The sequence below is a fragment of the Pseudomonas sp. LAP_36 genome (assembly GCF_019456785.1).
GTDB classification, from domain to species: domain Bacteria; phylum Pseudomonadota; class Gammaproteobacteria; order Pseudomonadales; family Pseudomonadaceae; genus Aquipseudomonas; species Aquipseudomonas tritici.
On sequence record NZ_JAHZMS010000004.1, the window covers coordinates 171957 to 286595 of the forward strand.

A 114639-nucleotide genomic window follows, 5' to 3' on the forward strand; every position below is an offset into this window, starting at 1 on the left:
GTGGTAACGCCACCCAATTGCTCAAGGACGGTCAGGGCGTGACGGTTTCCTGCGCCGAGGGCGACACCGGCTTTATCTTTGAAGGCGAACTGGGCTTCGATATCAAGCAGAACTCCATCGACGCCATGCCTGACCTGCCGTTCAAGATCATGATGAACGTCGGCAACCCGGACCGTGCCTTTGACTTCGCGCAGTTGCCGAACGCCGGCGTGGGCCTGGCCCGCCTGGAGTTCATCATCAACCGCATGATCGGCGTGCACCCCAAGGCCCTGTTGAACTACGACGGCCTGCCGCTGGATATTAAAGAAAGCGTCGACAAGCGCATCGCTGGCTATAACGATCCGGTGGGCTTCTACGTCGAGAAGCTGGTGGAAGGCATCAGCACCCTGGCGGCGGCGTTCTACCCGAAAAAGGTCATCGTGCGCCTGTCGGACTTCAAGTCCAACGAATACGCCAACCTGATCGGCGGCAAACTCTACGAGCCGGAAGAAGAAAACCCGATGTTGGGCTTCCGTGGCGCCTCGCGTTACATCAGCGAAGCGTTCCGTGACTGCTTCGAACTCGAGTGCCGCGCCCTCAAGCGCGTGCGCAACGAGATGGGCCTGACCAACGTCGAGATCATGGTGCCGTTCGTGCGCACCTTGGGCGAAGCGAGCCAGGTGGTTGACCTGCTGGCGGAAAACGGCCTGTCCCGTGGCGAGAACGGCCTGCGCGTCATCATGATGTGCGAACTGCCGTCCAACGCCATCCTGGCTGAAGAATTCCTGGAATTCTTCGACGGTTTCTCCATCGGCTCCAACGACCTGACCCAACTGACCCTGGGCCTGGATCGCGACTCCGGGATCATCGCTCACCTGTTCGACGAGCGTAACCCTGCCGTCAAGAAGTTGCTGGCCAACGCCATCCAGGCCTGTAACAAGGCCGGCAAGTACATCGGTATCTGCGGCCAAGGTCCTTCCGATCACCCGGATCTGGCCAAATGGCTGATGGAACAGGGCATCGAAAGTGTCTCGCTGAACCCCGATTCCGTGCTGGAAACCTGGTTCTTCCTGGCGGAAGGCCAAGCGCCGGCCTAAGGTCGTCACGTCAAAAGTGCCGGTCACCCGCTGAGGGTGACTGGCATTCTTATCTGTGCAGGGCGGAACTCCTTCCGGACGCCGCCCTTTTTTGTGCAAGAGCATTATGCAAAGCAGCAGCAACCTGTTTCCCGTCGCCCTGATCAGCGCTGAACGTCGTGGCGACCTGAGTGAAGATGTGTACCGCCTCAAGCCCGGCAACAGCCCCGACGGCACCGTCGAGTTGGCGGTTACCCGTTTGGGCTTGGCCGATGTCCCGGAAAGCCGGGGCATTCCGGTTATTTTGTTGCATGGCAGTTTTTCCAATCGGCGCTTCTGGTACTCGCCCAAGGGGATTGGCCTGGGCGCTTATCTGGCACGCCAGGGCTTTGATGTGTGGATCCCGGAAATGCGCGGTCACGGCCTGTCCAAGCGCAATCATCACTATGCTCGCAACCGCGTCGCGGACTATGCACGCTATGACTTACCGGCCATTGGCGCGTTTGTGCGTGAGCAAAGCGGGCAGATTCCACACTGGATCGGCCACTCCCTGGGGGGGACGAGCCTGGCGGCGGCCTTGGGTGGGCAGCACCTTGGCGCGCCGGCAGTGGCTTCAGTGGCACTGTTTGGCTGTCAGGTCAGTCGCACCCACTGGCCGTTGAAACTGCCCCCGGTGGAATGGACGGGCCGCTTGCTCTTGAAACGCTTCGGCGAGCTGTCTGGTTCGCGCTTCAAGCGCGGCCCGGAGGACGAGCCTGCGGGCGTGTTGATCGAGGCGATGCGCTGGAATGGCCTGTTCGGGCGGTTTGGCGAAGGTAAACACGACTGGTGGAAAGGCTTGGCAAGCGTCGATGTACCGCTGCTGGCTGTCAGTGCTGCCGGGGATCATCAAGACCCCGACTGGGCCTGCCGCACGTTGTTCGAGCAAGTCGGCTCCGAGCACCGCCAATACTTGTGCCTGGGCCGCCAACAAGGGTTCAGCGGGGATTTCGGGCATGTGGAAATGCTCGTCAGCAAAGCCGCGCAGGTCGAAGTGTGGCCTTTGGTGGCGCAGTGGCTGAAAGATCCGCTCACACCCTTGACTGGCGCGCAAGCCGAGGTATTGGCCGAGGTTTGAAGGAGCGCTCTGCCAAGGGCGTTTCACTCGTGTGTGGTTGCGGCTAAGATATGACGCGTTAAACGCTTCTGGTCATATTCAGTCGCGCAGTGGCTATTGCGTTGCGGCGAAGCGGATGGGATGTTTCGCACCTGCTTGGCCTGGCGCTTCTTTCGAAAGACACCTCTTTGACAGAAAGGAATTTTTCAATGAACCATTACGTGACTCCCGACCTGTGCGACGCCTACCCGGACCTGGTGCAAGTGCTGGAGCCGATGTTCAGCAATTTCGGCGGCCGAGATTCGTTTGGCGGCGAGATTGTCACCATCAAATGCTTCGAAGATAACTCCCTGGTCAAGGAACAAGCCGACCAGCCTGGCGCTGGCAAGGTGCTGGTGGTCGACGGGGGGGGGTCGCTGCGCCGCGCGCTGCTGGGCGACATGATTGCCGAGAAAGCCGCGAAAAACGGCTGGGAAGGCCTGGTGATCTACGGCTGCATTCGTGACGTCGATGTGATCGCCCAGACCGACCTGGGTGTTCAGGCGCTGGCCAGCCATCCGATGAAGACTGACAAGCGCGGTATCGGTGACCTGAACGTAGTGGTCACGTTTGCAGGCGTGACGTTTCGCCCGGGTGAATACGTATACGCCGATAACAACGGCGTGATCGTTTCACCCAGCCCGCTGAAAATGCCTGAATAAGACAGGAGTGAGGATGTTCGAGGAAGAAAACGCGCAATGGGGGCTGGTGCATGCCCTGGTGCTGGACGGTAAAGGCGGTGCGCGTTCGATTGCCCGGACTGAGCTCGATGATTTGCAACTGCAGCCCCAGGAAAGCCTCTGGCTGCATTGGGATCGCAGCCACCCGCAAACCCAGACCTGGTTGCGTAAATCCAGTGGGTTGAGTGAGTTCGCCTGTGACCTGTTGCTGGAGGAAAACACCCGGCCGCGTCTGTTGCCGCTGCCGGACTCGGAATTGCTGTTGTTCCTGCGTGGGGTCAACCTCAACCCGGGCGCAGAACCGGAGGATATGGTTTCGGTGCGTATTTTCGCAGCGGCCAGCCGTGTGATTTCCCTGCGATTGCGCCCGTTGCGCGCCACTGATGAGCTGCTGGTGCAATTGGCGGACGGTAAGGGGCCTAGAACCGCTTCGGAACTCATCCTTTATATGGCGCAGTACCTGACCCATAAAGTGCAGGATTTGGTCGCCGACCTGTCGGAAGTCGTCGACGCCGAGGAAGAAAAACTCGATACCGACGAACGGTATACCCCGGAACATGGCAGCATTTTGCAGATCCGCCGGAGAGCGGCCGGGCTGAAGCGATTCCTCGCGCCGCAGCGGGATATTTTTGCCCAGCTCACACGCATCAAATTAGCGTGGTTCTGTGACGACGATGCCGACTACTGGAACGAATTGAACAACAGCCTGACCCGTTATCTGGAAGAGCTCGAATTGACCCGAGAGCGCGTGGGGCTTGTGCTTGAGGCCGAAGATCGGCGCTTGAGCGTGCGTATGAACCGCACCATGTACCGCTTCGGGATCATTACCGGGATCTTCCTGCCGATGAGTTTTCTCACCGGTCTGCTGGGTATAAATGTGGGGGGAATTCCGTTCTCCGCCAGCCCCTATGGATTCATGATTGCGTGCCTGTTGATGGCCTCGGTTGCGCTCGGCCAGTGGTGGCTTTTTCGACGATTGCGCTGGGTTTGAGCTGAATATGAGCTGAACGTAGGAAGGGGCCTATGTGACCCCAAGAATTTTACCCTCGTCTTTTAAATCACTTGCGAGAGGTCTATATGCACGATCCGTTCGAACAGTCTTTGCGTGACATGCTCAATGCCTCGCCGTCCAACCGTGACGACGATGCTTGCCTGGGTCGCGTGTTGAAAACCGCCAACCGTCAGGTGGGTGCGGGTGACCTGTTCGGTCTGCTCGGCCGCTGGGTACCGGCGTTGATGATGGCCCTGAACAACGGTTCGGCCCACGTATCACCGGTTTCCCGTCGTAAACCTCTTGCTCGCACTGCTGATAAGGCTGATTGAATATGGAACTTGATCTCTGGACCCAGAGCCTGGTCACTGCGATGACTGCATTGTGGACCAAGGTGGCGAATTTCATTCCCAACCTGTTTGGTGCACTGGTACTGGTACTGCTGGGCTTTGTCGTGGCCAAGTTGCTCGACACCCTGCTGTCCAAGCTGCTTGCAAAATTGGGCCTCGACCGCTTGATGGCAGGCACTGGCCTGACTAAGCTGCTGGGCCGCGCAGGGCTGCAGGTGCCGATCTCCACATTGATCGGCAAGATCGTTTATTGGTTTGTTTTGCTGATTTTTCTGGTTTCTGCGGCTCAATCCCTTGGACTTGAGCGAGTTTCAGCTACGCTCGACATGCTGGCGCTGTATTTGCCGAAGGTTTTCGGCGGCGCGCTGGTACTGCTGGTAGGCGTTTTGCTGGCGCAATTGGCCAATGGGCTGGTGCGCGGCGCCGCTGAAGGAGTGGGGCTGGACTATGCCGCCGGTCTTGGGCGAATTGCTCAGGGACTGGTGATCATCATCAGTATTTCGGTCGCGATCAGCCAGTTGGAGGTCAAGACTGACCTGCTCAACCACGTGATTGTGATCGTTTTGATTACCGTTGGTCTGGCCGTTGCGCTGGCCATGGGCTTGGGAAGCCGGGAAATTGCCGGTCAGATTCTTGCGGGAATCTATGTGCGTGAGCTGTATCAGGTAGGGCAACAGGTGCGTGTGGGCGAGGTCGAAGGGCAAATCGAAGAGATCGGCACAGTCAAGACGACCGTGCTCACCGATGACGGCGACCTGGTGTCGTTGTCCAATCGGATTCTCCTCGAGCAGCAGGTCAGTAGCCGCTAATCCGGAAAACCCTGCTAATGTACGCCGCCGCGAACCCGGCTGACCGGGCTGTGGCGGACATTGACCTGACTGTCGGCACGACTTGTTTTGAATAAAGCCCAAACGCTGTCCACGCGCTATGACCCCCGTGAGCTCTCTGATGAGGAGTTGGTCGCGCGCTCGCACACGGAGCTGTTTCACGTAACTCGTGCGTATGAAGAATTGATGCGCAGATATCAACGCACTCTGTTCAACGTTTGTTCAAGGTATTTAGGGAACGATAGAGATGCGGATGATGTCTGTCAGGAAGTGATGCTCAAGGTGCTTTACGGCCTGAAGAACTTCGAGGGCAAATCGAAGTTCAAGACGTGGCTGTACAGCATCACGTACAACGAGTGCATCACGCAGTATCGGAAGGAACGGCGAAAGCGTCGCTTGATGGACGCCTTGAGTCTTGACCCCCTTGAGGAGGCGTCTGAAGAAAAGGCGCCGGCACCCGAGGATAAGGGCGGACTTGATCGCTGGTTGGTGTATGTGAACCCGATTGACCGCGAAATTCTGGTGCTACGATTTGTCGCAGAGCTGGAATTTCAGGAAATCGCTGACATCATGCACATGGGTTTGAGTGCTACAAAAATGCGTTACAAACGTGCTCTTGATAAATTACGTGAGAAATTTGCGGGCGAGACTGAAACTTAGTGCGTGGCAAATATCTCTTACGTGTAGGCAAGTTCTGTTAGACTTGTCGCCGAGTTGTCCCCCGGTTTGTGGGACTGCTTTACAATCACCAGATGGGGATTTAACGGATGAAACTGAAAAACACCTTGGGCTTGGCCATTGGTTCTCTTATTGCCGCTACTTCTTTCGGCGTTCTGGCACAAGGCCAAGGCGCAGTTGAAGGCGAGCTGTTCTACAAGAAGCAGTACAACGATAGCGTCAAGCACATCGAAGACGGCTTCAATCCTGGCGCTCGCATCGGTTACTTCCTGACCGACGACCTGTCCTTGAACCTGTCCTACGACAAGACCAACCACACCCGTTCGAACGACGGTACTGGTAACCAGAAGATCAAAGGCGATACCGGCAGCCTGGTTGCCCAGTATCACTTCGGTCAAGCTGGCGTAGACAGCCTGCGTCCGTACGTAGAAGGCGGTTTCGGCCACCAGAGCCGTACCAACGTTCAAGCTGACGGCCACAGCGGTCGCGACCAGACCACTTTCGCTACCGTTGGTACTGGCGTGAAGTACTACTTCACCAACAACCTGTACGCTCGTGCCGGTGTTGAAGCTGACTACGGTCTGGACAACGGCAAGTGGGACTACTCCGCACTGGTCGGCCTGGGCGTGAACTTCGGCGGTAACGCTGGCGCAGCAGCTCCAGCTCCTACCCCAGCACCAGCTCCAGAGCCAACTCCAGAGCCAGAAGCTCCAGTTGCTCAGGTTGTTCGTGTTGAGCTGGACGTTAAGTTCGACTTCGACAAGGCTGTTGTTAAGCCTAACAGCTACGGCGACGTTAAAAACCTGGCCGACTTCATGGCTCAGTACCCAGCTACCAACGTAGAAGTTGCTGGTCACACTGACTCCGTAGGTCCAGACGCTTACAACCAGAAGCTGTCCCAGCGTCGTGCTGACGCTGTTAAGCAAGTCCTGGTTAAAGACGGCGTTGCTCCAAGCCGTGTAACTGCAGTAGGTTACGGCGAATCCCGCCCAGTTGCTGACAACGCAACTGAAGCTGGTCGCGCTGTTAACCGTCGCGTAGAAGCGTCGGTTGAAGCTACCGCTCAGTAATTACTGAGTTGTAGAAAAAAGCCCGGCTTAGGCCGGGCTTTTTTTCGCCTGGGATTTGCCTCAGGCGCGGGCTGCCTCTGCCAGGCAAACAGCCTGTTCGGTGGCGGCAACGCGGCCGATCACCAGGATTGCCGGGCTCTTCAGGGCAAACGCACGGGCATCCTCATGCATATGGGACAGATCGCTGCGGCATTCCCTTTGCTGCGGCAACGATGCATTTTCAATCATCGCCACCGGCATATCCGGCGTCATCCCGCCATCCAGCAATTGCTGGCGAATTTCCTGCAGTTTCGCCACGCCCATATACACCACCAAGGTTGTCCCGCCCTCTGCCAGCGCACGCCAATTCAGGCTGCTGTCGTCCTGAGTGTGCGCCGTGACCAGGGTCACGCCACGGCTTACCCCGCGTAACGTCAACGGAACCGCGCAATTCGTAGCGCCGGCCAAGCCGGCAGTAATCCCGTTGACCAATTCCACCTCGACGCCTCGCTCACGCAACCACACTGCTTCTTCACCACCGCGGCCGAAAATGCACGGGTCGCCACCCTTGAGCCGCACCACGCATTTGCCTTGGCGCGCATAACGCAGCATCAGGCGGTGGATAAAGTCCTGTGGAGTCGAGCGACAGCCACCGCGTTTGCCCACGGTAATCACCCGCGCTTGAGCACAGTGTTCCAGCACCGCCGGGTTGACCAGATCATCGATCAGTACCACATCGGCTTCGCGCATGGCCCGAACGGCCTTGAGGGTCAACAGCTCCGGGTCACCGGGACCTGCGCCTACCAGCCAGACTTTTGCGTTCATAGGTTTTTCCTCGTCCAGGGATGACGTCAGCTGTGAAAGAGTGAGTACAACAGCACCAGGTTGATCAGCATTGAGATCAACCCCAGCGCGCGCCAGACCTTCAAGGGTTCACGCTCCAGCAACGGCCTGGGGCGGATGCTCAGTTCCTGCCGGTCAGCCTGTTCCAGCACCCGCAACCACTCTTCGGCGGTTTCATAGCGGTTTGTCGGATGGGCAGCCACGGCCCTTTCCAGGCTCAGGGGCAACCAATCCGGCAGGTCGGGGCGATAGCGGCTGGCGCTGACAGGGTGGGTAAACCTTGGCCGTTGGAAGGCTTCGATTTCACCGTAGGGGTAATGCCCGGTCAGCAGGTAATAAAGGGCGACGCCGACACTGTATAAATCCTGTTGGGCCGTAGGACGGTCGCCATTGAATGCCTCCGGTGCTATGAAGCTTGGCGTGCCCGGCAGTGCATGGGGATGGTCTTCCGACAGGCCTGGGCAGTACGCCAGGCCGAAATCCAGCACCCGCAGTTCGCCGTCGTCCCCCAGCAGGAGGTTTTCCGGCTTGATATCACGGTGCAGGATCTGCCGCCGATGCAGCATCCCCACCGCCCGCAGCAAGCGTTCGGCCATAGACTGCCATTGCGCCAGGGGCAATGGACCTTGGCGCTGGAACAGTTCAGCCAGGGTTTCACCGGAATATTCACGCATCACGTAGTACAGATGCTGGCGCCCGCTGGCGACATGCACTTCAGGAAATGCCCGCCCTGCAACCCGCCTTAAAAACCATTCCTCCGACAGCAATGCCTGGCCGGCGTCGCGATCATCGTCACGGCTCAACGGCAGGGTTTTCAGCAGCCAGGGTTGCTGCTGGGCGTCCCTTACCCGGTACAACAACGACTGTCGGCTTTGCGCCAGAACGGTCTCCACGTGCCAGCCTTCGAAGTGTTGCCCGGCTTTCAGCGGTGGTGGCAGGGGCCATTGCTGCAACTGCACCAAGGCGTCGCCGAGCGTGGCTGCACCTAGGCTGTCGATGCGCACCAGCAGTGCGCTGGCATTGTCTTGGCTGCCGGCCAGGTGTGCGGCGCTCACCAGCGTGTTGACCGCCAGATCCAGGTCCGTTTGCTCGCGTAAAATCGCGCGGATGCTCTGATCACCCAACGTCGCCCATACGCCATCACTGAGCAGCAGGAAACATTCGCCTTCGCGCAGTTGGCCGTCGAGAAAATCCAACACCAGGTGTTGATCCAGGCCGAGCGCGCGCTTGAGCACATGTTGCATGCCCGGTTGTTCCCACACGTGATCCTCGCTGATGCGCTGCAATTCGCCATCCAGCCAACGATAGGCCCGGCAATCGCCGACGTGCGCCAGGGTAAAGCGCTGGCCGCGAAACACCAGGGCGCTGAGGGTGGTCAGCAAGGGCTGACCACCGCCATTCGCCTGCAGCCAGCGATTCTGTGCCAGCAGCAAACGTTCCAGGGCCTGGGCCACGCCCCAGGTTTGCGGCGTGGCGTAGTAATCCAACGCCAGCGCCTGCAGGGTCGAGCGCGCGGCCAGACCACCGTCGGCGCACTGGCTTACGCCGTCGGCGATGGCGCACAAGTAACCTTTGCTCGCCGCCAGTTCGGCCACAGGAGTCACCACCCGCAGCGCGTCCTGGTTTTCCGCCCGTGGGCCGATGGCACTGGCTTGGGCGACGCTCAGTTGCAGGCTCATCAGACCCGCGCAGCCGTTACGGCAGCCGAGCCCCAGGTGGTCCTCCAGCGACGCTTCACGCCATGCAAGCCGAACCAGGCCAACACGCCCAGGCTGGCGAACAGCCACAGGGCCAATTGATAGCTGCCGGTGCTTTGTTTGATCGCGCCCATGCCCGCCGCCAAAGCAAAACCGCCGATACCGCCGGCCATGCCGATCAGGCCGGTCATCACGCCGATCTCGCGACGGAAACGCTGTGGTACCAGTTGGAACACCGCGCCATTCCCGGCACCCAGGCCGAGCATCGTGCAGACGAAAAGTGCCAGTGCCGCGTAGGAACTCGGTAGGTTGAAACCCACCGCCGCGATACAAATCGCCGCCACGCTGTACATGCCCAACAGGGTACGAATCCCGCCGAAACGGTCCGCCAAGGCGCCACCCAGGGGGCGCATCAGGCTGCCGCCGAACACGCAGGCGGCGGTGTAGTAACCGGCGGTCACCGGGCTCAGGCCGTACTGGTCGTTGAAGTAGCCGGGCAGGGCGCTGGCCAGGCCGATAAACCCGCCAAAGGTCACGCTGTAGAAAAACATGAACCACCAGCTGTCACGGTCGCCCAGGGCCTTGAAGTAGTCAGCCATGGATTTGGCTTTCGGGCGTTCAGGGGCGTTGCGCGCCAGCCAGGCAAAGACAATCAGGGTCAGCACCAGTGGAATCACGGCAAAGCCGAAGACGTTGTTCCAGCCAAAAGCGGCCGCCAGCACAGGCGCCAACAATGCGGCGAATACAGTGCCGGAGTTGCCCGCGCCGGCGATGCCCATGGCCTTGCCCTGGTGTTCTGCCGGGTACCATTGGGAGGCCAGTGGCAGTGCGACGGCAAACGATGCGCCGGCCATGCCGAGGAACACGCCCAACAGCAAGGCTTGCTCGTAACTGTGGATTCCCAGCTTCCAGGCGACGAACAGGGCGCAGATCACAATCACCTGGCCAATCAGCCCCGCGGTCTTCGGCGACAGCTTGTCAGCCAGCATCCCCATCAGAAAGCGCAAAATCGCACCGGCGAGGATGGGCGTTGCGACCATCAGGCCGCGCTGTTGAGTGGTCAAGTGCAAGTCGGCGGCAATTTGTATCGCCAGTGGGCCCAGCAGGTACCAGACCATGAAGCTCAGGTCGAAATACAGGAACGCGGCAAACAGGGTCGGGGTGTGCCCGGATTTCCAGAAGCTTGATTTCATCACGCACCTCAACGGTTGGGAGTCTTGTAAGAAGGCCTGGTGATGGAACAGCCGGTTAAGGCCGCCCCACCGGCCCCTTTAGCGGGGGCCAAAACGAAAAAACGCCGCCACCGGGTTCGCGAGGGCAAACCGGGTGTGCGACGTCTTTGTCGTGGAGGGGCAACCGCCGTTGGCTACCTGTGATGTTTACTTAGCAAGAGCTGCGCCACATCAGCCGAGCAACTCACTCATGGCGATAATCTGCTCCGCCACCTGGATCAGTTTCTGCTGGCGACTCATGGCCTGCCGGCGCATCAAGGTGTAGGCCTCTTCCTCATTGCATTCCTTCATTTTCATCAGCATGCCCTTGGCCAGCTCGATGCGCTTGCGTTCGGCCAGTTGCTGGTCTCGAGCGTGAAGCTGAGCGCGCAAGGCCTGGTCGCTTTCGAAGCGCGCCATGGCCACATCGAGGATCGGCTGCAGGCGCTCGGCCTGGATGCCTTCGACGATATAAGCGCTGACACCGGATTTGATAGCCTGGCGCATCACGCTTGGGTCGTGTTCGTCGGTGAACATCACAATCGGCCGGGGTTGGTCGCGGCTGACCAATACCACTTGCTCCATCACATCACGGCCCGGTGACTCGGTATCGATCAGGATCACGTCCGGGCGCACTGTTTCGACGCGTGCGGGCAGGTCGATGGTCAAGCCGGACTCGTCGATGACTTCAAAACCGGCCTCGATCAGCGCCGTCCTAAGTCGGCCGACTTTGCGCGGTGTGTCGTTGATCAACAGGATTCGCAGCATGGAAGTCCTCCTGTCAGCGCAAGGCTTGGCGGTGGGTGGTGTTGGCCAGGGCATGCAGGCGGAAGCTGCGGGCATAGCCGGCGGGGTCGGAACCGTCCCAGATTTTGCCGTCGATCAGTTGGCTGCTGCGCATGTCCTGGTCTTTCGCCGTGATACCCAGCGCGTCGGCCGCCTGGCGAAACAGCGGCAACTGCTGCACTTGGCGCGCAACGCCGAGATAGTCCGGGTCTTCACGCAGCAGGCCCCAGCGCCGAAACTGGGTCATGAACCACATGCCGTCAGAGAGGTAGGGCAGGTTCACCTCGCCATCAGCAAAAAAGCGCAAGGCGTGGGGATCCTGCCACCGGTTGCCCAGGCCATCGTCGTAGGCGCCGAGCAGGCGCGGTTCGATGCAGTCGAGTGGGGCGTCGAGGTACTCGCGGCCACTGAGCAGTTGCGCGGTGGAACGGCGGTTTTCGGTGCTTTCTTCGATAAATCGACTGGCCTCCAGGATCGCCATTACCAGTACGCGCGCGGTGTTGGGGTACTGGTCGACAAACGCCTGGGTACAGCCGAGCACCTTTTCTGGATGATCCGGCCAGATCGCCTGGGTTGTTGCCAGGGTAAACCCTTGGTTTTGCTTGACCGCACTGGCGCACCAGGGTTCGCCGACGCAAAAACCATCGATGCGTCCGGCGTGCAGGTGCGCAACCATTTGCGGTGGCGGGACCACCACGCTGTCCACATCCCGCAAGGGATGAATGCCTTGGCTCGCCAGCCAGTAATACAACCACATGGCGTGGGTGCCTGTGGGAAAGGTCTGAGCAAAGGTCAGTTTTGTTCGGCTTTGGTGCACATGGCGTTCCAGTGCCTCAGGAGTGATCACCCCTTGTTGCTGCAACCCGTGGGACAGGTTGATGCTCTGGCCGTTCTGGTTAAGCCCCATCAGTACCGCCATGTCGGTGGACGCTACGCCGCCGATGCCCAGGTGCACGGCATAAATCAGCCCGTACAGGCTGTGGGCGGCGTCCAGTTCGCCGCTGACCAGTTTGTCGCGCAGGTTGGCCCAGGACGATTGGCGCTTGAGGTTCAGGGTCAGGCCATAGGGTTGAGCGAAGCCCTGGGTGGCCGCTACCACTATTGATGCGCAGTCGCTCAAAGCCATGAAGCCCAGGTCGATGCTGCTCTTTTCCGGGGCATCACTGCCGTTGACCCACGCCAGTGGGTCGTTCATCGGGCTGTTGCCAACAGAATCGTTCATCAATACCTACCTTTTCTTTCAAAAAAAAGCGTCGTTCCCTCAGATGGCGATGTAAGCCAGTGCGGGTAACGACGCCTTTGTCCGTAAGCTCGCTCCGCCGTTGGCGCGTGCTCTGATACAGAGTGCATAGCAAGGCACATGCCACGGGGGTGAGGCCCGGGCAGCCGTCAACTTTCCATCAAGATTGAAATCGGGCGGCCTTTCAGTATGGCCGCATTCTTAATGCCAGACCGCCCAGGAAACCCCACGGTGTACGCCGACTTCCTTGCAACGATGCCCCGCCGCTGGCTGTTTTTTACTGCGCTGCTTGCCGTGCTGGTGTCCGAAAGTGCGGTTGCCTGGGCCGGGCTTTACCAGGCGCAGGATGAAAGCCTGCATACCGTGTTTACCGCACTGTCGGAGCCATTGGGCTTGCCCATCGTTGTCAGCCGTGAGGTGGCACGCAAACGCCTCAGCGCAGCGCTGGATTTCGATGCACCGCAACAGGCCCTGGAGACGCTTGCGTTGCAACAAGGATTGATCTGGTACAGCGACGGGCAAGCGCTGTATGTCTATGACGCGGGCGAGGCTAAAAGCTCTGCGGTGACCTTGCGGCATATTTCCGTCGACAGGCTGCGTAGCCTCATGCGCCGCTCGGGCCTGGATGAGTCGCGCTATCCGTTGCGTGAAAGTACCGGCCGAACATTCTATGTGTCCGGCCCACCGAATTATGTCGACCAGGTGCTGCGCCTGGCCCAGTTGATGGACCGTCAAAGGGCTGAGTTACGGGTGGGGGCACAGGCCTTTGGCGTCGTGCAAGTGCTCAACACCGATGTGGCGAACCATCAGTACGGCACAAGCGACAGCCCGGTCACCGTCCCGGGGATGGCGTCGATGATCGAGACCCTGCTGGCCAGCGAGCACAAGGGGTTGCTGTCCGACAAGAGCCTTGGCGTTATTGCCTACCCGGATAGCAACAGCCTGCTTATCAAGGGTAAGCCAGCACAGGTGAGTTTCATCCAGAAACTGGTAGCGGAACTCGACGTACCCAAGCGCGCGATCGAGGTCTCGCTGTGGTGGGTGGATGTGGAGCGCGACGAACTGAAGACGCTGGGCTTGGATTGGGATACGCAAAGCAAGGCTTCGACATCGCGCGTGTTAGCGCCGTTGGACGATAGCCACCTGATGGTGCAGATCAGCGCATTGGAGCGTCGTCGGCGCGCGAAGGTAACAACACTGCCGGTGATTCTCACCCAGGAGAACGTGCCGGCGGTTTTTCAGGACAACCACACGTTCTATCTGCCACCTCCCGAAAACGACAAAACCGGCTGGACACCAGTGCGTTACGGCACCCAAGTCAGTGTCTTGCCGCGCTTTGCCGAGGCCAACCAGATCGAGATGCGCGTTGAGGTCGACGAGGGTCGCCAGATGACCGAGCCGGGACGGCGTGAAAAAAACACAGCGGTGGGACGAGTGGGCGTCAACAGTGTGGTGCGTGTGCCCCAAGGCAGACGCCTATGGCTGGGCGCGTTTCAAAGGGAGTCAGAAGGACGGGGGGCTGGTCGCCCGGCACTAGTGCGCCTATTTGTGATCCAGGCCAGAGCGGTGGGCGGCGCGTTGAAGGGGCCGGACGAGGGCGTAGGGCCACCACCCTTGACCGCCGCGCAATATGAGCGCGTTCAACGTGCTTTTGTGCGGCCGGGGCGCGATGTTTCACCGTAAACAAGGTGGTAACCCATGCATCTGGAAATTCTTCTACAGGAACAGCTGATCAGCCGCAGGCGCCTGGCAGCCTTCGCGCCCGGAAAGATATTGCCATTGACGCAGCAGATAACCCACTGCGTGGAAGTTCGGGTGAATGGGCAATTACTCGCCTTGGGCGAACTGGTGCAGTTGGAGGACAGGCTAGGGGTTGAGTTGCATGAGGTGTATCAGGCGTGGCTGCCTGGAGGCGGCGGATAGCGAAAGGTCTTACAGAGCAGTATCGAAAACCGCTGGATGAATGGGCTTTTTCCTAGCGTGAGTCGGGAGGCAGGTTTTTATAGTCGTGACCTAGGTACATGAGCCAGTGATGCAAATGAGGACTTCAATGTCAGTAGTCGGATGCCGAGGTAATGATGGCCGTCATGGATGATGCAGGGACGACGACTTCCCTGGTTTTTTCGCGCTGGACCTTGCATGACGACGGTCGCCTGACCGGCGAGGGTTCGGATGTTCAGTTACCGCCCAAGGAATGGCAGGTGTTGCGACTGCTACTGGCATCCGGTGGCGCGTTGATGACCAAGGATCGCTTGCTGGAGCTGGCCTGGCCGCAGGGGGAGGTGGCCGAGGAGTCGTTGACGCGCTGCATTTACTCACTGCGCAAGTACCTTGGCGTCGACAAGGGGTTTATCAAGACGATCTACGGTCAAGGGTACCGCTTTACTTGCCCGGTCACCGCCGAGGAGCATGTGCCGGGCTGCATGAGACATGTGTGCTCGGCCTGCGGCCAAGTCAGCCCTGGTTCGATAAACCGTGGCTAGGTTCTGGAGCAAAGGCTTGGTGTTGAGCCTGATGATGACCAGTCATCAAGCCTTGGCCTATTGCTGGGAGGAGGCCGCCAGGCACTACGATATCGAACCCGAGTTGCTGCAAGCGATCGCCGTCGTGGAGTCAGGTAATCGGGCACAAGCGATGAATCTTGCAAACCGTAATGGCACTCGGGACATCGGCCTGATGCAGATCAACAGCATCCATTTGCCTCGCCTTCTCGAGCAGGGTATTACTGAGGAGCGTCTGATCAACGAGCCCTGTCTGTCGATTGAGGTGGGCGCTTCGATTCTCGCCGAGTTCATCCAGCGCTTTGGCTACAACTGGACAGCGGTAGGTTCCTACAACGTTGGGACGGGCTCCGGGCCCGAGCGTGAGGCGTTGCGCATGCGGTATGCGCAGAAAATCTGGGCGTATTACGAGCAGTTGGTCGCGCATCGCTACTGACGATTGAGGTTCACGCCTCGCGCGCTCCCTGCCTCCCCGGCTATAATCGCCGCCACCTTTCGCCGCCATCCGAGTCTAGCCCGCCCATGTATACCCTGGCCCGCCAGCTGTTGTTCAAACTCTCCCCGGAAACTTCACACGATCTGTCCCTGGACCTGATCGGTGCCGGTGGTCGCCTGGGGCTCAATGGCCTGGTATGCAAGGCGCCGGCAAAAATGCCGGTATCGGTGATGGGGCTTGATTTCCCCAATCCGGTCGGGCTGGCGGCTGGCCTGGATAAAAACGGTGCGGCCATTGATGGTTTTGCTCAGTTGGGTTTCGGTTTTGTCGAAATCGGCACCGTGACCCCAAGGCCGCAACCGGGTAACCCCAAGCCGCGTATCTTCCGCCTGCCGGAAGCCGAGGCGATCATCAACCGCATGGGCTTTAACAACCTGGGGGTTGATCATCTGCTGTCGCGGGTTCAAGCGGCGAAGTACAAAGGCATCCTGGGCATCAATATCGGCAAGAACTTCGATACCCCGGTTGAACGTGCCGTGGATGACTACCTGATCTGCCTGGACAAGGTCTACGCCCACGCCAGCTACGTCACGGTCAACGTCAGCTCGCCCAACACCCCGGGCCTGCGTAGCCTGCAGTTCGGCGACTCCCTCAAGCAACTGCTCGAAGCCTTGCGTCAGCGCCAGGAAGACCTGGCTGTGCGCCATGGCAAGCGCGTGCCGTTGGCGATCAAGATTGCCCCGGACATGAGCGACGAGGAAACCGTGCTGGTCGCCCAGGCCCTGGTGGACTCAGGCATGGACGCGGTGATCGCGACCAACACCACCCTCAGCCGCGTAGGCGTCGAAGGCCTGGCCCATGGCGATGAAGCGGGTGGCCTGTCGGGTGCCCCGGTGCGCGAGCAGAGCACGCATATCGTCAAGGTGCTGGCTGCCGAATTGGCGGGGCGTTTGCCGATTATCGCCGCCGGTGGCATCACCGAAGGCAAGCACGCAGCCGAGAAGATCGCCGCGGGTGCCAGCCTGGTGCAGCTCTACTCCGGCTTCATCTATAAAGGCCCGGCGCTGATCCGCCAGTCGGTGGATGCAATCGCTGCACTGCGATAGCTAAAGGTATCTACACAACCTTGTAGTGAGCGGGCTTGCCCCGCGCTGGGCTGCGAAGCGGCCCCAAACCAGGCGACCTGGGTTTATCCTGAAACTCGGAGGTGTCTTTGTTGGGGCAGCTTCGCAGCCCAGCGCGGGGCAAGCCCGCTCACTACAAAAAGATTTTTCAGCCTTACGAATCGTCGCCATAAAGGTACAGGCGACTCAGGCCCTTATGCGCCAGCCAATAAAAAGGGCTCCTTGAAGGAGCCCCCTGGGCCGAAGCCCGCCGCCCGGATAGGACGTGCGTGGTTAAGTCGTTACACATTCAAAGGTGTGATGTCGGAATTAATTGCCCTTGATTAGCCGACGGCGTGAAGTTCGTTGAGTCTGTGGATTCCCGCAGTGCCAGTCATACCGTCCCAGTTGTCGCCGCGTCCTTCTCGCCAGCCGTTAATCCAGGCTTGGCGTACCGACGGTAGAGTAAATGGGCAAAGCTCACGGGATTTGCCATGAACGCCATATTGATATCCGCGTAAAAATGCTCTTTCCAACGGATCACGCTTAAGTCTTCTCATAGGGTGTTTCCCTCACTTGTTGACTGTCTTGATATCCTTCGGCCTCGTCTGGGGCCGGGCAGAGTTTTTCTGCCGTTGGTGGGCTCGCTGCCGGCGTGGCGAGCCTATGTGTCGGCGTCGTTACGGCGCCAACCTGTGTTGAGTTCTAACCAATAGGTCACATGGATTCAATGATCGTTTTGTCATAAGCACGTAACGATAACGATGCTATAGCCATAAGCTGGGCTGGCTTTTCGCCCCATTTATCCGGCAAACCCAGCTATGATGTGCCCTGCAAAGAGGATGGGTTGAATCCTTTAGTGAGAATGCCCGTCCGTTGCGGTCGGTTATTATTCGACGAAAGGGCGGAATATTTCTTTTTGTTACGCGTTTTGTTGTTAAACAGTTCTCTCTGCCTCGTCGATGAGGGCCCAAGGGCCCGGCAGACGGGGTGGGACGGCACATTCGTGCCACGCGAGCACTCTTCAAGAAAAGTGCTTGATTGAAAACCGAGCCGGCGATGCGTCGCCCGTTCATTTATTGCTGAAAAGCCTGGAATGCCCCATGTCGGACCGTTTTGAACTCTTCCTCACCTGCCCCAAGGGCCTCGAAGGCCTGCTGATCGAGGAAGCCGTCGGGCTTGGCCTTGAGGAAGCCCGCGAGCACACCTCGGCCGTGCGCGGCATGGCCGACATGGAAACCGCCTACCGCCTGTGCCTCTGGTCGCGCCTGGCCAACCGCGTGCTGCTGGTACTCAAGCGCTTCCCGATGAAGGACGCCGAAGACCTCTACCATGGCGTGCTGGATATCGAGTGGGCCGACCACATGGTCTCCGATGGCACACTTGCTGTTGAATTCAGCGGCCATGGTTCGGGCATCGACAACACTCACTTCGGCGCACTGAAGGTCAAGGATGCGATTGTCGACAAGCTGCGCACCCCCACCGGCGAACGCCCGTCCATCGACAAGATCAACCCGGACCTGCGCATCCACCTGCGCCTGGACCGCGGCGAAGCGATCCTGTCCCTCGACCTTTCCGGCCACAGCTTGCACCAGCGTGGCTACCGTCTGCAGCAGGGCGCGGCACCGCTGAAAGAAAACCTGGCGGCCGCGATCCTGATCCGTGCCGGCTGGCCGCGCATTGCGGCTGAAGGCGGCGCGCTGAGCGACCCAATGTGCGGCGTGGGTACCTTCCTGGTGGAGGGCGCGATGATCGCTGCCGACATGGCGCCCAACCTGAATCGCGAACTGTGGGGTTTCACCACCTGGTTGGGTCACGTCCCGGCATTGTGGAAAAAACTGCACACCGAGGCCACCGAACGTGCCGCCGTCGGCATGAACAAGCCGCCGCTGTGGATTCGCGGCTACGAAGCCGACCCACGTCTGATCCAGCCCGCGCGCAATAACATCGAGCGTGCCGGCCTCAGCCACTGGATCAAGGTGTACCAGGGCGAAGTCGGCACCTTCGAGCCGCGCCCGGACCAGAACCAGAAAGGCCTGGTCATCTGCAACCCGCCGTACGGCGAGCGTTTGGGTGACGAAGCCAGCCTGTTGTACCTCTACCAGAACCTTGGCGAGCGTCTGCGCCAAGCGTGCATGGGCTGGGAAGCGGCGGTATTCACTGGCGCGCCGGACCTGGGCAAGCGCATGGGTATCCGTAGCCACAAGCAGTACTCGTTCTGGAACGGCGCCCTGCCGTGCAAATTGTTGCTGATCAAGGTCAACCCGGACCAGTTCGTCACCGGTGAGCGTCGCACCCCGGAACAGCGCTTGGCCGAACGTGAGCAAGCCGCTTACGATCAAGCCCCGGCTGAGCCGCAAGAGCGTCAGTACAACAAGAACGGCAACCCGATCAAACCCGCTCCGGCGCCTGTGGTTGAGCAGCCGCGCCTGAGTGAAGGCGGGCAGATGTTCGCCAACCGCCTGCAGAAGAACCTCAAGCTGCTGGGCAAGTGGGCCAAGCGCGAAGGCGTGGATTGCTACCGGGTGTACGACGCCGACATGCCGGAATACTCCATGGCCATCGACCTGTATCACGATTGGGTCCACGTGCAGGAATATGTCGCACCGAAGTCCATCGACCCGGAAAAAGCCTCCGCGCGCATGTTCGATGCCCTGGCTGCGATTCCCCAGGCCCTGAACATCGACAAGAGCCGCGTGGTGGTCAAGCGCCGCGAGCGTCAGAGCGGCACCAAGCAGTACGAGCGTCAGAGCGCCCAAGGCAAGTTCACCGAAGTCAGTGAAGGCGGCGTGAAGTTGCTGGTCAACCTCACCGATTACCTGGACACCGGCCTGTTTCTCGACCACCGTCCGATGCGCATGCGCATCCAGAAAGAAGCCGCCGGCAAGCGCTTCCTCAATTTGTATTGCTACACCGCTACCGCCAGTGTGCACGCGGCCAAGGGCGGTGCGCGCAGCACCACCAGTGTCGACCTGTCCAAGACCTACCTGGACTGGGCGCGTCGCAACTTCTCGCTCAACGGTTTCTCCGACAAGAACCGCCTGGAGCAGGGTGATGTGATGGCGTGGCTGGAAGCCAGCCGCGATGAGTTCGACATGATCTTCATCGACCCGCCGACCTTCTCCAACTCCAAGCGCATGGAAGGCATCTTCGACGTACAGCGTGACCACGTGCAATTGCTCGACTTGGCCATGGCACGCCTGGCACCGGGCGGCGTGCTGTACTTCTCGAACAACTTCCGCAAGTTTGCGTTGGAGGACAACCTCAGCGAACGCTATGCGGTCGAGGAGATCAGTGACAAGACCATCGACCCGGATTTCGCACGTAATGCGAAGATCCACCGGGCGTGGAAAATCACTGCTCGCTGATCGCCGCCACTAAAAAGCCGCAAGCCTGGATTATTCCGGGCTTGCGGCTTTTTTACGCTGGTCAAACTCAAGGTCGATGGCTATAACTTAAGGTCCAGCCAAAGTGACACCCCCGCACGCTGGCGCTGTGAGTGTTGCCTATGTCGCTGCAAGCTGTTCGCCCGAAAATCCTAGGCTTTATCAATGAGCAGGCGTCGGCTTGGCTGGTGGCATTGGTGGTGTTACTGGCGGGATTTGCCTTGACGGCCATTGTTGCCTGGGCAGCCTCCGACCTCTATCAGCAGCAACTGCGCCAGCGCTTTCAATTGCTGGTTAATGAACGCTATACCCGCCTGCAGGAACGTTTCGAAGACCAGGAGCAGCGGCTGAACAGCCTGCGGCGTTTCTTTGTCAATTCCGATGATGTGTCCCACGAAGAATTCGACGGTTTTGCCCAGCCCTTGTTGTTGCGCACCCTCGCATACTCCTGGGCGCCCCGGGTGTATCGCGAACAACGCAGCCAGTTTGAGCAAAACGTGTCCGAGCGGGGAGGCGTGCCCTTTGTTATCCGTGAGTTGAATTCGGCGGGTGAGCTGGCCCCTGCGACCGAGCGCGATGAATACGTGCCAATGTTGTACAGCCAGACCCAAAACCCGATGGGTGCACCACTCGGCTTTGATCTGCTGGCCCAGCCCCTGCGGCGTTCAGCCCTTGAGCGTGCGCAAAAGACCGGCAAGCTGGCGGTGTCCCAGCCCATGCAATGGGTGGGCGTAGAACCGGCCTATGCCACTGGAGTGTTACTGGTCGCGCCGGTGAGCCACTTGCCCCTCTCCGGACAATCCCAGAACGAGCCCTACGGCTATGTGATGGCGGTGATCAGCATTCGCCAGCTGGTGGCCGACGGTTTGCCCAAGCCTGACCGGGATAACCTGATGATGCAGATAGTCGACACCTCCGACCTGCACATGCGCGTGCTTTTCGAGTCCGGCACGTTCGGGGCCAGCAAAAACGACCTTGTCGGCACGCGCCGCCTGACGCTGGGCGATCACGTCTACGCCCTGAACCTGCGTCCGAGCCAGGTATTCGAACAGGCCAACCACTCTTCGTTGTCCGCGATTCTGACCATGGGGGGCCTGCTCAGCCTGTTGCTCAGTGCCTTGCTCTATGTACTGGTGAGCCAACGCCAACGCGCGTTGAAACTGGTGGAGCAACGTACCGTGCAACTGCGTATGCGCGAGCAGGAGTTACGCGCGGCTCATGGCCAGTTGCGCAGCGTGCTCAATGCGGCCACGCAGGTCGCAATCATTGCCACCGACCTGCGCGGCGTCATCAACACCTTCAACGCCGGTGCGGAGCAGATGCTGGGGTTCGAGGCCGAGCAAGTGGTGGGCACACACACCCTGGAAAGCCTGCACCTGGCGGTGGAACTGGAGGCGCGTTCCGCCACTTTGAGTGTGGCCTTGGGCAAGCGTATTCCCGCGAGCCAGGCGATGTTGGTGGAAAGCCCGGACAACCTGCACGAAGCCCGCGAATGGACCTTGGTCCGCGAAGACGGCAGCCAGTTGACCGTAAACATGCTGGCCACCGTGCTGCTGGACGACCATGGTTTGTGGATCGGCCACCTGGCGATTTACCTGGACATTACCGAGCAAAAGCGTGCCTACGAGGCATTGGCGGCGCGGGACCGCCTGCTCAAGAAACTCAGCGCCCATGTCCCCGGCGGCATCTTCCAGTTCACCCTGGAGCCCCAGAACAACTGGAAATTCATCTACGCCAGTGATGGCATGCGCGACATCTATGAAATCGAGCCCGGCGTATTGCAGCAAGACGCGAAGAGGGTCTTTGAGCGTATCCATCCGCAGGATGTGGAACGGGTGCGCGCATCGATCCGCTTGTCCGCGTTGCAGTTGAGCCATTGGCGCGAAGAGTACCGGGTGCAGTTGCCACAACGCGGCCTGCGCTGGATTCGTGGGGAGGCCACCCCGGAAGAGTTACCGGGAGGCGGCACGCTGTGGCATGGCTATGTGTCGGATATTTCCGACTTGAAGCGGGTGGAAGAGGAGCTACGCGCGCTTTCCATCACTGACTCCCTGACCGGGATTCATAACCGCCGCTATTTTCAGGATCGCCTGAGGGCCGAGATGGTGAAGCTCAACCGCACCTCGGGGGCACTGTCGGTGATCATGCTGGATATCGATCACTTCAAGCGCATCAACGACAGGCATGGGCATGCCGTCGGCGATGGGGTATTGCAGGAGTTGTGCAAACGCATCAGCCAGCGCCTGCGCCGCACTGATGTGTTCTGTCGCCTGGGAGGCGAGGAATTCATGGTGCTGTGCCCCCATACCGATGGCGAGCAGGCCTACAGCCTGGCCATAGAGTTGTGGAAGTCACTGCGCAGCGCACCGATGGAGCCGGTCGGCACTGTCACCGCCAGCTTTGGCGTGGCCAGCTGGCGGGTGGATGAAGGTGTCGACGGGTTGCTGCTGCGCGCCGACTCAGCGGTGTACGTGGCCAAGCAGGCGGGCCGCGACCGCGTCGAGGCGGAACGGCTTCGGGCTTGATTAACAGGGTCTTCTAGGCAAAACACTATCAATGTGGGAGCTGTTGCTATTTAGAGGACAGGTGCAGCCGCTGCCAATTTAGGTTGGCGATACAGGTCCAGCAACACCTGGTCCAGCACCGACGAAGCGCCCCATGGCTTCGGATCGTTGAGAATCGCCACCACCGCCCAGGTATTGCCGTTGTTGTCGCGGCTGAACCCGGCGATGGCGCGCACGGTGTTCAAGGTGCCGGTCTTGACGTGGGCTTCGCCGCGCATGGCAGTGGTCTTCAGGCGCTTGCGCATGGTGCCGTCGGTGCCGGCAATTGGCATCGAGCTGATGTATTCCGCCGCGTAAGGGCTTTTCCACGCCGCTTGCAGCATGGCTGCCATCTCGCGGGCGCTGACGCGTTCAGCACGGGAAAGGCCGGAGCCGTTCTCCATCACCAAGTGCGGCGCGGTGATGCCTTTCTTCGCCAGCCACTGGCGCACTACGCGTTGCGCCGCCTTGGCATCGTCGCCATCGGCATCGTTGCGAAACTGTGCACCCAGGCTCAGGAACAACTGCTGGGCCATGGTGTTGTTACTGTATTTGTTGATGTCGCGGATGATTTCCGCCAGGTCCGGCGAGAACGCCCGGGCCAGCACTTTGGCATCCTTGGGCACGGGCGCCTGGATATCCCGGCCCTGGATAGTGCCGCCCAATTCCTTCCAGATCGCCCGTACGGCGCCGGCGGTGTAGGTGGCGTGGTCCAGCAGCGACAGATAGGTCTGCGAACTGCAGCCTTCGGCCAATTGGCCGCTGACCGTTACTGTCACGCTGCCATCGGCGGCGGTGACTGGGTTGTAGCGCACATCGCCGGTGCATTGCTTGGCGTTGGAGACCTTGACCTGGTTGTCGATGCGGATGCTGGCAATCGGCGGCTCGACCGACACCAGTACCCGGCCGGAATCATTGCGAGTCACAAAACGCAGCGCCTTCAGGTTGACCAGCAGCGCGTCTGGTTTGACCAGGAACGGCTTGTTCTCGTCATTGCCATCGTCATTGAACTCGGGCAATTGCGGTTGGATAAAGAAGCCACGGTCCAGCACCAAGTCACCGGTGACTTGCTGCACGCCGTTGGCGCGCAGGTCGCGCATCAGCAGCCAGAGTTTTTCCATGTTCAGCTTGGGGTCGCCGCCGCCCTTGAGGTACAGGTTGCCGTGCAACACACCACCGCTGAGGGTGCCGTCGGTGTAGAACTCGGTTTTCCACTGGTGGTTGGGGCCGAGCATTTCCAAGGCCGCGTAAGTGGTGACCAGTTTCATGGTGGACGCTGGGTTCACCGAGACGTCGGCATTGAATACGGTAGGCGTGCCCGGGCCGTTCAAAGGGATCATTACCAGGGACAACGCATTGTTTTGCAGTTTGGCTTTTGAAAGGGCCTGCTGAACATTCGGCGGCAGGGTGTTGTTGACGGGGGCAGCGGTGGCCGAAAAGGCCAGTGGCAGAATAAGACCGGCGAAAAACACTGAACGCAAAGATTTGATCATAAGAAGTAAAACCCTACTGCTGAGGAGGGTGAAAAAGGCGAGGGGTAAATAAGAAAAATCCCTCAATGGTCATGAAAGTGTCGGCATTATGCCCCAAGGTAGGCTCACTTGTAGCTGAACGATAGCGGGTATTCAGCGTTTTTTTTGCCGGCATTGTGCCGCCTGTCCCAGAGAGTCGGGCAATCGTCGCCTTAAACTGCTAAAGTGCCGCCCGTTATTACTTATGAGGATTGTTCCAATGGCGACTAACCGTTCCCAGCGTCTGCGCAAAAAACTGTGCGTTGATGAATTTCAAGAGCTGGGTTTCGAACTGAACCTGGACTTCAAAGAAGGCCTGAGTGAAGAAGCTACCGATGCTTTCCTCGAAGCATTCATCAAAGAAGCCATGGAAGCCAATGGTCTGGGCTATGTCGGCGGCGATGACTTCGGTCTGGTTTGCCTGCAGAAGCGTGGCTCCGTCAACGAAGAACAGCGCGTAGCTGTTGAAAGCTGGCTCAAAGGCCGCAGCGAACTGAAAAGCGCTGAAGTCAGCCCGTTGCTGGACGTGTGGTATCCGGAAAAGCCGATCAACGCGGCTAAGTGATACTAAAAAAAACGGCGACCTCAGGGTCGCCGTTTTTTTATGCCTTGCGCCAGTTCAGAATCAGCAGCGTCAACACCCCCGCCACAATTCCCCAGAACGCCGAACCGATGGAAAATAGCGTCAAGCCAGACGCGGTAACCATAAAGGTGATCAGCGCCGCTTCCCGTTCCTTCGGCTCATTCATGGCGATACTCAAGCCATTGATGATCGAGCCAAACAACGCCAGGGCTGCAATCGACAGCACCAGTTCCTTGGGCAAGGCTGCGAACAAGGCCGCCAAGGTCGCGCCGAACACTCCCGCGATTCCGTAGAACACCCCGCACCACACCGCCGCGGTGTAGCGCTTGTTACGATCCTCATGGGCATGTGGCCCGGTGCAGATGGCCGCGCTGATCGCTGCCAGGTTGATGCCGTGGGAGCCGAACGGCGCCAGCACCAGGGACGCCAGGCCGGTGGCGGTGATCAGGGGCGAGGCGGGCACGTTGTAACCGTCGGCCCTGAGTACCGCGACGCCGGGCATGTTCTGTGAGGTCATCGCGACCACGAACAGTGGAATGCCGATGCTGATGGTCGCCGCCAGCGAGAAGTGCGGCGTGGTCCACACCGGCGTTGCTACTTCCAGGTGAAACCCGCTGAAATCCAGGAGCCCCATCAACCCCGACAATCCCGTGCCGATCACCAGCGCGGCCAGCACCGCGTAACGCGGCGACAGGCGTTTGATGATCAAGTAAGTGAAGAACATCCCCAGCACCAGCCCGGTACGATGCTGCGCGGCAACGAAGATCTCGCTGCCGATCTTGAACAGAATACCCGCCAGCAGGGCGGCCGCGAGTGACGCCGGAATACGCCTGACCAGTTTTTCAAAGCTGCCGGTCAGCCCGCAAATCGTCACCAGCACGGCGCAGGTGATGTAGGCGCCGATGGCCTCGCCATAGCTGACGCCGCCAAGGCTGGTGATCAGCAGCGCCGCGCCCGGCGTCGACCAGGCAATGGTGATGGGCGTGCGATAACGCAAGGACAGGCCGATGCTGCACACCGCCATGCCGATGGAAATCGCCCAGATCCATGAAGAAATCTGCGCCGTGGTCAAGCCGGCGGCTTGCCCGGCCTGGAACATCAGCACCAGGGAGCTGGTGTAGCCGGTCATCATGGCGATGAAGCCGGCGACGACGGCCGACGCAGACGTGTCGGCCAGCGGGCGCAAAGGCGCTTGGGTGGCGTCGTTCATGAAGAGGCGTTCCTTTTACCTGGGTTTTTGCCGTTGGCGGCACGGATTCAAGCCTAAACTCAAACGTAACGACTCATTGCAATACAGCCGACGGCGCAAACAGCCGTACAGTGTGTTGGCGCATCCGGTTGTGTACAATGTGCCCTGTTTTTAGGTGATACTTGCCAGCGACCCGCTGTTGACGTATTACCGTTAATTCGCCGCCGTTCTCCAAACCCGAGTGCCCATGAACGAACAGTTGCAACCTCTCAAGAAAACACCGCGAGCCGGCAAGGCCGGTCGCAGCGGAACCCAGGACGATATCGTCTACGCGCATATCTTCGAGGCGATCCTCGAACAACGCCTGGCACCCGGTACTAAATTGAGTGAAGAGGCACTGGGCGAAATCTTCGGCGTCAGCCGCACCATCATTCGCCGCGCCCTGTCGCGCCTGGCCCATGAAGGCGTGGTGCTGCTGCGGCCCAATCGCGGTGCGGTGGTGGCCAGCCCGAGCGTCGAGGAAGCGCGCCAGGTGTTCCTCGCGCGACGTCTGGTGGAGCGGGCGATCACTGAATTGGCGGTGCAACACGCCACCGCCGAACAACTGGCCGAGCTGCGCCAGATGGTCAACGACGAACGCGACAGCTTCTCTCGTGGCGACCGCGGTGCGGGTATCCGCCTCTCCGGCGAGTTCCACCTCAAGCTGGCCGAAGCGGCGAAGAACGCGCCGCTGATCAGCTTCCAGCGCAGCCTGGTGTCACAGACCTCATTGATCATCGCCCAGTACGAAAGCGGCAACCGCTCGCACTGTTCCTATGATGAACACACCCAGCTGATCGATGCGATCGAAGCGCGGGATGCGGCGTTGGCGGTGAATTTGATGATGCACCACATGGACCATATCGACAGCAAGCTCAACCTCGATGAGGAAAGCGCGTCGGATGATTTGCACGCGGTGTTTTCGCATTTGCTGCAGACCAAGAAGCCAGGGCGCTCTTCGGTCAAACTGTAATTTCCCAGGCTCACCCGGAATTAAAAATGTGGGAGCGGGTTTGCTCCCACATTTGGTTTTGTGTGGTGACTAATATTAGCGCTGGTGCACCAATTGCCCCGCCGCATACGTCTGCATCACCGTTCGATCATCCCCCAGTGTCATCAACACAAACAACGTCTCGGCAATGTTATTCGCCTGCTTCAAGCGATAGCTCAGTAACGGCGTAGCGTTGTAGTCCAACACCAAAAAGTCCGCATCCGTCCCCGGCTGCAATGTGCCGATCTTGTCTTCCAACCGCAGCGCCCGCGCACCGCCCAGGGTCGCCAGGTACAGCGATTTGAACGGGCTCAACCGCGCGCCCTGCAACTGCATGACCTTGTAGGCTTCGTTCAAGGTTTGCAGCAACGAGAAACTGGTGCCGCCGCCCACGTCCGTGCCCAGGCCTACATTTAACTTGTGCTTCTCGGCCATCGGCAGGTTGAACAAACCGCTGCCGAGGAACAAGTTCGAGGTCGGGCAAAACGCGACGGCCGAGCCCGTTTCTGCCAGTCGCGCGCATTCGTCATCGCACAGGTGCACGCCATGGGCAAACACCGAGCGCTCGCCCAGCAATTTGTAGTGGTCGTACACGTCTAGGTAGCCATTGCGCTCCGGGAAGAGTGCCTTCACCCACTCAACTTCCTGTTTGTTCTCACTGATATGGGTCTGCATGTACAGGTCCGGGTATTCGCCCAGCAGTTGCCCGGCCAACGCCAATTGCTCCGGCGTGCTGGTCGGCGCAAAGCGCGGCGTGACCGCATAGTGCAGGCGGCCCTTGCCGTGCCAGCGCTCGATCAGCGCCTTGCTCTCTTGGTAGCCGGATTCGGCGGTATCGGTCAGGTAGTCCGGCGCGTTGCGGTCCATCATCACCTTGCCGGCGATCATGCGCAGGTCGAGCTTTTCAGCCGCTTCAAAAAACGCGTTCACTGACTGCGGATGCACGCTGCCAAACACCAGCGCGGTGGTGGTGCCGTTGCGCAGCAATTCCTTGATGAAGATGTCCGCGACTTCCTCGGCGTGAGCCTTGTCGGCGAACTGGCTTTCGCACGGGAACGTGTAGGTGTTCAGCCAATCCAGCAATTGCTCGCCATACGCGCCGACCATGCCGGTTTGCGGCAGGTGGATATGGGTGTCGATCAGGCCGGGCGTGATCAGCGCGTCCTGGTAGTGGGTGATGTCGATATCGGCGGGCAACGTCGGCAGTAAATCGCCGGCATGACCGACCGCGCTGATCCGGCCGTTTTCGATCACCAGCAGGCCGTCTTCGAAATACTCGTAGGACGCTTCGATCCCCACTTCAGCGGGGTCGGCGATGCTGTGCAGAATGGCGGCACGGTAGGCTTTGCGAGTCAAAGGCATGATCGTCTCAATTCAAAGGGCTTGGCTGCGACGCGAAGCCGGCAGCAGTTTGGCAATGGGTTCGGCGCTGGCGGTGTGCTGGCCGAAATTCGCGTTATAGGTGGCGATGATTTCGCCGGCGATGGAAATGGCGATCTCCACCGGCAATTTGCCCTTCACCTCGGTGAGGCCCATGGGGCAGCGCATGCGTTGCAGCTGCGCGGCGTCGAAGCCGCGATCACGCAGGCGATGTTCGAATTTGACCCGTTTGCTCTTTGAGCCAATCAGGCCGAAATAGGCAAAGTCATTGCGTTTGAGCAGGGCGGCGGTCAGTTCCAGGTCCAGCGCGTGATTGTGAGTCATCACGATGCAGTAACTGCCTGCCGGCAAGTCGGCGATTTCGTCGACCGGCTCTTCGCTGACAATTTTACGCACGCCTTGCGGGATATGTTCCGGAAACTCCTGGTCGCGCGAATCGATCCAACGCACCCGGCACGGCAGGCTCGCCAGCAACGGCACCAATGCGCGCCCAACATGCCCGGCGCCAAACACCGCGATCTGCGCCTGCACTTGGCCCATGGGTTCGAACAGCAGCACGGTCACGCCGCCACAGCACTGGCCCAGGCTCGCGCCGAGGCTGAAGCGTTCCAGATGGGTGTTCTGCTGGCCACGTACGAGCATGTCGCGGGCGATCTGCATGGCTTTGTATTCCAAGTGCCCGCCGCCGATGGTGTCGAAGGTCTGCGCGGCGCTGATTACCATCTTTGAACCGGCGTTGCGCGGCGTGGAGCCGAGCTCTTCGATGATGGTCACCAGGACGCAGGGTTCGCCCTGGTTTTGCAGGTCGGCGAGGGCGCTGATCCAGTTGTTCATAGTCACCTCCAGTGGTGTCTGTGAGGCCGCTATCGCAGGCAAGCCAGCTCCCACAGTTGATCGGGTTCACAGATCAACATGTGGGAGCCGGGCTTGCCCGCGATGGCAGCGCCTCGGTCTAGAGCGAAGCCATCTCGGTTTCAGTCTCAATGGCTTTCGCCGCCTGCAACTGCCGCATCTGCTCACACCCCCACAACACCCGTTCCGGCGTCGCCGGTGCGTCAATCTTCGGCTGATGGCGATAATCACCCAGGCTCGCCACCGCGTCCTTGATCGCGCACCACGAAGCAATCCCGAGCATGAACGGCGGCTCGCCCACGGCCTTGGAATGGAACACCGTGTCTTCCGGGTTCTTGCGGTTTTCCACCAGCTTGACGCGCAGGTCCAGCGGCATGTCCGCGACGGCTGGGATCTTGTAGCTGGCAGGGCCGTTGGTCATCAGCTTGCCCTTGTTGTTCCACACCAGCTCTTCCATGGTCAGCCAGCCCATGCCCTGGATAAAGCCGCCTTCGACCTGGCCGATGTCGATGGCCGGGTTCAGCGAGGCGCCGACGTCGTGGAGGATGTCGGTGCGCAGCATCTTGTATTCGCCGGTCAGGGTGTCGACGATCACTTCGCAACAGGCCGCGCCGAACGCGAAGTAGTAGAACGGCCGACCGCGTGACTGGCTGCGGTCGTAGAAGATTTTCGGGGTCTTGTAGAAGCCGGTGCTCGACAGCGAAACCTGGGCGAAATACGCCTGCTGGATCAACGCCTCAAAGGTCAGGATCTGGTCGCGCACGCGCACATGGCCGTTGTGGAACTCCACATCTGCCTCGCTCACGTCGTACTTGCGCGCGGCAAACTCCACCAGGCGCTGCTTGATGGTTTCGGCGGCGTTCTGCGCGGCCTTACCGTTCAGGTCAGCACCGCTGGAGGCGGCGGTCGGCGAGGTGTTGGGCACTTTGTCAGTGTTGGTGGCGGTGATCTGTACGCGGTCGATCTCCACCTGGAACACCTCGGCCACCACCTGCGCGACCTTGGTGTTCAAACCCTGGCCCATCTCGGTGCCGCCATGGTTCAGGTGGATGCTGCCGTCGGTATAGATGTGGATCAGTGCACCCGCCTGGTTGAGAAAGCTGGCGGTAAACGAAATGCCGAACTTCACCGGCGTCAGCGCCAGGCCTTTTTTCAGGATCGGGCTGTGGGCGTTGTACAGGCGAATCGCTTCGCGGCGCTCGGCGTATTGGCTGCTGGCTTCAAGCTCAGCGGTCATCTCTTCGAGCATGTTGTGCTCGACGGTCTGGTAGTAGTGGGTGACGTTGCGCTCGGTCTTGCCGTAGTAGTTGGCCTTGCGCACCGCCAGCGGGTCGAGCGCCAAATGGCGGGCGATGGCGTCCATCACTTCCTCGATGGCGACCATGCCTTGCGGGCCGCCGAAGCCACGGTAGGCGGTGTTGGACGCAGTGTTGGTCTTGCAGCGATGGCCGTTCACCGTGGCATCGCCGAGGTAATACGCGTTGTCGGAGTGGAACATTGCACGGTCGACAATCGAGTTGGACAGGTCCGGCGAACAGCCGCAGTTACCCGCCAGCTCCAGGTTGATGCCGTGCAGGCGACCGCTGTCGTCGAAGCCGACGTCGTATTCGATATAGAAGGGGTGGCGCTTGCCGGTCATCAGCATGTCTTCCACACGCGGCAGGCGCATCTTGGTCGGCTGGCCAGTGAGGCGTGCAACCACCGCGCACAAGCACGCCGGGCTTGCGGCCTGGGTTTCCTTGCCGCCGAAACCACCGCCCATGCGGCGCATATCCACCACGATCTTGTTCATCGACACGTCGAGTACTTCGGCCACCAGTTTCTGCACTTCGGTGGGGTTTTGCGTAGAGCAATAGACGATCATGCCGCCGTCTTCGGTGGGCATCACCGACGAGATCTGGGTTTCCAGGTAGAAGTGTTCCTGGCCGCCGATATGAAGAGTGCCCTGGATACGGTTTTTGGCCGTGGCCAATGCGCCGACTGAATCACCGCGCTGGTGGGTGTGGCTGTCGAGCACGAAGTGTTTTTTGCGAAACGCCTCGACCACATCCAGCACCGGTTCCAGGTCTTCGTATTCGATCACCGCCGCCATCGCTGCTTTGCGTGCGGTGTCCAGGTCGCGGGCAGCCACAGCGAGTACAACCTGGCCGACGTACTGCACCGTATCAATCGCCAGCAACGGATCGCCGGGCATCAGCGGGCCGATGTCTTTCAGGCCCGGCACGTCTTCATGGGTGATAACAATGCGCACACCTTCAAAGGCATAGCAGGGCGCGGTGTCGATGCTGATGATCCGCGCGTGGGCACGGTCGGACATGCGCACATACAGGTGCAATTGGTTGGGGAATTCAAGGCGGTCATCGATGTATTGCGCTTCACCGCTGACGTGCTTGGCGGCGCTGTCATGCTTGACGCTGCGGCCCACGCCAGAGGTGAGGTCCTGGGCGAACAGCTCGGCAAGTTCGGCTTGGGTTTTAACGACGGCGTGATGGTTAGACATAAGCGGTCACCCGAGTCTCGATGTGCGGCGTTTGCAGTTCGATGAAGTATTTGCGCAGCAGGTTCTGCGCGCTGAGCAGGCGATATTCCTTGCTGGCGCGGAAGTCTGACAGCGGGGTGAAATCCTCGGCCAGGGCGGCGCAGGCTTGTTCGACGGTGGTCGAGTTCCAGGTGGCGCCGAGCAATACCGTCTCGCAGTTTTTTGCGCGTTTTGGCGTAGCAGCCATGCCGCCGAAGGCGACGCGGGCGTTGCTGATCACACCGTTTTCAATCTTCAAGTTGAACGCGGCGCACACGGCGGAAATGTCATCGTCCAGGCGCTTGGAAACCTTGTAGGCGCGGAACAGCGCGTGGCCCTTCGGCACGATGATTTTCTCGATGAACTCGCTGTCCTGGCGCGCGGTGACGCGGTAATCGATGAAGTAATCTTCAAGCGCCAGGGTGCGGCGGGTTTCGCCCTTGCACAGCACGATCTGCGCGCCGAGGGCGATCAGCAGCGGTGGCGAATCACCAATCGGCGACGCATTGCCGATATTGCCGCCCAGGGTGCCCTGGTTGCGGATTTGCAGAGAGGCGAAGCGATGCAGCAGTTCGCCAAAGTCCGGGTATTCCGCGTTCAACGCGGCGTAGCAATCGGAGAGGGCGGTGGCCGCGCCGATTTCCAGGCGGTCGTCGAACTCTTCGATGCGCTTCATTTCTTCAATGTTGCCGACGTAGATCATCACCGGCAGCGTGCGGTGGAACTGGGTGACTTCCAGCGCCAGGTCGGTGCCGCCGGCCAGCAAGCGCGCTTGGGGATAAGCATCGTAGAGGTCGGCCAGATCGGCAACGGTCAACGGCACCAGGCAACGTTTGTCGCCGCTGTTGAGTTCACCGGTTTGTGTCGGCGCAATGGCTTTGAGGCGGGCGATGGTGTCGGCCTGGCGGCTGTCGAACTGATCCTGGGGTTTGTTGCAGCAAGCCTGTTCGGCGGCCGCGAGAATCGGGCGATAACCGGTGCAGCGGCACAGGTTGCCGGCCAGGGCTTCATGGGCTTTCTGGCTGTCGGGGGCGTCGCTGTTCTTTTGCAGGGCAAACAATGACATCACAAAACCGGGGGTGCAAAAGCCGCATTGTGAACCGTGGCACTCGACCATGGCCTGTTGCACGCTGTGCAGTTGGCCTTGGTGCTTGAGGTCTTCGACGCTGATCAGTTGTTTGCCGTGCAGGGACGAGACAAAGGTCAGGCAGGAGTTGAGGCTGCGATAACGGATCTGCTCGGCGCCTTGATCGTCCGTGTGCAGTTCGCCGACCACCACGGTGCAGGCACCGCAATCGCCGCTGGCGCAGCCTTCCTTGGTGCCGGATTTGCCCACATGCTCGCGCAGATAGTTGAGAACAGTCAGGTTGGGGTCCAGGGCGTGCTCGCTACGGAGTTCCTGGTTAAGTAAAAACTGGATCACGGAAGGCCTCGCAGACTCATTATTGTTGTTAACCGCTTTGCGCCGAATCTAGTCATGTCTGACTTTTCGGTCAATTGTTTTCTGACCTAAGGGTCAAGAAAATGCGATCGCAACACGTTCAATTATGGTCCAGTCTTCTGGAACCGTTGTTTTTGCGGGCTTATGCACTGCAATCTTTGCTTATTCCGTGCCAAATTCGCCACGGTGGGCGTAGCGCCATCAGCGGGCCAATGCGCTACACTGCCGCGCTTGTATTGATAGAAGATTTTGAAGGGAAAACATGACGTTCAAGGCGCCGGACAGTCTCGCCGAGCAAATCGCTCACCACCTCGCCGAACGCATCATTCGCGGCGATCTCAAGCCTGGGGAGCGGATCCAGGAGCAAAAGGTCACGCTGGCACTCAATGTCAGCCGTGGTTCCGTGCGTGAAGCCTTGCTGATCCTCGAACGTCGCCACCTGATCGCGATCCTGCCGCGCCGTGGCGCCCACGTCACCGAACTCACCGCGCACAAGGTGCAGAGCCTGTGTACGTTAATGGGCGAGATGTACATCCTGCTCGGCAATGCGGTTGCCGAAGGCTGGCAAAGCCAGGTCGACATGGCGCCGTTTCTGCAAATACAGCAGCGCCTGCAGCTCAGCTATGAGCGCGAGGACATCCGCGCCTTCGTTGAAGAAAGCTTCAATGTCATGCGCGCCGCGTACCCCTTCGCCAACAACCCCTATTTGCAGGAAACCGTCGAGAACCTGCAGCCAGCGATGAACCGTGCCTATTACCTGGCCCTGGATCAACGCAAGGCGTCCATGAGCGAGTACCTGGCCCTGTTCGAACAACTGCTCGCCGCTGTACTGGCCCGTGACCTGGTGCAGATTCGCCTGGTGCTGTCGGCCTACTGCCAGCGCAGTTCATCGCTGGTCATCGCCGCGTTGGCGGACGCCTAAACGTGCGGCTCAAGTGCATCAAACTGGCGGGGTTCAAATCCTTCGTCGACCCGACCACGGTGAACTTCCCCAGTAATATGGCGGCGGTGGTCGGGCCCAATGGTTGCGGCAAGTCGAACATCATCGACGCCGTACGCTGGGTGATGGGCGAGAGCTCGGCAAAAAACCTGCGCGGCGAATCGATGACCGACGTCATCTTCAACGGTTCCACCAGCCGCAAGCCCGTCAGCCAGGCCAGCATCGAACTGGTATTTGACAACTCCGACGGCACCTTGGTCGGCGAGTACGCGGCCTACGCCGAAATCTCGATCCGCCGCAAAGTGACGCGCGACAGCCAGAACAGTTACTTCCTCAACGGCACCAAGTGTCGCCGTCGGGACATCACCGATATTTTCCTCGGCACAGGCTTGGGCCCGCGCAGCTACTCGATCATCGAGCAGGGCATGATCTCCAAGCTGATCGAAGCCAAGCCCGAAGACCTGCGTAACTTTATCGAGGAAGCGGCCGGCATCTCCAAGTACAAGGAGCGCCGCCGCGAGACCGAAAACCGCATCCGCCGTACCCACGAGAACCTCGCCCGCCTGACCGACCTGCGCGAAGAGCTGGAGCGCCAGTTGGAGCGCCTGCACCGCCAGGCCCAGGCCGCCGAGAAGTACCAGGAATACAAGGGCGAAGAGCGCCAGCTCAAGGCACAACTGTCGGCCCTGCGTTGGCAAGCGTTGAATGACCAGGTTGGCCAGCGCGAAGCGATCATTGGCACCCAGGAAATCAGTTTTGAAGCGCTGGTGGCCGAGCAGCGCAATGCCGACGCCAGCATCGAACGCCTGCGTGATGGGCACCACGACCTGTCCGAGCGCTTCAATCTGGTGCAGGGCCGCTTCTATTCGGTGGGCGGCGATATTGCTCGCGTCGAGCAGAGCATCCAGCACGGCCAGCAGCGCTTGCGTCAGTTGCAGGATGATTTGAAGGAAGCCGAGCGCGCGCGCCTGGAAACAGAATCTCACCTGGGCCACGACCGCACGTTGCTGCTGACCCTCGGTGAAGAGCTGGACATGCTCACCCCCGAGCAGGAAATCACCAGCGCCGCCGCCGAAGAGGCCGCCGCCGCCCTGGAAGAAGCCGAAACCACCATGCACGGCTGGCAGGAGCAGTGGGACACCTTCAACCTGCAATCCGCCGAGCCGCGTCGCCAGGCCGAGGTGCAGCAGTCGCGCATCCAGCAACTGGAAACCAGCATGGAGCGCCTGGCCGAACGCCAGCGTCGTCTGCAGGAAGAGCGTGTGTTGCTCGCCGCCGACCCGGAAGACGCGGCAATCATGGAGCTGAGCGAGCAACTCGCCGAAAGCGAAATGACGCTCGAGGAGCTGGAAGCCAGCGAAGAACAACAAGTGGAGCGCCTGGAGCAATTGCGTCAGCAACTGCAACAGGCGACCCAGGCACAGCAGCAGGCCCAGGGTGATTTGCAGCGGCTCAATGGGCGCTTGGCGTCCCTCGAGGCATTGCAACAAGCCGCCTTGGACCCAGGCACCGGTACGGCTGAATGGTTGCGCGATCAGCATCTGGCCGAACGCCCGCGATTGGCGGAAGGCTTGAAGGTCGAGGCAGGTTGGGAGCTGGCGGTGGAAACCGTGCTCGGCGCCGACCTGCAGGCTGTGCTGGTGGATGATTTTGGCGGCTTTGACCTGGCCGGTTTTGCCCAGGGCGACTTGCGTTTGCTCAGCCCGGCGGCCGATGGCACGCGGGTGCCGGGCAGTTTGCTGGACAAGGTCGAAGCGGCGATTGATCTGTCGCCTTGGCTGGGCCAGGTTAAACCGGTTGAATCACTTGAGCAGGCCTTGGCCCAGCGCGGCCAGCTGGGCGTCGGTGAGAGCTTGATCAGCCGCGACGGCTACTGGGTCGGTCGCCATTTCCTGCGCGTACGCCGTGCCAGTGAAGCCGAAAGCGGCGTCCTGGCCCGAGGCCAGGAAATCGTCAACCTGAGCGCCGAACGCGAAGAACGCGAAGCCACCCTCGAAAGCCTGGAAACCGAACTGCAAACCCTGCGCGCCACCCAGCGCCAGCAAGAGACCGGCCGCGAACACCTGCGCCGCCTGTTGCAGGACGAAGCGCGCCAGCAAGGCGAACTCAAGGCCCAGCTCTCCGCGAGCAAAGCCAAGGCCGAACAACTGACCCTGCGCCGCACCCGGCTTGACGAAGAAGTCGCTGAGATGGGCGAACAACGCGCCCTCGAACACGAGCAGATCGGCGAGGCGCGCCTGCAGTTGCAGGAGGCCCTCGACAGCATGGCCCTCGACACCGAGCAACGTGAATTGCTGCTGGCCCAGCGCGACAGCCTGCGCGAACGCCTCGACCGCGTGCGCCAGGAAGCCCGCCAGCACAAAGACCACGCCCACCAATTGGCAGTGCGCCTCGGCTCCCTGCGCGCCCAGCACAACTCCACGGCTCAGGCCCTTGAGCGCCTGGAGATGCAATCGGAACGCCTCACCGAAAAGCGCGAGCAGTTGAGCCTCAATCTGGAGGAGGGCGAAGCGCCGTTGGAAGAGCTGCGCCTCAAGCTCGAAGAATTGCTCGACAAGCGCATGACCGTCGACGAAGAACTCAAGACCGCGCAGATCGCCCTGGAAGACGCCGACCGCGAATTGCGCGACGCCGAAAAACGCCGGACCCAGGCCGAGCAACAGTCCCAGCTTATCCGCGGTCAGCTCGAACAGCAGCGCATGGAATGGCAAGCCCTGACCGTGCGCCGCAAGACCCTGCAAGACCAATTGCTGGAAGACGGCTACGACCTGCACGGCGTGCTCAACACCCTGACCGCCCAGGCCAACGAGAAAGAGGCCGAAGAAGAACTCGAACGCATTGCTGCGCGTATCCAGCGACTGGGCGCGATCAACTTGGCGGCCATTGACGAATACCAGCAACAATCCGAGCGTAAACGTTATCTGGATGCCCAGAACGCCGACCTGGTGGAAGCGCTGGACACCCTGGAAAACGTGATCCGCAAGATCGACAAGGAAACCCGTAACCGCTTCAAAGATACCTTTGATCAGATTAATGCCGGTTTACAGGCGTTATTCCCAAAAGTTTTCGGCGGTGGCAGCGCTTACTTGGAACTGACGGGCGAAGATCTACTCGATACAGGGGTAACGATCATGGCGCGGCCTCCGGGCAAGAAGAACAGCACCATCCATTTGTTGTCCGGCGGCGAGAAAGCCCTGACCGCATTGGCCCTGGTATTTGCCATCTTCAAGTTGAACCCGGCGCCGTTCTGCATGCTTGATGAAGTTGACGCCCCGCTGGATGACGCTAACGTTGGACGGTACGCGCGGTTGGTCAAAGAGATGTCCCAGACCGTGCAGTTCATCTATATCACCCACAATAAGATCGCCATGGAAATGGCGGATCAGTTGATGGGTGTGACGATGCATGAGCCCGGCTGCTCGCGTTTGGTAGCGGTGGATGTCGAAGAAGCGATGGCGTTGGTGGAGTCTTGAGCCCTGCCGGGGGAGAATTTTTATAGCATGCGGTAAGACGCTTTACCGGTCTGGCGAAAGTGGCAAATGGACATATTTGTTCAAGCCATTTTGACAGACGGTGTAAAGTTATCTTTGGTCGTGCTAGTTTAATGTCAAATTTTCATATGCGTGGGCAAAACGTCAGTCAGAACATAGAGTTGGCGCCACGTTTTAAAGCGGTTTGCACAGTGCTAAACCCCTTATTTTTCAGCATTTTTTATTAGAGGCACGGGATTACATGGAAATCGGTCTGCGCGAGTGGCTGATCGTCATCGGCATCATTGTCATTGCCGGTATTCTTTTTGATGGCTGGCGCCGCATGCGCGGTGGCAAGGGGAAGCTTAAATTTCGTCTGGACCGCAACCTGTCCAACTTGCCTGACGACGACGGTGCCGCCGAGCTGCTGGGGCCGCCCCGTGTGCTCGATACCCATAAAGAACCTCAGTTGGACGAGCACGACTTGCCGTCGATGAGCGCGCCGCTGCGTGAAGCCCGCGAGCCGTCGTCCAAGCGTGGCAAGCGCGCCAGTGCCGGCGCTGCCGAGCCGCATCAGGGCGACTTGAACCTTGACGTCGATGAAGGCCCGAGCTTCAGCAGCCGCGACGATGATTTCCCGGACGAAAATGTGGGCAAGACCTCCAGCGCGCCGCGCCAATCGGTCAACGACCAGCCCGCCGCCGAAGAAGTGCTGGTGATCAGCGTGATCTGCCGCGACGCCGCCGGTTTCAAAGGCCCGGCCCTGCTGCAGAACATCCTGGAAAGCGGCCTGCGTTTTGGCGAGATGGATATTTTCCACCGTCACGAAAGCATGGCGGGTAACGGCGAAGTACTGTTCTCCATGGCCAATGCGGTCAAGCCGGGCACCTTCGACCTGGACGATATCGACCTGTTCAGCACCCCGGCAGTGAGCTTCTTCCTTGGCCTGCCAGGCCCACGTCACCCGAAACAAGCATTCGACGTGATGGTGGCCGCAGCCCGCAAGCTGTCCCAGGAACTGAATGGCGAGCTCAAGGACGACCAGCGCAGCGTCCTCACTGCGCAGACCATCGAACATTACCGTCAGCGCATCGTCGAGTTCGAGCGTCGCGCCCTGACACAGAAACGCTGAGGCCTGATCTTAAGCGTTGCCTGTAGAATCCGTGCACTAACATATTGAGCAGCTTCGGCTGCTCTTTTGCTTTATGAGAGAACACCCATGACCGCCGCCCCTACCCGCATCCTCGAACTGCGCGCTGAACTGGATCAGCACAACTACCGTTACCACGTCCTCGACGAGCCAAGCATTCCGGACGCCGAGTACGACCGGTTGTTCCATGAGCTCAAGGCCCTGGAGGCCGAGCATCCGGAGCTGATTACGCGGGACTCACCGACGCAGCGGGTCGGCAGTGCGGCGCTGTCGGCGTTCACGCAGGTGAAGCACGAGATTCCGATGCTCAGCCTGGGCAACGCGTTTGATGAAACCACCATGCTGGAGTTCGATCGCCGGGTGACCGAAGGTCTCGACCTGCCTGCAGGCGATCTGTTTGGCGGTGGCGCGGCGGTGGAGTACAGCTGCGAGCCCAAGCTGGACGGCCTGGCGGTCAGCCTGCTGTACCAGGATGGCGAGTTGGTACGGGGCGCTACCCGTGGCGACGGCACCACCGGTGAAGACATCAGCGTCAACGTGCGCACCGTGCGCAATATCCCATTGAAGCTGCACGGCAGCGGCTGGCCGGCCACCCTTGAGGTGCGCGGCGAAGTGTTTATGTCCAAGGCCGGTTTCGAGCGGCTCAACGCCTCGCAACTGGACGTCGGCGGCAAGACCTTCGCCAACCCGCGCAATGCGGCTGCCGGCAGCCTGCGCCAGCTGGACTCAAAGATCACTGCCAGCCGCCCGCTGGAATTTTGCTGTTATGGCGTGACCACCGATATCAGCGACACCCACATTGGCAACCTGCAGCAACTGAAGCAGTGGGGCATGCCCATCAGTCACGAGCTGAAGCTGGCCAAGGGCATCCAGGATTGCCTGGAGTACTACCGTGATATCGGCGAGCGGCGGAACAGCCTGCCATATGAGATCGACGGTGTGGTGTTCAAGGTCAACAGTATTGCCTCCCAGCGCGAGCTGGGCTTCCGCGCCCGCGAACCGCGCTGGGCCATCGCGCATAAATTCCCGGCCCTGGAAGAGCTGACCGAACTGCTCGACGTCGAATTCCAGGTTGGCCGCACCGGCGCCGTCACGCCGGTGGCGCGCCTGAAGCCGGTCAAGGTCGCAGGTGTCACCGTGTCCAACGCGACCTTGCACAACATGGACGAAGTGGCGCGCCTGGGCGTGATGATCGGCGATACCGTGATCATCCGCCGTGCCGGTGACGTAATCCCACAAGTCGTGTCGGTGATGCTTGAACGACGCCCGGAAACGGCGCGGGCAGTGCCGATCCCCGAGCGCTGCCCGGTGTGCGGTTCCCATGTGGAACGCACGCAACTGGTCAAGCGCAGCAAAGGCAAGGAAACCGTCAGCGAGGGCGCGGTGTACCGTTGCGTCGGCCGCCTGGCCTGTGGCGCGCAGCTCAAGCAGGCGATCATCCATTTTGTTTCGCGTCGTGCCATGGATATCGACGGCCTCGGCGACAAGACCATCGAACAGTTGGTGGATGAAAAACTCATCGGCTCGCCGGCGGATCTCTACAAACTGAAGTACGAGCAGATCATCGACCTGGAAGGCTTCGCCGATATTTCCAGCAAGAAGCTGATTAGCGCCATCGAAAACAGCAAGACCCCGACCCTGGCGCGCTTTATCTATGCCCTGGGCATTCCCGACGTAGGCGAGGAGACCGCCAAGGTGCTGGCGCGCTCCCTGGCCTCGCTGGAACGTGTGCAGAAGGCCTTGCCGGAAGTGCTGACGTACTTGCCGGACGTCGGTCTGGAAGTGGCGCACGAGATCCACAGCTTCTTTGAAGACAGCCATAACCAGGATGTGATCGGTGCGCTGCTGTCGCCGGATGAATGCGGTCTGCAATTGCAGGAGCAGGGCGACCTGAGTGCCGAATTCGCCGCCAGCACCACCTTGGGCGGCTTGCTCGACAAGTTGCACGTGCCGAGCGTCGGCCCGGGCGCTGCGCAGAAACTGGCGGACAAGTTCGGCACCCTCGAAGGCGTGATCAAGGCGGACTGGCTGGATATGCGCCAGGCCCTGCCCGAGAAACAGGCCAAGGCCGTACGCGACTTTTTTGACAACCAAGGCAATGCCAACCGCGCCCTGGCCATCGAGCAGCAGCTCAAGGACTTCGGCATGCACTGGCTGAGCGAGAAGAAAGTCGTCGAAGGTTTGCCCGAAGCCGGGCACACCTGGGTGCTCACCGGCTCCCTGGAGCTGATGAGTCGCGACGTGGCGAAGGAAAAACTCGAAAGCCTCGGCGCCAAGGTGGCGGGTTCCGTCTCGGCGAAAACCCATTGCGTGGTGGCGGGGCCGGGGGCGGGTTCCAAGCTGGCCAAGGCCAGCGAGTTGGGCTTGAAGGTATTGGATGAAGAAGCCTTCGTCGCCTTCCTCGCCAAGCACAACATCACGGTCTGATTCTTACTGAACGATCTCTTACTGGCGATGCTCAGAGTTCCTACGCGCGCCCCGTAGCAGCTGTCGAGCGCCAACGAGGCTGCGTTGGAGGCGATGCGGTGCAGGGCCCGACGCAGGATGGGCAGTGTTGCCGACGCAGTCTCGCTTAAGCTCGACAGCGGCTACGCGGTTATTTTTGGTACTCAAGACAGGAAGAGATCGCCATGTTCCGCTACTTCGAACAACTCAGTTCGCGCATCGCTGCACCGTTCGTAGCCGGCACGTCTCGCGATAGCAAGGTGTGGCAGTGCCGGTGCGGTCAATCGCTGTTTTTTCGCAACAGCCAATGCCTGGCCTGCCAGGCGTTGCTGGGGTATCAAGCGCAACAAAGTCGCCTGTCCTCCCTGCAACCCGGTCCCGTCGAGGGCACCTGGCTACAGGACGACAACCTCGCCGCCGGCGCCTTCCGCCGCTGCGCCAACCTCGACACGCCGGCCGCCTGCAACTGGCTGATCCCGGCCCACAGCACGGCATCGCTGTGCGTGGCCTGCAGCTTGAACCGCACCATCCCCGACCTGTCGATCGCGGAAAACCACGACCGCTGGCGCAAGGTCGAGACCGCCAAGCGCCGCTTGGTCGCGCAACTGATCAGCTTGGGTTTGCGCGTGGTGCCAAAGAGTGCCGATGAAGATAACGGCCTGGCCTTCGACTTCGTTGGTATCGACCTGGAAGGCAACGCGCCCATGACCGGCCATGCGAACGGTCTGATCACCCTCGACATCAAGGAAGCCGACGACGCCCACCGTGAAAAAGTCCGTGTGCAAATGCGCGAACCCTATCGCACCTTGCTCGGGCACTTTCGCCATGAGGTCGGTCACTATTACTGGGATCGCCTGGTCGCCAATACCCATTGGCTTGAAGCGTTTCGCAACCTGTTCGGCGACGAACGCGCCAGTTATGCCGATGCGCTCGACCAGCACTACCAGAACGGGCCACGCCCCGACTGGCAGCAAACCTGCGTCAGTGCCTACGCCACCATGCACCCCTGGGAAGACTGGGCCGAAACCTGGGCCCACTACCTGCACATGATGGACGCGGTCGACACCGCCCTCGGCTTCGGCATGAGCGCCCGCACGATGGAGCTGGATTACCAGCCATTCCCGCTCAGCACGCTCTACGACCCTGAACACCCTGGCGGTGCAGCGTTCCTGTCGTTCGTCAATGCCTGGATCGAACTGGCCGGCATGCTTAACGAGCTGTCGCGCAGCATGGGTCAGCCGGATTTCTATCCCTTCGTGCTGCCACCGGCAGTAATCGCCAAGCTGCACTTTATTCACCTGGTGATCCAGGAAGAGGGCGGTAGGGCGGATGAGGTGGTACAGGCGCAGTAACTCGCCGTGTGTGGGAGCTGGCTTGCCTGCGATGGCATCACTCGGTAGCCCAGGCAGACCGAGTCGTCAGCATCGCGGGCAAGCCCGGCTACCACAGGGTTCTGTGTGGCTCTCTGGGGCGCAGACAAGTGCTTGAGCCCCTTCATATTTTTAATCCGGCCCCAACGGTTGTAACTTCCGATGAGATCGGTACAATGGCCCCGCTTGCCGAGAGGCAGGCGTCGTTATGGTGACCCCATCGGTCCCCCCGCAACGATTACCCGTGAACCTGGTCAGAGCCGGAAGGCAGCAGCCACAGCGGGAACATTGTGTGCCGGGGTGTGGCTGGTGGGGTTGCCTCCATAACGCTCTTTCTTGCAACACCTCATCACTTTCAATTCAAAAATGCTTTCACGCCATCTGCCATCGGGCAGTCCATGGCGGCATACTCCTATGCCTGGCATCCGGAGACAGCACACGTGGAAAAAGTCGACGACCTCACGCGCGAAAAACTGCGGGAATGGCAGATGCGGCGCCTGGAGATCAAGGACCGTATTCAATCGCATCCTGAACAGACCCTGGAATTGTCGAGGGTATTGGACCTGATGGACGACGAACACGCGCAAATCCTCAGCGAGGCGCAAATGATCCGGGTCGAGGAAGTGACGGATGCCCCCGCGCCGATCGCCCAGCCCGCGCCGCCGCCACTCGCGGGCGCCTGCACGCTGCAATTGAATGTGGCCGCGCAGAGTGCCGAAGACTTGCGCAGGTTGCTCGAGATGGCGGTTTTCGAACTCCAGCAGCAGATCAATGCGATGGCCTCTGGAGCTGACTCGCCGGCCCACTGCGGCGGGATGTCAGGCTCCCTGGGCGAGTATCGGTTCGAACTGGGTAGCCAGGACCATGCCTGATCCACGCGACGTACGTCGGCCCCTGGCTGCGAGGAACTATGCAACCGGAACACTTTGATTTATCCAGCCCCGTCTTCCTGCCCGTCACGGACGAAACCTGCACCGCCCTGCTCGGCACGAACGGCGCCGAGGCCTTGGTCGGACTGACGGACCCGGAGCTGGCGGCCGTGCTCGTCATCCAGAACCTGGCCCAGGCCGCGGAAAAAGACCTGACGTGCGCTGGCGCTGAACGCATCCTGGAAAAGTTGCTCGGCTGGGCAGTGGATTCACCGTCTTCGGGCGCTGCGACGTTGCTGTCTGAAGCGCAACGGCTGTTCGACCCGCGCAAGCTGTACTTTGGGTTTAACGCGCTCAAAAGCGTGAACCTGCGCCTGCTTTCAGCTGAAGAAGTGGCGACGCGGGATTACCTATTGCCTACGGGTAAATGGGATATCGGCTACAAGGTCCGTCATCTGCGCAGCAATGACCCGTTCAGCCAGCAAATGATTACACCCCGGCACCGCGAACGCTGGCTCAGCCCGGCTCAGGACAAGCTGGTACGCACCTTTCGGGCCAACTTGAATGAAGACTTGCATGTTCAAGGCTACGCGGGCATCGGCAAGAGCCACCTGCTCGGCGCCTTGATGGAGTGCCTGCGGCCTGAACAGACCCTGATACTGGCGCGCACGCCAGCAAAGCTGGCGACTCTTCGCGAACGTATGGGGTTGGGGCGCGACAGCAAGGCCGGCTCGACGTTTGCTGGTTTCGCCAAGGCCCTGTTGCACGGGCCACGCCCGCCCGCGCAGGCAACGCCGGCCAGGTTGCCCGGCAAACTGGCTGTGGCGCAAACCCTGGATATCCATGGGTGGCGCGGCCACGAGGGTCCAGCGACCGTCGATGTGTGTCTCAAGGTGCTCGAACGCTATTGTCATTCCAGCCATCACAGCCTCTCGGCCAGGCATTTGCCGCATTTCAAACAACCGTTGTCAGGTGTGGATGCCCAGGTGTTACTGGAGTATTCCAGCCGTGTGTGGACTTACCTGGAGGCCAACCCGCAATGGGCCAGCCCACCCGAGTTCGCGGCGCTGTTGCTGATCAAGCGCGCGAGTCTCGACGGTTGTGTGGTGCCGCCTCGGTACACCCATGTATTGATCGATGAAAGCCAGGACATCCCGCCTTCGTTGTTACAGATTATCGAACGCGGCCGCCAAGTGCTGATCACCCTCGGCGATGAGTACCAATTGGCCAGCGGTGTGATGGTCAGAAGAAAGCGCGAAGTCCGGCACACCGACATCAGTTATTCCGTGCGCTCGGGCCGCAATGTCGAGCGGCTGGTCAACCCGTTGATCAGCGTGCACTCGCAAAAGTGCAAGACCCCCTTCGAAGGCGCGCGGGATGCGGATGTCGGCATCGAACATTACCCCCAGGGCTTCGTGCCGCCGGAAGGCTGCGTGGTGTTGACCGCGTCGCCTTGGGACACGATGAAATGGGCCATTCAGTTGCAGCAGGCCAACTGCCCGTTCGGGTTACCCGACAACGCGGCGCAGCAGGATCTCCAGCGCTTCATGATCAGCGCCATCGCCCTGTTCAAGCCGCAGTTCTACAGCAACGAGCACAACGAGAACGGGCCGCACGTGTATTTCAGCGACATGGCTGACTGGCAACAGGTGCGTGATGCCAGCCAGTTTGATGAGTCGTTCCTGTGGGTCGAGAGTGAGCTGGAAAAAGGCTTCAATGTCGCCGATATCACACGCTTGAACCGCTTGGTCGGGGTCCCCGGCAAGCGTTGCCTGCTGATGCTGGCGGAAGAGGCGGGTGGCATGGAATTCAATCGGGTGCTGCTGACCCCTGAGCTGCTGACCAACGTGAAGTTCAAGGATGCCTACGCGTTCGATCAGCGGATCTGTGCCGTGTACATCGCAATTTCCCGCGCAAAGCAACAGCTTTACGTCCCTTACGATGTGGTCGAATGGCTCGAGTATCACCATTATCAGGGGTTCAGCGGGTCGCACGGTTACTGATATTACGGCCGGTACACCGGGAATGCCTTGATCACCGGGACAATTTCGGGGCCCATCGCCTCTACCGTTTTTGGCGGATCGCTCGGTGTTGGAATGTTCCTGGCAAAGTGAAAGATGATGGTCTGGCCGGTGCCACTGTCCCGGTAATATTTGAAGAAACTGACTTCAGAGAAACGTCCGTCCTTGCGCAGAGGCTCGGGGAAATACATCACCAAATACACGATCCCGGTGGCATTGTCCGTCGCGAGGATCGACGGCATATTCGGGTTTTCCTGCTGGTGAAGCCGGACGGTATTCTTGGCGAGGTCGAGGGGTTCGAAACGGTTCATCTCGCGAGGGACCACGGTAAAATCCACCATCTCATTCCAGGCATCGACGCTTTCCTGCGCCGGGAAGTATTCCCATAGGCCGGGTTTCTGAAATTTCAGGACGAAGGTCTTGCCGTCGAACACCACCGATTTGGTTTCGGCAATGGAGGGGCGCGACAGGTCGGGGGCGACAGCGGCTGGAGGTGAAGCGCAACCGCACAGCAGGGCCAGGACAGCCAACACAACTAACGTGATTTTCATTTCAATCCTTGAAAACAGTTTGAGGCAGGTATTTTGCGCGACAGACAGTAGCCCAACCGGCGGCTGAATACCGCCTATTAGTTGAAAAGCAGCATTTTCCCGATCTGTCCTTGAGGGCTCCCTCACAGCTTTTAAAACAGTTTCTGGACAACCCCAAACCACCTTGTTAGTTTCCGCCAGCCACTTGTTTCAGAGTGTGACGAGGGCATGCAATTGATATTGAAGTGCTATCACTTCTTTAACTAACAAGGATGTCTGTGATGAAAAGCCTGCAAGGGTTACCCCGTCTTATCAGTGCTTCGGTAGGGACTCCCGGTAAAGCCCGCAACTTGCCCGCCGATGTGCAGTGCATCCAGTATTTATTCAACCTGATCATTCCCAAACTGGGTTTTCCGCTGGCCGAGAACGGCAAGTGCGATGGCCAGTTGGTGCAGTGCATCAGCCAGTACCAGTTCCGTCACCTCAAATACGCCCACCCCGATGGCGTGATCGACCCCACCGGTCGCACCTTCAACAGCTTGATCGAAGAAGCGGTAAAGGTGCCGCTGAAGGCCTTCCCGAGCATGCGCATTCCGAGCTTTCTGAACGCATTCGGTAACAATCAGGGGGATGCGGTGCAGGCGACGGTCAACGTGTACCTGGACCGCATGCGCGCGATGATCGAAGCCGAGCGACGTAACCGCCAGTTAATGCTCCAGGCCACGTGCGACGGCGGCATGACGCTCTCCGATGCGGATTTTCAGAATGCCGCCAAGCAGTTGGGCAACGGCATTTCGGTGAATGTCATCAGGGCCTTCGCCACGGTTGAGTCCGGTGGTCGATCAGGTTTTGGGCCGGCCAAGTTGCCGATCATTGCGTTTGAAGGGCACCAGTTTCGCAAGTACACCAAGCATATCTACGACCAGGCGCACCCGTTGCTTTCGTACGTCTATGTAAGAAAGGCCGGGCCGCAGTGGCAGGTCAATAACAAGGATCAGGTCAAGGCCTGGGAAACCATGGCCACCGCCTTCGCCCTGGATCAGGAAGCGGCGTTGATGTCGGCGTCGTGGGGCATGTTTCAGACCATGGGGTTCAACTACGCCTCATGCGGTTACAAGACGGTGTTTGAGTTTGCCGCGGCATTGAAAGTGAATGTCGGTAACCAACTGAAGGCGTTTCTCGCGTTTTGCGCTAACAGCTCAGCGTTGATGACGGCCATGAAAGCCAAGGATTTCACTTCCATGGCGCGAAACTATAACGGCAAGGACTACGGCAACTATGACGTCCTGATGAAAGAAGCCTACGAGAAACTTGAAGGGAAAAAATAAGATGATCCGTTTTCTAGCAGTGGGTGTGTTGTCGTTGTGCGCCGTAGCGCCTGCCTTGGCCGGTGCACCCGCGTTGCATTCGGGCAAGTACGAGGGGTTGATGCTGGCGGTGACGCCCGAGCATCAGGTCGAAGGCTATTACGCAGAAGCGATGGGTGAGGGTGTCACGCGCAGTTGCACGTTCTACCTGCAAGGCAAGCCTGACGCGCTGACCACCTGGAACGATGAGGCCTACCCTGGCAGCGTGGCGCCTTCTTCGGACGGCGTGACCCTGACCGTAAAAGAGGGCCGCCAGCACCCCGGTTGCTTGAATGTGCTGATGCCGGAGATCGCCACCGGCCTGGACTTGACCCAGACCGCCAACAAGAAATGGATCGGCTTGGTGACGGTGTCCGCCGACAAGGCGTACCTGCTGAAAACCCCAAGTGCCAAGGCGGCTAAGCGCCCCTACATTGTCAAAAACGACGTGGTCGGCGTGCTGGCTTTCAAGGATGGCTGGGCGCAGGTCGAGTTCATCAATGCGCAGAGCCGTTCGTTTACCGGTTGGATCAGCCAGGATCAGTACAGCCGCTTGTCTGCGCCTAAACCCTAGGCACGCGCGGCCCAACTCCGAGCCTGCGATTACGCCGCAACGTGCCACGCACGTTGCGGCGTTTTCATGCCTGGGTTCAGGCTTTGTTGCGGTTGAACAACTTACGGATCACGGCGAACAACGCCACCACACCAATCACCAGGAATTTCTTCGCGGCCAGCAGGAAGATGCCGATCTTGGCGAACAGTCCGGCTTTGGCCGCAATCCCGCCGGCGACCAACGCCGCGAGGCCGTAAGTGGCAAGCTTGTCGGTGCTCGGGTTGAAGTCGGTGTACAGGTTGCCGTCGGTGAAGTTGGTGAAGGCCAAGACCTTGGGCAATTCCTGCTTGATGGTGGGCAGGTCGGTCATGGCGGCGACGGCGTTGAGTTCCAGCACGCCTTCACGGCCCAGCACGCGGATGCTGTAGTTGAGGGTGGTCTGCTCGGCGTCGTCGGCCTTCAGTTCGCGGGCCCAATACATCTTGTGGGTGGTGTCGTCGTAGTGCGGCGGCTCGGCCCAGCCCAGCAAGTGCAGGCCGGCGTAGCCTTGTTGCTGGCGTTCTTTGTTTTCGGCCTCGTCTTCTTCCTGCATTTGTTTGAGCAGTTCGGCGTAGTCGATTTTTGCGGCGTCCTCGTCGGAAATGTGCCCGTCGGCCTTGTAGCTGACGATCACGCCCCAGCCACGTTCCGACAGTTGGCTAACGGCTTTCGGCACGATCATGCCCAGGGTCTTGAAGCCCGGCGGGTTGCCCCAGCCGTCCGTCAGCAAGCGCTCGGTGTCGGCGGGGTCGAGGTAATAGAACTCGTCGTTGAGCTTGAGGGTTGCTATGCCACTGGGCAGGGTGACCGTGCCGGTCTTCTGCTTGAGGGACTTGAGGAAGTGCTCGGCCGTTTCGGCGGGCGCACTGGCTTCAACGGGCGCGGGTGTGGAAGCGGCAAAGGCGGGGGCGGCAGGCAGGCTCAAAACGGCCGCCGCCAACAACAGGCGGAAGTAATTCATGGTAGTCCCTTACATTTTGAATTAATTTCGCAAAATAATAACTGAAAGAACCTGTTACGGGTTAGCCAAAAGTCTCCCGCAACAACCCGGCAAACGCATCCCGCGCCAGGTGCCGCTGGGTGTCCTTGTGCCAGAACAGCAAATTGTCCACGGCCTGCAGTTCATCAAACCGGTACGACGCCAACTGATTGGCCTGCTCATAGCGGGCCAGGATGCCTTCCGGCGCGAGCGCCACGCCAATCCCCGCGCTGACACAACCGATGATCGTGCCCCAACTGGCATAGCTGGCGATAGCCGGCTTGAAGTCATGGGGCTTGACCCAGTTCTCCAGCGCCGCCCGATACGGGCAGCCGGGCGGCCACACCAGCAGGGTACGGCCGGCGAGGTCCTCGGCGCTGCGGATTGGTGCGCTGGAGGCGCTGGCGATCAATACGAGGTGTTCGCTGTAGACCACGCTGTGATCGAGCTTTGCGCGTTTGTTGCCGGCAGCCACCAGCGCCACATCCAGGCGGTGGTGTTGCAGGTCATCGAGCAGTTCGCCCCAGGCGCCGGTGACCAGCTCCAGACTGACATCCGGATAGCGCCGGTGATATTCCGCCAGCAGCGGCGGCAGACGGCCGCTGGCGCTGGACTCCACCGCGCCGATGCGCAGGGTGCCACGGGGAATGGCGTTGGCATCCACGGCGCGTTTGGATTCGTCGACCAAGGCCAGGATGCGTTCGCAATACTCGAGGAAAATCTCACCGGCAGCACTGATCGCCAGCCCGCGCCCGGCGCGGATAAACAGCGGCGTGCCCAACTCGCCTTCCAACTGCTTGATACGCGTGGTGATGTTGGACGGCACACAGTGCAATTGCAGGGCGGCCTGGGCCACGCTGCCGGTCTGCGCCACGGCTCGCACCATTTTCAGTTGGGCCAGTTCCATTACTCAGTTCCAGTGATTTCAGAAGTCAGAAACGCTTAATTGTCCTACGCCTTGCCCGGGCCAAGACTGACGGCATTCCTTCTCAGTTTTCGGATGCCGTCGATGAACACCCCGTCACCCCTGAAGCTTACGCTAGTCATCGCCAGCGTCATCCTCTGTTGGGCCTATTCGCCGATTGGCGTGCACATCGGGCTGCACAGCTACAGCCCTGGGCAGCTCGCGCTGCTGCGGTTTCTGATCGCTTCGGTGTTCATGGCTGGTGTGGCGCTGGTGATGGGCATCGGCCGGCCGCGCCTGAGGGATGTGCCGTGGCTGCTGGTGTTGAGCTTTTTCGGGGTGTTCCTGCATCACACCAGCCTCAATTATGGACAGCAATTCGTGAGTGCCGCGGCGTCCAGCGTACTGGCGCAATCGGCACCCCTGTTTAGTGTTTTGATCGCGTTTTTCTGCTTGAAGGAGCGAGTCAGCCTCTGGCGCTGGAGCTGCGTGTTGCTTGGCTTGCTCGGCGTGCTGGTGGTGATCTGGGGCGATCACGGCGTGGGCGATATCGACCCGCGCGGTTTGCTGATCCTGCTGGCGGCGGTGTCGTGGAGCCTGTACTTCGTTATCCAGAAACACTATGCCCATCGCTATAGCCCGCTGACGATGGCGTGCTACATGGTGTGGGTGGGCACGTTGATGCTCTGCGTGAACCTGCCAGGCCTGCCCGCCGCCGTGGTGCAGGCACAGCTGCCGGAAAACCTCGCGGTGCTGGTGCTCGGGATTTTCCCCAGCGCTTTGGCGTACCTGGCGTGGGGCTACGTGTTGAAGCATGTCGAGGTCAGCCGCGCCTCGGTGGCGATGTACCTGATCCCGCCGGTCGCCATGGTGATGGCGGCGACGTTGCTGGGTGAGCACATCGCCCTGCAAGTGGTGCTGGGCGGCGTGATTGTTTTGGCCAGCGTGGCAGCGATCAGTCTGGAGGGGCGTTTACGCTGGCCTCTCCGGTATACAGCTTGATGATTTCGTCGATCTCGCCCGACATTTTCATCCGCAACAAGGTGCGCAGGATTTTTTGCACCGGCACATCCGGATCGTTGCGCACGGTGCAGCCCAGGTTCTGCTGATCGATCACCGCAACCTTGTGCAGGCGTTTGCCGACCGGCATGCGCTGGTTGAAACGGTCGAGTATCCATTCATTGGTCACGGCGAACTTGAAGCGCCCGGCCACCAGTTTTTGCAGCACCTGCTCTTCGCTGCGGGCATCGTCACGGCTGAGCTGGCCGCTGGCAAACAAAGGCTCAAGGGTGGCGTAGCGATAATTGAGCACCGTGCCGATGGCTTGTGGCGCAAGTTTGACAACCTGAACCGGCTGCGCAGGGATATGGGTGCTGATCAACAGGTTGCGCTGCACCATCAACGGGATACTCCACGTGTAGTCACCGGACAAGTTGTCGACCCAGGCCTGGGTGACATAACAGCGCACATCAATCTCGCCATGCTCCATAGCGCTGGCAATTCGCGCGCGAGCCAGTACGTGGAATTCGGCCGGGTGGCCGACCTGGGTGGCCAGGCTCAACATCAGGTCATACAAAATGCCTTGGGTGGGCTGTCCGCCCTCCAATTGCACCATGGGCATCGCCCAGCTGTCGGAAACCGAGAAACGCAACGGTGCGGGCGCTGCCAGGCTTGCCGTGGTAATCATCCATAAGGCGCCCAGGACTACGCGCATATGCTCTCCGGGTTCAGGCCTTTTTGGGGCCAATCAGGCAAGCTTAGTCAGATTAGGCGAGCGTGCCGGATGCAATTTCCCCCTTGCTCCGCTAGCATTACCGGCTTCCGCTTCCCAGTTGCGACGGTTTTCGATGAGTTATCAGGTTCTTGCACGTAAATGGCGTCCGCGCTCGTTCCGCGAAATGGTCGGCCAGACCCATGTGCTCAAGGCTCTGATCAATGCCTTGGACAGCCAACGGCTGCACCATGCCTACCTGTTCACCGGTACCCGGGGAGTGGGCAAGACCACCATTGCGCGCATCATCGCCAAATGCCTGAACTGTGAAACCGGTATCACTTCGACGCCCTGCGGCACCTGCTCGGTGTGCAAGGAAATCGACGAAGGGCGTTTTGTCGACCTGATCGAGATCGACGCCGCGAGCCGTACCAAGGTCGAAGACACCCGCGAGCTGCTGGATAACGTGCAGTACGCGCCGAGCCGTGGCCGCTTCAAGGTCTACCTGATCGACGAAGTGCACATGCTGTCCAGCCATTCCTTCAACGCCTTGTTGAAAACCTTGGAAGAGCCGCCGCCCTACGTCAAATTCATCCTGGCCACCACCGACCCGCAGAAACTACCTGCAACTATTCTGTCGCGGTGCCTGCAGTTCTCCCTGAAAAACATGACCCCCGAGCGAGTGGTCGAGCATTTGACCCACGTGCTGGGCGTCGAGAACGTACCGTTTGAAGACGACGCCTTGTGGCTGCTCGGCCGCGCCGCCGATGGTTCGATGCGGGACGCCATGAGCCTCACCGATCAGGCCATCGCCTTTGGTGAAGGCAAGGTCATGGCCGCCGACGTGCGCGCCATGCTCGGCACCCTCGACCACGGTCAGGTATTCGACGTGCTGCACGCGCTGATCGAAGGCGACGCCAAGGCGTTGCTCGAAGCCGTGCGTCACCTGTCGGAGCAAGGCCCGGACTGGAACGGCGTGCTGTCGGAAATCCTCAATGTGCTGCACCGCGTTGCCATCGCCCAGGCTCTGCCGGAAGGTGTCGACAATGGCCATGGCGACCGCGACCGCGTGCTGGCCCTGGCCCAGGCATTGCCGGCCGAAGATGTGCAGTTCTACTACCAGATGGGCCTGATCGGTCGCCGGGACCTGCCTTTGGCGCCGGACCCGCGCGGTGGCTTTGAAATGGTGCTGCTGCGCATGCTGGCCTTCCGGCCCGCCGACTCGGCCGATGCGCCGAGACAGCCGCTAAAGCCAGTGGGGATCAGCCAGGCCACAGTTGATTCCGCCAAACCAGTGGCTGGCGCGGCGGTGGTTGCGCCAGTGGTGGCTGCGCCCGCGCCGGTCGCACCGGCACCTGAGCCTGAGCCCGTGGTTGCTGCGCCAGTGGTCGAGCCGGAACCGATGGTCGAGCCTGAGCCGGTCGTCGATTTGCCTTGGAATGATCCGGTAGACGCCGACGCTGAAGTCGAGCAGGTGCCTGCCGTGGAGCCCGTGCTGGAAACCAGCAGCGAGCAGCCCGAGCTGACGCCGATGCCCACGCCGACCCCGGACAGCGTGGTGCCGGATGCCCCTGAGTGGGCCTCTGCGCCTGTCCCCGAACCAACCGTGGCCCAAGTGGAAGCTGCCACCCCAGGCATCGACCTCGACGACGAACCGCCGCTGGACGAAGACTATATCGAGCCGGACATGGATTCGGCCTACAGCTACCTGGACGACCTGGCCAGCGAACACACCGCCGAGCCGGCCCCTGAGCCCGAGGCGGAACCCGCTGCAGCCCCGGCCACCGGCCTGGCCCTGCAATGGCTGGAGCTGTTCCCGAAACTGCCGATCTCCGGCATGACCGGCAGCATCGCCGCCAACTGCACACTGATTTCCATTGAGGGCGACCACTGGCTGTTGCACCTGGACCCGGCCCACAGCGCCCTGTTCAACGCGACCCAGCAGCGCCGCCTGAACGATGCGCTGAACCAGTACCATGAGCGCACGCTGACCATCGCCATCGAGCTGATCAAGCCTGAGCAGGAAACCCCGGCCCAGGCCGCGAGCCGCCGGCGTATCAACCGCCAGCGTGAAGCAGAGGACTCGATCCACGCTGATCCGCTCATCCAGCAAATGATGCAACAGTTCGGTGCGGTCGTCCGTCACGATACTATTGAACCCGTCGAAGCCCCGGTGCCCCAAGCGTCATAACACCGGGCTACTCATTGATCCACGTACTTTTGAGGTGATTCCCATGATGAAAGGTGGCATGGCCGGCCTGATGAAGCAGGCGCAGCAGATGCAGGAAAAGATGGCCAAGATGCAGGAAGAACTGGCCAACGCCGAAGTCACCGGTAAGGCCGGTGGCGATATGGTCAGTGTGGTAATGACCGGTCGTCACGACATCAAGCGCGTGAGCATCGACCCAAGCGTATTGCCAGGCACCAGCGAAGATGACCTGGAAATGCTCGAGGCGCTGTTCGCCGCGGCCGTCAACGACGCCGTGCGCAAGATCGAAGCCAACAGCCAGGAAAAAATGGGTGGCGTAACCGCTGGCATGCAGCTGCCACCGGGCATGAAGCTGCCGTTCTGATCGGCAAGCCTTCGCTAGACTCAAATGCCAGGCCTCGTGCCTGGCATTTTTTTTACTCGCACTACGGCACAGTAACTCTATAGAACCTCGGCGTATCAGCCGGTGTCTGCACTTGATAGCGATGAATTCGATTACCGTTAAAGGAGCCCCTTCATGCCTCAAGAACCGATCCTGAACCAGCGCATTGTCCTGGTCTCACGCCCCCAGGGTGCACCCACCCCGGAAAACTTCCGCCTGGAGCGGGTGAATCTGCCCGAGTTGGAAGACGGCCAGGTCCTGCTTAAGACGCTGTACCTGTCACTTGACCCGTATATGCGTGGACGTATGAGCGACGCGCCGTCCTACGCAGCTCCGGTGGAAATCGACGAAGTGATGACTGGCGGCGCTGTCAGCCGTATCGAGCAGTCGCGTAATCCGAAATTCGAAGTGGGCGACCTGGTGGTCGGTGCTACCGGCTGGCAGAGCCACAGCATTTCCGATGGTCGCAACCTGATGCCGGTGCCAAAAGGGCTCGCCAGCCCGTCGATGGCCCTGGGTGTGCTGGGCATGCCGGGCATGACCGCCTACATGGGGCTGATGGACATCGGCCAGCCCAAGGAGGGGGAAACCCTGGTAGTGGCAGCGGCATCCGGCGCGGTCGGTTCGGTGGTGGGGCAGGTGGCCAAGCTCAAGGGCTTGCGCGTCATCGGGATCGCCGGGGGGGCGGACAAGTGCCGCTACGTGGTGGACGAATTGGGCTTTGATGCCTGCATCGACCATAAGAGCGAGGACTTTGCCAACGAATTGGCGCAGGCGTGCGACAAGGGCGTGGACATCTATTTCGAGAACGTCGGCGACAAAGTCTTCGACGCCGTGGTGCCCTTGCTCAACCCCAAGGCGCGCATTCCGCTGTGCGGGTTGATCGCCGGCTACAATGCCCATGAAGCCCCCAGCGGGCCGGATCGGTTGCCGGCCTTGCAGCGTACGTTGCTGACCAAGCGTGTGCGCATCCAGGGTTTTATCGTGTTCGACGACTACGGTGATCGCCAGCCCGAGTTCCTCAGCGCCATGGCGCCGTGGGTGCGCGATGGCAAGATCAAGTTCCGCGAAGATGTGGTCGACGGCCTGGAGCAGGCGCCCGAAGCCTTCATCGGTTTGCTGGAGGGACGCAACTTCGGCAAGTTGGTGGTGCGCGTCGCACAGGATTGAGCATTTGACGCTAATCCGAGGCGCGGGTATAAACCGCGTCTCGTTGTTTTGTCGGACCTTTCGCCCATGAGCTTCAGCCCCCTGATTCGCCAACTGATCGACGCCCTGCGCACTTTGCCGGGCGTGGGCCAGAAAACCGCCCAGCGCATGGCGCTGCAACTGCTGGAGCGTGATCGCAGCGGCGGCACCCGGTTGGCCCAGGCCCTGAGCCAGGCCATGACCGGAGTGGGCCACTGCCGCCAGTGCCGCACCCTCACCGAAGAGGAACTCTGCCCGCAATGTGCCGACCCGCGCCGCGACGACACGCTGCTGTGCGTGGTGGAAGGGCCGATGGATGTGTACGCGGTGGAACAGACGGGCTATCGCGGGCGCTACTTCGTGCTCAAGGGCCACCTGTCGCCGCTGGACGGCTTGGGCCCGGAAGCCATCGGCATTCCGCAACTGGTGGCGCGAATTGAAGAGCAGGGCACCTTTACCGAAGTGATCCTGGCCACCAATCCGACGGTGGAAGGTGAGGCGACCGCGCATTACATCGCCCAACTCCTGAGTAACAAAGGCCTGATCACCTCGCGCATCGCCCATGGCGTGCCGCTGGGTGGCGAGTTGGAATTGGTGGACGGTGGGACGCTGGCGCATTCCTTCGCCGGTCGCAAACCCATCGCCCTCTAAAGGCACACCGCACTACAACGGTGGGAGCTGGCTTGCCTGCGATAGCATCACCACGGTGTAACTGACACACCCCGGTGCCTGCATCGCAGGCAAGCCAGCTCCCACACTGGTTTTGTGTTGTTGGTGAAATCTGCATCCGGCTTGATAACCAAGCAAGCGCTTGGTAATTTTGCTCCACCTCTCCGTGGAGCTTGCCGATGTCTGCCTATCAGGACTACTTCGACCCCAGCCACCAATTGGTCCGCGACAGCGTGCGCCGTTTTGTCGAACGCGAAATGTTGCCCGGCGTCGAGCAGTGGGAAGAGGCCGAGAGTTTTCCCCGAGCGCTGTACCTCAAGGCCGGCGCGGCGGGGATACTGGGCATCGGTTACCCCGAAGCCCTGGGGGGCAGCCATGAAGGTGATCTGTTCGCCAAAGTGGCCGCCAGCGAGGAGTTGATGCGCTGCGGCTCCGGCGGCGTGGTGGCGGGGCTGGGTTCGCTGGATATCGGCCTGCCGCCTGTCGTCAAGTGGGCGCGACCCGACGTCCGTCAGCGCGTAGCGCCGCTGGTGTTGTCGGGTGAGAAGATCATCGCCCTGGCTGTCACAGAGCCGGGCGGCGGTTCCGACGTGGCCAGCCTGCAAACCCGCGCCATTCGCGACGGCGACCACTACCGCGTCAGCGGCAGCAAGACCTTTATCACCAGCGGCATCCGCGCCGATTTCTACACCGTGGCCGTGCGCACCGGCGGGCCGGGCTTTGCCGGTATCAGCCTGCTGCTGATCGAAAAAGACACCCCCGGTTTTACCGTCGGCCAGCCTCTGAAGAAAATGGGCTGGTGGGCGTCGGACACGGCTGAATTGTTCTTCGACGATTGCCGGGTGCCGGTGGGCAACCTGATCGGCGCCGAGAACATGGGGTTCGCCTGCATCATGGGCAACTTCCAGAGCGAACGCCTGGCCTTGGCCCTTATGGCCAACATGACCGCACAGTTGGCACTTGAGGAAAGCCTCAAATGGGCCGCGCAACGCGAAGCCTTCGGCAAGCCTATCGGCAAATTCCAAGTGATCAAGCATCGCCTGGCGGAAATGGCCACCGCCGTTGAAGTCTCCCGCGAATTCACCTATCGCCAGGCGGCAAAGATGGCCGCCGGAAAAAGTGTGATCAAGGAAATTTCCATGGCCAAGAATCTCGCCACCGACACCGCCGACCGCGTGACGTTTGACGCCGTGCAGATACTCGGGGGCCAGGGGTATATGCGTGGGAGCCTGGTGGAGCGGCTGTATCGGGACAACCGCATCCTGTCCATCGGGGGAGGGACCCGGGAAGTGATGAATGAAATCATCAGCAAGCAGATGGGGTTGTGAGCTGCAGTGTTCTTTCGGGCCTCATCGCAGGCAAGCCAGCTCCCACAGATATGAATGTGTGGACCCAATCAAATGTGGGAGCGGCGGTGCGACGATTCGACTTGCCCGCGAAAAGGCCAGTCCAGGCAACCGTTACCTTTCAGTCAACGCGAACTGCGTCAGACAAAACGTCGGAATCCCCATGTCTTCCAACCGCTGCGACCCACCCAACTCCGGCAAATCAATGATCGCCGCCGCTTCAAAAATCTGCGCACCCATGCGCCGCACCAGGTTCGCCGCCGCGATCAGGGTGCCGCCGGTGGCAATCAAATCATCAAAGATCAATACCGAGTCACCCTCACACAGGCTGTCAGCGTGCACTTCCAGGAAGGCCTCGCCGTACTCGGTCTGGTAACCCTCGGCCAGCACGTCGGCTGGCAGCTTGCCCTGCTTGCGAAACAGGATCAGCGGCTTGTTCAGTTGATAGGCGATGATCGAACCGATCAGGAACCCCCGCGCATCCATCGCGCCGATGTGCGTGAAGTCAGCCTCGACATAACGCTGGGCAAAACTGTCGGCCACCAGGCGCAGGGCGCGAGGCGATTGGAACAGCGGGGTGATGTCACGAAAGATCACCCCAGGCTTGGGGAAGTCGATGACAGGGCGGATCAGGGATTTGATGTCGAACGAATCAAAGGTCATCGTCGAAGAGTCCTGGGCTGGAAACGGACTCGAAGTATACCTGCGGCCTCGCCAGTTGGCGCGGCCGCAGCGTCTGGATCAGGCGTCGACCGTGCCGCCGGCCAACGCACACAGTTGGATCGGGTCGAGGATATGCACTTCCTTGCCTTCGGCAGCGATCAACTCGTTCTGCTGGAAACGGGTAAACACGCGGGACACGGTTTCCACCGCCAGGCCCAGGTAGTTGCCGATTTCATTGCGCGACATGCTCAGGCGGAACTGGTTGGCCGAGAAACCACGGGCACGGAACCGCGCGGACAAGTTGACCAGGAAGGTGGCGATGCGCTCGTCGGCGGTTTTCTTCGACAACAGCAGCATCATTTGCTGGTCGTCGCGAATCTCGCGGCTCATCACGCGCATCAGCTGACGGCGCAGTTGCGGCAATTGCAGGGCCAGTTCGTCCAGGCGCTCGAAGGGGATTTCGCACACTGACGTAGTCTCCAGAGCCTGGGCCGACACCGGGTGAATCTCGGTGTCCATGCCTGACAGCCCCACCAGTTCGCTGGGCAAGTGGAACCCCGTGATCTGTTCTTCGCCGCCATCGCTCAGGCTGAACGTCTTCAACGCGCCCGAACGCACTGCATAAACGGAATCGAACTTGTCGCCCTGGCGAAACAGAAACTCGCCTTTTTTCAGCGGGCGACCGCGTTTAACGATCTCGTCCAGCGCTTCCATGTCTTCCAAATTCAACGAAAGTGGCAGGCACAGGGGGGCCAGGCTGCAATCCTTGCAATGGGCCTGGCTGTGAGCGCGCAGTTTAACTGGCTCGGACATTTCTTAAATCCTTGTGGGAAAACACACATAAGACGTAAGGGTAACGCACTGGAGGTCGCTGAAGCCAGCGTGTACAAAAAACCGGCAACCATATAAAGGTTTTTGTACCGAGGTCGATACAGCAGGCATACCTATTTAGTCGGAGCCTGGATCATGTCTGTTATCGCCGCCTACAACCCTGCCATCCGCATTCCGACTGTGCCGGATGCAAAACCATTGGCTGAGGCCAAGGAAGAAGCACCAGGCGCTGAAACGGCTACTGCACCCAAAGTGGTTGAAGGTGTGACCGTGACTATTTCCGCCGATGCCTTCAAAGCCGCTGGTGCGGCCAAAAGCTCCAATGCGGATATCGATGACAGTGGCCTGGACGACAACGTCAAACAGGTGCTGAAAATGATCCGCCAACTGAAACAGCAGATCGCCGAAAAACAGGCCGAACTGGCGGCAGTCGCGGCGGCCAATAACCTCTCGCCCGAAGAGGCTCGAGCCAAGACCAGTGCTCTGCAAAGCGAAATCAGTGCTTTGCAGGCGGGCCTGATGTCGGCTCAGACCTCCCTGGCCAAGTCGATGAAAGGTATGAGCGCCAACGACTCGATGAAGGCCGCCTCGTTGTCGATGTAATCAGATCACCCGTGAAAATCGTTGCCGATTCTGGTGCTCCAGATAGGCATCGAACACCATGCACACCGAACGCACCAGCAGTCGCCCGGCGGGCAATACACGAATGCCCTGGGCGCCGAGTTCGATCAGGCCATCTTCGGCCATGGTCTCCAGTTGCGGCCAGATGTCGTCAAAATACCCGCGAAAATCAATGTTGAAGGCCGGCTCGATCTTCTCGAACACCAGGCTGAAATTGCAGATCAACTGTTGGATAACCTCCCGCCGCAACCGATCGTCCGTGGTGCAGACCAAGCCGCGGCTGGTGGCCAGTTGCGCGCCGGCCAAGCTGTTCTGGTAGGCGTTGAGGTCGCTGCTGTTCTGGCAGTACAGGTCGCCGATCTGGCTGATCGCCGACACCCCGAGCCCGATCAGGTCGCAATGACCGTGGGTGGTGTAGCCCTGGAAGTTGCGTTGCAGGGTGCCTTCTTCCTGGGCGATGGCCAGCTCGTCGTCCGGTAGGGCGAAGTGATCCATGCCGATGTAGCGATAGCCGGCCTGGGTCAATTGCTCGATGGTGGTTTGCAGCATCAGCAGCTTTTCTGCCGGTGAAGGCAAGTCGTCGGTGTTGATGCGCCGCTGCGGCATGAAGCGTTCCGGTAGATGCGCATAGTTAAATACCGACAGGCGGTCCGGTTGCAGGTTGATCACTTCCTCCACGGTGCGCGCGAAGTTCAGCGGGGTCTGCTTGGGCAGGCCGTAGATCAGGTCGATATTGATCGAGCGAAATTGCAGGGTGCGCGCCGCGTCGATGACCGCACGGGTTTCTTCCAGGCTTTGCAGGCGGTTGACCGCGCGTTGCACCTCGGGGTCGAGGTCTTGCAGGCCGATGCTGACGCGGTTGAAGCCCAGCTCACGCAGCAGGCCCATCGTGGCCCAATCCGCCTCGCGGGGGTCGATCTCGATGCCGTAGTCGCCGGAATCATCATCCAGCAAATTGAAGTGCTGACGCAGGCATGCCATGACCTGGCGCAGTTCGTCGTGGCTGAGAAACGTCGGCGTACCGCCGCCGAAGTGCAGTTGTTCCACCGGTTGTTTCGGGTCGAGGTGGCAGGCCACCAGTTGGATTTCCTGCACCAGGCGTTGCAGGTAAGCCTGGGCGCGGCCACGATCCTTGGTGATGACTTTGTTGCAGGCGCAGTAGTAGCAAATGTTCGCGCAAAACGGCACATGCACATACAGTGACAATGGCCGCACAGCCTTGCGACTGTCGCGCAGGGCGTGGAGCAGGTCGAACGTGCCGACCTGGCTGTCGAATTGTACGGCGGTGGGGTAGGACGTGTAGCGCGGTCCCGCCAAGTCGTAGCGGTGAATCAGATTGGTGTCCCAACGAATGGCGTCGAGCATGCGGGCGCTCCCCCGGATTGGCTAGTGGGGTGAGTCTAGGGGCCCGTCGAAGGTGGCATCTTGATTTGCATCAACGGGGAGCGGCGCTATGCATTTAGTGGCCCATTAGCCAGTGCTGGTGCGGCCCCGGCAACGTCCAGATACCAAACAGGATCACCAACAAGCCACCGGCCATCCGCACGCTGCGTTTGCGCAGTAGCGCCGTGACCCGCTCAGCCGCCAGGCCGGTGGCCAACAGTACCGGCCAAGTGCCCAGTCCAAACGCCAGCATCAGCAACCCGCTGTCCAGCGCATTCCCCTGGCTCGCCGCCCACAGCAACGTGCTGTAGACCAATCCGCACGGCAACCAGCCCCAGAGTGCGCCCAGCAGCAACGCGCGCGGCAGGCTGGACACCGGCAGCAAACGGTTGGCAACCGGCTGGATATGCCGCCACAGGCCGCGCCCGAGGCTTTCGACGCGGGTGAGGCCGCTCCACCAGCCCGCCAGGTACAGGCCCATGCTGATCAGTAACAGCCCGGCAAGTACGCGCATGAACATCGCGGCCGGGCTGTTCGCCACCGCCCAGCCGGCCAGGCCAATCAACACGCCGGCAGCGGCATAGCTGAGGATGCGCCCCAGGTTGTACGCCAGCAGCAGGCGAAACCTGCGGCTGCGCTGCTCCTTGGGGATCGCCAGGGTCAACGCGCCCATTAGCCCGCCGCACATGCCCAGGCAATGGCCGCCCCCCAGCAGGCCGAGGATCAGTGCGGAGACCAGCAGCGGCGCCAGTTCAAGCATGGGGTGGGTCTTTAGGCGGTTGTTCGGGGTGGTTGGCTTCTTCGACGCCGGCCAGGTGATTCGGGTCCTGGTCGTCGAACAGCACGCTATGGGCCGGCCCATCGAGGTCGTCGTATTGGCCGCTGTCCACGGCCCAGAAGAAGATGTAGATGGCCACGCCCACTAACAGCAGCGCCGCCGGAATCATCACGTATAAAGCTGGCATCTGCACTCCATGCCCGCGCGGCTCACACCGGCAGCGGGCGGGTTACTGAGGGGGCTCGGGCAACTGGCGCGCTCGGCAGGCGAGTCAGGCGCAGGGCATTGAGCACCACGGTCAACGAACTGAGGGACATACCGATAGCCGCCCAGATGGGCGTGATCCAACCCAGGGCGGCAAACGGCAGCATTAGGCCATTGTACAGCCCGGCCCACAGCAGGTTTTCAATGATCACGCGACGGGTGCGCCGCGCCAGGGAAAAGGCTTGCACCAGCGCGTCCAGGCGGTTGGACAGCAACACCGCATCGGCGCTGGTCTTGGCTAGGTCGGTGGCGGTGCCCATGGCCACGCTGATATCCGCGGCGGCGAGCACGGGCACATCGTTGACCCCATCGCCGAGCATCAGCACCTTGCGGCCTTCCTTGTGCAGTTGTTGCAGCACCTGCAACTTGTCATCAGGGCGCAGGCCGCCGTGGGCTTCGTCGATGCCCAATTCGGCGGCGACACTGGCGACCATCGGCGAACTGTCCCCGGACAGCAACAGCGTGCGCCAGCCGCGTGCCTTGCAGGCGGCCAGCAGGGCCGGCGCGTCGCTGCGCAGGCGGTCATCGAGCACAAACCAGGCGAGGGCGCCTTCGCGGTCGCCGAGCAGCAGCCATTGACCCGAATCTGTCGGTGAGGCGGGGATCGCGCAACCACTGAGTTCGCAGACATAACCGGGTTGACCAATGCGCAATTGGCGCTCGCCAACGCGACCTTCAAGACCAAGCCCAGGCGAACTGAGCACCTCATCGGCGGCCAGCGGCGCGCGACCAAAGGCGCGGGCAATCGGGTGTTCGGAACGGTTTTCCAGGGCGGCGGCAAGGCTCAGGCACAGGTCCGTGCTTAATGTGCCCAGGGGGCGGATGGCTCTCAAGGCCAAGCGGCCTTCGGTGAGGGTGCCGGTCTTGTCGAAAATCACCGTGTCGATCTGGTTCAGCCCTTCCAGCACGTGTCCGCGGGTCAGCAATAACCCGAGTTTGTGCAAGGTGCCAGTGGCGGCAGTGAGCGCGGTGGGGGTGGCCAGGGACAATGCACAGGGGCAGGTCGCGACCAACATCGCCAGTACAATCCAGAACGCCCGCGAAGAGTCCAATTCCCACCACAGCAAGCCGATCAGGGCGGCGGCGATCAGCGAGCACAGCAGGAACCACTGCGCAGCGCGGTCAGCGATCTGCGCCAGGCGCGGTTTCTCGGCCTGGGCGCGCTCCAGCAGGCGCACGATGGCGGACAGGCGCGTGTCATGTCCCAAGGCGCGCACTTCGACTGTCAAGGCGCCTTCCACATTGAGCGTGCCCGCCGTGACCGCATCCCCGGTTTGGCGCGGTTGCGGCAGGTATTCACCGGTGAGCAGGGATTCATCGATGCTGGATTGGCCGTCGAGAATCACGCCATCCGCCGGCAGTACGGCACCTGGGTGCACCAGTACACGGTCACCCAACGCCAGCTCGGGAAGCAGGATGCGCTCGCTTTGACCATCCGCCTTCAGCCGCAGGCACGAGGCGGGCAGCAAGTTGACCAACTGCGCCGTCGCGGCGGCTGTACGCTCGCGGGCACGCCGCTCGAGGTAGCGACCGGCCAGCAAGAACAGCGCAAACATGCCCACCGCATCGAAGTACAACTCACCTAGGCCGGTGATCGCGGTCCAGATGCCCGCCAGATATGCACCGCCGATGGCCAATGAAACCGACACATCCATGGTCAGGTGACGTGTACGCAAGTCGCGCAGGGCGCCCTTGAAAAACGGTGCACAGCTGTAGAACACGATGGGTGTTGTAAGAAACATCGCCACCCAGCGCAGGATCACATGAAGCTCCGGGCTCAGGTCGATGTTGAATTCCGGCCAGGTAGCCATGGTTGCCATCATCGCCTGGAACCACAGCAGCCCAGCAACACCCAATTGGCGCAGGGCCAGGCGGTTTTCGCTGGCCAATTGCTCGGCCGCGCGGTCCGCTTGATACGGGTGGGCGGCGTAACCGATATGGCGCAGCTCGCTGAGTAACTGGCTCAACGGCAACTGCCCATCAGCCCAGCGCACCAGCAAGCGGTGGTTGGACAAGTTCAGCCGCGCCTCGGCCACAGCGGGCAGGCTGCGCAGGTGTTTCTCGATCAGCCAGCCACAGGCGGCGCAGCTGATGCCTTCCATCAGCAGGGTGGCCTCGGCGAGTTCGCCGTCGTGGCGTACAAAGGGTTTTTGCACGTCGGCGCGGTCGAACAGCGCCAGATCGTCCACCAACTGCACGGGTAACGCCTCGGGGTTGGCCGAGGCTTCGCTACGGTGCTGGTAGTAGCTTTCCAGGCCACCGGCGACAATCGCTTCGGCCACTGCCTGGCAGCCGGGGCAGCAGAGTTCGCGGCGTTCGCCGAGGATCACGGCGGTAAACCGGCTGCCGGAGGGGACGGGGAGGGCGCAGTGGTAGCACGGGATGGTCATGATCTGGAATCTAAGGTGGCTGGGAGGACCTCTTTGCGCAGGTTTTTACTTTTTCAGGTCTTCGGCACCCTGCAGCGGTTCATCACCCAGCAGCAAGTCCTTGTCGTGGCTGACCTGTTCTTCCTCGAACATGCGCCAGGTGCGGTCGCCTTCCACGCCGAGCAATTCGACGAAGCGACGGCCTTCGACCTTGTCGGTGACCTGCCCTATGTAGCGGCCGGGTTCACTGTCACTGCGGGCCAGGTTGATCTTGCGATCCTTCTCGGGCTGGGTCGGGGAAATCAGGTTCAATTCCAGGGTGGTCGGGTTGCTGTTGCCGGTGAGGTTCACCTCGACTTCACCGGTCAACTCATCCAGGTGCACCTTGGCGCGCAGTTGCAGGGTCTGGGCCAGCAGCTCACGGTCGAGAGAACGGTTGATGCCTTTGCCGGCCTCGTAGTAGTTGTCGTTGACCAGGTTGTCCGGGTTGTTCACCGCGATGGTCACCATGGACAGGGTCAAGGTCACCGAGCAGGCCAGGATCCCGATGATGATCCAGGGCCACAGATGCTTGTACCAAGGGCTTGCAGCAGTTGCTACGGACATTGTTCGGTTCTCTTGATTAACGAACTTGCGGGCCGATGAATCGGCTCTTGGCTTCAATCTGGACGCTGGTGTCATCGGCATCCTTGAGCATGAAGGTCACCTCGTTGGTGCTCGACGGCAATTGCTCCGGCGCACTCGACAGCTCCACCGGCATGCTGACGATATCGCCGGCGGCCACCTTGATCTCGCGGCGGCCCTGCAGCTTGAGGTCCGGCAGGCCCGAAGCATCGAGCACGTAGGTGTGGTCGCGCTGGTCCTTGTTCATGATCTTCAGGCTGTAGACGTTTTCGATACGCCCTTCGGCGTTTTCGCGAAACAGCACGCGGTCTTTGCTCACGTCGAAACCCACCAGCGAGCGCATGAAGAACGCCGCCACCAGCAGGCTGATCATCGCCAGCAACACCAGCGCGTAGCCGATCAATCGCGGGCGCAGCTTGTGGGTTTTCTGCCCCGACAGGTTGTGCTCGGTGGTGTAGCTGATCAGGCCGCGCGGATAGTCCATCTTGTCCATGATGTTGTCGCAGGCGTCGATACAGGCGGCGCAGCCGATGCACTCGATCTGCAGGCCGTCGCGGATGTCGATACCGGTCGGGCACACCTGCACGCACATCGTGCAATCGATGCAATCCCCCAGGCCCTGGGCCTTGTAGTCGACGCCCTTTTTACGCGGGCCGCGCAGTTCGCCACGACGTGGGTCGTAGGAGACGATCAGGGTGTCTTTGTCGAACATCACGCTCTGGAAGCGCGCATACGGACACATGTAGATGCACACCTGTTCGCGCAGCCAGCCGGCGTTGCCATAGGTGGCGAGGGTGAAGAAACCGACCCAGAAATACGACCAGCCATCGGCCTGGCCGGTGAAGAACTCGAACACCAGTTCGCGGATCGGTGAGAAGTAGCCGACAAAGGTCATGCCGGTGACAAAACCGATCAGCAGCCAAAGGGTGTGCTTGCTGAATTTGCGCAAGAATTTGTTGGCGCCCATCGGCGCTTTATCCAGCTTGATGCGCTGGTTGCGGTCGCCTTCGGTGACCTTTTCGCACCACATGAAGATCCATGTCCACACGCTTTGCGGGCAGGTATACCCGCACCACACGCGACCGGCGTACACAGTGATAAAGAACAGGCCAAACGCCGCAACAATCAAAATACCTGAGAGCAGGATGAAGTCCTGGGGCCAGAAGGTCGCACCAAAAATAAAGAACTTACGTTCCGGCAGGTTCCACCACACGGCCTGGTGGCCACCCCAGTTCAGCCACACGGTGCCGAAGTAGAGCAGGAACAGGCCGGCACCACCGAGCATGCGCAGATTGCGGAATAGGCCGGTGAAGGCACGGGTGTAGATTTTCTCTCGCGAGGCGTAGAGGTCGACGGTTTTGGCAGGCGGGGTAACGTTATGTACCGGTATTTGGTCGCTCATCATTGCATCCCACGGCGGTGGAGATTTGCCTCGGCCAGTACGTGCCAACCGGGGTCAAATTAAGGGTGTTGCGGTGGCCTAATGATACGCCCCCGATAGTACGTCAAGGGTGCGACCTTTGGTCGCGTTGGGTGAAATCAATTGATGGTGTACGTGACCTGGATCAATTGACTTGGGAAGTATGGACGGTTTTTGCGGCCAAGCCGGTTATTCGTCCCATGGATTAATCAGTGAAACGCCACTGGATGTGAAGTCACTGACGTTGCGCGTCACAACGGTGAGGCCATGAACCAAGGCGGTAGCGGCGATCAACGCATCACTTTCATTGGCCCGATCTGGAACATGCAAATGTGCGCAACGCAGTGCGACCGCAGCGTCAACAGGCAGGATTCGGGTATCGAAAGCGGGCATCACATGGCGTTTGAGCCAGGTACGCAATACCTTCCCCTGCGCCGGGTCTCGCCGCTCTATGCGCAAGACTCCGGTCTCCAGTTCTTTAAGCGTTATCGCAGAGATAAACATGCGTGGAGCGATGACACTCTTTGCCCATGCGACCACCTTTGCGTCGGCGTGGGGTTTGCGAAGTTCAGAAATAACATTGGTGTCGAGTAGATACATCAAGAGAGGTCCACAGGTCGATGAGTGATCACGGCGCGTTCGGTTTCGAAGTCGATATCGGCCGCTTCTGGCATCACTAGCAGATCAACGATGTCGGCATTGAGCCCTGTCAGTTTCTGGTAGTCCTCAATGCTTAGCAGTACATGGGCCGGCTTGCCGCGATCGGTGATAAAAACCGGCCCTTGGCGGGCTGCTTTTTTGGCACCACTTGTGTCTTGGTTGAATTCGCGGCTGGAAATGGTGGTGATGGTCATGGGGGAGCCCCCTTTATTTGGCTGGATGTAGTTACGTTACTACTTGGTTGTTGCAGGTCGCAAGTGTGAGGCTACGAGTGGTAGCGGGTACCTGCTTACAGAGTCTTCGAAAGCCAGAATGAACAAAGCCCCGCCAGCGTTCGCTGCACGGGGCTTTGATGTTTCGAGGTCTTACTGCTCTTCAGCCTTCTTATCCCCATGGGACAAGCTGTAAACATAGGCTGCCAGCAAGTGCACCTTGTCGTTCCCCTGCAGTTGCTCCTGCGCAGGCATCTGGCCCTGGCGGCCCCAACGGATGGTCTGTTGCAGTTGGGCGAAGCTCGAACCGTAGATGAATGCACCCGGGTGGGTCAGGTCAGGTGCGCCCATGGCGGGCGTGCCTTTACCGGCCGGGCCATGGCAGGCCACGCAGTTGGCGGCGAAGAGTTTTTCGCCGTTGGCCACGTCAGCCTTGACGCCTTCTGGCAGCTTGCGACCGTCGAGGTTGGTCACCACGAAGGCGGCGACATCGCTGACGCCTTGTTCCTTGAGGATATCCAGCCAGGCCGGCATCACGGCATGGCGGCCCTTCATGATGGTTTCCTTGATGGTGGCGGGCTCGCCACCCCAGCGCCAGTCGGCGTCGGTCAGGTTGGGGAAGCCATAGGCGCCCTTGGCGTCGGAACCGTGGCACACCGAGCAGTTGGAGGCGAACAGGCGGCCCCCCATCTTCAAGGCTTGCGGATCCTTGGCGACTTCCTCAATCGGCATCGAGGCGAATTTGGCGAAGATCGGCCCGAACTTGGCGTCCGACCTGGCCATTTCCTTTTCCCACTCGTGCACGCCGGTCCAACCGGTCTGGCCATTGGCGAAAGCGGTTTGCTTGTCGTTGTCGAGGTAGTTGTAGCCCGGCAGCAGGCCCTTCCAATTGCCCAGGCCCGGGTACAGCACCAGGTAGCCGAGGGCGAAGATGATGGTGCCGACAAACAGCATGAACCACCACTTGGGCAGTGGGTTGTCATATTCCTCGATGCCATCGAACGAGTGGCCGACAGTCTCGTCGGTTTGCTCGGCGCGCTGGCCCTTGCGGGTCGACAGCAGCAGCCAGGTCAGGGCGAAGATGGTACCCAGACTGAGGACTGTGACGTACAGACTCCAGAACGTAGTCATTCTTTGTTACTCCTAGAAGCTTGCTCGACGTGCTTGATGGCTTCGGGATCATCCGCAAAGGGCAGCAAGGTCGCGTCTTCAAACTCCGACTTGCGCTTGGGGCTGAACACCCACAACGCCAGGCCGATAAAGGCCACCATCACCACAACGGTGCCCAAGCCACGAATCATCCCGATATCCATGAAGAATCACCGTTTGCTTTTGATGATGGTGCCAAGGCCTTGCAGGTAGGCCACCAATGCGTCCATTTCGGTCTTGCCCTTCACTGCTGCGGCTGCACCGGCGATGTCTTCGTCGGTGTAGGGCACGCCCAGGGTGCGCAAGACTTCCATCTTCTTCGCGGTGTCCTTGCCGTCGAGCTTGTTTTCCACGAGGAACGGGTACGCTGGCATTTTCGACTCAGGCACAACGTTGCGCGGGTTGTACAAGTGCGCACGTTGCCAGTCATCAGAGTAACGACCGCCGACACGCGCCAAATCCGGGCCGGTGCGTTTGGAACCCCACAGGAATGGGTGGTCCCACACGCTTTCGCCGGCGACCGAGTAGTGGCCGTAGCGTTCGGTTTCGGCGCGGAACGGACGGATCATCTGCGAGTGGCAGCCGACACAACCGTTGGCGATGTAGACGTCGCGGCCTTCCAGTTCAAGCGCGGTGCGCGGCTTCATGCCTTCCACCGGCTTGTTGGTGACGTCCTGGAAAAACAGCGGAACGATCTGGGTCAGGCCGCCGATACTCACGGCGATAACCATGAAGAAGGCCAGCAGGCCGATATTCTTCTCGACTACTTCATGCTTCATCAGTGGGCTCCCACAACGGCGATCTTGGCGGCGGCTTCGGCTTCGGCAGGGTCCGAGGCACGCACGGTGCGCCAGACGTTGTAGGCCATGAACAGCATGCCGGTGGCAAAGAACGCACCGCCCAACGCGCGGACGATAAAGCCCGGATGGCTGGCCTGCAGCGCTTCGACGAAGGAGTAGGTGAGGGTGCCGTCATCGTTGATTGCACGCCACATCAGGCCCTGGGTGATGCCGTTGACCCACATCGAGGCGATGTAGAGTACGGTACCGATGGTCGCCAGCCAGAAGTGCGTGTTGATCAGCCCGACACTGTGCATCTGCACGCGGCCGAACAGTCTGGGGATCATGTGGTAGATCGCGCCGATGGAGATCATCGCGACCCAACCGAGCGCACCGGCGTGTACGTGGCCGATGGTCCAGTCGGTGTAGTGGGACAGCGAGTTGACGGTCTTGATCGCCATCATCGGCCCTTCAAAGGTCGACATGCCGTAGAACGCCAGGGATACCACGAGGAAGCGCAGGATCGGGTCAGTGCGCAATTTATGCCAGGCCCCCGACAGGGTCATCATGCCGTTGATCATGCCGCCCCAGCTCGGGGCCAGCAGGATGATCGACATTGCCATGCCCAGGGACTGCGCCCAGTCCGGCAATGCGGTGTAGTGCAAGTGGTGCGGGCCGGCCCAGATGTACAGGGTGATCAGCGCCCAGAAGTGCACGATGGACAGGCGGTACGAGTAAATAGGACGTTCGGCCTGTTTCGGCACGAAGTAGTACATCATCCCCAGGAAACCGGTGGTGAGGAAAAATCCTACGGCGTTGTGGCCGTACCACCACTGGATCATCGCGTCCGTGGCCCCGGCGTAGGCCGAGTAGGACTTGAACAGGCTGACCGGCAACGAGGCGTGGTTGACGATGTGCAGCATCGCCGTCACCAGGATAAAGGCGCCGTAGAACCAGTTGCCCACATAAATGTGCTTGGTCTTGCGCTTGACGATGGTACCGAAGAACACCACGGCATAGGTCACCCACACAATGGCAAGCAAAATGGCGATGGGCCATTCCAGCTCGGCGTATTCCTTGGTGGTGGTGTACCCCAGTGGCAGGGTGACGATGGCGCCGACAATGACCGCTTGCCAACCCCAGAAGGTGAAGGCCGCGAGGCTGTCGGAGATCAGTCGCGTCTGGCAGGTTCGCTGCACGACATAGTAGGAGGTGGCAAACAATGCACATCCGCCGAAGGCGAAGATCACCAGGTTGGTGTGCAGCGGGCGCAGGCGGCCAAAGGTCGTCCATGGCAAACCGAAATTCAATTCCGGCCAAACCAGTTGCGAGGCGATAAACACCCCGAGCCCCATGCCAAGGATCCCCCAGACCACCGTCATGATGGCGAACTGGCGGACTACCTTATAGTTATAAGCAGTCGGACTGATTGCTGTGCTCATTCTAAGGTTCCACGGTTTAGGTTTTTTTATAGGTAAAATCGGTCGCAAGTATGGAGAAAGCGAGGGGCCATTGCAACGCAATGGCTGACCTGTATCAATGCGTTCCACGCCAGATTCTGCGCCCTTTCCATGTTTAGCGTAGGGATAAAATCCGAAATAGAAAGCTGATCAAGTGGACAGGAAAATTTTGGGGTCGCAACGCATGTCGTTGCGTACGCCAGAATTGGTCCGCTGTGGGAACAAGCGTAGACCCGAAAGTGAGGGGGGGAAAGGTGTGCTTTGGAAGGGTGCGACACTTGGTCGCGTAGCGGGGTAGAGCTGCCGCCCCAAGTTGGGGCGGCATTCAGAGGTCACTCGGGCTGGCTTTCTGGCGTTGCACCATCAGCGTTGTGGGACAGGCTGTAAACATACGCGGCCAACAAGTGCACCTTATCGTTACCTTGCAGCACTTCCTGCGCCGGCATTTGGCCTTGGCGGCCGTGACGGATGGTCTGCTGCAACTGCGCGAGGCTGGTGCCGTAGATGTAGCCGGCCGGTTTGGTCAGGTCGGGTGCGCCCATGGCTTCCATGCCGTGGCCTTCTGGACCGTGGCACGCGACACACGTGGTGTTGAACGCCGCTTGGCCTGCGGCCAGGTCAGCGGTGCTGTCGGCAGGCAATGGCAGCTTGGCCACGTCGTGGCGGACGTACGCAGCGACGTTTTTCACCCCGTTGTCGCCGAGCATGTCACCCCAGGCCGGCATCGCCGCGTGGCGGCCGTTCAGGATGGTGGTCTTGATCGCTTCAGCCGAACCGCCCCAGCGCCAGATGTTGTCCGCCAGGTTTGGGAAACCAAACGCGCCCTTGGCATCCGAGCCGTGGCACACCGAGCAGTTGGAAGCGAACAGGCGACCGCCCATTTTCAGCGCTTGCGGGTCCTTTGCGACTTCTTCCAGCGGCATGGCCGAGAATTTGGCGAAGATCGGCCCGAACTTGGTGTCGGCCTTGGCCATCTCCTTGTCCCACTCCTTGGCCGACGTCCAGCCGTCTTCATAGCCCGGCAACACGCCTTTCCAGTTGCCCAGGCCCGGGTAGAGGATCAGGTAGCCGACCGCAAACACCAGGGTGCCGGCGAACAGCATGAACCACCACTGGGGCAGCGGGTTGTCGTATTCCTCGATACCGTCGAAGGCGTGGCCCATGGTCTGGTCGACGCTGCCCTTGGTCTCGCCCTTGCGGGTACCGATCAAGAGCCAGGTCAGGCCGATCAGGCTGCCGAGGGTCAGTACGCAGATCCATGTACTCCAAAACAGGGTCATGGCCGAGTGCTCCTTATTGCAGGCTCTTCTTGAGCGTCGGATGGAGAAGGTTCATCGGCGAAGGGCAGCAGGCGCGCCTGCTCGAATTCCGCATTGCGCCGGTTGTTGAACACCCACAGCGACAGGCCGATAAAGGCGATGGCGACCACCAGCGTGCCGAGGCCGCGGATGGTGCCCGCATCGAATTCAAATCCCATGGCTCACCTCTTGCTCTTGATGGCAGTACCGAGTACTTGCAGGTACGAAACCAGCGCGTCCATCTCGGTCTTGCCTTTGAGGCTGGCCACGGCGGCACTGATGTCGTCGTCGGTGTAGGGCACGCCGAGGGTGCGCATCACGTTCAACTTGGTCTCGGTATGGCTGCTGTCGACCTGGGCGGTGACCAGCCACGGATAGGCCGGCATTTTCGACTCGGGCACCACGTTGCGCGGGTTGTACAAGTGCGCGCGGTGCCAGTCGTCCGAGTAGCGTGCGCCAACGCGCGCCAGGTCCGGCCCGGTGCGCTTGGAACCCCACAGGAACGGGTGGTCCCACACGCTTTCACCGGCGACCGAGTAGTGGCCGTAGCGTTCCGTTTCGGCGCGGAACGGGCGGATCATCTGCGAGTGGCACTGTACACAGCCTTCGCGGATGTAGATGTCACGGCCTTCCAGTTGCAACGCGGTGTAGGGCTTCATGCCTTCAACCGGTTTGTTGGTCACGTCCTGGAAGAACAGCGGGACGATCTGGGTCAGGCCGCCGATGCTCACGGCTAGCACCATGAGCAGCATCAGCAGGCCGACGTTCTTTTCAATCGTTTCGTGTTTCATCACAGACTCCTCAGGCCATCTGCGCCGCAGCGGCAACTTCGGCAGGTTGCGCCGAACGCACGGTGCGCCAAGTGTTGTAAGCCATCAGGAACATGCCGCTGAGGAAGATCGCACCGCCCACCAACCGCACGATGAAGCCAGGGTGGCTGGCCACCAGGGTTTCGACGAAGGAGTAGGTCAAGGTGCCGTCTTCGTTGACTGCACGCCACATCAGGCCCTGGGCAATGCCGTTGACCCACATCGAGGCGATGTAGAGCACGGTGCCGATGGTGGCCAGCCAGAAGTGCGCGTTGATCAGGCCAAGGCTGTACATCTGCTCGCGACCGAAGACTTTCGGGATCATGTGGTACAGCGCGCCAATGGAAATCATCGCCACCCAGCCAAGGGCGCCGGCGTGTACGTGGCCGATGGTCCAGTCGGTGTAGTGGGAGAGGGCGTTGACGGTCTTGATCGCCATCATCGGGCCTTCGAAGGTCGACATGCCGTAGAACGCCAGGGAGACGACGAGGAAGCGCAGGATCGGGTCGCTGCGCAACTTATGCCAGGCACCCGACAACGTCATCATGCCGTTGATCATGCCGCCCCAGCTCGGTGCCAGCAGCACCAGCGACATCACCATGCCCAGCGACTGTGCCCAGTCCGGCAGCGCGGTGTAGTGCAAGTGGTGCGGGCCGGCCCAGATGTACAGGGTGATCAGTGCCCAGAAGTGCACGATGGACAACCGATAGGAATACACCGGGCGCTCGGCCTGTTTCGGCACGAAGTAATACATCATGCCGAGGAAGCCGGCGGTGAGGAAAAATCCTACCGCGTTATGCCCATACCACCACTGCACCATGGCATCCGTCGCACCGCCGTAGAGGGAGTAGGACTTGGTCAGGCTGACCGGGATTTCCAGGTTGTTGACGATATGCAGGATGGCCACGGTGATGATGAACGCACCGAAGAACCAGTTGCCGACGTAGATGTGCTTGGTGTTGCGCTTCATGATCGTGCCAAAGAACACGATGGCATACGCCACCCAGACAATGGTGATCAGGATGTCGATCGGCCATTCCAGTTCTGCGTATTCCTTGGAACTGGTGTAGCCCAGTGGCAAGGAGATGGCGGCCAAGAGAATGACAAGCTGCCAGCCCCAGAAGCAGAATGCGGCGATTTTAGGCGCGAACAGCTGCGTCTGGCAGGTACGTTGCACCGAGTAGAAGGAGCTGGCGAACAGCGCGCAGCCACCGAAGGCGAAGATCACCGCGTTGGTGTGCAACGGGCGCAGGCGGCCGAAGCTGGTCCAGGGCAAGTCGAAGTTGAGTGCAGGCCAAACCAATTGAGCAGCGAGAAAAACCCCGAGCCCCATGCCGACGATGCCCCACACCACCGTCATAATGGCGAATTGGCGGACCACCTTGTAGTTATAGGCGGTACTTAAAGTAGTGTTCATGGTTCCCCATCCACGGTTCAACCCAAGCAGATGCGGCACTTGGGCTGGAGTTATAGGCAGACTAAAAAGCGAGGCAAGCATGGGCAAAGAGCACAAGGCCAGTATTGACGGGGATCAATGGGCGCAGTGTGTGCGGGAACATGGGTGGTTGTGGGATGCGGCGTCGAGGACGACTTCAGCCGCTCCCGTCACGCTGATCCTGGCCCACGGCGCCGGTGCGCCAATGGATTCCGGGTTTATGAACGACATGGCTGCACGCCTTGCCGGGCATGGTGTGAACGTGTTGCGCTTCGAGTTTCCGTACATGACCCAGCGCCGGGTTGACGGGGGCAGGCGGCCACCGAATCCGGCGCCAAAACTGCTCGAAGCCTGGCGTGAGGTGTATGCCGAGGTGCGACGTCATGTCGCTGGAAAACTGGTTATCGGCGGCAAGTCCATGGGCGGGCGCATGGCCAGTTTGTTGGCCGATGAAGTGGGCGCCGATGGGCTGGTGTGCCTGGGGTATCCGTTCTATGCGGTGGGCAAGCCGGAAAAACCACGGGTCGAGCACCTGGCCGGGTTGAAGGCGCCGACGTTGATTGTGCAGGGCGAGCGCGATGCGCTGGGCAATCGGGCGGCGGTGGAGGGATACGACTTGTCGCCGAGCATCGAGGTGATGTGGCTGGTGGCGGGGGATCATGACTTGAAGCCGTTGAAGGCGTCGGGGTGCAGTCATGAGCAGCATTTGGAGGCTGCGGCGGTGCGGGTTTCTAGCTTTCTTAGAGAGCTTGAGTGAAACCTGTGGCGAGGGAGCAAGCTCCCTCGCCACAATCGATTTACCGGTTAAAACGCTCCACCAGCGAATACTGGGTATTCGCGGTATGCGTCAGCTCTTCACTCAACTGCGCCGAGTTCAACGCTTGCTCCGACGTCTGGTCCGCCAACAGCGCAATCGTGCTGATATTGCGGCTGATCTCTTCGGCCACGGAGCTTTGCTCTTCAGTGGCAGCAGCGATCTGGGTGGTCATGTCGGTGATATGTGCCACCGCTTCGCTGATGCCAACCAACGCCTGATCCGCTTCCATCACCCGCGCTACGCCTTCTTCGGCCTGGCGATGCCCGGCGTCCATGGTTTGCACAGCCGCCGCAGCGGTGTGCTGCAGCTTGGCGATCAGGGCATGGATCTGCCCGGTCGACTCGGCGGTACGCTGGGCCAGTTGACGGACTTCGTCAGCGACCACCGCAAACCCACGGCCCATTTCACCGGCACGCGCCGCTTCGATGGCTGCGTTCAGCGCCAGCAGGTTGGTTTGGTCGGCAATGCCCTTGATCACGTCGACTACGCCGCCGATCTCATCACTGTCCTTGGCCAACTGGGTAACGGTCGCGCCCGTCTCTCCAACGGCGGCTGACAGGCGCTGAATCGCCTCGCGGGTTTCCCCGGCAATATCGCGACCGCGACCGGTCAGGCGGTTAGCCTCTTGGGTCGCATCGGCGGTGCGCTGCACATGGCTGGCGACTTCCTGGGTCGTCGCCGCCATCTGGTTGACCGCCGTAGCCACCTGCTCGGTTTCCACACGCTGGCGTTCCAGGCCGCTGGAGCTGTTATGCGCCAGGGTGTTGGACTGCGCCGCCTGGGCGTTCAGGTGCTCGGCAGTGTCCTGCAAGCGCGTCAGACACGTCTTCAGACGCGCCTCCTGGCTGAGGATCGACATCTCCAGGCGCGCCTGGGCGCCACGGCTGTCGGTGTACATCTGCGCGATCAACGGGTCGGACGTGGTCTGCTCGGCCAGTCGCAGCAAGCGCTTGAGGCCACGCTGTTGCCAGCTCAGGCCGAGCAGGCCCAACGGCACCGACAACCCAGCCGCCAGGGCAAAGCCCCAGTGGGAGTTGAGTGACGCGCCGATCATGAAGCTCAGCTGGCTCACCAGGATAAACGGCAGCCAGTCCTGCAACACCGGCAGCCACTTGTCCCGCTGCGGGATCGCTGACTTGCCCTGGTTGATGCGGTGATAAAGCGCTTCGGCCCGGCGGATCTGCTCAGAGGTGGGCTTGATGCGCACCGATTCGTAGCCGACCACCTGGTTGCCGTCGAAGACGGGCGTCACATAGGCGTTAACCCAGTAGTGATCACCGGTCTTGCAGCGATTCTTGACGATGCCCATCCATGGCAAGCCTTGTTTGAGCGTCGACCACATGTGCGCGAACACCGCCGCCGGAACATCCGGGTGACGGACCAGGTTGTGCGGGGCACGGACCAGTTCTTCGTGGGTGTACCCACTGATTTCGACAAATGCGTCGTTGCAGTAGGTGATCACGCCCTTGGCATCTGTGGTGGAGATCAACCGTTGCTGAGCGGGGAAGGTACGTTCGCGCTGGGTAACGGGTTGGTTATTACGCATGATTGTTCAATCCGCAAGGCTTTCAAGGGTTGTCGGCCGGAAAACGCTTTTATTTAACTTAATTTTGCAACAATCAACCGACCAACGCCTCGCGTCACTGTTCTTTAAGTTTTGCGGTCTCGAGAATGTCGAACGCCATGCGCTGCTGGATTGTGCTTCGGGAATACGCTCTTAAAAATGCCTCGCGGTCAGTCGCACTGAGCCTAAGGCGGGCAAGTGCGGCAACCGCCGCGTCCGCGTTGCCGGGGGCAAACACGCAAGCATTGGGAATATGATTGAGTGTGAACGCTTTTGAATAACCCTCCAGTCCCGCGAGTATTGGCTTTCCGGTAGCGGCATATTCAAACAGTTTGGAGGGAATGACTTTCAAGAATGCCTTGAAGTCATTGAGGTGCAAAAAAAGCACATCGGCTTGCTGATAGTAATGAATCAGTTCGTGTCGGGGCATGGGCGGAATAAGCTCGACATTCTTTACATGTCCCTTGATCAGCGTTTCGCGCAGTTTTTTCATCGTACTGCCATCGCCAATCACGTAGAAACAAGCTGTGTTCGCGAGCCGTTCGGCCAGTGATGGCAGTATTTTATCCAAGCCTTGGCCGACGCCGATATTGCCAGCGTAGACAATCTTCAGTGGGCGTGTTGGTTCGTTAGGCGTGTCTGGATAGAACGGGGTTTCAAGAAAGAGATCGTCCACACCGTGGGTGAAAGTTGAAAAGCGTTTGTGTGGATAACGAGCCGAGAAGTAACTCAGAAACCCGGGTGATATCAGGTTTACCCGCGTTGCGCGATCAAGGGTGAATTTTTCAAAGCGGGAAAATACTTGCGCCAGGAGTTTGCCCAGGACGCCAGGGAAAAGTTCAGGCAGTACGTCGACAAAGATATCTCGGATATCCAGATAGAACGGTGCCTTTTTTTGGCGCGCAATAGCGGCGCCCAGTGCGGCCGTCATCAGCCGGGAAGAAGTCGCGACAATCACGTCGTACTGCTTGCCTTTTACCGCTCGAAGTACGCCGCAGGCATAGTTGGCAAACCCCAAGGCCTGGCCCCAAACGCTGAATCCGTGCGTGGGCAGGTCTATGCGGGTGATGGACAGCCTTGGCTGATGTGCGGTGCGATCCCAGGAGAACTTATAAGATGGGTAGCGGTTCGGCTGAGTGGTCAGCACGTCGATCGCTATCTCATCGTTACCGTGGGTGAGCAAGCCATTGACCAGCGCCTCGACGCGAAAGGCCGACAGGTCGGGCGGAAAGTAATAGCTCAATAAAAGAATACGCACTGTCATATGCACATCTCAGTCTTGCCCGTCAGTACGCGTTCATACAGTGTTAGCAATTTGCTTTCTTGCTGCTCCCAACTTAGAGACGAGGCGGCATTTTTTGCGTTTTGGGCCAGTGTCTGACGTAACAACGGTTCATCGATCAACCGCTGTAATTCCCGGTGCAGTGATTGATCCGAGCCTGCCGCCACCAACACCCCCACAGCGTGGGACCGGACAATTTTGCGAATCTCCGGAAACTCCGTCGCGACCACGGGCAGCCCGGCGATGATGTATTCGAACAGCTTATTGGAGTCGGTGGTGAAGTGGTTCAGGCAGGTATTTTCTATAGGCTGCACACCGATATCGGCTGACGCGGTATAGCTGGGCAAATCCGCTAATGAAACAGTCGGAATAAAGTGCACTCGCTCTGTCAAGCCAAGCTCCTCGCTCAACATCTTCAGGGGGGTCGTAAGCCTGCCGCCCCCGATCAGTACGAAGTAAGCGCATTGCAATGTGACTGCGACGCGTAACAAACGCTCCAGGCCGCGCCCCTGTTGAAGGCCGCCCTGATAGAGAACGATGGGCCAGGGCTGTTTCAAACCCAGCTCATGGCGAATCCTCTGGCTCGGTGGGCTGGCGATCAGGCACGGACGATTTTGCAGCACCAGCGGACGGGTTATCCCGTAGGCCCTGGCAAAGAACTTAGCCCTGCTTTGTGTGGTGGTAATGGTGCCCTCAGCCCTGGGCATCAAGGCTTTTTCGATACAGGCAACCCACTTGCGAAAGCGCGCATACCCCTCGCGGCTGGTACTGACTTCATGGGCGTCGTACACCAGTCTCGCTCTGCTGAGCCGGGCGGCCAGCCATGCAGTGGGCAGCGTATTAACATCATGGGCATGCACAACTGCGGCGCGATGCAGAGTGATCCGCACCATTAGCCCTGCATGCACCCAAAGTCGTGAAAGGATGCGTGGCAGCGGCATCGACTGTTCTGTTGGCGGTGAGCCGGTTGAATCGCAAGATCCAGCACTTGCGGGTCGCCATCTCAGGCTGCGTGCCACGCGTATCACACGGATGCCTTCCGCCAGTACTTCCTGGCGCTGCGTTACGCCTGGTGTATGCAATGCGAACACTGTCACTTGATAACCAGCCGCTTGGAGTGTCCGGGCTTGTTTCAATACGCGGGCGTCATTGCGGAACTCATTCCAGACGATCATGGCGATAGGGGGCACGGGGGAATTCCTGTTGATTTCGCGGGTGTTCAGTGAATCGGGTTGGTGGCAAGAAACATCCGATTGATGTTCAGCGAGTGACTGCTCAGGTAAAGAACGTCCTGTGTGAGGACCTTCAACCGGCTGAAGCTTTGACGCAGGAGAATCAGCGCTATAAGCGCGATGTAAAGGTGGGGAGGCGTCAGATAAAGAAAGTCGACAATGATGAAGGCGAATGTCACCAGGAAACCGGTGGCATGGAATGTGTCGGCTACTGTGAGAGGGTGGCGGGACAGCATCGAGTGCACGCGGTGACTACGGTTGTTCAAACCAATCAGCACAGCCGCTGCGGTTGCATAATAGATAAGGCTGACGGCCAGGAGTGACGGGTAAAGGTAGAGCAATGCCATGAAAACGGTCAGGGCAAACACGGCATCGGATAAGCCCCGTGTGAATCTGGAAAACGCTTTGGCAGCCAGGGGTAGTTGGGTTTTGAGCAGTGTTGGTTCTGCGCAGCGTTTTATCAGAGCGCGTGCGCCGTTTCTTGAGTAACGGGACGCCATAAAACCGGCCCCTAGGTAAAAAACGTAGAGGATGACCGTCAACAGGCCTAACCCGATGATCAGGGTGATTTTATTAAGGTCTTTCAGCACCGGCGGCAAATAGGCTGGAACCGTCTCTGAGCCGAGCAGAATGACAATCTTGATCGGCAGGAAATGGGTCGTTATCAACAACATCTGTGCGCAAAAATGCGCAGCATGAGCCATCAACATTGCGCGTGGAGCGATGTTCATGAAGTTACGGCCCAAGTGTACGCACCAGATGAGTGTCGACAGGATACTGTGGTGCAAGGCCCTGATTTCTCGGCTCACCGTGGGGTTCTCGTATAAGGCTTAGTTCTGATGCGGTGATCAATTGCACATCGCTTTGCATCAGCACTCGTTGTCTGGCGTTCAAGGACTTTTCCTTGAACATTCCCGGGTTTAAAAACAGCGTTTCTATCGCGTCGCTGATCCCGGTAAAACTCTCGGGATCAGCTAAAAAACCGCAGGCGTCATCAACAAACTCGGGGATTGCTCCGACCCGATTGGTAATAGGGACCAGGCCTGAGGCCATCGCTTCATCGCGAGAAACGCCTTGAGTGTCCATTCGGCTGGGGCACAGAAATACGCCGTAGTGTTTATGCAGGTCGGCGATCTGGGATTGTTTCAAGTAACCTTTTTCGATCCGGACGTTCGGGTACTTGCGCAGCGGTGCAAGGGTTTCTTCAAACAACGGCCCATCGCCCACCATCAGGAACTCAAGCTCGTTGAACCAAGGCTTTGTCTCCAGCAGTTGAATGGCTTTGACGCTCAGATCATTGGCGTAAGTGCGTGATACATAGGGGCGGATCGACAGGATCTTTTTGCGCTGTTCAAGCGCTTTCTCCGCGTGAGAAAACAGTCGGGTATCAATGGGGTTGTGGATGATTCGGTGTTGGTTCTGAGGCAACCGGAACCCTAGGTCTTCCATTGCTTCCTCGGCGAACTGCCGCGACACGAATACCACTTGCAGATTGGGTGGCATGGGTTGCAGCACGCTGCGCCAGAATGCCATGCGTCTTTCGCTGTCGAGCTTGCCCAGTTGCAACTGCGCTTGATCGCCGTAGTTGTAAGCCCGACGCCACCAGGGTTGGATCTCCGCGCCGTGCACCCAGACAATCACTCGAAGGCGAGGCAGGTAGGGGCGCACTATTTCCCACATCTGCAGGTCCAGAAAGTGCACCAGCACCGATGTGTAGTGTCCGGCGTCAAGCATGTTCTTCAAGGCGCTTCCAGGCCCGGTCACTACGTCAACATTGTCAAATTCGTGATAACTGATCGGTTCGTTGGGTCGCAACCGAAAGACGTCTATGGGCAGGCCCTGCTCCTGATAGGCCGAGACACGGGTATGAATAAAACCATTTCGATACAGGTCGCCATAGGCCGGGTAGTGGTTGGTCAGCAGCAGATGCTTAGCCTTCGCGAGGACGGTAGAGGGTTGAATGTCGAAATGGCCTTGAACCAGCGTCTTGATCGTCGAACTGCCATTGCCGTAGACGCGCAGGCCTAGACGCAAGGAAGCCGTCTCTGGCGGTACATCCCAGGCCTGACTCCGATTAGCCAGTTGCATGACATGGCTGATCCGTTGGGCCTGCGCATCCAGAAACAGTACAACCAGTTGCAGGTTCAGGCCCGGCGTGGCATCGAGCATCAATCTCAATGTGCCTTCGGTCCCCTCTAGTTGCGCAACACTCAAGGTCTGCCTGGCGTAGTGGTATTCGTGTTTTCCGTCTGCGAGAGAGGAGTGGATATGCCAGGTGTTGCCTTCGACCTGGGCTTGCAAATGCTTACTGCGCAGTGGTCCGAACAGTTTTGCCAGGCCCTCGCCGCTGGTCTGCGGGCCGGAGCTACTTGCGTTCAGTGGCGGGATGGCTTCACTGCTGCGCTGAAGCTGATCGAGGCTGATACCGGTATTCAAATCAAGGTCGTTCACCACGTTGATAACATGCTGTAGATCGCTGCCTGCGGCGTTTTCGCAGTAGTTGAAAGCGTCAATCGCGAGGGAATCAGGGTGCGTGTAGGTGAGACTTGACAGGCTTTCCAGCCAATCACGGGCGCGCTGTTGCGCCACTGCCACCGTCCTGATCATGGCTCGGCGTGCGGCTATACCGAGCGTGCAGCTGTATTCCTGACCCGGGTTTATCAGGTGTACGCCTTGTTTGTCCGCGGCATGATGAGCCATCTTGCCGATCACATGCGCCTTGCTGTAACGCGTGGCCAAGGCCAGGTCGAGCAGGTAGTGAGGGCCGTAGTAGTCAGCCGCAATCATCACGCCACACCACTCTGCGCCATTTGCCAAGTCGACCAGGGTAAGGTTATCCAGCTGGCTGCGCCCAATCAGGTGTAAGCGGGAATCCACGCTGGCGGGCTGCCTTGTTGTCGAATCGTTCACCACGACATGCAGATTGACGTGGGGGTAGCGTTGGCGTTGCAGATGCTCCTTGAGTGCCTGCAGCTGAACGTCATTGAGCGCCTCGGCGACGAGGCAAATGGTCGGCAGAGGCACGTCATCCACGCGACCTGTGATTTTGCTCGTCACATAGCGCAAACGATGGGCATAGGTGTGTTCCTGCATCACCTTGCGCAGGCCGGCCAACCGCTGCCTGGCGTGCTCACCGGGAGTGTTGAGGCGACGTAATACTTCCTGACTGCTGTCGCTGCAAATGACCAGATCACCCATCAGTACACGCAGGCCGCGAGAAAAGTTGCTGACGGTGAGGGTGTTGGACCCCAGTAATTCATAGATGCGGCGGGCGAACATGGATTGCGACTGTTTGATCGAGTTGAGATTCATCGCATAGCGGTAGCCCTTATAAGCCAGGTCCATTTGCGCCGCGTTCAACGTGCCAGCAATGTGGCCCCGATACCGGATTGGAAACTGATAGTTGGGCTCTGTGGTACCGAAGTTACGATCGTAGATCTCCAGGGGACGGAAGCCAGGCAGGTCGTTGATAAAGTGTTCCAGATCGCGGGTCCGCTCGGTGTATCGGGTGTAGTAGGCGCCGGCGAAGCAGAACGCATCCTTGCGTTCATACAGTTCGAGCGGATTGTGTATGGCCGGTTGGCAGGCGAAGGGCAGCAGGTAGACACGCTCATGCCCCAACGCGCTTTTATAGCGTTGAATACAGTCGATATCCGTGGTGAACACCAGGTCAAACTGCTTGGCGGTACCCAGGAACGTCTCAAAGTGCACCGGGTCTTCTTTGTTCCAGAACACTGTTGGCACTTTGTGTTCCCGGCACCAGTGCAAGATCCCGCGCAGTTCTACGCTGTTCTGGGCGATCTTGTTCTGCCAGCGGTCCTCCTTGCCGCGCCATGCGGATTCGATGAACAGCAGGTCCGGTTTAAATGCTCGCAGCTCGGCCAGGCCCTGCTCTGGCGTCAGTTGCAACAGCTCGCTTTCATACCGGTATGCCTCATGGGAAAAGGTGTCCAGCACGCAGGCAATTCTGAAGGGCTTGGCCGTGTCATGAGGGGCGAGCATCAGTTGGCTGCGCACATAGGCTGCATCCGGCAATGGCGTGGGGGCCGGTGTTGCAAGGAAAACGGCGGTGTCAGATGACGTTGTTGGGAGAGCGTCACGGTCTGCGAATGACGTGGGTGCTTGGCCTTTGCGACGCGCGCAGGCGTGCTGGTACAGCTTGAATAACGCCACTGGCAAACGCAGGCACTCGCGCAGCGAGCCCGCCGCCATACGCAGTTGATAACCCAACTGATAGGTCGTGCTGGCCCGCGTCTTGATCAAGCGATTTTCCAGCAGATGGCATCTGGCATCCGCGCGTTGCAGGCTGGCGGTCAGGGCCTCCATTTGCTGGGTACAGAGCCTAAGCTTGTTCTTGAGTAGGTCAATGTGTTCAGTGGTTCCACGGTATTTCTGATTCGCCTGCTCCCAGTGTTGGCGACTGGCGGCTAGCTGGCGAAGCAGGCTTCGCTCGACTGACTCGAACGCAGTTTCGAGCTGGCGGATGTGGTCAAGCTCCAGTGAGCTCTTCCCCGGCTCGGCTTTGATGGCGACCATTCCCACCCACTTGCCCAGTATTTCAATCCGGACGACGTGCAGGTGCGAACTCAATAACCGAAACGGCTCCAGCAGGTAGAACGTGTGCTTGTGATCGATAAAATCATTCACCCCGAATGGCACGGTGATGATCAATCGGCCATGCGGTTTGAGCATCGACGCTGCTTTCTCGACGAAGGTGGCGGGGTGGATGAGGTGTTCAAGCACTTCACTGATCACGATGCTGTCAGGTTCGACACGCTCGGTATCCAGCGACAGAAAGTCTGCGTTCAAGTAACAAATATTCTGCTGCACGTGGTCGGGTTCCGCCCGCAGATAGTCGCCGGCCTGTTTGATTGCCTGGGGGCTGCTGTCCACGCCCGTGACCACATGCCCTTCACGGGCGAGCAATACAGGAATGATGCCCTGAGAGCAGCCTACGTCGAGGACTGTCTTGCCGATGATCTGGGCGCAGATCCAATGGATCCGCGCGCGCGTCTCCTGCATGAAGTGCTCACCCAGCTTGCCGTAGTAGGCTTCCATGACGCGATCGTGGGTATCGGCCAGTGGCCGTGGGGCATTCATCGTCAGTTCGCCAATACGCCGGCAGCATCAATCACCACCTCGTGGGTGTGTTGCGCAGGCAGTGACCTGAACTCGCGATGCCCGACCAACAACACATGGATATGCGCGGTGTCCCAGGCACAGGCCGTATCGGTCAATGTATGGCTGCGCAGATCGGCGGGAAGCGTATGAATGTTCGGCTCGACCAGCAGCAACGTAACCCCCAATTCCTTGGCCAACTGCCGGGCGATGCCAAGTGCGGGGCTTTCGCGCAGGTCATCGATGTCTGCCTTGAACGCCAAGCCATAGCAGGCAATTCGCACGTCGTGCGCGCTAAGCCCCGGGTGCTTGAATAGAAGATTCGCCACCGCCAGCTTGACCTGTTGGATAACCCATTGTGGCTTGCTGTCGTTGACCCGGCGCGCAGTGTGGATTAACCGCGCCAGTTCGGGCGTTTTACTGACGATGAACCAAGGATCGACCGCAATACAGTGCCCGCCGACGCCAGACCCTGGCTGCAGGATATTTACGCGTGGATGGTGGTTCGCCAGGCGTATCAGCTCCCATGGGTCTATCTCCAACTGCGCGCAGATCATCGAGAGTTCGTTGGCGAAGGCGATATTGACGTCGCGAAAACTGTTTTCGGTCAGCTTGCACATCTCGGCGGTGCGTGTGCCGGTGACAATGCACTGGCCTTCAACACACTGTTTATACAGCCGTACTGCTGCGCTTGAGCAGGCAGGGGTCATGCCGCCGATGATTCGGTCATTGGAGACCAGTTCTCGCAAGATATGACCCGGCAGCACACGTTCCGGGCAGTGAGCGATACGGATATCGCTGGCTTCCCCATGGGTTGGGGGAAAGGTCAGGTCCGGGCGGGCATTGGCCAGCCATTGAGCCATCAGTTCGGTGGTGCCGACCGGAGATGTCGACTCCAGGATCACGAGGTCGTTCTTTTTCAGCACAGGAGCAATGGCGCGGCTGGCCGCTTCGATACAGCTCAGGTCTGGCTCACGGTTTTCCAGGAATGGCGTCGGCACGGCAATCAAGAAGGCGTCCGCTGGTTCTGGCTGGGTTGTCGCACGCAGATAGCCTTGGCTGACCGCTGAGTGGACCAACGGGTCCAGCGCTGGCTCGACGATATGCACTTGGCCAAGATTGACGAGGTCCACAACGTGCTGGTTGATGTCGACGCCAATGACCTGCCGTTGAGGTGAGGAAAACAGCGCAGCGGTGGGCAGGCCGATGTAACCCAGGCCCACGACGCATAACGTTGGAAGGCTCATGCCGCCACCTCGTTTTCGCGCCAGGTTGCGATAAGAACTTCGCGGATGCGTCCGCAAGCGTTGCCGTCACCGTAGGGGTTGTGGGCGTTGCTCATCGCTCGATAGACGGCTTCATTGCTGAGCAACTCTTTAAGGTGATGGGTAATAGTCGCGATCTCGGTGCCCACCAGCCGGACCGTCCCGGCGTCGACTGCTTCGGGACGTTCAGTTGTGTCGCGTGTTACCAGCACCGGCTTGCCGAGCGCAGGCGCTTCCTCCTGGATACCGCCCGAATCCGTGAGAATCACGTACGCGCGGGTCATCAAGTAGACAAACGGCAGGTAGTCCTGTGGCCCGATCAGATGCACATTCTTGATGCCAGCCAGCCGGTGTTGTACGGGTTCTTGCACATTGGGGTTCAGGTGCACAGGGTAAACAAAGGCCACGGTTGGGAAGCTCGCGGCGGTTTCTGCCAACGCCTCGCATATACGCTCAAGACCGTCGCCAAGGTTTTCTCGGCGATGCCCCGTCACCAGGACCATGCGCTGACCTGGGGGCAGGAAGGAAAATTGCTGGTCAAGTCGGCTGCGCAGTGGCGATGTAGCAGAGCGCAGTTTCTCGACAACACTGAGCAGCGCATCGATCACAGTGTTGCCCGTGACATGAATGCGCTCGGCGAGGACGCCCTCATTCAGCAGGTTCTGCCGGGAGGTTTGAGTGGGCGCAAAATGCATCGATGCGAGGCTGCCCGTGAGGCGTCGGTTGCCTTCCTCTGGCCAGGGTGAGTAAAGGTTGTGTGTACGCAGCCCGGCTTCGATATGCGCGACGGGGATTTGCTGGTAATAAGCCGCCAGGCTTGCCGCAAAAGTGGTCGCCGTATCGCCATGCACAAGGATCACATCCGGTTTGAAGTCTTCCAGTACCGATTGCAGCCCTTGAATGATCGCGGTGGTTACATGGGTCAGGCTCTGATCGACGGTCATGATGTTCAGGTCGTAGTCAGGCACCAGTCCAAACAGTTCAAGCACTTGGTCCAACATCTCGCGGTGTTGCGCTGTGACACACACTTTCGAGTGGAAACGATCGTCGTTCGCGAGGTTGATAACCATCGGTGCCATTTTGATGGCTTCGGGGCGAGTGCCGAATATGCACAGTGTCTTGAGAGGCATGGGGATGGCTTCTTGTTTAGCGGATGAATAAACGCTGAGCCTGAAACGCGGGTGCACAGCTGCCTTCAACGCAGTGCCAGGCTTTTGAGCACGTGGTAACTGGGTTGTGCGGATTGGGTTGGGTACGAAAAGAAGAGTTGATTTTGCCTAAAGGGGGCGTGGCCGACTACTGACCGTTCGGCTAGTTACGGCATGTTACCGGTCTTGTGAAAACTCAAAAGCCGCCCTGAGGCGGCCTTTGTGTCACGTAAAGCGGGTCGAGTCAGCCTGCCAGCATCGGGTAGGTAAACAACCCAAAGTGAAGCAGATTCAAACCAAAGTGCGTGGCTATCGCCGCGCCCAGGCCGCCGAAGCGATAAGCCAGGCCATATCCCACCCCGGCAATGCTGGCCAGCAGCACCCAGTGCCAGCCTGCGCCGGCATGCACCAGGCCAAACAGCAGCGAGGCCAGCAGCAGTGCGAGGTTTTCGCCGTAAGGCAGATGTTTGAAGCGCTGGCTCAAGCCGCCCTGGACATAGCCACGGAACAGGGCTTCTTCTACCAGGGTCACTAACAGCAGGTTATTGAGCACCCAGAGCCAGGCCGGTTCCGGCCATTTCGGCGCCCAACTGATCACTCCGAGCAAGGTGGCAGTGCCCAAGGCGGCGATGGCGGTGAGGGTCAGGGCCAGGGCGGTCACGCAGATCGACAGGCGCAGCGAGCGCCGCGCCACGATCCAGGGGCAGGCCAGCAACAGCCAGAAGCCAATCAGCGGTTTGTCCTGGTTCAGGTACATCGAGAAGGGCACGGCGTCGGCGGTGAAACGTTGTGGGGCAATACCACGCCCGTTGTAGAAACCCGGCAGCCAGTGCATCGCCAGGCCCAGGGCCAATACAATAAACAGCCCGTGGCCCAGGTAGCGCGCCCAAGGTGTGCGTTGCTGGCGTACGGCATAGCCGGCGATCAGCAGCAGGGCGACGGACACACCCGCCAGCACCCCCAGTTGCCCGTAGATCAAGGCCAATAGGTAGCCGATAGAAAGAAGCGCCAGGTACAGCCAGGGCAATGCGAGCATGGGAAGTCCTTGGAAAAATCTGGGCGCATTATAGCGACCGGTCCGCCAAGGCCTGCATGAAAACGCCTCCACGCACTGCGCGTGGGTGAAGTGATTGCCAACCCGGGTAACGACTGGTTATAGTCCGGGCCTCTTCATCCCTTCACACAAGATCAGCCCATGCCAGCTTTCCAGCGCATAGCGGTAGTCGATTCAGCGTCCAACGCTGCAGTCGTGCCGTGCGGGAACCAGCAGCCTGCGCAGATCAGCCACTACCCCCCACCTGTCAGTCGCACGCCGGTGTACGCAGTCGTATCACCGCCGGGTGTTGGCCTTTCGGGCTGATCAGCTGATTGCTGTTCCCGTCTGCCCGCCTGAAAAAAACCTACTGAGTTTCAGCAACTGCTGAATCGGCTTTTTTTGCCTGATGACAGGTGGTATCCATGTCTGTTTTTTCGAAACAATCCGTGGCCGCGGCGGCCTCGACGAGCCTGTTTGTCTTGCTGTGGAGCAGCGGGGCGATCTTCTCCAAATTGGGCCTGGCCCATGCTTCACCCTTCGCGTTTCTGTTGATCCGCTTTGCCATTGCCCTGGCGGGGTTGGTGATTCTGGTGCCGATCCTCACGCTGAAATTGCCACGCCCCGGCAAACCCATGGCGTATGCGGCGGCTACCGGCCTGGTGTTGCTGGGGGCCTACCAGATTTTTTATCTGTTGGCCCTGGACCTGAAAGTCACTCCCGGCATGATGGCAACCATCATGGGCGTGCAGCCGATCCTGACGGTGGTGCTGATGGAACGCCAGCGCTCGTGGCGCCGGCTGTTCGGCCTGGGGCTAGGGTTGGCGGGGCTGATCATGGTGGTCTACCAGGGCATCGGTTTGTCCGGTATGTCCCTGGCCGGGATGCTGTTCGGGCTGCTGGCCCTGGCAAGCATGACCTTCGGCTCGATCATGCAAAAACGTATCACCGACAACCCCTTGGGCACGCTGCCGGTGCAGTACCTGGCGGGGTTGCTGCTGTGTTCGGTGGTGGTGCCGTTCCAGCCGTTCCACTTTGAGCACAACAGCGGTTTCTACCTGCCGGTGCTGTGGATGGCACTGGTGGTGTCGGTGCTGGCAACGCTGTTGCTGTACCGCCTGATCGCCCGGGGCAACCTGGTGAATGTCACCAGTCTGTTTTACCTGGTGCCGGCGGTAACGGCGGTGATGGACTACCTGATCTTTGGCAACACGCTCGCTGTGCTGAGCCTGTTGGGGATGGGGTTGATCATCATCGGGTTGATGTTTGTCTTCCGTAAAAACTGATCCAATCAAACTGTGAGCGAAAGGCTTCGCTCACAGTTTTTTCGGGCGCAACACCAACCACAACGCTCCGGCAATCAGCACCCCGCCATACACGTGCGCCATGGACAATGGCTCATCCAGCAACAACGCACCCCACAGCACGCCGAACGGCGGGATCATGAAGGTCACGGTCATCGACCTCACTGGCCCAATGGACGTCAGCAGGCGGAAGTACAGGATGTAGGCAAACGCCGTGCACACCAGCCCCAATCCCAACAGCGACAACCACACCTGCCAACCACCCCAACTCGCTGGAGGCTGGCTGATCGCGCTGTAGGCGAAAAACGGCAGCAGAAACAAGGTCGCGCCAAGCATGCTGCCCAGGGCCGACAGGCGACTGTCCAAGCCGCCGCGCTGATCCAGCCAGCGCCGTGCCAGGAACCCGGCAAAGCCGTAACAGGTGGTTGCCAGCAAACAGGCCAGCGCGCCCATCAATAGCTCCAAGTCAAACGCCACCGGCCCCGCGCGGGTCAGCACAGCCACGCCCAGCAAGCCGAGGCACACACCAGCGACTTTCGACGGCGTCAGGCGTTCGCTGAAAAACAGCCCGCCAATCAGCACGCCCATCAACGGCGTGGTGGCATTGAAGATCGCCGAGTAACCCGCCGGCAGCACCTGGGCCGCCACCGAATACATGGTTGCCGGAATTCCGGAGTTGATCACCCCCAATAGCAATACCGTCTTGAACTTGCCCTGGAAATCCCAGCTCACCCGCATCATCGCCAGGATCACCAGCAACCCGGCGGCGGCAATCGACACGCGGAAAAACGCAGTCGGCACCGTGCCGATTTCCGGCGCGATAATGCGCATGAACAGGAAACTCGCGCCCCAGATGGCGGCGAGCCCCAGCAGGTAAAGGGTGTCGACAGGTCTCACGGATCACTCCCACATAAATAGGCGGCGAGTGTTGCATGACATTTCTAATGATTACAGAACAAACCGCGTCACCATCCCATTCAGGTCCACCGCTAAACGCGACAGTTCCTGGCTGGCCGCCGAAGTTTGAGTGGCGCCAGCGGCGGTCTGGGTGGACAGGTCGCGAATATTCACCAGGCTGCGATCCACATCACGTGCCACCAGCGCCTGTTGCTCGGCGGCGCTGGCGATCACCAGGTTGCGCTGGCTGATCTGCGAGATGGCCGCGGTGATTTTCTCCAAGGCGCTGCCAGCGCTGTTGGCCCGTTGCAAGGTTTGGCCGGCGTGCTCGGCGCTGCTGTTCAGGGCTTCGACGGTGTCCTGGGTGCCTTGCTGGATACCGGTGATCATCTGTTCGATTTCTTCGGTGGAGTCCTGGGTGCGTTGCGCCAGGGAGCGCACTTCGTCGGCGACTACCGCAAAACCACGCCCGGCTTCGCCTGCACGCGCCGCCTCAATGGCGGCGTTGAGTGCCAGCAGGTTGGTTTGCGCGGCGATGCCACGGATCACTTCCAGCACTTTGCTGATGTCCTGCGCCTGCACCGCCAGGCCTTCGGCCTTGTTCGAGGCGCCGAGCACTTCGTCCACCAGGTTCTGGATCGAGCTGATGGTTTGGCTGATCTGGTAGTGGCCGTGCTTGCTGTCCTCGTCCGAGGCCTGGGACGCCTCGGCGCTGGACACGGCATTGCCTGCCACTTCGTCCACGGCGGCGCTCATTTCAGTCACGGCGGTGGCGGCCTGTTCGATCTCATCGTTCTGCGCCTGCAGGCCACGGGTGCTTTGTTCCATCACCGAACTCATCTCTTCGGCAGCCGACGCCAGCTGTTGCGCCGATTCGCTGATGCCGCGGATAGTGCCCTGCAATTGCAACTGCATGGTGGCGAGGGCGGTGAGCAATTGAGCCGGTTCGTCGTTACCGCTGACGGCGATCGGCTGGCTCAAGTCGCCGCTGGCGATGGTGCGTGCCACGATCAGTGCCTGGCCGAGCGGGGCGATGATGCTGCGCGTCAGCAGCCAGGCCAGCAGCAAGGTGGCGATGAGCGCGAACACGATGATCAAGCCGACGATCCACTGCGCGCTGGAATACGTCTGCGCGGCGGCGTCTGCTGCGGCTTCCACGCCGTTCTGGTTGAAGCTGATCATGTCTTCCAGGCTCTTGTTGAGGACCACACCCTGTGGCGCGAGGCGGCTGTTGAGCAGGTCGATGGCCTCTTGTTGCTGATCCTTGTCCACCAGGGCAACGATCTGCTCGACCAGGCTCACGTACGTATTCACGTTCCCTTCGAGCCGCTTGAGCAACTCGCGTTCCTCGTCGTCGCTGAGCAGGGTTTTATGGTGGTCGAGCAGGGTTTGCAGCTCGACGCGCTGGCGGGTGATCAGGGCTTTGCTGTTGTCACGGATCCGCGATTCGTCGGTGGTCGCCAGGCGCAAGGCCTCCAGGCGGATACTGGCGACAATGGCCGCGCTGTCGTGGATGTTCTCGATGCTCGGCATCCACGACTCTTCAATGATCAGCGCGCTTTGGCGCAGCTTGGCCATCTGGCCCAGGCCAAACATCCCGACGATCACCAGCAAGCTGGCCAAAACCGCAAAACTCAGACTGGCACGCAGGCCGATCTTCATGTTCCTCAATGACATCTCAGTGCTCCTTGGGCGATTAGAACCTGCTCCCGGATCGGTCTTAGGACCTTGTTAGGGTGGGAGAGGGCGCGCTGTATATCAAAGTGCTATCACTGTGGTAATCAGGGTTTCCCTTAGCTGGAACCAATGCCCTTGGTGGCTCAACCAGACCAGTGCGCAAAGCGATGTCGCAGGCTCAGGCTGACAAGGCCCGCCGTTTCAAGCGTGCGAGAAAACGCAGAGGGACTAAACGGTGCGTTTATTGACCGAGTGGTCGAATTAAAGAATTGAAAATAAATGTACGAAATGAACGAAGTTGTACAAGGCAGTCCAAAAAATGACCCTTCTCCTGCACTCGTACACTGGCTAAGCTCAGGGCTTCCAGATGCCCATAGAGGTTTCCCGCATGTCGCAGTCCGCCCTCGCTGTCGCTCAGATGATCCTCGATGGCTTCGACGATTACCGCGAGCACTTCCGCCAGATCACCGATGGCGCCCGCGAGCGCTTTGAAAAGGCCCAGTGGCAGCAGGGGCAGGCAGCGTCGGCGGCGCGGATCAACCTTTATGAAGACAAGGTCAGTGAAGTGACCGCACGCCTGCGCGAGCGCTTCGATGCGGCCGCCTTACTCGACATTAATGTGTGGCCCGTGGTGAAAAGCGCCTACATTGGCCTGATCGACCTGCGTTTTGACGATGAGCTTTCCGAGACCTGGTACAACTCGATCTTCTGCGGCCTGTTCAGTCACGACCTGATCAGCGACGGCTGCATGTTTATCCACACCACCCGGCCCAGCCTGCGCCGGGCAAGGGCCGCGCAGACGCGCACCTACACGCCCGCCGGGAAAATCCCGGAAATGCTCGCGCAGATCTTTGCCGACTACAGCTTCAGCGAACCTTACGCCGACCTCGCCGCCGACCTGCGCCGCCTTGAAGCCCAACTGCGGGAAAACCTGCCGGACTGGGTCTGCAAGGACCCGGACCTCAAGGTCGAGCTGTTTTCCTCGGTGCTCTACCGCAATAAAGGCGCCTACCTCGTCGGGCGTATCTATACCCGCGACGAACAATGGCCCCTGGTGATCCCGCTGCTGCACCGCGAAGGCCAGGGCATCCAGATCGATGCGCTGATCACCGACGAAGCCGATGTGTCGATCATCTTCTCGTTCACCCGTTCCTACTTCATGGTCGATGTGCCGGTGCCGGCGGAATTCATCGGTTTTCTCAAGCGCATCCTGCCGGGCAAGCACATCGCCGAGCTGTACACCTCCATCGGTTTTTACAAGCACGGCAAGTCAGAGTTCTACCGTGCCCTGATCAACCACCTGGCGACCACCGACGATCAATTCATCATGGCCCCCGGTGTGCGCGGCATGGTCATGAGCGTGTTTACCCTGCCGGGCTTCAACACCGTGTTCAAAATCATCAAGGACCGCTTTTCACCGTCGAAAAACGTCAACCGCGCCACGGTGATCGAAAAGTATCGCCTGGTTAAAAGTGTCGACCGCGTCGGGCGCATGGCCGATACCCAGGAGTTCGCCGACTTCCGCTTCCCCCTGAGCAAATTCGAACCCGAGTGCCTGGCCGAGCTGTTGGACGTCGCCGCCGGCACCGTTGAAGTAGAAGGCGACACCGTGCTGATCCGCCACTGCTGGACCGAACGGCGCATGACCCCGCTCAACCTTTACCTCGAGAATGCCAACCCCGCCCAAGTGCGCGAAGCCCTGGAGGACTACGGCCTGGCCATCAAGCAACTGGCGGCGGCGAATATCTTCCCCGGCGACATGCTGCTGAAAAACTTCGGCGTCACCCGCCACGGCCGTGTGGTGTTCTACGACTACGACGAAATCTGCTTTCTCACCGAGGCCAACTTCCGCCACATCCCCGCACCGCGTACGCCCGAGGATGAAATGGCCTCCGAGCCCTGGTACTCCATCGGCCCGCTGGATGTATTCCCCGAAGAATTCCCACCGTTCCTGTTCGCCGACGCCGGCCAGCGCAAGCTGTTTGATGAGCTGCATGGCGAGTTGTACAACGCGGACTACTGGAAAGGGCTGCAGGAAGCGATTCGCGCCGGCAAGGTCATTGATGTGTTTCCTTACCGGCGCAGGTGAGGAGGAGTGTCTTGAACAGCTTAATGATCGCGACTTAGTAATCTTTAGAACGTGCCGTTAAACTACCGACACTTATGAAAGTGTCAGTAGTTTGAGGTGGGAGGTATTTACAGGTGGTGTATTTTCGGTAAGGCTTATTTGCTATTTTGTCAAAAACGGCGTGTATTGATTAGTTTGTAGTATTTGATCACTCCAGTTGGTCAGGCGGTTCCTGTCTTTCTCGTCTGGGGCCTTGCTCTGGGCTTTCGAAGTTTCCTGATACAGATTGTTTATCGAATCCTTATAGGCTTGGTCGACATTCTTGGTCGAACCGCCCTTGCCCTCCAATTCTATTTTTCGCTGTAATAAGCCTATAGGTCTATCAAGGGAACTTTGACTCACGACGGACGTAGGGAAGTCCGTGGGGAGCTTTTTTAAAGTCTCAAGTGTTTTCCATGAGCTGGAAGAGGGGGCCGATGCACCTTGTGACGTGTATTCGGGGGTGCGTTGGTGCTTTTCCGCAAATGAATGTCCATAGCCTCCGACACGAGAAGAAGACATACGATCTATAGGCATAAATACTCCGACTAACCATTTTGGTAATTAATAAGTGGAGCGCTCACTCTGATTTGGAGGTCTTCATGAGCACATGAACTTTATCTCAAAAGCGCGCGGGATTTTTTCAACGTTCTCTCGTAAGAAAGCTCTGATATCGCTGCTTCTGTGAGTTATAGACCGCTCATAAAACTCATTCCTCGTACTGCTTGGCTTGTAACGGGGTAGTTCGAAATTATATTCGCCCTCAGGTTGGTTGGCTGCTCCGACGAGACTTGGCTGTTGGGGGGGGGGTGAGGACGGCTTTTCCGTGTAGGCCGGAGGGAACTCATAGCGGGGCGGTGGCTGCGTATCTGCCGAACGCGGTTTTGCTCGCATGGATTTTTCATAGCTTGGCAAGCGCGACGTGACGGAATCGATTGGCATATAAAGCTCCGTTTTCAGGGTTGAGCGGTCTAATTTGCGAGGTGTATCTGGAGACTTATTGAAGCCTGCATATCTCATCCATTAAATCGGACTTTCGCTTTTTAACAGTGAGAAGAGCCTCCACAGCTGTGTAGTAAAAGTCGCTATTGGGCTAGCACTAAAGACCATCGCCACGTGATGGAACGTCTCCCGGTCGGTCGAAATCTGCGACAATCCCTCCCACTCAATCGATTAATGCTGTGCAGGTCTCGCCTGCCTTACCCAAAAGACCCTTGCCGCCCTGATGACTGACCAAGCGCCGACTATCGACCAACTGCTCAAAACCCTCGATCACGCCATGCTTGCCGACCGCAACCGCTTGCGGCGGCAGTTGCTTGAGCTGCGCAAGAAACCCGACGAGGAAAAGCTGGCGCAGTGGGTTGCGCGGATGCAGGCGTCCTGCGCCCAGGTCACGGCGCGGCGTGCCAGCCTGCCAGTGATTCGCTACGACGACAGCCTGCCGATTGCCGCCAAGCGCGATGAAATCAAGGCGGCGTTGAACAAGCATCAGGTGCTGATCATTGCCGGTGAGACCGGTTCGGGTAAGACCACCCAGCTGCCGAAAATCTGCCTCGAAATCGGTCGGGGCCAGTTCGGCCTGATCGGCCACACCCAGCCACGCCGGATCGCTGCGCGCAGCGTTGCCAGCCGGGTGGCCGAAGAACTGGCTACGCCGCTGGGCGCGCTGGTCGGCTATCAAGTTCGGTTCGAAGACCAGAGCGATTCGAACACCCTGATCAAGCTGATGACCGACGGCATCCTGCTGGCGGAAACCCAGAACGACCGCTATCTGGAACGCTACGACACGATCATCGTCGACGAAGCCCACGAGCGCAGCCTCAACATCGACTTCCTGCTGGGCTACCTGAAAACCCTGCTGCCGCGTCGCCCGGACCTGAAGGTGATCATCACCTCGGCGACCATCGATCTGGAGCGTTTTTCCAAACACTTTGACGGTGCACCAATTGTCGAGGTGTCGGGCCGCACCTTCCCGGTGGACACGTGGTATCGCCCGTTGACCCTGGAGCAGGACGAGGAGGGCAACCGCGTCGAAGACGACTTGACGGTTGACCAGGCGATCCTCGCCACCCTCGATGAGATCGCCGCTTATGAGCGCAGCGAACGGCGTAGCCCCGGCGACGTGCTGGTGTTTCTACCGGGTGAGCGCGAGATTCGCGACGCCGCCGACATGTTGCGCAAAGCCCAGCTCAAGCACACCGAAATCCTGCCGCTGTACGCGCGCCTCTCACCGGCCGAACAGCAGCGCATCTTCCAGTCCCATCCGGGCCGGCGCGTGGTGTTGGCGACCAACGTTGCGGAAACCTCGCTGACTGTGCCGGGCATCCGTTATGTGATCGACAGCGGCACCGCGCGTATCAGCCGCTACAGCTATCGCGCCAAGGTGCAGCGCCTGCCGATCGAGGCGATTTCCCAGGCCAGCGCCAACCAGCGTAAAGGCCGCTGTGGCCGGGTCGAGCCGGGGATCTGCATTCGCTTGTTCAGCGAAGAAGACTTTATCGGCCGCCCGGAATTTACCGACCCGGAAATCCTGCGCACCAACCTCGCTGCCGTGATCTTGCAGATGCTGCACCTGCGCCTCGGCGAAATCACCGATTTCCCGTTTATCGAGCCGCCGGACGGCAAGGCCATCAGCGACGGTTTCAACCTGCTGCAAGAGCTCTCGGCGGTCGACCGTAACAGCCAGCTCACGCCGTTGGGTCGCCAACTGGCGCGCCTGCCGGTGGACCCGCGCATGGGCCGCATGCTGCTGGAAGCGGCCAAACTCGGCAGCTTGCAGGAAGTGCTGATCGTCGCCAGTGCCATGTCGATCCAGGACCCGCGCGAGCGTCCGCCCGAACGTCAGCAAGCCGCCGACCAGGCCCATGCGCAGTGGAAAGATCCGGACTCGGACTTCGCTGGTTTGGTCAATTTGTGGCGCGGCTTTGAAGAACAGCGCCAGGAATTGACCGCCAGCCCGCTGCGCAACTGGTGTCGCAAGAACTTCCTCAACTACCTGCGCCTGCGCGAGTGGCGCGATTCCCACCGGCAGTTGAGCCTGATCTGCCGCGATATGCAGTTGACCCTCAACAAAGAGCCGGCGGACTTTCCAAAGCTGCACAAGGCGGTGTTGTCCGGCTTGCTCAGCCAGATCGGCCAGAAAACCGAAGACGGCGATTACCTCGGCGCACGCCAGCGACGCTTCTGGATTCACCCGTCGTCGGGCATCGGCAAGAAGCGCCCGCAATGGCTGATGACCGCCGAACTGGTGGAAACCACCAAGCTGTATGCGCGCATGGTCGCCAAGATCGATGCCGACTGGATCGAGCCGCTGGCCGGGCACTTGATCAAGAAAAACCACTTTGAGCCCCATTGGGAGAAGAAGCGCGGGCAAGTCGTGGCCTTTGAGCAGATCACGTTGTTCGGGCTGATTGTGGTCGGGCGGCGCCCGGTGCATTACGGGCCGATCGACCCAGTGGTGTCGCGCGAGCTGTTTATCCGCGAAGGCCTGGTGCGTGGCGAGATTCAATCGCGGGCCAAGTGCCTGACGGCCAATCAGCAATTGCTGGAACAGCTCGACGAGTTGGAAGCCAAGGCGCGCCGCCGTGACATCCTGGCCGATGAAGAAACGCTTTACGCTTTCTACGATGCGCGCCTGCCCGCAGAAATCCACCAGACCGCGACCTTCGACAGCTGGTACAAGGTCAACAGCCAGAAAGACCCGCAACTGCTGATCATGCGCGAAGAAGACGTGCTGGCCCGCGAGGCCAGTGAAGTCACCGCCGCGCATTATCCGGACACCCTGCACTTGGGCGACCTGGAACTGGCGTTGAGTTACCACTTCGAACCCAATCACCCGCGCGACGGCGTGACCCTGCGCGTGCCGGCACCGCTGTTGCCGGCCTTGCCGCCGGAGCGTCTGGAATGGCTGGTGCCGGGGGTGATCGAGGCCAAGTGCATCGCCCTGGTGCGCAACCTGCCCAAGGCGCTGCGCAAAAACTTTGTGCCAGTGCCGGACTTCGTCAAGGCCGCTTTGCAACGCATCGAATTCGGCCAGGGCTCGTTGCCTCAGGCGTTGGGCCGCGAGCTGCTGCGCATGACCGGCGCGCGGGTCAGCGATGAAGCCTGGGCCGAAGCGTCACAGCAGGTGGAAAACCACCTGAAGATGAACCTTGAAGTGGTCGACGGCCAGGGCAAGTTCCTCGGCGAAGGCCGCGACCTGGCTGAACTGACGGCGCGCTTTGCCGAGGCCAGCCAGGCAGCGTTGGCCGTGCCGCAAACCGCGAAAAGCCAGCAGCCGGTGGAGGCCAAGGTGTTTGCGGCGGTGGCGGAAAAAACTCAACAGAAGATTGCCGGGCTGTCGATGACGGTGTATCCGGCGCTGGTGGAAGAAAACGGCACGGTCAAGGAGGGGCGCTTCTCGACGGCGGCCGAGGCTGAATTCCAGCATCGCCGCGCATTGCAGCGTCTGCTGATGCAGCAACTGGCGGAACCGGCCAAGTTCCTGCGCGGCAAGTTGCCTGGCCTGACCGAACTGGGGCTGATGTACCGCGAATTGGGGCGTATCGACGCGCTGGTGGAAGACATTCTGCTGGCCAGCCTCGACACCTGCGTACTTGAAGGCGAAGCCAGCCTGCCGCGTGACGGTGCCGGTTTGGCTGCCTTGGCTGAGCGCAAGCGTGGCAGCTGGACTGAACACGCCGAACGCCTGGCGCGCTTGACCCTCGAGGTGCTGAAACTCTGGCATGGCTTGCAGAAGCGCTTCAAAGGCAAGATCGACCTGGCCCAGGCCGTGGCCCTAAATGACATCAAGCAGCAGTTGAGCAGCCTGGTGTACCCCGGTTTCGTGCGGGAAACCCCGGCGCAGTGGTTCAAGGAACTACCGCGTTACCTCAAGGCTATCGAGCTGCGCCTGGAGAAACTGCCCAGCCAAGTACAAAAGGATCGGGTATGGAGCGGCGAGCTGGGAGGCTTGTGGACGCACTACGAAAACCGCCTGAAAAAGCACGCCCAGGAAGGCAAGCGCGATCCCCAGTTGGAGCTGTATCGCTGGTGGTTGGAGGAGTATCGGGTGTCGTTGTTTGGCCAGCAATTGGGCACCAAAGTGCCGATTTCCGACAAGCGCCTGAGTAAACAGTGGAGCTTGGTGGAGGCCTGAGATCGTTCCCGGTTTCAAGGACGACGCAGGTCCAGTGTGGGAGCGGGCTTGCTCGCGAAGGCGGTGTTTCAGTTGATACATCTGTGACTGACACACCGCCTTCGCGAGCAAGCCCGCTCCCACATTAAAATGGACATATCTGCGAGATGGCGCCAAATCCCAGGGTTTGTGGCAAACTTCGCCGTTATAAATGCCGGGATCGTCGTGAAGCGTCGCGACGCGATGGAATAAAGCGATGCCAGTTTGGTGTCCGCGGTGCGGAATCGGACTACTTACAGTTTGGTACGACGGTACCAATATCTTCTGCCTGACAGATTTAGAGGAACGACCGTGCATAACGTCGTCATCAGCGGCACTGGCCTGTACACCCCGGCCAACAGCATCTCCAACGAAGAGCTGGTGCAGTCTTTCAATGCTTACGTGCAACAGTTCAACAGCGCTAACGCCGCCGCCATCGAGCGCGGTGACGTGCAAGCCTTGACTGAATCCAGCGCAGCCTTCATCGAAAAAGCCTCGGGCATCAAGAGCCGCTTCGTGATGGACAAAGACGGCATCCTCGACCCGCAGCGCATGGCCCCGCGCCTGCCTGAGCGCAGCAACGACGAGTGGTCGGTGCTCTGCCAGATGGCCATCGGTGCTGCCGAACAAGCCCTGCAACGCGCCGGCAAGACCGCCGCTGACATCGACGGTGTCATAGTCGCCTGTTCGAACCTGCAGCGCGCCTACCCGGCCATCGCCATTGAGGTCCAGGAAGCCCTGGGCATCGAGGGTTTTGGTTTTGACATGAACGTGGCGTGTTCCTCGGCCACCTTCGGCATCCAGAACGCCGCCAACAGCATCCAGCTGGGCCAGGCGCGGGCGATCCTGATGGTCAACCCGGAAGTCTGCACCGGCCACCTGAACTTCCGCGACCGTGACAGCCACTTCATCTTTGGTGACGCGGCCACGGCTGTGATCCTCGAGCGCGCCGACCTGGCCACCTCCGAGCATCAGTTTGACGTGGTGAGCACCAAGCTGCTGACCAAGTTCTCCAATAACATCCGCAACAACTTCGGCTTTCTCAACCGCGCCGCGGAAGAGGGCGTCGGCGCGCCTGACAAGCTGTTCGTGCAGGAAGGCCGCAAGGTTTTCCGCGATGTCTGCCCGATGGTGGCCGAGCTGATCGGCGTGCACCTGGCGGAAAACCAGCTGAACGTGGCCGATGTGAAGCGCTTTTGGCTGCATCAGGCCAACTTGAGCATGAACCACCTGATCGTGAAGAAACTGCTCGGCCGCGAAGCCACGGTGGAAGAAGCGCCGGTGATCCTCGACACCTACGCCAATACCAGTTCGGCAGGTTCGGTGATTGCGTTTCACACCTATCAAGATGATTTGCCCAAGGGTTCCGTGGCCGTGCTCAGTTCGTTTGGCGCGGGCTATTCGATTGGCAGCGTGATCCTGCGTAAACGCTGATCTACCGGTCGATCACGGTCAACTGTGGGAGGCTGGCTTGCCTGCGATACAGACACCTTGGTGTATCAGTTACACCGCAGTGATGCCATCGCAGGCAAGCCAGCTCCTACAGGGGATCGGATTTCGACAGTGAAATCGAGGTTAATCAATGGCAGCAGCGGACGACGCGCACCTGCTTGAACGTCTGCTCAAGGGTGAGCAACGGGCCTATAAGGAGTTGGTCGCCACCTATCAGAGCGCCATGCGTGCAGTGGCCTATGCCATCGTCGGCCAGCGCCACGCCGACGAAATCGTGCAGGATGCCTGGCTGTCTGTGGTACGCAACCTGGGCAAATTCGAAGGGCGTTCCAGCCTCAAGACCTGGCTGCTGACTATCACCGCCAACGCGGCCAAGGGGCGCTACAAGCAGAATCGTCGCGAAGTATTGCTCGATGATCTGCCTTCACCCCACGGCACCATTGGTGATGACCGTTTCGCCCCGGACGATGGCCACTGGGCCGTCGCCCCCTACGCCTGGCACCAGGACACTCCGGAAGCCTTGCTGACCGAGGATGAACTGCGTGAATGCCTGGAACACACATTGCTGAGCCTGTCTGAGCTGCAAAGCAGCGTGCTGGTGCTGCGTGAACGCCAGGGCCTGGAGCTGGAAGAGATTTGTAATCTCCTGACGCTGTCGCTCTCCAATGTCCGTGTGCTGTTGCACCGAGCGCGGCTTAAAGTCTTCGCCACGGTGGAGCATTTTGAGGAAACGGGCGAATGCTGACCTGTAAAGAACAAGTGGCACGTTCCAGTGACTATCTCGATGGGCAATTGACCTTTCGCGAGCGTCTGCTGGTGCGTCATCACTTGATGTTCTGCCCGAACTGCCGACGGTTTATCCGCCAGATGCGTCTGATGCAGGCCACGTTGAAGATAATGCCGGATGAGCCGGTTGAAGGTGTGGATGCCTTGGCGCAGCGGCTGGCTGCCGAGCGGCTCAAGGGGGAGTGAAGCAGCTGCAAGCTGCAAGTGAAAAGCGGCAAGTGACCCGCTTCTCCTTGAAGCTTGTCGCTTGCCGCTCAAAGCTGCTTCTTTAGAACTTGGCTTCTGCGTCCAACTGCAGGGTGTTGGCGTTGGCATCGCGGTAGCCTGCGGCGCTGGCGTAGTCCGCTTTGGTCAGGAAGTAAGTGGCGCCGACAGCGAAGTTCTTGTCGATGTCGTAGCCGACTTTGAACTTGTGACCGCGTGCACCGGTGAAACCGCCGGCGAAGTCCGAGTCGGTGAGGGCGCCGACCACGGCATAACGCTGTACGTCGCGGTAGTTGTAGTCCAGGTTGAAGCCGAACACTTTGGACTTGGCACCGAGCAACCAGGCAGTGTCCTGGTCTTTGTCCGTGGCCTTGGTGTTTTGCACGTACTGGCCATAGAACGACAACGGTACAGCCAGGCCGCCGATATCGATTTGGCTGAAGCCTTCATACAAGCGGTACTCGCTGGCATTACCGGCTGTGGTATTGGCGACCGTTTCGGCTGGGGTCAGGCAAGCGGTAGAGCCAGCGGTCGGGCAGCGGCTGTCTTCATCGTTCTGGAACGCATAAACACTGCCGCCCAGCGTCAGTTTCAGGTTGTCGGTCAGGGTGAAGCGCGACCCCAACTGGCCGGCGGTCATGCGCAGGTCATTGCGAAACTGCACGCCGTCGCCGTTGACGTTGTCCTTGAGGTTGTAGTTACCCAGGCTGCCGAACAGCTCGGCGCTGCTGCCCAGTGGGTATTTGTAAGTCAGGGCCAGGCCTTCCGGGTTGATATCACTATCCCAGATCACATCACCCATGCTGACCCACGGCTGCAGCATTTTGCCGCCGATCACGTGCAGGTTCTTGATCTGGTCCGGGTGGTAGTCGATGTAGCCGAGGTCCAGCCAGATCGACTTCTTGTTGAAGTAGCCGTCCAGGTCCTGGTTCGTGGAACGGGCGTCGTCACTGCTACCCGTGGCGATACGGATGCCGGTGTCGACCTGCGAGTTGATCTCGGTGTAGGCGCCCAGACGAGCACGGATGCGCTCACGGTCCTTGTCCTTGCCGCCGTTGTTCGGGGTGCCGTCGATCTTGATGGTTTCGTGGCGGAAGCGCACGTCACCCTTGAGCTGGGTCTTGGCAGCCCAGGCCAGCTTCTGGTCGAAACTGCTCAGCTCATTGGTTTTCTTCGCGGTGGCGGCGATCTGTTCGTTGGTCTCTTGTTGAGCTTGCCGTGCGATCTGCTGTTCTTTCTGGTCTTTGGCCAATTCGCTTTGCAGTTCAGTGTACTGCGCCGCGGTGATCTGACCGTTGGCCTTGAGCATGTCGAGCAATTTAGCGTCGACTGCAGCGCTGGCCGGAACGCTCAGGGCCAGTAACAGGCCGCCGCACAGGGCCGCCGCAGTTTTAGTGGAAGCAAGACGCATATCAATCTCCGAAAGTGAGGAGGGATGGCAAACCATCCAGGACACAACCGACCGATGACGGACGGAAAAATAACCACCTGCTAGAACCAGGGGCTCTAAAAACAGGCGTCAGTATCACGATCGTTTATGACGGCGCAGTGGCTAAGTGATGTCATCTAGATGACAAATTATTTAGGATCGGAACTATTGGTTTAGAGCCTTGTCACGCGATTCGGGGGTGTGCTGGGACCGGCGATAAGCGATACTCGCGAGGCTTTCACGCCCCGATCAGTGAGGATGCACATGCCGTTGCAACGCCTGGACAGCCTGTCCGAAATCGCCCCGCAGGTTTGGGATGCACTGGTGCCGGACGCCCAGCCTTTCGTGCGGCATGCCTTCCTGAGTGCCCTGGAAGACAGCGCCAGCCTGGGTCCGCAATCCGGCTGGCAGCCGGAGCATTTGCTGCATTGGGACGGTGATCGGCTGGTGGCAGCGTTACCCAGTTATCGCAAGTGGCATTCCTATGGCGAGTACGTGTTCGACCATGGCTGGGCGGATGCCTGTGAGCGGGCCGGCATCGATTACTATCCCAAGTTGCTGACGGCTGTGCCGTTCAGCCCGGTGAGCGGGCCACGCCTGTTGGCGGCGAATGCCGAGGCGGGTGTTGAGCTGCTGAAAAGCCTGCCGGGTTACCTCGAAATCGAGGGACTCTCCAGTGCCCACATCAACTTCACTGACGCGCTGGCCGATGCTGCACTGGCGCAACAGCCGGGTTGGTTGCAGCGCCTGGGTTGTCAGTTTCACTGGCAGAACCGTGGCTACCGCGACTTCCAGGATTTCCTTGATGCCTTGAGCTCGCGCAAGCGCAAACAGATGCGCAAGGAACGTGAGCAAGTGGCGGGGCAGGGCATCGAGTTCGAATGGCTGCAAGGGCATGAACTGAGCGAAGCACAGTGGGATTTTGTCTACGCCTGCTACGCCAACACCTACGCGGTCCGCCGCCAAGCCCCTTACCTGACCCGCGTTTTTTTCAGCCTGCTGGCCGAGCGCATGCCCGAAGCGATTCGGGTAGTCCTGGCCAAACAAGGTACCCGCCCGGTCGCCATGGCCTTCAGTCTGATCGGTGGTGACAGCTTCTACGGCCGCTACTGGGGCTGTCTGGCGGAATTCGACCGCCTGCACTTCGAAACCTGCTTCTACCAGGGAATGGACTACGCCATCGCCCACGGCCTGCAACGCTTTGATGCGGGGGCCCAAGGCGAGCACAAGTTGATTCGCGGGTTTGAGCCGGTGATTACACGCTCGTGGCATTACCTGCGTCATCCCGGATTGAAAAATGCCGTGGAGGATTTCCTCGAGCGCGAGCGGGTGGGGATCGTGGCGTATGCCGAAGAGGCGAAGACGGCGCTGCCGTATCGGCAGGTTGGATGAATACGTGTTCCGATACGGGTAAGTATTTGTAGTGAGCGGGACAAGCCCGCTCACTACAAAGGATAGCGCTCTGCCTCAGCCCGGCTCCTCCTTGCCCAGCCATCGAATAACCGCCGGGCGAATGCTCGCCATAGCCGTTGGACGCCAGCCCCGACGCCAGTTCAAGCCCCGGTTTACCACTGGCAATGAAGTACAACAGTGCCGCGGCGACCGTGCCGCCGACAACCTGCGCCACGATGTACGCCGGTAATTCCCTGGCCGGAAACCTTCCGCCCACGACCAGCCCCACGGATACCGCCGGGTTGAGGTGACAACCACTGATATGCCCGATGGCGAACGCCATGGTCAGCACCGTGAGCCCGAATACCAGGGCATGAAAACGCGCTAGGGTCCGATGGCTTCGGTTGCCTGGCGCTGATCAAGTGTGGGAGCTGGCTTGCCTGCGATAGCGGTGCGTCATTACTGGGAGGCTGGCTGACAGACCGCCATCGCAGGCAAGCCAGCTCCCACAGGGGATCGCGGTGTTGTTTCAGTCGATACCGACGAAGCCTCCCGTCTGGTGCTGCCACAACCGCGCATACAACCCACCATGCGCCAGCAACTCGGCATGGCTGCCACTCTCGGCGATCAGGCCTTTCTCCAACACCACCAGGCGGTCCATCCGCGCAATGGTCGACAAGCGGTGCGCAATCGCAATCACCGTCTTGCCTTTCATCAAGGTCTCAAGGCTTTCCTGGATCGCCGCTTCCACTTCCGAGTCCAGGGCTGACGTGGCTTCGTCCATGATCAGAATCGGCGCGTCCTTGAGCAGCACGCGGGCGATGGCGATACGTTGGCGCTGCCCGCCGGAGAGTTTCACGCCGCGCTCACCCACGTGAGCATCCAGCCCGGTACGGCCTTCAGCGTCCGACAGCAGCGGGATGAACTCATCGGCGCGGGCCTTGTGCACGGCGGCCCAGAGTTCTTCGTCGGTGGCGTCGGGCTTGCCGTACAGCAGGTTGTCGCGGATCGAGCGGTGCAGCAACGAGGTGTCCTGGGTGATCATGCCAATCTGTGCGCGCAGGCTTTCCTGGGCGACCTCGGCGATGTTCTGGCCGTCGATCAGGATGCGTCCGCCTTGCAGGTCGTAGAGTCGCAGCAACAGGTTGACCAGCGTCGACTTGCCCGCACCGGACGGGCCGATCAGGCCGATCTTTTCACCGGCCTTGATCTCAAGGTTAAGGCCGCCAATGATCCCGCTCTTCTTGCCGTAGTGGAAATCTACTTGCTCGAAGCGCACTTCGCCCCGGGGCACGCTGAGGCGCGGGGCGTTGTCGCGGTCGATCACGGCCAGTGGCTGTGCGATGGTTTTCAGGCCGTCCTGCACCATGCCGATGTTTTCGAAAATGCCGTTGACCACCCACATGATCCAGCCGGACATGTTGACGATGCGAATGACCAAGCCGGTGGCCAGCGCGATGGCGCCCACGGAAATCAGCGACTGCGTCCACAGCCACAGCGCCAGGCCGGTGGTGGTGACAATCAGCAGGCCGTTCATGGTGGTGATCACCACGTCCATGCTGGTCACCACGCGGCTGGCCAGCTGGGTTTTTTCAGTCTGCTCGATGATCGCTTCCTTGGCGTATTCCTGCTCGGATTGAGTATGGGCAAACAGCTTCAAGGTGGTGATGTTGGTGTAGCCATCGACGATGCGGCCCATCAGTTTGGAGCGCGCCTCGGACGAAATCACCGAGCGCTCCTTCACCCGTGGCACGAAATAGCGCAGCGCCAGGCTGTAGCAGATGATCCAGCTCACCAGCGGGATCATCAGGCGCCAGTCGGCCTCGGCAAACAGCACCAGGGAACTGATGGCGTAGATCGCCACGTGCCAGATCGCGTCCACCGCAGCCACGGCAGAGTCACGCAGCGAGTTGCCGGTTTGCATGATGCGCTGGGCGATACGCCCGGCGAAGTCGTTCTGGAAGAAATTCAGGCTCTGCTTGAGTACGTAGCTATGGTTCTGCCAGCGGATCAGGCTGGTCATGCCGGGGCTGATGGTCTGGTGCACCAGCAGGTCATGCAGGGCGCCGAAGATCGGGCGCAGCAACAGGGCAACTACGGCCATCCAGATCAGCTCGGTGCTGTGGACCTGGAAGAAGTTGGCGGGCGGCGTGCCCTGGGCCAGGTCGATGATACGGCTCAGGTAGCTGAACAGCGCGACTTCGATCAATGCGCCGATCAAGCCCACCACCAACAGCGCGGCAAAACATGGCCACACCTGGCGCAGGTAGTAGAGGTAGAACGGCAGGACTTTATCGGGCGGGGCGGCGCTTGGCGCGTCGCGGAAAATATCGATCAGTTGTTCAAAACGACGATAGAGCATTAGGGTTGACGCCCGCCTGGCGGGCTCTCCTGTTCAAATGCGCGCGCAGCCTTGTGGGCTGCGCACGGAGCTTCCTGCAGATCTCAGTCGATGCGCTTGGCCGACTTGATGTAGACAGGATCGATAGGCACGTTCTGCATGCCTTGCTTGGTGGTGGTCTGCGAATTGACGATCACGTCGACCACGTCCATGCCCTTGACCACTTTGGCGAATACGGCATAACCGCGATCACGGCCTGGGTCGAGGAAAGCGTTGTCGGCCACATTGATGAAGAACTGGCTGGTGGCCGAATCCGGATCACTGGTGCGCGCCATGGACAAGGTGCCACGTACGTTATGCAGACCATTACTGGCTTCGTTCTTGATCGGCGCTTCGGTTGGCTTTTGCGACATCGACTGGGTGAAGCCACCGCCCTGTACCATGAAGCCCGGGATCACACGGTGGAAAATCGTGTTGTTGTAGAAACCCTTGTCGACATAGGCCAGGAAATTCTTGGTACTGATCGGCGCCTTGACCGGGTCCAGTTCGATTTCAATGTCGCCGTTGGTGGTGGTGATGAGTACGTGAGGCGCCTTGGCGGGTTCGGCCGCCATCAGGTTGGCAGCGAACAAAACAGAACCGGCAAGAAAGGCGATTTTTTTCAGCATGGGTCAATGATCCTGGGTAGTGGTTTCGACTGTCGTTAGAAAATCGAGCAGCGTGGCGTTAAAGACTTCGGGTTGATCCAATGGCGTGGCGTGGCGGGAATCTCTGATCACCACCAGTCGCGCATCGGGCAGCAGTTTTACATAGTTTTCTTTCTGCGCCACGGGGGTGTAGTCGTGGTCGGCGCTGATGACCAGGGTTGGACAGGTAATCCGCGAAAGGCGTTCCTGCACACCCCAGCCTACAATCGCATCGAAGCTGGCGAGATAAGCACGTTTGTCGTTTTTTGCCCAGCGTTCGGCCATCTTGCGGCGCAGGTCGGCCTGGTGCGGTTTGGGGAATAGGCGGTCGCCCAGCGCCTTGCCGATAGTGGCCAGGCTAAGCACGCGCGCCAGGCTCCAGCGCTTGGCCCACTGCCAGTAATCATCAGCGCTGCGTACCTTCACCTCCGGCGCGCTGTTGACGATGCACAGGCTCTTGACCCGTGCAGGTTCATCCACCGCCAGTTGGAAGGCAATCATGCCGCCCATGGATAAGCCCACCACATGGGCGGGCGGCAGGGCCAGGTGTTCGATCAGCGCGAGCAGATCAAAGGTGAAGCCCTGGATGCTGTAGCGTTCGCGCGGTTTGTCCGAGCGCCCATGACCGCGCACATCCACCAGGACCAGGCGGTAATGTTTGGCCAGCACGGGAATCTGCAGCTCCCAATCCTGGCTGCTGGAGCCCAGGCCGTGGATCAGGATCAGCGGGGTGCCGTGGCCGTATTCCTCGTAGTACAGGCTGCATCCTTCGTGGTCGAACCAGGCCATGCTTGAACTCCGTTTCAGGCTTGCCAGGGGGCAGCGAAGGGCGCGTCCAGGGGGGCGGTGTCAAAGGTGCGCAGCAGTTCCACGAGGATCTGCGTCGCCGGCCCCAAGGGTTTGTCTTTGTTTGAATACAGATAGAACGTGGGGTGGCGGCTGCCGCCCTGTTCCAAGGGTAGCTGCTTGAGCACGCCTTCGCTGAGTTCACGTTCGATCATGTGCCGAGGCAACCAGGCAAAGCCCAGGCCGCTGCCCACAAAGGCGGCGGCGGTGGCCAGGCTGCCGACGGTCCAGCGCTGTTCGGCGCCAAGCCAGCCCACATCCCGTGGTTGCTGGCGACCGGAGTCGCGGATCACCACCTGCATCTGGCTTTCCAGGTCCTGGAAACTCAGCTCGCGATTCATGCGGTGCAGGGTGTGCTCGGGGTGGGCCACGGCGACAAATTCCACATCGCTCATTTCCGTGCCCAGGTAGCCCGGGATGCTGAAACCGCAAATCGCCAGGTCGGCCACGCCTTCAATCAGCAGCTCTTCAACGCCCGACAGCACCTCCTCACGCAGGCGCACGCGGCAACCACGGCTCTGCGGCATGAAGGCGGAGAGCGCGCGCACAAGGCGTGCGTTCGGATAGGCCGCGTCCACCACCAGGCGGACCTCGGCTTCCCAGCCCTGCTCCATATGGTGCGCGAGGTCTTCCAGCTGGCTGGCGTTTTTCACCAGTTGCCGGGAGCGGCGCAACAGCACTTCACCGGCGTCGGTGAGCACCGCCTTGCGCCCATCAATGCGCAGCAGCGGCACACCGAGCTGGTCTTGCATGCGGGCCACGGTGTAGCTCACCGAAGACTGCGAACGGTGCAGCGCTTCGGCCGCCTGGGCGAAGCCGCCATGGTCGACCACGGCTTGCAACGTACGCCATTGATCGAGGGTAACGCGGGGCGCTTTCAAGATGGGTTCCTCTTGTCCTAAGCTGACAGTCCTTATTGGAGACTGCCGAATGAGAAAATTCTGTTGTGTGTTGCTGGCGCTGCTGCCGATGAGCGCATTTGCCTACCCCATCGACGTCACAAAAAAGATCGACGGCGTCAGCATCGATTACACCGCCTCCGATGTGGACGGCGATATCAGTTCGATCCAGCTCAATAACTACGGCACGAATGACGCCGTCTGCTCGGTAACCTTCACCAACGGCCCGGAATCACCGCGTCGCCGCACGGTCACGGTGCCAGCGGGAAAAAGCACGAACACCACGGCCAAGTTCAACCGCGCCATTATCAAGATGCGTATCGCCCTGGCTTGCGCGCCGAAGTAACCCGACAGCGGAGCATGCCGACAGCAATACTCCGCTTATGAACAAATTTATAGATGGGTTATAGCAGTTTTTTGCGCTTTTTAATCGAATTGGCTCTGTTTAATCTTCACTCTATCGACTTACAGCAATTACAGATGGAGCCTACAAAGCCATGTCCAATGTTCTGATCATCGAAAGCAGCGCGCGCCAGCACGATTCGATTTCCCGCCAACTGACCCGGCAGTTCATCAGCCAATGGCAGGCCGCTCACCCGGCGGATCAGATCACTGTGCGTGACGTAGCCCTCAACCCGGTTCCGCACCTGGACGCCAACTTGCTCGGCGGCTGGATGAAACCTGCGGATCAGCGCAACGGCAATGAGCAGGCGTCCCTGGATCGCTCCGACGAATTGACCAACGAACTGCTGGCGGCCGACGTACTGGTGATGGCTGCACCGATGTACAACTTTGCCATCCCCAGCACCCTCAAAGCCTGGCTGGACCATGTGTTACGTGCGGGTGTGACCTTCAAATACACCGCCACCGGCCCTCAGGGTTTGCTGACCGGCAAGCGCGCCATCGTGCTCACCGCTCGCGGCGGCATCCACACGGGCGCCACCTCTGATCACCAGGAACCCTACCTGCGTCAGGTCATGGCCTTCATCGGGATTCACGACGTCACCTTCATTCACGCCGAAGGGGTGAACCTGAGTGGGGACTTCCAGGAAAAGGGCATTAACCACGCCATGGCGCTGCTGGCACAGGTCGCCTGATCTTTTAATCGCCAGATAATCCCGCGATGTTTATCTAGCTCCACGCAACCCTTCAAGTACGCGTATCGAACCTCCCTTTGCACTTTTTGCTCCTGAGTGCTCCTGCCCGACTGACGCATTAGCGAGGTCGGGTTTTTTTTGCCCCGAGTTTCTTCAATCGGCGAAAACCTTTAATGTCCCGCCCATTCGAAATGAGGCGCGCATGGGCTATTTACTGGTTGTCACTCTGATTCAGGCATTTTCCTTCAGCTTGATCGGCGAATACCTCGCCGGTCACGTCGACAGCTACTTTGCAGTGCTGGTGCGCGTGTTGCTGGCCGGGCTGATATTTATCCCGCTGACGCGCTGGCGTTCGGTGGAGCCAGCCTTCATGCGCGGCATGCTAGTGATTGGCGCGCTGCAGTTTGGCGTGACCTACGTGTGCCTGTACCTGAGCTTTCGCGTGCTCACGGTGCCGGAGGTGCTGCTGTTCACTATCCTCACGCCGCTGCACGTGACCCTGATCGAAGATGCCCTCAACCGCCGTTTCAACCCGTGGGCGTTGATCGCCGCGTTGGTGGCAGTGGCCGGCGCGGCGGTGATCCGCTTCGACCAGATCACCCCGCACTTCCTTGGGGGCTTCCTGCTGCTGCAACTGGCCAACTTCACCTACGCCGCCGGGCAGGTGATGTACAAGCATTTGGTCGCGCGTTATCCCAGTGATTTGCCGCACTACCGACGCTTTGGTTACTTCTACGTGGGCGCGTTGCTGGTGGTGTTGCCGGCGTTCCTGCTGTTCGGCAAGTCGAACTTTCTGCCGGAAGCACCGCTGCAATGGGGCGTGCTGGTATTTCTTGGACTGGTCAGCACCGCCCTGGGGATGTATTGGTGGAACAAAGGCGCCTGCCTGGTCCATGGCGGCACCCTGGCGGTGATGAACAATCTGCATGTGCCGGTGGGGCTGCTGCTGAACCTGCTGATCTGGAACCAGCACGAACCGCTGGGCCGCTTGGCCCTGGGTGGGTTGGTGATTCTGGGGGCCGTGTGGATCAGTCGGTTGGGTGTGCGCAAGGCGCAATTGTTACGCTGAACCCCTTGTGGGAGCGGGCTTGCTCGCGAATGCGGTATATCAATCAGCACATCTTTTTCTGATTCACCACCTTCGCGAGCAAGTCGAATCGTCGCACCGCCACTCCCACAAGGGACCGCGTCTTTATATCGACACTTTTTCCGGGGCTGGCAAATGACTGGCCCCCAACACCGCCGGCAACATCCCAGCGCGCAGATCATTGCCACTCGGCTGCTGATACAAGCTCAAGCCAAACTCCGGCAATACCGCCAGCAGGTAATCAAAGATATCCCCCTGGATCCGCTCGTAATCCGCCCACGCTGTGGTGCGGGTAAAGCAGTAGATCTCCAGCGGCACGCCCTGGGCGGTGGTTTGCATCTGGCGCACCATGCAGGTCATGTTCGGCTGGATGTCCGGGTGGCTTTTCAGGTACGCCAGCGCATAAGCGCGGAAGGTGCCGAGGTTGGTCATGCGGCGGCGGTTTGCCGACAATTGCGCGCTGTTCCCCTGAGCTTCATTCCAGGCCTTGAGTTCAGCCTGCTTGCGCCCGATGTAGTCGGTGAGCAGGTGCACCTGGGTCATGCGCAGTTCTTCATCGTCACGCAGGAAACGCACGCCACTGGCGTCGATATACAGGCAGCGCTTGATGCGGCGCCCGCCGGAGGCCTGCATGCCGCGCCAGTTCTTGAACGACTCGGACATCAGGCGCCAAGTGGGGATGGAGACGATGGTCTTGTCGAAGTTCTGCACCTTGACTGTGTGCAAGGTGATGTCCACCACATCGCCGTCGGCGCCGACCTGGGGCATTTCGATCCAGTCACCGACCCGCAACATGTCGTTGCTGGTCAGTTGTACGCTGGCGACGAACGACAGCAAGGTGTCCTTGTACACCAACAGGATCACCGCCGACATCGCACCCAGGCCTGAGAGCAGCAACAGCGGCGAACGGTCGATCAGGGTGGCGACAATAATGATCGCGCCAAACACGAACAACACCATCTTCGCTAACTGCACATAGCCCTTGATCGAGCGGGTGCGTGCGTGTTCGGTACGTGCGTAGATGTCCAGCAAGGCGCTGAGCAGTGCGCTCATGGCCAGTACCAGGAACAGAATGGTGAGCGACAGGGCCACGTTACCGATAAACAGAATGGCGGTCTTGCTCAGGTCCGGCACCAGGTACAGGCCGAACTGGATCACCAGCGACGGCGTCATCTGGGCCAGGCGATGAAAGACTTTGTTATGCCGCAGATCGTTGACCCAGTGCAGGGCCGGCTGCCGGCCGAGCAATTTGACGGCGTGGAGAATGAGATAACGCGCTACACGTCCAAGCAGCAGCGCCACGACCAGCAACACCAGCAGACCGAGGCTGGCATGGAGCAACGGGTGTTGATCGAGGGTGCCCCAAAGGTCTTGGACGTTGAGCCAGAGCTGTTTGATATCCATGGATGAGACCGATTCTTCTGTAAGACAAGACGGGGCGATTAGAGCATTTAAGTGCGACAAAGTTGACGTCATGGACAAATGCCCTGACAAAAAAGCAGCTGATTAGTACCGTTCGCGTAAAGAAACTCGGTTTGGACGCCCGAAACCGGTAACCTATGCAGCTGTTTTTTTGTATTTCTTCGAGGTAGCACCCGTGTTTTCCCAATTCGCCCTGCACGAACGCCTGCTCAAAGCCGTGGCCGAGCTTAAATTTGTCGAGCCTACGCCGGTGCAAGCAGCGGCCATCCCGCTCGCGCTCGAAGGGCGTGACCTGCGGGTGACTGCTCAAACCGGGAGTGGCAAGACTGCCGCTTTCGTCCTGCCGATTCTGCATCGTTTGATTGGCCCGGCCAAAGTCCGCGTCAGCATCAAGACCCTGATCTTGCTGCCGACCCGCGAGCTGGCCCAGCAGACCTTGAAGGAAGTGGAGCGCTTCTCGCAGTTCACGTTTATCAAGTCCGGCCTGATCACCGGCGGCGAAGACTTCAAGGTCCAGGCCGCCATGCTGCGCAAGGTGCCGGATATCCTGATCGGCACCCCTGGCCGCATGATCGAGCAACTCAACGCCGGCAACCTTGACCTCAAGGAAGTCGAAGTGCTGGTATTGGACGAAGCCGACCGCATGCTCGACATGGGCTTTGCCGACGACGTGCAGCGCCTGGTAGCCGAGTGCGTCAACCGCCAGCAGACCATGCTGTTCTCCGCCACCACCGGCGGTTCGACCCTGCGTGAAATGGTCGCCAAGATCCTCAACAACCCTGAGCACCTGCAGGTCAACAACGTCAGCGACCTGAACGCGACCACGCGTCAGCAGATCGTCACCGCCGACCACAATGTGCACAAAGAGCAGATTCTCAACTGGCTGCTGGCCAACGAGACTTATCAGAAAGCCATCGTGTTCACCAACACCCGCGCTGCGGCCGACCGCATCTACGGTCGCCTGGTGGCCCAGGAATACAAAGCGTTCGTGCTGCACGGTGACAAAGACCAGAAGGACCGCAAACTGGCCATCGACCGCCTCAAGGCTGGCGGCGTGAAGATTCTGGTTGCCACCGACGTTGCCGCGCGCGGCCTGGACGTGGACGGCCTGGACTTGGTGATCAACTTCGACATGCCGCGCAGCGGCGACGAATACGTGCACCGTATCGGGCGTACCGGGCGTGCCGGCAACGACGGCTTGGCCATTTCGCTGATCTGCCACGGCGACTGGAACCTGATGTCGAGCATCGAGCGCTACCTCAAGCAGTCGTTCGAGCGTCGCACCATCAAGGAAGTCAAAGGCACGTACACCGGACCGAAGAAGGTCAAGGCGTCGGGCAAGGCGGTTGGTGTGAAGAAGAAAAAGACCGACGCCAAGGGCGACAAGAAGAAAACCGGCGCCAAGTCGCCGACCAAGCGCAAGATCGCCAACCGGCCGAAGACCGACAACCTGTCGCTCGTCAGCAAAGATGGCATGGCGCCACTTAAGCGCCGCAAGCCGGAAGCACCGGCTGCTGAGTAAGGCTTGAGTGATGTAAAAAAACCGGACATTTGTCCGGTTTTTTTTGATCGTTCCCATGCTCTGCGTGGGAATGCCTTCGGGGATGCTCCGCGTCCTGCTTTTGCCTTTAGCTTTTGGCTTTGGCAGCTGCTTCCTTGAGTTCCTTGAGCCGAGCATCGATCAACTGGCACTTGTCAGGAAACTCGGCACTTTCGGTATCCAGATCCATCTTCTGCAGCTCGTCGTTCATCTCCTTGGCCTTGGTCGGGTTCTGTTCGGTCAGTTTGGCCACTTCCTGGGCCAGTTGTTCGCGCTTGGCCGTGGCCTCGTCTGGTGTGCAGGCCCAGGTTGGCAGAGCAGTCAGCAGCGTGGCGGCGATCGCCAGGTTTTTCAGGGTTTTCATGGAGAGACCTCCTTGGCGGTTATGTGCTGTTGAGGGCGCGAACGTCTGGAAAGTTCAGAGAAATGACACGCCGTCTATTCGGCTGAACGGCGGCTGACGTGACGGGTCACACCTCAAGACGGGCTAATTTTCCTTAAGCCTGCAGGAGGAATCAGGATGACGACTTACAACTGGGATCTGATCGAACGGCTGTTGCATGAAGTGCAGAACGGCGAGGGCAGCTTCGCGCCGCGCAAGTATGCCGAGCAGGAAGCAGCCGAGAAGGCGACGGCGGGCGAATCGACCGGCAACCTGGATGCGCTGAAAAAGACCGCTGCGGATTATGAGGCGCTGCTGTTCAAGCGTGGCTTTATTGAATCGCGCCCTGAGGAAGAGGGCGGTAATGGCGAGAACTTCATCCTGACTGCACTCGGCGCGCAGTTGCTGGCGCTGATCGACAGTTCGATCCCGGGCAACGATCATCCGCGTCAGGTGTTGGATGAGCAGGCGGATGCACTGGATCCGGCGACCTTTGCTGAAGTGGCGTCAAAAGCTCAGATTGCCTGAGTGCTTCTGTGGGAGCGGGCTTGCCCGCGATGACGGCGTGTCAGTCGATATAGTCGTT

Annotated in this window: 97 protein-coding genes, 1 other RNA gene and 2 pseudogenes (1 of these 100 cut by a window edge); 47 read left to right on the top strand and 53 right to left on the bottom strand. The window is 59.9% G+C overall.

Features of this window, described 5'->3' with window-relative positions; translation table 11 throughout:
- From ppsA to JBO08_RS15595, 8 genes are all read left to right on the top strand, one after another.
- A protein-coding gene (gene ppsA / locus JBO08_RS15560; protein ID WP_065873892.1) for a phosphoenolpyruvate synthase crosses the window boundary here: on the top strand, window positions 1–1076 show its end. The gene continues 1300 nt to the left of window position 1, outside the view; the window shows 1076 of its 2376 coding nt (coding positions 1301–2376); the start codon falls outside the window, past its left edge; the stop codon is at window positions 1074–1076.
- A 106-nt stretch (window positions 1077–1182) separates the two neighbouring features.
- Window positions 1183–2172: an alpha/beta fold hydrolase gene (locus JBO08_RS15565; protein ID WP_065873891.1), complete on the top strand. Its 990-nt coding sequence runs from the start codon at window positions 1183–1185 to the stop codon at window positions 2170–2172.
- Between the two features lie 188 nt (window positions 2173–2360).
- A complete protein-coding gene (gene rraA, locus JBO08_RS15570; protein WP_049711998.1) occupies window positions 2361–2852 on the top strand; it encodes a ribonuclease E activity regulator RraA in 492 nt (163 codons plus the stop codon).
- A gap of 13 nt (window positions 2853–2865) precedes the next feature.
- A complete protein-coding gene (locus tag JBO08_RS15575) occupies window positions 2866–3861 on the top strand; it encodes a zinc transporter ZntB (protein ID WP_065881271.1) in 996 nt (331 codons plus the stop codon).
- A gap of 86 nt (window positions 3862–3947) precedes the next feature.
- A complete protein-coding gene (locus tag JBO08_RS15580) occupies window positions 3948–4193 on the top strand; it encodes a hypothetical protein (protein ID WP_025854229.1) in 246 nt (81 codons plus the stop codon).
- Between the two features lie 2 nt (window positions 4194–4195).
- Window positions 4196–5020, top strand: coding sequence for a mechanosensitive ion channel family protein (locus JBO08_RS15585; RefSeq protein ID WP_003175519.1), 825 nt, complete (start codon window positions 4196–4198; stop codon window positions 5018–5020).
- 87 nt (window positions 5021–5107) lie between these two features.
- A complete protein-coding gene (sigX, locus tag JBO08_RS15590) occupies window positions 5108–5698 on the top strand; it encodes an RNA polymerase sigma factor SigX (protein WP_049712000.1) in 591 nt (196 codons plus the stop codon).
- 107 nt (window positions 5699–5805) lie between these two features.
- Window positions 5806–6786 carry an OmpA family protein gene (locus JBO08_RS15595; protein WP_065873888.1) on the top strand — a complete coding sequence of 327 codons (981 nt, stop codon included), beginning with the start codon at window positions 5806–5808 and terminating at the stop codon, window positions 6784–6786.
- A gap of 60 nt (window positions 6787–6846) precedes the next feature.
- On the opposite strand, the gene cobA is transcribed toward JBO08_RS15595, so the two are convergent.
- From cobA to JBO08_RS15620, 5 genes are all read right to left on the bottom strand, one after another.
- Entirely contained in the window at window positions 6847–7590 is a 744-nt protein-coding gene (cobA, locus tag JBO08_RS15600) for a uroporphyrinogen-III C-methyltransferase (protein ID WP_220074812.1), read from the bottom strand.
- A gap of 26 nt (window positions 7591–7616) precedes the next feature.
- Window positions 7617–9287, bottom strand: coding sequence for a bifunctional protein-serine/threonine kinase/phosphatase (locus tag JBO08_RS15605; protein ID WP_065909219.1), 1671 nt, complete (start codon window positions 9285–9287; stop codon window positions 7617–7619).
- Window positions 9287–10498, bottom strand: a complete 1212-nt coding sequence (locus JBO08_RS15610; RefSeq protein ID WP_065873885.1) for a NarK/NasA family nitrate transporter — start codon at window positions 10496–10498, stop codon at window positions 9287–9289. The genes JBO08_RS15605 and JBO08_RS15610 overlap by 1 nt, the downstream gene beginning before the upstream one ends.
- Window positions 10499–10708: 210 nt before the next feature.
- Complete coding sequence (locus tag JBO08_RS15615; RefSeq protein WP_065873884.1) at window positions 10709–11284, bottom strand: ANTAR domain-containing response regulator; 576 nt, start codon at window positions 11282–11284, stop codon at window positions 10709–10711.
- A gap of 13 nt (window positions 11285–11297) precedes the next feature.
- Window positions 11298–12524, bottom strand: coding sequence for a CmpA/NrtA family ABC transporter substrate-binding protein (locus tag JBO08_RS15620; protein WP_065909217.1), 1227 nt, complete (start codon window positions 12522–12524; stop codon window positions 11298–11300).
- 273 nt (window positions 12525–12797) lie between these two features.
- Here JBO08_RS15620 and sctC point away from each other — a divergent pair, with 273 nt between their 5' ends.
- The 5 genes from sctC to JBO08_RS15645 all read left to right on the top strand — a co-directional run bounded on the left by sctC (window position 12798) and on the right by JBO08_RS15645 (window position 16585).
- Entirely contained in the window at window positions 12798–14225 is a 1428-nt protein-coding gene (gene sctC / locus JBO08_RS15625; protein WP_065889816.1) for a type III secretion system outer membrane ring subunit SctC, read from the top strand.
- Window positions 14226–14240: 15 nt separating this feature from the next.
- Window positions 14241–14465 carry a FliM/FliN family flagellar motor switch protein gene (locus JBO08_RS15630; RefSeq protein ID WP_065873881.1) on the top strand — a complete coding sequence of 75 codons (225 nt, stop codon included), beginning with the start codon at window positions 14241–14243 and terminating at the stop codon, window positions 14463–14465.
- Window positions 14466–14620: 155 nt separating this feature from the next.
- The gene (locus JBO08_RS15635; protein WP_083214629.1) at window positions 14621–15025 is read left to right on the top strand and encodes a winged helix-turn-helix domain-containing protein; all 405 of its coding nucleotides are present in this window, start codon (window positions 14621–14623) and stop codon (window positions 15023–15025) included.
- Entirely contained in the window at window positions 15018–15479 is a 462-nt protein-coding gene (locus tag JBO08_RS15640) for a transglycosylase SLT domain-containing protein (protein ID WP_220074811.1), read from the top strand. Before JBO08_RS15635 ends, JBO08_RS15640 begins: the two co-directional genes overlap by 8 nt.
- 86 nt (window positions 15480–15565) lie before the next feature.
- Complete coding sequence (locus JBO08_RS15645) at window positions 15566–16585, top strand: quinone-dependent dihydroorotate dehydrogenase (RefSeq protein WP_021491531.1); 1020 nt, start codon at window positions 15566–15568, stop codon at window positions 16583–16585.
- Between the two features lie 341 nt (window positions 16586–16926).
- On the opposite strand, the gene rmf is transcribed toward JBO08_RS15645, so the two are convergent.
- Window positions 16927–17142 carry a ribosome modulation factor gene (gene rmf / locus JBO08_RS15650; RefSeq protein ID WP_002553055.1) on the bottom strand — a complete coding sequence of 72 codons (216 nt, stop codon included), beginning with the start codon at window positions 17140–17142 and terminating at the stop codon, window positions 16927–16929.
- Between the two features lie 543 nt (window positions 17143–17685).
- Between rmf and rlmKL the strand changes: the two genes are divergently transcribed.
- The gene (rlmKL, locus tag JBO08_RS15655) at window positions 17686–19950 is read left to right on the top strand and encodes a bifunctional 23S rRNA (guanine(2069)-N(7))-methyltransferase RlmK/23S rRNA (guanine(2445)-N(2))-methyltransferase RlmL (RefSeq protein ID WP_065881259.1); all 2265 of its coding nucleotides are present in this window, start codon (window positions 17686–17688) and stop codon (window positions 19948–19950) included.
- Window positions 19951–20090: 140 nt separating this feature from the next.
- Window positions 20091–22493 carry a diguanylate cyclase gene (locus JBO08_RS15660; RefSeq protein ID WP_065873877.1) on the top strand — a complete coding sequence of 801 codons (2403 nt, stop codon included), beginning with the start codon at window positions 20091–20093 and terminating at the stop codon, window positions 22491–22493.
- A gap of 50 nt (window positions 22494–22543) precedes the next feature.
- Here JBO08_RS15660 and dacB read toward each other — a convergent pair whose 3' ends face one another.
- Complete coding sequence (gene dacB / locus JBO08_RS15665) at window positions 22544–24004, bottom strand: D-alanyl-D-alanine carboxypeptidase/D-alanyl-D-alanine-endopeptidase (protein WP_065873876.1); 1461 nt, start codon at window positions 24002–24004, stop codon at window positions 22544–22546.
- Between the two features lie 238 nt (window positions 24005–24242).
- Here dacB and JBO08_RS15670 point away from each other — a divergent pair, with 238 nt between their 5' ends.
- Window positions 24243–24587: a YggL family protein gene (locus JBO08_RS15670; protein ID WP_065873875.1), complete on the top strand. Its 345-nt coding sequence runs from the start codon at window positions 24243–24245 to the stop codon at window positions 24585–24587.
- A gap of 37 nt (window positions 24588–24624) precedes the next feature.
- Here the strand turns inward: JBO08_RS15670 and JBO08_RS15675 are convergent, their stop codons facing one another.
- Window positions 24625–25815 (bottom strand): benzoate/H(+) symporter BenE family transporter, encoded by a 1191-nt coding sequence (locus JBO08_RS15675; RefSeq protein ID WP_220074810.1) that lies wholly within the window; start codon window positions 25813–25815, stop codon window positions 24625–24627.
- A gap of 226 nt (window positions 25816–26041) precedes the next feature.
- Here JBO08_RS15675 and JBO08_RS15680 point away from each other — a divergent pair, with 226 nt between their 5' ends.
- Window positions 26042–26806, top strand: coding sequence for a GntR family transcriptional regulator (locus tag JBO08_RS15680; RefSeq protein WP_049712013.1), 765 nt, complete (start codon window positions 26042–26044; stop codon window positions 26804–26806).
- Window positions 26807–26881: 75 nt separating this feature from the next.
- Here JBO08_RS15680 and guaD read toward each other — a convergent pair whose 3' ends face one another.
- The 4 genes from guaD to xdhA all read right to left on the bottom strand — a co-directional run bounded on the left by guaD (window position 26882) and on the right by xdhA (window position 32997).
- A complete protein-coding gene (gene guaD / locus JBO08_RS15685; RefSeq protein ID WP_220074809.1) occupies window positions 26882–28186 on the bottom strand; it encodes a guanine deaminase in 1305 nt (434 codons plus the stop codon).
- A 12-nt stretch (window positions 28187–28198) separates the two neighbouring features.
- Window positions 28199–29038, bottom strand: coding sequence for a xanthine dehydrogenase accessory protein XdhC (gene xdhC / locus JBO08_RS15690; protein ID WP_220074808.1), 840 nt, complete (start codon window positions 29036–29038; stop codon window positions 28199–28201).
- Between the two features lie 118 nt (window positions 29039–29156).
- Window positions 29157–31556 carry a xanthine dehydrogenase molybdopterin binding subunit gene (xdhB, locus tag JBO08_RS15695; RefSeq protein WP_220074807.1) on the bottom strand — a complete coding sequence of 800 codons (2400 nt, stop codon included), beginning with the start codon at window positions 31554–31556 and terminating at the stop codon, window positions 29157–29159.
- Complete coding sequence (gene xdhA, locus JBO08_RS15700) at window positions 31549–32997, bottom strand: xanthine dehydrogenase small subunit (RefSeq protein WP_065889812.1); 1449 nt, start codon at window positions 32995–32997, stop codon at window positions 31549–31551. Before xdhA ends, xdhB begins: the two co-directional genes overlap by 8 nt.
- Window positions 32998–33277: 280 nt before the next feature.
- Here xdhA and JBO08_RS15705 point away from each other — a divergent pair, with 280 nt between their 5' ends.
- The 8 genes from JBO08_RS15705 to JBO08_RS15740 all read left to right on the top strand — a co-directional run bounded on the left by JBO08_RS15705 (window position 33278) and on the right by JBO08_RS15740 (window position 45262).
- Window positions 33278–33937, top strand: coding sequence for a GntR family transcriptional regulator (locus tag JBO08_RS15705; protein ID WP_065946238.1), 660 nt, complete (start codon window positions 33278–33280; stop codon window positions 33935–33937).
- A gap of 2 nt (window positions 33938–33939) precedes the next feature.
- A complete protein-coding gene (gene smc / locus JBO08_RS15710; RefSeq protein WP_220074806.1) occupies window positions 33940–37428 on the top strand; it encodes a chromosome segregation protein SMC in 3489 nt (1162 codons plus the stop codon).
- A gap of 259 nt (window positions 37429–37687) precedes the next feature.
- Window positions 37688–38557 (top strand): cell division protein ZipA, encoded by an 870-nt coding sequence (gene zipA / locus JBO08_RS15715; RefSeq protein ID WP_049712020.1) that lies wholly within the window; start codon window positions 37688–37690, stop codon window positions 38555–38557.
- 87 nt (window positions 38558–38644) lie between these two features.
- Window positions 38645–41002: an NAD-dependent DNA ligase LigA gene (gene ligA, locus JBO08_RS15720; RefSeq protein ID WP_220074805.1), complete on the top strand. Its 2358-nt coding sequence runs from the start codon at window positions 38645–38647 to the stop codon at window positions 41000–41002.
- A 203-nt stretch (window positions 41003–41205) separates the two neighbouring features.
- The gene (locus JBO08_RS15725) at window positions 41206–42372 is read left to right on the top strand and encodes a putative zinc-binding metallopeptidase (protein ID WP_065881252.1); all 1167 of its coding nucleotides are present in this window, start codon (window positions 41206–41208) and stop codon (window positions 42370–42372) included.
- A 236-nt stretch (window positions 42373–42608) separates the two neighbouring features.
- An RNA gene (gene ffs / locus JBO08_RS15730) (signal recognition particle sRNA small type) lies at window positions 42609–42705 on the top strand.
- Window positions 42706–42830: 125 nt separating this feature from the next.
- Window positions 42831–43262 (top strand): hypothetical protein, encoded by a 432-nt coding sequence (locus JBO08_RS15735; RefSeq protein ID WP_065873857.1) that lies wholly within the window; start codon window positions 42831–42833, stop codon window positions 43260–43262.
- 38 nt (window positions 43263–43300) lie between these two features.
- A complete protein-coding gene (locus JBO08_RS15740; RefSeq protein ID WP_220074804.1) occupies window positions 43301–45262 on the top strand; it encodes a hypothetical protein in 1962 nt (653 codons plus the stop codon).
- Window positions 45263–45264: 2 nt separating this feature from the next.
- Here JBO08_RS15740 and JBO08_RS15745 read toward each other — a convergent pair whose 3' ends face one another.
- The gene (locus JBO08_RS15745) at window positions 45265–45831 is read right to left on the bottom strand and encodes a hypothetical protein (protein ID WP_220074803.1); all 567 of its coding nucleotides are present in this window, start codon (window positions 45829–45831) and stop codon (window positions 45265–45267) included.
- Between the two features lie 260 nt (window positions 45832–46091).
- Between JBO08_RS15745 and JBO08_RS15750 the strand changes: the two genes are divergently transcribed.
- A complete protein-coding gene (locus JBO08_RS15750; RefSeq protein WP_065889799.1) occupies window positions 46092–47138 on the top strand; it encodes an N-acetylmuramidase family protein in 1047 nt (348 codons plus the stop codon).
- 1 nt (window position 47139) lies between these two features.
- Complete coding sequence (locus tag JBO08_RS15755) at window positions 47140–47730, top strand: hypothetical protein (RefSeq protein ID WP_065873853.1); 591 nt, start codon at window positions 47140–47142, stop codon at window positions 47728–47730.
- Between the two features lie 76 nt (window positions 47731–47806).
- Here the strand turns inward: JBO08_RS15755 and JBO08_RS15760 are convergent, their stop codons facing one another.
- Together JBO08_RS15760 and JBO08_RS15765 are read right to left on the bottom strand one after the other, a co-directional pair.
- Complete coding sequence (locus tag JBO08_RS15760) at window positions 47807–48709, bottom strand: DUF2167 domain-containing protein (RefSeq protein WP_220074802.1); 903 nt, start codon at window positions 48707–48709, stop codon at window positions 47807–47809.
- Between the two features lie 61 nt (window positions 48710–48770).
- Window positions 48771–49634, bottom strand: a complete 864-nt coding sequence (locus tag JBO08_RS15765) for a LysR family transcriptional regulator (protein WP_220074801.1) — start codon at window positions 49632–49634, stop codon at window positions 48771–48773.
- A gap of 102 nt (window positions 49635–49736) precedes the next feature.
- On the opposite strand from JBO08_RS15765, the gene JBO08_RS15770 reads away from it, so the two are divergent.
- Window positions 49737–50633, top strand: coding sequence for a DMT family transporter (locus tag JBO08_RS15770; protein WP_220074800.1), 897 nt, complete (start codon window positions 49737–49739; stop codon window positions 50631–50633).
- On the opposite strand, the gene JBO08_RS15775 is transcribed toward JBO08_RS15770, so the two are convergent.
- A complete protein-coding gene (locus tag JBO08_RS15775; protein ID WP_220074799.1) occupies window positions 50587–51345 on the bottom strand; it encodes an ABC transporter substrate-binding protein in 759 nt (252 codons plus the stop codon). The genes JBO08_RS15770 and JBO08_RS15775 overlap by 47 nt on opposite strands.
- A gap of 133 nt (window positions 51346–51478) precedes the next feature.
- On the opposite strand from JBO08_RS15775, the gene dnaX reads away from it, so the two are divergent.
- The 5 genes from dnaX (at window position 51479) to JBO08_RS15800 (ending at window position 57118) form a co-directional block, all read left to right on the top strand.
- A complete protein-coding gene (gene dnaX / locus JBO08_RS15780; RefSeq protein ID WP_065946233.1) occupies window positions 51479–53533 on the top strand; it encodes a DNA polymerase III subunit gamma/tau in 2055 nt (684 codons plus the stop codon).
- Window positions 53534–53576: 43 nt separating this feature from the next.
- Window positions 53577–53915, top strand: a complete 339-nt coding sequence (locus JBO08_RS15785; protein ID WP_049712036.1) for a YbaB/EbfC family nucleoid-associated protein — start codon at window positions 53577–53579, stop codon at window positions 53913–53915.
- Window positions 53916–54068: 153 nt separating this feature from the next.
- Window positions 54069–55103, top strand: a complete 1035-nt coding sequence (locus JBO08_RS15790) for an NADP-dependent oxidoreductase (RefSeq protein ID WP_220074798.1) — start codon at window positions 54069–54071, stop codon at window positions 55101–55103.
- Window positions 55104–55169: 66 nt separating this feature from the next.
- Complete coding sequence (gene recR / locus JBO08_RS15795) at window positions 55170–55772, top strand: recombination mediator RecR (protein ID WP_065873846.1); 603 nt, start codon at window positions 55170–55172, stop codon at window positions 55770–55772.
- A gap of 197 nt (window positions 55773–55969) precedes the next feature.
- On the top strand, window positions 55970–57118 hold the full coding sequence (locus tag JBO08_RS15800; RefSeq protein WP_065889789.1) for an acyl-CoA dehydrogenase family protein: 1149 nt from the start codon (window positions 55970–55972) through the stop codon (window positions 57116–57118).
- A gap of 132 nt (window positions 57119–57250) precedes the next feature.
- Here JBO08_RS15800 and JBO08_RS15805 read toward each other — a convergent pair whose 3' ends face one another.
- Window positions 57251–57799, bottom strand: a complete 549-nt coding sequence (locus JBO08_RS15805; RefSeq protein ID WP_065873845.1) for an adenine phosphoribosyltransferase — start codon at window positions 57797–57799, stop codon at window positions 57251–57253.
- 78 nt (window positions 57800–57877) lie between these two features.
- A complete protein-coding gene (gene fnr, locus JBO08_RS15810) occupies window positions 57878–58612 on the bottom strand; it encodes a fumarate/nitrate reduction transcriptional regulator Fnr (protein WP_065873844.1) in 735 nt (244 codons plus the stop codon).
- A 153-nt stretch (window positions 58613–58765) separates the two neighbouring features.
- On the opposite strand from fnr, the gene JBO08_RS15815 reads away from it, so the two are divergent.
- Window positions 58766–59233 carry a FlxA-like family protein gene (locus tag JBO08_RS15815; RefSeq protein WP_064052670.1) on the top strand — a complete coding sequence of 156 codons (468 nt, stop codon included), beginning with the start codon at window positions 58766–58768 and terminating at the stop codon, window positions 59231–59233.
- Here the strand turns inward: JBO08_RS15815 and hemN are convergent, their stop codons facing one another.
- The 16 genes from hemN to ccoN (JBO08_RS15895) all read right to left on the bottom strand — a co-directional run bounded on the left by hemN (window position 59234) and on the right by ccoN (JBO08_RS15895) (window position 73873).
- Complete coding sequence (hemN, locus tag JBO08_RS15820; RefSeq protein ID WP_220074797.1) at window positions 59234–60616, bottom strand: oxygen-independent coproporphyrinogen III oxidase; 1383 nt, start codon at window positions 60614–60616, stop codon at window positions 59234–59236. It abuts the gene before it with no gap.
- A gap of 94 nt (window positions 60617–60710) precedes the next feature.
- Entirely contained in the window at window positions 60711–61394 is a 684-nt protein-coding gene (locus JBO08_RS15825) for a sulfite exporter TauE/SafE family protein (protein WP_065873842.1), read from the bottom strand.
- Complete coding sequence (ccoS, locus tag JBO08_RS15830) at window positions 61387–61599, bottom strand: cbb3-type cytochrome oxidase assembly protein CcoS (protein ID WP_010208549.1); 213 nt, start codon at window positions 61597–61599, stop codon at window positions 61387–61389. The genes JBO08_RS15825 and ccoS overlap by 8 nt, the downstream gene beginning before the upstream one ends.
- Before the next feature lie 22 nt (window positions 61600–61621).
- Window positions 61622–64066 carry a heavy metal translocating P-type ATPase gene (locus JBO08_RS15835; protein ID WP_220074796.1) on the bottom strand — a complete coding sequence of 815 codons (2445 nt, stop codon included), beginning with the start codon at window positions 64064–64066 and terminating at the stop codon, window positions 61622–61624.
- Window positions 64067–64111: 45 nt separating this feature from the next.
- Complete coding sequence (locus tag JBO08_RS15840) at window positions 64112–64651, bottom strand: FixH family protein (RefSeq protein WP_015885303.1); 540 nt, start codon at window positions 64649–64651, stop codon at window positions 64112–64114.
- A gap of 16 nt (window positions 64652–64667) precedes the next feature.
- On the bottom strand, window positions 64668–66071 hold the full coding sequence (ccoG, locus tag JBO08_RS15845) for a cytochrome c oxidase accessory protein CcoG (protein WP_065873840.1): 1404 nt from the start codon (window positions 66069–66071) through the stop codon (window positions 64668–64670).
- A 207-nt stretch (window positions 66072–66278) separates the two neighbouring features.
- Window positions 66279–66689 carry a type II toxin-antitoxin system VapC family toxin gene (locus tag JBO08_RS15850; protein WP_065873839.1) on the bottom strand — a complete coding sequence of 137 codons (411 nt, stop codon included), beginning with the start codon at window positions 66687–66689 and terminating at the stop codon, window positions 66279–66281.
- Window positions 66689–66943: a type II toxin-antitoxin system Phd/YefM family antitoxin gene (locus tag JBO08_RS15855; protein WP_010208555.1), complete on the bottom strand. Its 255-nt coding sequence runs from the start codon at window positions 66941–66943 to the stop codon at window positions 66689–66691. Before JBO08_RS15855 ends, JBO08_RS15850 begins: the two co-directional genes overlap by 1 nt.
- 171 nt (window positions 66944–67114) lie before the next feature.
- A complete protein-coding gene (gene ccoP, locus JBO08_RS15860) occupies window positions 67115–68092 on the bottom strand; it encodes a cytochrome-c oxidase, cbb3-type subunit III (RefSeq protein ID WP_049712048.1) in 978 nt (325 codons plus the stop codon).
- The gene (locus JBO08_RS15865) at window positions 68089–68274 is read right to left on the bottom strand and encodes a CcoQ/FixQ family Cbb3-type cytochrome c oxidase assembly chaperone (RefSeq protein ID WP_003175465.1); all 186 of its coding nucleotides are present in this window, start codon (window positions 68272–68274) and stop codon (window positions 68089–68091) included. The genes ccoP (JBO08_RS15860) and JBO08_RS15865 overlap by 4 nt, the downstream gene beginning before the upstream one ends.
- Window positions 68275–68280: 6 nt before the next feature.
- The gene (ccoO, locus tag JBO08_RS15870; RefSeq protein WP_003193167.1) at window positions 68281–68889 is read right to left on the bottom strand and encodes a cytochrome-c oxidase, cbb3-type subunit II; all 609 of its coding nucleotides are present in this window, start codon (window positions 68887–68889) and stop codon (window positions 68281–68283) included.
- Window positions 68889–70331, bottom strand: a complete 1443-nt coding sequence (gene ccoN / locus JBO08_RS15875) for a cytochrome-c oxidase, cbb3-type subunit I (RefSeq protein WP_065873838.1) — start codon at window positions 70329–70331, stop codon at window positions 68889–68891. The genes ccoO (JBO08_RS15870) and ccoN (JBO08_RS15875) overlap by 1 nt, the downstream gene beginning before the upstream one ends.
- A gap of 350 nt (window positions 70332–70681) precedes the next feature.
- Window positions 70682–71629, bottom strand: a complete 948-nt coding sequence (gene ccoP / locus JBO08_RS15880) for a cytochrome-c oxidase, cbb3-type subunit III (protein WP_065873837.1) — start codon at window positions 71627–71629, stop codon at window positions 70682–70684.
- The gene (locus JBO08_RS15885; protein ID WP_010208563.1) at window positions 71626–71826 is read right to left on the bottom strand and encodes a cbb3-type cytochrome c oxidase subunit 3; all 201 of its coding nucleotides are present in this window, start codon (window positions 71824–71826) and stop codon (window positions 71626–71628) included. Before JBO08_RS15885 ends, ccoP (JBO08_RS15880) begins: the two co-directional genes overlap by 4 nt.
- A 3-nt stretch (window positions 71827–71829) precedes the next feature.
- Window positions 71830–72438: a cytochrome-c oxidase, cbb3-type subunit II gene (gene ccoO, locus JBO08_RS15890; RefSeq protein ID WP_065881223.1), complete on the bottom strand. Its 609-nt coding sequence runs from the start codon at window positions 72436–72438 to the stop codon at window positions 71830–71832.
- A gap of 10 nt (window positions 72439–72448) precedes the next feature.
- Window positions 72449–73873, bottom strand: a complete 1425-nt coding sequence (gene ccoN / locus JBO08_RS15895; protein ID WP_049712053.1) for a cytochrome-c oxidase, cbb3-type subunit I — start codon at window positions 73871–73873, stop codon at window positions 72449–72451.
- A gap of 79 nt (window positions 73874–73952) precedes the next feature.
- On the opposite strand from ccoN (JBO08_RS15895), the gene JBO08_RS15900 reads away from it, so the two are divergent.
- Window positions 73953–74648: an alpha/beta family hydrolase gene (locus JBO08_RS15900; RefSeq protein ID WP_065881221.1), complete on the top strand. Its 696-nt coding sequence runs from the start codon at window positions 73953–73955 to the stop codon at window positions 74646–74648.
- 40 nt (window positions 74649–74688) lie between these two features.
- On the opposite strand, the gene JBO08_RS15905 is transcribed toward JBO08_RS15900, so the two are convergent.
- The 8 genes from JBO08_RS15905 to JBO08_RS15940 form a co-directional block, all read right to left on the bottom strand.
- Window positions 74689–76254 (bottom strand): PAS domain-containing methyl-accepting chemotaxis protein, encoded by a 1566-nt coding sequence (locus tag JBO08_RS15905; RefSeq protein WP_065873833.1) that lies wholly within the window; start codon window positions 76252–76254, stop codon window positions 74689–74691.
- A 94-nt stretch (window positions 76255–76348) separates the two neighbouring features.
- Complete coding sequence (locus JBO08_RS15910) at window positions 76349–77536, bottom strand: glycosyltransferase family 4 protein (protein WP_220074795.1); 1188 nt, start codon at window positions 77534–77536, stop codon at window positions 76349–76351.
- Entirely contained in the window at window positions 77533–78744 is a 1212-nt protein-coding gene (locus JBO08_RS15915; protein WP_139114526.1) for a glycosyltransferase family 4 protein, read from the bottom strand. The genes JBO08_RS15910 and JBO08_RS15915 overlap by 4 nt, the downstream gene beginning before the upstream one ends.
- 29 nt (window positions 78745–78773) lie before the next feature.
- A complete protein-coding gene (locus JBO08_RS15920) occupies window positions 78774–79532 on the bottom strand; it encodes a hypothetical protein (RefSeq protein WP_139114525.1) in 759 nt (252 codons plus the stop codon).
- The gene (locus JBO08_RS15925) at window positions 79522–83844 is read right to left on the bottom strand and encodes a methyltransferase domain-containing protein (RefSeq protein WP_258407127.1); all 4323 of its coding nucleotides are present in this window, start codon (window positions 83842–83844) and stop codon (window positions 79522–79524) included. The genes JBO08_RS15920 and JBO08_RS15925 overlap by 11 nt, the downstream gene beginning before the upstream one ends.
- A gap of 44 nt (window positions 83845–83888) precedes the next feature.
- Complete coding sequence (gene wecC / locus JBO08_RS15930; RefSeq protein WP_220074793.1) at window positions 83889–85151, bottom strand: UDP-N-acetyl-D-mannosamine dehydrogenase; 1263 nt, start codon at window positions 85149–85151, stop codon at window positions 83889–83891.
- Window positions 85148–86299, bottom strand: coding sequence for a non-hydrolyzing UDP-N-acetylglucosamine 2-epimerase (gene wecB / locus JBO08_RS15935; protein WP_220074849.1), 1152 nt, complete (start codon window positions 86297–86299; stop codon window positions 85148–85150). Before wecB ends, wecC begins: the two co-directional genes overlap by 4 nt.
- A gap of 262 nt (window positions 86300–86561) precedes the next feature.
- A complete protein-coding gene (locus JBO08_RS15940; RefSeq protein ID WP_065881219.1) occupies window positions 86562–87353 on the bottom strand; it encodes a CPBP family intramembrane glutamic endopeptidase in 792 nt (263 codons plus the stop codon).
- 422 nt (window positions 87354–87775) lie between these two features.
- On the opposite strand from JBO08_RS15940, the gene JBO08_RS15945 reads away from it, so the two are divergent.
- Window positions 87776–88636 (top strand): DMT family transporter, encoded by an 861-nt coding sequence (locus JBO08_RS15945; RefSeq protein ID WP_220074792.1) that lies wholly within the window; start codon window positions 87776–87778, stop codon window positions 88634–88636.
- A gap of 30 nt (window positions 88637–88666) precedes the next feature.
- Here the strand turns inward: JBO08_RS15945 and JBO08_RS15950 are convergent, their stop codons facing one another.
- Together JBO08_RS15950 and JBO08_RS15955 are read right to left on the bottom strand one after the other, a co-directional pair.
- Window positions 88667–89551 (bottom strand): DMT family transporter, encoded by an 885-nt coding sequence (locus tag JBO08_RS15950; protein WP_220074791.1) that lies wholly within the window; start codon window positions 89549–89551, stop codon window positions 88667–88669.
- 51 nt (window positions 89552–89602) lie between these two features.
- Complete coding sequence (locus JBO08_RS15955) at window positions 89603–91228, bottom strand: methyl-accepting chemotaxis protein (protein WP_220074790.1); 1626 nt, start codon at window positions 91226–91228, stop codon at window positions 89603–89605.
- A 388-nt stretch (window positions 91229–91616) separates the two neighbouring features.
- On the opposite strand from JBO08_RS15955, the gene aceK reads away from it, so the two are divergent.
- Window positions 91617–93317, top strand: a complete 1701-nt coding sequence (aceK, locus tag JBO08_RS15960; RefSeq protein WP_220074789.1) for a bifunctional isocitrate dehydrogenase kinase/phosphatase — start codon at window positions 91617–91619, stop codon at window positions 93315–93317.
- A 141-nt stretch (window positions 93318–93458) separates the two neighbouring features.
- On the opposite strand, the gene JBO08_RS15965 is transcribed toward aceK, so the two are convergent.
- Complete coding sequence (locus JBO08_RS15965; RefSeq protein ID WP_139114524.1) at window positions 93459–93872, bottom strand: hypothetical protein; 414 nt, start codon at window positions 93870–93872, stop codon at window positions 93459–93461.
- A gap of 688 nt (window positions 93873–94560) precedes the next feature.
- On the opposite strand from JBO08_RS15965, the gene hrpA reads away from it, so the two are divergent.
- The 4 genes from hrpA to JBO08_RS15985 all read left to right on the top strand — a co-directional run bounded on the left by hrpA (window position 94561) and on the right by JBO08_RS15985 (window position 100914).
- The gene (hrpA, locus tag JBO08_RS15970) at window positions 94561–98472 is read left to right on the top strand and encodes an ATP-dependent RNA helicase HrpA (RefSeq protein ID WP_065873827.1); all 3912 of its coding nucleotides are present in this window, start codon (window positions 94561–94563) and stop codon (window positions 98470–98472) included.
- 330 nt (window positions 98473–98802) lie between these two features.
- Entirely contained in the window at window positions 98803–99924 is a 1122-nt protein-coding gene (locus tag JBO08_RS15975; protein ID WP_065873826.1) for a beta-ketoacyl-ACP synthase III, read from the top strand.
- A 148-nt stretch (window positions 99925–100072) separates the two neighbouring features.
- Window positions 100073–100687, top strand: a complete 615-nt coding sequence (locus tag JBO08_RS15980) for an RNA polymerase sigma factor (RefSeq protein WP_065873825.1) — start codon at window positions 100073–100075, stop codon at window positions 100685–100687.
- A complete protein-coding gene (locus JBO08_RS15985; protein WP_065881214.1) occupies window positions 100681–100914 on the top strand; it encodes an anti-sigma factor in 234 nt (77 codons plus the stop codon). The genes JBO08_RS15980 and JBO08_RS15985 overlap by 7 nt, the downstream gene beginning before the upstream one ends.
- A gap of 553 nt (window positions 100915–101467) precedes the next feature.
- Here the strand turns inward: JBO08_RS15985 and JBO08_RS15990 are convergent.
- A pseudogene (locus JBO08_RS15990) lies at window positions 101468–102343 on the bottom strand (putative porin); the annotation flags it as partial.
- Window positions 102344–102625: 282 nt separating this feature from the next.
- Here JBO08_RS15990 and JBO08_RS15995 point away from each other — a divergent pair.
- Window positions 102626–103753 carry a GNAT family N-acetyltransferase gene (locus JBO08_RS15995; RefSeq protein WP_220074788.1) on the top strand — a complete coding sequence of 376 codons (1128 nt, stop codon included), beginning with the start codon at window positions 102626–102628 and terminating at the stop codon, window positions 103751–103753.
- Between the two features lie 97 nt (window positions 103754–103850).
- Here JBO08_RS15995 and JBO08_RS16000 read toward each other — a convergent pair.
- From JBO08_RS16000 to JBO08_RS16020, 5 genes and pseudogenes are all read right to left on the bottom strand, one after another.
- A pseudogene (locus JBO08_RS16000) lies at window positions 103851–104126 on the bottom strand (aquaporin); the annotation flags it as partial.
- 156 nt (window positions 104127–104282) lie between these two features.
- On the bottom strand, window positions 104283–106115 hold the full coding sequence (locus tag JBO08_RS16005; protein ID WP_220074787.1) for an ABC transporter ATP-binding protein: 1833 nt from the start codon (window positions 106113–106115) through the stop codon (window positions 104283–104285).
- Between the two features lie 83 nt (window positions 106116–106198).
- Window positions 106199–106762, bottom strand: coding sequence for a peptidylprolyl isomerase (locus JBO08_RS16010; protein ID WP_065873821.1), 564 nt, complete (start codon window positions 106760–106762; stop codon window positions 106199–106201).
- Between the two features lie 3 nt (window positions 106763–106765).
- Complete coding sequence (locus JBO08_RS16015; protein WP_220074786.1) at window positions 106766–107569, bottom strand: alpha/beta fold hydrolase; 804 nt, start codon at window positions 107567–107569, stop codon at window positions 106766–106768.
- A gap of 14 nt (window positions 107570–107583) precedes the next feature.
- Window positions 107584–108507 (bottom strand): LysR family transcriptional regulator, encoded by a 924-nt coding sequence (locus tag JBO08_RS16020; RefSeq protein WP_065891102.1) that lies wholly within the window; start codon window positions 108505–108507, stop codon window positions 107584–107586.
- A gap of 49 nt (window positions 108508–108556) precedes the next feature.
- Here JBO08_RS16020 and JBO08_RS16025 point away from each other — a divergent pair, with 49 nt between their 5' ends.
- From JBO08_RS16025 to JBO08_RS16035, 3 genes are all read left to right on the top strand, one after another.
- On the top strand, window positions 108557–108871 hold the full coding sequence (locus tag JBO08_RS16025; protein ID WP_220074785.1) for a 3-phosphoglycerate kinase: 315 nt from the start codon (window positions 108557–108559) through the stop codon (window positions 108869–108871).
- Between the two features lie 151 nt (window positions 108872–109022).
- Window positions 109023–109622 carry an FMN-dependent NADH-azoreductase gene (locus JBO08_RS16030; protein ID WP_220074784.1) on the top strand — a complete coding sequence of 200 codons (600 nt, stop codon included), beginning with the start codon at window positions 109023–109025 and terminating at the stop codon, window positions 109620–109622.
- A gap of 202 nt (window positions 109623–109824) precedes the next feature.
- Window positions 109825–110691, top strand: coding sequence for a carboxylate/amino acid/amine transporter (locus JBO08_RS16035; protein WP_220074783.1), 867 nt, complete (start codon window positions 109825–109827; stop codon window positions 110689–110691).
- Window positions 110692–110814: 123 nt separating this feature from the next.
- Here JBO08_RS16035 and JBO08_RS16040 read toward each other — a convergent pair whose 3' ends face one another.
- Window positions 110815–112113 (bottom strand): mechanosensitive ion channel family protein, encoded by a 1299-nt coding sequence (locus JBO08_RS16040; protein WP_220074782.1) that lies wholly within the window; start codon window positions 112111–112113, stop codon window positions 110815–110817.
- Between the two features lie 193 nt (window positions 112114–112306).
- Here JBO08_RS16040 and JBO08_RS16045 point away from each other — a divergent pair, with 193 nt between their 5' ends.
- Window positions 112307–113653 carry a DEAD/DEAH box helicase gene (locus tag JBO08_RS16045; RefSeq protein WP_065873815.1) on the top strand — a complete coding sequence of 449 codons (1347 nt, stop codon included), beginning with the start codon at window positions 112307–112309 and terminating at the stop codon, window positions 113651–113653.
- Between the two features lie 106 nt (window positions 113654–113759).
- Here the strand turns inward: JBO08_RS16045 and JBO08_RS16050 are convergent, their stop codons facing one another.
- Window positions 113760–114035, bottom strand: coding sequence for a hypothetical protein (locus JBO08_RS16050; RefSeq protein ID WP_065873814.1), 276 nt, complete (start codon window positions 114033–114035; stop codon window positions 113760–113762).
- A 156-nt stretch (window positions 114036–114191) separates the two neighbouring features.
- Here JBO08_RS16050 and JBO08_RS16055 point away from each other — a divergent pair, with 156 nt between their 5' ends.
- On the top strand, window positions 114192–114581 hold the full coding sequence (locus JBO08_RS16055; RefSeq protein ID WP_017134854.1) for a hypothetical protein: 390 nt from the start codon (window positions 114192–114194) through the stop codon (window positions 114579–114581).
- Window positions 114582–114639 lie beyond the last annotated feature (58 nt).

What these genes read in the sequence shown, in the direction of transcription:
- ligA (WP_220074805.1), top strand. Translation starts at nt 38,645, where the DNA reads ATGACCGCCGCCCCTACCCGCATCCTCGAACTGCGCGCTGAACTGGAT.
- JBO08_RS15770 (WP_220074800.1), top strand. Translation starts at nt 49,737, where the DNA reads ATGAACACCCCGTCACCCCTGAAGCTTACGCTAGTCATCGCCAGCGTC.
- ccoG (WP_065873840.1), bottom strand. Translation starts at nt 66,071, where the DNA reads ATGAGCGACCAAATACCGGTACATAACGTTACCCCGCCTGCCAAAACC.
- wecB (WP_220074849.1), bottom strand. Translation starts at nt 86,299, where the DNA reads ATGCCTCTCAAGACACTGTGCATATTCGGCACTCGCCCCGAAGCCATC.
- JBO08_RS15805 (WP_065873845.1), bottom strand. Translation starts at nt 57,799, where the DNA reads ATGACCTTTGATTCGTTCGACATCAAATCCCTGATCCGCCCTGTCATC.
- JBO08_RS15985 (WP_065881214.1), top strand. Translation starts at nt 100,681, where the DNA reads ATGCTGACCTGTAAAGAACAAGTGGCACGTTCCAGTGACTATCTCGAT.
- rlmKL (WP_065881259.1), top strand. Translation starts at nt 17,686, where the DNA reads ATGTCGGACCGTTTTGAACTCTTCCTCACCTGCCCCAAGGGCCTCGAA.
- JBO08_RS15790 (WP_220074798.1), top strand. Translation starts at nt 54,069, where the DNA reads ATGCCTCAAGAACCGATCCTGAACCAGCGCATTGTCCTGGTCTCACGC.
- JBO08_RS15850 (WP_065873839.1), bottom strand. Translation starts at nt 66,689, where the DNA reads ATGTATCTACTCGACACCAATGTTATTTCTGAACTTCGCAAACCCCAC.
- JBO08_RS15885 (WP_010208563.1), bottom strand. Translation starts at nt 71,826, where the DNA reads ATGGGATTTGAATTCGATGCGGGCACCATCCGCGGCCTCGGCACGCTG.
- JBO08_RS15630 (WP_065873881.1), top strand. Translation starts at nt 14,241, where the DNA reads ATGCATCTGGAAATTCTTCTACAGGAACAGCTGATCAGCCGCAGGCGC.
- JBO08_RS15940 (WP_065881219.1), bottom strand. Translation starts at nt 87,353, where the DNA reads ATGCTCGCATTGCCCTGGCTGTACCTGGCGCTTCTTTCTATCGGCTAC.
- ccoN (WP_049712053.1), bottom strand. Translation starts at nt 73,873, where the DNA reads ATGAACACTACTTTAAGTACCGCCTATAACTACAAGGTGGTCCGCCAA.
- JBO08_RS15900 (WP_065881221.1), top strand. Translation starts at nt 73,953, where the DNA reads ATGGGCAAAGAGCACAAGGCCAGTATTGACGGGGATCAATGGGCGCAG.
- recR (WP_065873846.1), top strand. Translation starts at nt 55,170, where the DNA reads ATGAGCTTCAGCCCCCTGATTCGCCAACTGATCGACGCCCTGCGCACT.
- rraA (WP_049711998.1), top strand. Translation starts at nt 2,361, where the DNA reads ATGAACCATTACGTGACTCCCGACCTGTGCGACGCCTACCCGGACCTG.
- JBO08_RS15945 (WP_220074792.1), top strand. Translation starts at nt 87,776, where the DNA reads ATGTCTGTTTTTTCGAAACAATCCGTGGCCGCGGCGGCCTCGACGAGC.
- aceK (WP_220074789.1), top strand. Translation starts at nt 91,617, where the DNA reads ATGTCGCAGTCCGCCCTCGCTGTCGCTCAGATGATCCTCGATGGCTTC.
- JBO08_RS15660 (WP_065873877.1), top strand. Translation starts at nt 20,091, where the DNA reads ATGTCGCTGCAAGCTGTTCGCCCGAAAATCCTAGGCTTTATCAATGAG.
- sctC (WP_065889816.1), top strand. Translation starts at nt 12,798, where the DNA reads ATGCCCCGCCGCTGGCTGTTTTTTACTGCGCTGCTTGCCGTGCTGGTG.
- ccoO (WP_003193167.1), bottom strand. Translation starts at nt 68,889, where the DNA reads ATGAAGCATGAAGTAGTCGAGAAGAATATCGGCCTGCTGGCCTTCTTC.
- JBO08_RS15965 (WP_139114524.1), bottom strand. Translation starts at nt 93,872, where the DNA reads ATGCCTATAGATCGTATGTCTTCTTCTCGTGTCGGAGGCTATGGACAT.
- ccoS (WP_010208549.1), bottom strand. Translation starts at nt 61,599, where the DNA reads ATGCCAGCTTTATACGTGATGATTCCGGCGGCGCTGCTGTTAGTGGGC.
- dnaX (WP_065946233.1), top strand. Translation starts at nt 51,479, where the DNA reads ATGAGTTATCAGGTTCTTGCACGTAAATGGCGTCCGCGCTCGTTCCGC.
- JBO08_RS15595 (WP_065873888.1), top strand. Translation starts at nt 5,806, where the DNA reads ATGAAACTGAAAAACACCTTGGGCTTGGCCATTGGTTCTCTTATTGCC.
- rmf (WP_002553055.1), bottom strand. Translation starts at nt 17,142, where the DNA reads ATGAGAAGACTTAAGCGTGATCCGTTGGAAAGAGCATTTTTACGCGGA.
- JBO08_RS15670 (WP_065873875.1), top strand. Translation starts at nt 24,243, where the DNA reads ATGGCGACTAACCGTTCCCAGCGTCTGCGCAAAAAACTGTGCGTTGAT.
- JBO08_RS15620 (WP_065909217.1), bottom strand. Translation starts at nt 12,524, where the DNA reads ATGAACGATTCTGTTGGCAACAGCCCGATGAACGACCCACTGGCGTGG.
- JBO08_RS15785 (WP_049712036.1), top strand. Translation starts at nt 53,577, where the DNA reads ATGATGAAAGGTGGCATGGCCGGCCTGATGAAGCAGGCGCAGCAGATG.
- xdhB (WP_220074807.1), bottom strand. Translation starts at nt 31,556, where the DNA reads ATGTCTAACCATCACGCCGTCGTTAAAACCCAAGCCGAACTTGCCGAG.
- JBO08_RS16035 (WP_220074783.1), top strand. Translation starts at nt 109,825, where the DNA reads ATGGGCTATTTACTGGTTGTCACTCTGATTCAGGCATTTTCCTTCAGC.
- JBO08_RS16005 (WP_220074787.1), bottom strand. Translation starts at nt 106,115, where the DNA reads ATGCTCTATCGTCGTTTTGAACAACTGATCGATATTTTCCGCGACGCG.
- JBO08_RS15680 (WP_049712013.1), top strand. Translation starts at nt 26,042, where the DNA reads ATGAACGAACAGTTGCAACCTCTCAAGAAAACACCGCGAGCCGGCAAG.
- JBO08_RS15575 (WP_065881271.1), top strand. Translation starts at nt 2,866, where the DNA reads ATGTTCGAGGAAGAAAACGCGCAATGGGGGCTGGTGCATGCCCTGGTG.
- zipA (WP_049712020.1), top strand. Translation starts at nt 37,688, where the DNA reads ATGGAAATCGGTCTGCGCGAGTGGCTGATCGTCATCGGCATCATTGTC.
- JBO08_RS15580 (WP_025854229.1), top strand. Translation starts at nt 3,948, where the DNA reads ATGCACGATCCGTTCGAACAGTCTTTGCGTGACATGCTCAATGCCTCG.
- JBO08_RS15775 (WP_220074799.1), bottom strand. Translation starts at nt 51,345, where the DNA reads ATGCGCGTAGTCCTGGGCGCCTTATGGATGATTACCACGGCAAGCCTG.
- JBO08_RS15605 (WP_065909219.1), bottom strand. Translation starts at nt 9,287, where the DNA reads ATGAGCCTGCAACTGAGCGTCGCCCAAGCCAGTGCCATCGGCCCACGG.
- JBO08_RS16025 (WP_220074785.1), top strand. Translation starts at nt 108,557, where the DNA reads ATGAGAAAATTCTGTTGTGTGTTGCTGGCGCTGCTGCCGATGAGCGCA.
- JBO08_RS15750 (WP_065889799.1), top strand. Translation starts at nt 46,092, where the DNA reads ATGAAAAGCCTGCAAGGGTTACCCCGTCTTATCAGTGCTTCGGTAGGG.
- JBO08_RS15745 (WP_220074803.1), bottom strand. Translation starts at nt 45,831, where the DNA reads ATGAAAATCACGTTAGTTGTGTTGGCTGTCCTGGCCCTGCTGTGCGGT.
- JBO08_RS15815 (WP_064052670.1), top strand. Translation starts at nt 58,766, where the DNA reads ATGTCTGTTATCGCCGCCTACAACCCTGCCATCCGCATTCCGACTGTG.
- JBO08_RS16015 (WP_220074786.1), bottom strand. Translation starts at nt 107,569, where the DNA reads ATGGCCTGGTTCGACCACGAAGGATGCAGCCTGTACTACGAGGAATAC.
- dacB (WP_065873876.1), bottom strand. Translation starts at nt 24,004, where the DNA reads ATGATCAAATCTTTGCGTTCAGTGTTTTTCGCCGGTCTTATTCTGCCA.
- JBO08_RS16030 (WP_220074784.1), top strand. Translation starts at nt 109,023, where the DNA reads ATGTCCAATGTTCTGATCATCGAAAGCAGCGCGCGCCAGCACGATTCG.
- JBO08_RS15755 (WP_065873853.1), top strand. Translation starts at nt 47,140, where the DNA reads ATGATCCGTTTTCTAGCAGTGGGTGTGTTGTCGTTGTGCGCCGTAGCG.
- JBO08_RS15615 (WP_065873884.1), bottom strand. Translation starts at nt 11,284, where the DNA reads ATGCTGCGAATCCTGTTGATCAACGACACACCGCGCAAAGTCGGCCGA.
- JBO08_RS15855 (WP_010208555.1), bottom strand. Translation starts at nt 66,943, where the DNA reads ATGACCATCACCACCATTTCCAGCCGCGAATTCAACCAAGACACAAGT.
- hemN (WP_220074797.1), bottom strand. Translation starts at nt 60,616, where the DNA reads ATGCTCGACGCCATTCGTTGGGACACCAATCTGATTCACCGCTACGAC.
- JBO08_RS16040 (WP_220074782.1), bottom strand. Translation starts at nt 112,113, where the DNA reads ATGGATATCAAACAGCTCTGGCTCAACGTCCAAGACCTTTGGGGCACC.
- JBO08_RS15910 (WP_220074795.1), bottom strand. Translation starts at nt 77,536, where the DNA reads ATGACAGTGCGTATTCTTTTATTGAGCTATTACTTTCCGCCCGACCTG.
- xdhC (WP_220074808.1), bottom strand. Translation starts at nt 29,038, where the DNA reads ATGAACAACTGGATCAGCGCCCTCGCCGACCTGCAAAACCAGGGCGAA.
- JBO08_RS15995 (WP_220074788.1), top strand. Translation starts at nt 102,626, where the DNA reads ATGCCGTTGCAACGCCTGGACAGCCTGTCCGAAATCGCCCCGCAGGTT.
- JBO08_RS15925 (WP_258407127.1), bottom strand. Translation starts at nt 83,844, where the DNA reads ATGGAAGCCTACTACGGCAAGCTGGGTGAGCACTTCATGCAGGAGACG.
- JBO08_RS15635 (WP_083214629.1), top strand. Translation starts at nt 14,621, where the DNA reads ATGGCCGTCATGGATGATGCAGGGACGACGACTTCCCTGGTTTTTTCG.
- JBO08_RS16010 (WP_065873821.1), bottom strand. Translation starts at nt 106,762, where the DNA reads ATGCTGAAAAAAATCGCCTTTCTTGCCGGTTCTGTTTTGTTCGCTGCC.
- JBO08_RS15585 (WP_003175519.1), top strand. Translation starts at nt 4,196, where the DNA reads ATGGAACTTGATCTCTGGACCCAGAGCCTGGTCACTGCGATGACTGCA.
- JBO08_RS15865 (WP_003175465.1), bottom strand. Translation starts at nt 68,274, where the DNA reads ATGGATATCGGGATGATTCGTGGCTTGGGCACCGTTGTGGTGATGGTG.
- JBO08_RS15765 (WP_220074801.1), bottom strand. Translation starts at nt 49,634, where the DNA reads ATGGAACTGGCCCAACTGAAAATGGTGCGAGCCGTGGCGCAGACCGGC.
- wecC (WP_220074793.1), bottom strand. Translation starts at nt 85,151, where the DNA reads ATGAGCCTTCCAACGTTATGCGTCGTGGGCCTGGGTTACATCGGCCTG.
- JBO08_RS15675 (WP_220074810.1), bottom strand. Translation starts at nt 25,815, where the DNA reads ATGAACGACGCCACCCAAGCGCCTTTGCGCCCGCTGGCCGACACGTCT.
- JBO08_RS15955 (WP_220074790.1), bottom strand. Translation starts at nt 91,228, where the DNA reads ATGTCATTGAGGAACATGAAGATCGGCCTGCGTGCCAGTCTGAGTTTT.
- JBO08_RS15740 (WP_220074804.1), top strand. Translation starts at nt 43,301, where the DNA reads ATGCAACCGGAACACTTTGATTTATCCAGCCCCGTCTTCCTGCCCGTC.
- JBO08_RS15800 (WP_065889789.1), top strand. Translation starts at nt 55,970, where the DNA reads ATGTCTGCCTATCAGGACTACTTCGACCCCAGCCACCAATTGGTCCGC.
- guaD (WP_220074809.1), bottom strand. Translation starts at nt 28,186, where the DNA reads ATGCCTTTGACTCGCAAAGCCTACCGTGCCGCCATTCTGCACAGCATC.
- JBO08_RS15840 (WP_015885303.1), bottom strand. Translation starts at nt 64,651, where the DNA reads ATGTCCGTAGCAACTGCTGCAAGCCCTTGGTACAAGCATCTGTGGCCC.
- JBO08_RS15610 (WP_065873885.1), bottom strand. Translation starts at nt 10,498, where the DNA reads ATGAAATCAAGCTTCTGGAAATCCGGGCACACCCCGACCCTGTTTGCC.
- ccoP (WP_065873837.1), bottom strand. Translation starts at nt 71,629, where the DNA reads ATGACCCTGTTTTGGAGTACATGGATCTGCGTACTGACCCTCGGCAGC.
- JBO08_RS15825 (WP_065873842.1), bottom strand. Translation starts at nt 61,394, where the DNA reads ATGCTTGAACTGGCGCCGCTGCTGGTCTCCGCACTGATCCTCGGCCTG.
- JBO08_RS15705 (WP_065946238.1), top strand. Translation starts at nt 33,278, where the DNA reads ATGACGTTCAAGGCGCCGGACAGTCTCGCCGAGCAAATCGCTCACCAC.
- JBO08_RS15980 (WP_065873825.1), top strand. Translation starts at nt 100,073, where the DNA reads ATGGCAGCAGCGGACGACGCGCACCTGCTTGAACGTCTGCTCAAGGGT.
- JBO08_RS15725 (WP_065881252.1), top strand. Translation starts at nt 41,206, where the DNA reads ATGTTCCGCTACTTCGAACAACTCAGTTCGCGCATCGCTGCACCGTTC.
- ccoP (WP_049712048.1), bottom strand. Translation starts at nt 68,092, where the DNA reads ATGACTACGTTCTGGAGTCTGTACGTCACAGTCCTCAGTCTGGGTACC.
- JBO08_RS16050 (WP_065873814.1), bottom strand. Translation starts at nt 114,035, where the DNA reads ATGAAAACCCTGAAAAACCTGGCGATCGCCGCCACGCTGCTGACTGCT.
- JBO08_RS15645 (WP_021491531.1), top strand. Translation starts at nt 15,566, where the DNA reads ATGTATACCCTGGCCCGCCAGCTGTTGTTCAAACTCTCCCCGGAAACT.
- JBO08_RS15835 (WP_220074796.1), bottom strand. Translation starts at nt 64,066, where the DNA reads ATGACCATCCCGTGCTACCACTGCGCCCTCCCCGTCCCCTCCGGCAGC.
- fnr (WP_065873844.1), bottom strand. Translation starts at nt 58,612, where the DNA reads ATGTCCGAGCCAGTTAAACTGCGCGCTCACAGCCAGGCCCATTGCAAG.
- JBO08_RS15565 (WP_065873891.1), top strand. Translation starts at nt 1,183, where the DNA reads ATGCAAAGCAGCAGCAACCTGTTTCCCGTCGCCCTGATCAGCGCTGAA.
- cobA (WP_220074812.1), bottom strand. Translation starts at nt 7,590, where the DNA reads ATGAACGCAAAAGTCTGGCTGGTAGGCGCAGGTCCCGGTGACCCGGAG.
- ccoN (WP_065873838.1), bottom strand. Translation starts at nt 70,331, where the DNA reads ATGAGCACAGCAATCAGTCCGACTGCTTATAACTATAAGGTAGTCCGC.
- hrpA (WP_065873827.1), top strand. Translation starts at nt 94,561, where the DNA reads ATGACTGACCAAGCGCCGACTATCGACCAACTGCTCAAAACCCTCGAT.
- JBO08_RS15760 (WP_220074802.1), bottom strand. Translation starts at nt 48,709, where the DNA reads ATGAATTACTTCCGCCTGTTGTTGGCGGCGGCCGTTTTGAGCCTGCCT.
- JBO08_RS16055 (WP_017134854.1), top strand. Translation starts at nt 114,192, where the DNA reads ATGACGACTTACAACTGGGATCTGATCGAACGGCTGTTGCATGAAGTG.
- JBO08_RS15905 (WP_065873833.1), bottom strand. Translation starts at nt 76,254, where the DNA reads ATGCGTAATAACCAACCCGTTACCCAGCGCGAACGTACCTTCCCCGCT.
- ccoO (WP_065881223.1), bottom strand. Translation starts at nt 72,438, where the DNA reads ATGAAACACGAAACGATTGAAAAGAACGTCGGCCTGCTGATGCTGCTC.